The organism is Streptococcus sp. 29892 (genome assembly GCF_032594935.1).
Lineage (GTDB): Bacteria > Bacillota > Bacilli > Lactobacillales > Streptococcaceae > Streptococcus > Streptococcus hyiners.
Genome location: NZ_CP118734.1, coordinates 1,585,688 through 1,701,030 on the forward strand (window position 1 = coordinate 1,585,688; position 115,343 = coordinate 1,701,030).

Here is a 115,343-nt window from a genome sequence, read left to right on the forward strand (position 1 = left end):
CACTTCTCCGTTTGAGCTTTTGAAGTGGTTGGTTGCATTCCAACATCGATCGAATAGTCATTTGGATTTTGATTGGCAATATAATCTTTGCCACCGATGTAAATATTGAGTCCTCCAACCATGGTCACCAAGAACATGCTAGAGAGGATGGTAATGGTCGCAAGACCCAGAGCATTTTTCCGCATACGGAAAATCAAGTTGGATACAGAAATGAAATTATCTGGCTTATAATAATAGGTCTGACGCTGTTTTAGCCAGTTTAAGAGACTGATGACACCTGCGTGGAAGAGCAGGTAGGTCCCAAAGATAACCAGAAGAGTCGCTCCAAAGAAACTCGGAACCGCCTGAAAGGGATTGGTCACTAGCTGGGCAATGGTATAGCCTGCCCCCAGTAAAATAATAGCTAAGAGGGTCTGTAGCCAGAGGAAGCCTGATTTCTTATCCCCACGCTTCTTGCCCTGAACCAGTTTGAGTGAGTCGGTCAAGCCCAATTTCCCAATATTAAAAAGGCTGACCAAGGCGAAAATACCAAAGAGATAAGCAACTACAATACCCAAGGTTTTTAGCTGAAAAGTTGATGCCAAAACCACAGGCATCTGCATGGCCTTGAGCAGGAGTGCATAGAAGAGTTTATCTAGAGCCAAGCCCAGCAACAAGCCTGTCAAAATACTACTGGCTGCAAAAACTAGATTTTCTAGAAAAGTCATCAAGAGAAGGTGTTTTTTCTCCAAGCCTAGGATACTATAGACACCGAACTCTTTTGACCGCTGCTTCATGACAAAACTATTGGCATAGAAGACCATGATGGCAACTGCCAACATGACTACAATCATACCGAAGCCCAAAACCATGGTTACCCCATTGGCTCCCTTGACCTGACCTAAATCAGGATGAAAGGCAAGCGCAGTGAAAATATAGGCAATGGCAGTGGACAAGCTGGTCATCAGGGCATAGGGAAAATAGAGCCTGCGGTTCTTTTTTAGATTGGTCAGAGCCAATCGAACAGTTAGTCCAAACATACTACTCACCTCGATTCGCCATAAGTGTCAAGGTATCTGAAATCAGCTGATACATTTCCTGACTGGTTCTCTCACCTCGGTATATTTGATTGTAGAGGATGCCATCCTTGATGAAGAGGACCCGTTTGGCACGACTGGCTGCCGCTGTCGAGTGGGTTACCATCAGAATCGTTTGTCCTTCTTGATTGATTTTTTCAAAGATATCGAGAAGGGTTGCCGTTGATTTGGAGTCGAGGGCTCCAGTCGGCTCATCCGCTAAGAGGATTTCTGGCTGAGTAATAATGGCACGCGCCACCGCAACCCGTTGCTGCTGACCACCCGAAATCTCGTAGGGCATTTTGTCTTGCAAGGTCGCAATTCCCAGGCTATTAAGCGTATGAATGAGTCGCTTGTTCATCTCATCAATCGGAAAACGGGATAAAACCAGAGGCAAAAGCACATTGTCCTTAACAGAGAGGGTGTCCAAGAGATTGAAATCTTGGAAGACAAAGCCCAATTTCTCCCGACGAAAGGCTGCCGCTTCCTTGCTCTTGATAGACTGGGTATCCAATCCGTTAAGCAAGACCTGACCCTGCGTTGGCTTATCAAGGGTTGCCAAAATATTGAGCAAGGTGGATTTTCCAGAACCAGACTCACCCATAATAGCGACATATTCACCCTTTTCCACTGTAAAATGAATATCCTTCAAAGCCTCAGCCTGACCCGCCTTAAAGCGAGAACTGTATATCTTTTGAACGTGTTGTACATCTAAGAGTGTCATTACTACAACCTCCTTTTCTTTTTTCTACCCCCATTCTAGCTCATCCTCCGACAGTCTGCCATAGCCCTAGCTTTCATTTGCGTGACAGTTTTGTAAGATTAGTCAAAAATCAACTCCACTTCTTTGATACCGATTCGCACCTCTGTCCCCTGACCCACTTTTGATTTTAGCTTTAGGGAATAGCCCAGCTCCGCAGCAATTTTCCGTGAGAGGTAGAGACCCAGCCCCGAAGATTGCTGGGTTCTGCGGCCATTGAAACCTGAGAAACCACGCTCAAAGACCCGTTCCAAGTCGCTCTCAGCAATCCCTATTCCTGTATCACGAATGACCAAATCATCCCCGTCCAGAAAAATCGAGATGCTTCCCCCCTGACAATACTTGAGGGCATTGGATAAAATTTGTTCTATCAAGAGACCCAGCCAACGCTTGTCTGTCTTAACGAGCCTATCCAGCTGACCCAAGTCCAAGCTAGTATTGGCCTGAATGAAAAAGAGGGAATATTTCTTGACCAGACTTCTGACCAACTCTTCCAAATTGACGGCTTCGATAACCAAATCATCATGAAAGGACTGTAAACGGAGATAGTTCAAGACCAGACCTGTGTATTGCTCAATCTTGAAGAGTTCTGATTCCAGTTGGTGACGGACTGAACTACTATCTACTTCCTTGGCCAAAAGCTGACTGGCTGCAATTGGTGTTTTCATCTGGTGGGCCCAGAGGGTGTAGTAGTCATCTAATTCTGTCTGTTCCTGACGCTGTTTTTCAATCAAGAGCTTGTTCTGGACTTCTAGTCGCTCCACCTTCTCCAGTAACAAACGCTCACTGGCTGTCCCAGTAGCCACTTTTTGACCACGCCAGATTTTTCCAAAGCGGGAAAATTCCCTGATAAAATCCCAGAGGAGGACGAGGAGCCAGCAGATAGTGAGCAAGGTGAGGGCGTAGAAAACCAGGTTTCTTTGGATGTCAAAGAGCCCACTATAAGCCAGAATGGTCGTGGCAAAAAGACAGTAGCTGACCAGAAATAGCCAACGATGACGGAGCCAAGAAGTTAGAAAATCAGGTAACATTTCCTTATTCATGTGTCCACACCAGGCCGTAGCCTACTCCTTTCTTGGTCATGATTAAGTCAGGCAGGCCCAGCTCTGCCAATTTTTTACGCAGGCGAGCGATGTTAACCGACAAAGTATTGTCATCCACAAAAATATCACTATTCCAGAGTTCTCTCATCAACTCCTCGCGGCTGACTACTTCCTTACCATGTTCAAATAAAACGCGTAAAATCTGAAATTCATTTCGGGTCAATTCCTCTACAGCCTGTCCATAGGACACCTGCATGGTCTTTAGGTCTAGGGAAATCTCCTCAAACCAGAGTACACTTTGTTCTCCGACAAAGTCATAGGTTCTTCTGAGAAGCCCCTGTATTTTAGCCAAAAGCACCGTCATTTCAAAGGGCTTGGTCACATAGTCATCCGCCCCCATATTGATTGCCATGACAATGTCCATGGGCTGGTCATGGGAAGACAGAAACATAATGGGCACACGGGATGTCTTGCGAATTTCCTGACACCAGTAATAGCCATTGAAAAACGGCAGACCAATATCCAGCAAAATCAAATGGGGCTGAAAATCGCTTATTTGGTCCAACACCGTCTGAAAATCTTGGACCTCTTGAACCTGATAACCCCAGTTTGTAAGATTCTTAGCAACTAATTGACTAATAATTCGGTCATCCTCAACCAGAAGAATTCTCTGCATAACATTTTCCCTCTCTTACTATATACTATTTATTATAGCCTAAATTTCAGTAAAAAAGGGGGATTTTCTACATTTCCAACCCAGATTTGTCTTTCCACACATATTTCGTTATACTAGAAAAAAGAAAGGATTGCCATGCCGAATTTACTCAACTACATTGAAGATACCCAATATGACAGCTTTTACGACCAGCCCCTCAACAAACTGGACATTTTGGCCCTGACCGAGCTTTCCTACCTCCCTTTTGACAGACTGGTTCCCGCTTCCTTTACAGAAACTGGCATCCGGCTGGACCATCTGGCAGAGCAGTTTGAGGCCACCTATCAGAATGATTTCCCACCCTTTTCTATGGTGACCAAAAACCGCCTAGCCTTATTTGCCCTTCTAGCCAAATCCATACGCTTCAAGTCTATCAAGGCATTTGGCTTCGTTGACGACTATCAGTTGGACCAAGAACAACAATTCTCCGCTATCAGCTATCGCCTAGATAGACAGACCATCTTGACAGCTTTTCGTGGGACTGATGACACTATCATCGGTTGGAAGGAAGACTTCCACATGACCTATATGGATGAAATTCCTGCCCAGCGTTCTGCAGGTGTTTATCTGGAGAACATAATGTCTAGTCAAATAGGGAATTTCTATGTATCAGGACATTCCAAAGGTGGAAATTTAGCCCTTTATGCTGCTAGCCAGCAAGCTCCTGAGTTGCAAGAACGCATCCTTGCTATTTACTCCTTTGACGCACCCGGGCTCCATAAAAAACATTTAGATGCCCCTGGCTACAGAAACATCCAAGACCGTATCCACCCTATCATTCCTCAAAATTCTATTGTAGGAATGATGTTGGAAACACCTAAAAACGCCCAAATCGTACAAAGTAATACCCTCGGTATCTTACAACACATCAGCTTTTCCTGGGAAATCGAGGGACAGGATTTCAAGTCAGCCCCCACCCTGACCAATGACAGCCTCCAAACCGACCAAACCCTAAAAGCCTGGACTGCCAGCCTGACGGATGAAGAATTAAAAGAATTCTTTGACCTCTTTTTTGGTATTTTCATTCAGGCAGGTATTGAGCGTTTCAGCGACATAACTGTCAATCCCCTACAAAAATTACAGGAAATGGACCGATTAAGGAAAGAATTTTCTCCTCAAGAAGCTGAAATGATGGACAAACTCATTCGGCTACTCTTCGATACACGCTACCAAATATGGAAAGAGCATGTTAACACCTCCATTCCAAGTCCAGACATTTCTCTGCCAGACTGGCGCAAACTCTTCCAATTGGATCATTCAGATAACTCAAAAACTAGCTCAGGTGACTGAACTAGTTTTTGTTATCGAATCTTCTTAAAAATTGAGATAGCTTTTCCAAGCCCTTAATTAAGGTTACTTTTTCACAGGCATAGCCCAGACGGACATAGCCATCACGATCAAACCGATTGCCAGGTACTAGAAGAACACCATGTTCTTGCAAGAGTTGCAAGCAAAATTCTTCCATAGGCATATCCACTGCAATCTTGACAAAGCTTGTAGATACGACCGCTGGTCGAATATAGGAAACCAAGGGTTCCTTCTCAATCCATTGGTCCAAAATTGCTAAATTCTCTTCTAAAATGCGCCGATTTCTCTTCAAAATCTCTTGGCGAGATGCCAGCGCGAGTTGGGCCACCATGTCATCAAAGACACCTGCACAAATCATAGTGTAGTCCCGATAATCTCTCAATATATCTGTCACTTCAAGATTGGCTGCCACCCAGCCGACACGAATACCTGGCAGAGAATAGGTCTTAGACAGACTATTAACCGCAATACCCCTGTCATAGACATCAATAATAGACGGCACATCCAGTCCAGAAAAAGAACGATAGACTTCATCCGAGAGTATGTAAGCTCCAACTTCACCAGCAATTTCCGCCAATTCTTCCAAATAAGCCCTATCCATGACTGCACCAGTTGGATTATTGGCATTATTGATGCAAATCATCTTAGTGTTAGGACGGATGAGCTGACGCAGTTTTTCCAAGTCTGGTAACCAGCCATGCTCTTCCTCAATCTGCCACAAATCTACTTCTGCTCCTAAGGACTTTGGAATATCGTAGAGTTGTTGGTAGGTCGGGTAGAGAGAAATGACGTGGTCACCTGGCTCAATCAAACTGTAAAGAACTAACAAGTTGGCCCCTGTTGCCCCATTGGTTTGGAGAATTTGTTCGGGACTGACCTGTTCGTAGAGCTGGCTGACAGCCTCTTTAAATGCTGGCGAGCCTTCTATCCAGCCATAGTTGAGCTTGGTGCCCTGCAATTTTTTATAAAAATCCTCAGGATTGGTACCCGACAAGGCGAATAATTCATCTAAGGTTAAGGCAGAAATGGACACTCCTGCAATGTCATAAGTGGCGCTGGTTTCGTGGACATTTAGCCACTCCTCAACACCGAAACGTGGTAATTTCATTTTTATTCCAACTTCATTTTTTTACTGTCTATATTGTACCACATTCTCACATAAAACGTATAAATATTCAAAAAAACCAATTTCTTCTAAGTAAAAGAATAGATGATAAACTAGTGATAAAATAGGATTTTCGCGGGAACCGAATCTGTACAACTTGTAGGCAAAATACAAACATGAGATAAATGACGCAAATCAAAACATCTCAAATCTTCTATCCGACATTAGAGAGCCCTCCAAGAAAACAAATTCCCAAGGCAACTGGTCCCTCCTATTTTACATTGAAATAGGCAATAAAGGATTATTTCCATCCTGCCTGACATCCATATGTAGTCGCTAACTAAAACCAAGCCCAATATTCACCGTAAATAGGATGGAAAGAGAGACGATAAAAAAAAAGGATAAGCATAGAACAAGCTAGAGAAGATAGGCAAACACCAAGAAGGCATATACAAATTTTTTCATGACCAACCTTCCTATTCATTTGTTACCTTAAGTATTTTGGCATATATTTCATTTCAATCACAGAACAAAACATTCTACTCTGACAGTTGACTTTCCGACTCAATTGCCGCCAAGAGTTTGCTATAATAACCCTGCTCATCAGCCAAGAGCGGGCTGTTGGGTAGCATTTTTTTAGCCTGAGCCAGTGATTTCTTCAAAGCCTTGTTATCTTTCGTAATTCGCTGATGGTAGAGAGCCGCAATGACTTGGTAATTCCCCATAGGGTACTTGAGCAGGGACTTGACTTGCTTGTCCTGCCCCAACTCCCTAGCTTCATCTTCCAACCCCTGCAAGATATAAACTTCCAACAAAATAAGCTTGCTTGCTTTGATAATGTAATCATTATCTGATGTGGCGATCAATTGTTCCAAGCGCTCTTGAGCTTGTCGATACTCTCCCTTAAAAATCAAGAATTCTGTCCAGTTGAGGTAATGTGTTTGTGGCAAATGACCAGGCAAGATTGGGAGCTCCAAAATAAAATCACTCAAGTTAGCCGCAGTCGGATCCACCAATGCTTGAGCTGTATGACGAAGGGCATGATAGGTCAGCCGACTGTAGGCAGGGTGAGCACGCAATTCTTGTATCTTAGCACCATCCAAGAAACCAGAGGGGTTGGCATTGAGAATGAATAAAGATAGATTGAGAAGAATTTGCGATAATGGTAGCCCCCACTTCCCCGTCAAAACTCCCATCAAAGCAGAAAGCAAGACTAGAACAAGATGAACAATCAGGCCACCTGCAAACATCAAAATTGCCCGAGGGTCATTCTCATCTTTTTTGACCCCGATATACTGAGCAGCTGCCCCTTGCACAATCACGGTTTTCTTCCATTTCCAGCCCTGGTCAGTCTTGACCAACAAGCGATTACCCAAGCCAAGTGCCACCAAATCAAAACCTGTCAACCAACCAAAGAAGGCATGCCCCAATTCATGGAGAATGAGAGTCAGGTAAAAACTACCTAGAAACCAGACATAACCTAGACCAAACACCCACAATCCATGGAAGGAATCATTTTCTGGTAACAGCTGAGCCATCCCATAAGTCGAATACATGGCACTCGCGAAACCACAAAGAACAGAAACACCTATAACAAACCAATTCCACACTTTTTTCATAGCAAACCTCCGTTTTATATAGTATAACAAGCAAAGACTAGGAAACCTAGTCTTTGCTTGTTTTTTTTAGCAACCTTATTCTTAGGAATTAGGGTCGTCCAAGCTACGTCCGTGCAAGCCTTTTTCACGTTGGACTTGACGGAGTTTTTCAGGCGTCACATCATTGCCATCCTCATCGACGACCTTGATACCTTCGACATGGGCACGCACACTACGGCGGTAGCCCTCGATGTACTCCTCACGAAGAGCCGCTTGTTCCTGCAACTCCGCTTCTGTCAAACCCTCCGCCTTTTTCTTGCGGGCCAGTTCGTTAATGCGATCGATTTTTGCTTGTTCCATAATAACTCCTTTTATCTCTTAAAACACGGTCCACTTCCCTTGATTGTCCGGTAAATACGCTTCCTGTGGCATCAGAGGATTATAGGCAATTCTCACCACATCAACATTCTCTAATTGTCTTTTGCCTGTATAACTAACCGGAATTGGACCTAACTTAATAACTTCACCTATCTTATAAATTATAACATCATAAATTTCATAGGTTTTTCCATCCACATCATAAGCATAAACATAGACATAATTCTTCTTAAAACGTAGTTGCCTCATAAAACGCCCTTGCGTTTCAGCAGTACAAAGTTTCTGTTTGGACTTTTTGCGAATAGCAGGTTTAGCATTACCCTTTTCTATCTTAGATGTTCGCCACATCCAACGAATAAGGAATACTATAAAAACAATCATCGCCAAAGCTTGCAAAGGAATGATAACATACAACTCTATAATTCTGAAAAGAGACATACTACCTACTTGCTGTTCAAGAGATTGAAGACCGCCACGGCACTTGCCTTATCCGCCAAGGATTTCAGTAGAGCCAAACGGTTGGCTTTGACTGCTGCGTCATCTGCCATGACCATGGTGTTGTCGAAGAAGGCCGCGATGATTGGGCTGAGAGCAAAGAGCTTGTCCAGGTTGCCCGCCATGTCTTCCGTCAACTCCAAGCCTGCCACTGCAGCAGCAAGGGCTTTCTCCTGGTCGTTTTCGAAGAGTGCCTCGTCAATGACAGTCGCCTCTGCCTTTTCAGCCAAGTTGAAGACCCGTGACAAGTTTTCCACGGCTTCCTTGTAGTCAGCCTCTTTTGATTTTTGGAAAATAGCAGAGCTGGCTGCCAGTTGTAGTCTGACCACAAAGGTTGAGCTGGCAAGTACAGCCTCACGGATGTCTTTCGGAATGGCCTTATCCATCATCTTCTCTACACGGGCACGGATAAAGTCCATCACAGCTGGCTGGTTGTCGTAAGTCAAGCTAGCAAAGTTTAGGCTGTAGAGCTCCGCAATCAACTCATCCAATGGAATTTCCCAACCAAATGCTTCCAAGATTCGAACGATCCCCTGTGTCGCACGACGAAGAGCGTAAGGATCGTTTGAACCAGACGGAATCAAGCCAACTGAGAAGAAGGATAGGAGGGTATCAAATTTATCAGCCAGTGCCAATACCGCACCGACCTTGCTTTCAGGCAATTCGCCTTCTGCTGAGTTTGGCAAGTAGTGCTCACGGATTGCTGCTGCCACCGCAGGTTTTTCCCCTGCAAGAAGGGCATACTTCTCACCCATAATCCCTTGCAATTCATCAAACTCGCCAACCATGCCTGTCAAGAGGTCAAACTTGTAGATGTCCGCCGCACGCGCCACATCTGCTTTTTCATCCGCAGTCAAGCCTGCCAAGTCAGCCAGTTTTTCTGCGATAACTTTGGTGCGTTCCATGTGCTCGTAAAGGGAGCCGATTTTCTCATGGAAGGTCACGACTTTGAGGCGTTCTACCAAGTCAGCAATCTTGAGTTTTTGGTCTTCACGCCAGAAGAACTCGCCATCTTCCAGACGGGCCACCAAGACTTTTTCATTTCCTTTGATGACATTGTCAAGGTGTTGGTCGTTACCGTTTCGGACGGAGATGAAGTTTGGCAAGAGTTTACCAGACTTATCCCGCACCACAAAGTAACGTTGGTGATTTTTCATAGAAGTAACCAAAACTTCCTCTGGTACTTCCAAATATTTAGTGTCAAAAGAACCCATGAAGGCAGTTGGGTACTCGACCAGGTTGAGAACTTCATTGAGCAAATCTTCATCAATCTCAACTGTCACATTGTGTTTGTCCTCGATAGCCTTGATTTGCTCAACAATCATATTTTGACGCTCTGCGGGGTCTGTAATGACAAACTGTGCACGCAAGTCAGCCTCGTAAGAATCTGCACTTGCAATCTCTGTTTCATTTCCAAGGAAACGATGACCACGGCTGATGCGAGCTGACGAAATGTCCAAGAAGTCCATAGCCAATGCTTCATCGTCCAAGAGAACGGTCAAGGTGTGGACAGGGCGGATGTAGGCGAATTTGTTGGACGCCCAGTTCATGCTGACAGGGAAGGTCATAGCCTTCAAGACCTCTGGAATGCCCGCCAAAACTGCCTTAGCTGGCTGACCAGCTTCATGTTTGGTCACATAGACATACTCTTCGCCCTTGATCTCGCGGAACTCAATGTCAGCTGTCGTCAAGCCTTTGCCACGGACAAAGCCTTCTGCAGCTTTAGTGAAGTTTCCATCTGCATCCAAGGCAATCTTCTTAGCAGGACCCTTGAAATCTTCTGTAAGATCAGTCTGCTGGTCTGCCAAACCACGCACACGAACAGCCAAACGGCGTGGCGTTGAAAAGACATCAATGCTGTCAAAAGCCAAGCGATTGTCTGTCAAAAAAGTCGCCATGCGGTCACGCAACTGGTGCATGGCTGGGGTTACGATGTAGGCAGGAATTTCTTCCAAACCAAGTTCAACAAGTAAATTCTTTGTCATTATTCTGCATCCTCCTTCAACAATTCTGCTCGTGTTGCTTCGTCTAAAAGTGGGAAGCCAAGTTTTTTCCGCTCTGCCACAAAGGTCTTGGCAACGACACGGGCAAGGTTACGGATACGGGCAATGTAGCCTGCACGCTCAGTTACAGACACGGCACCACGGGCATCCAACAGGTTAAAGGTATGAGAGCATTTGAGTACATAGTCAAAGGCTGGGTGAACCAAGCCCTCTTCCAAAGCCCGCTCTGCTTCTTTCTCAAACTTAGTGAAGTTTTCAAGGAGCATATCCTGATCTGATACTTCAAAGGAGTATTTTGAATGCTCATACTCTGGCTGGATAAAGATTTCACCGTATTTAACACCGTCTGCCCACTCGATATCGTAAACAGAGTCAACCTCTTGGATATAGGAAGCCAAACGCTCCAAACCATAAGTTACTTCAGCTGTGACAGGACCTGTCGCCAAACCACCAACCTGTTGGAAATAGGTAAACTGCGTGATTTCCATACCGTCCAACCAGACTTCCCAGCCCAAACCAGCTGAACCTGTTGACGGGTTTTCCCAGTTATCCTCAACGAAACGAATGTCGTGTTCCAAAGGATTGATGCCCAAACGCTCCAAAGATTCCAAGTAAAGTTCTTGGATATTAGAAGGAGATGGTTTCATAACCACTTGGAATTGGTGGTGCTGATACAAACGGTTTGGATTTTCCCCGTAACGACCGTCCGCAGGACGACGACTTGGCTCCACATAAGCCGCATTCCAAGGCTCAGGACCAATAGCTCGCAAGAAAGTGTAGGGGCTCATGGTACCCGCACCCTTCTCCGTATCATAGGCCTGCATGAGCAAGCAGCCTTGCTCATTCCAAAATTGTTGTAAGGTCAGGATGATTTCCTGAAATGTAAGTTTTTTTGCCATAAGTTACTCCTGTTTCTTTTTAAATTTCTTTTTCTAATAATTCTTCCTGCACAAACCAGTTGAGTAGCGAAACGCTTTGGTCTGACTGCGCCCATTTATGATAGGTTTCAAAAAGTGCTTGGACCGAACCTACTTTCTCTACTAACTGGTCAATGGTGAGAAAACTTCGCCAGTACTCGTAAAAAATACTCGCGTAATCTCCTTCGTAAGTGGATTTTCCAAAAGCATCCAAGGAATGCCAGCCGTGTTTTTCTTGAAAGAGGTCAACCAAGAGCTGATTACAGAACCGCTCTTGAGCAAACTCTTCTTCTGTCAAAAAATACTGTCTGCTGATGTACTCGACCATGCCCTCTTCAAACCAGATGTTTGCATCATAGTCCGCAAAGTCATCCAGAAAAAGGTCTGACCAATGCGCCAGCTCATGACCGATAATTTGCAACAGATGATTTTCCGACAAACCTTTGTAGTGAGCACTCAGTGTCTGCAAGTCTGGGCTGTTCTCGTAGCTATCTAGTTGATGCTGGTAAATCTTTTTCCAAACTGCTAAGTCTGGTGTCATGACCATGCGGATATCATTAGTGTAGGCTGGTACGGGACTTTGGACAAGTAATTTTCTTGCGGCTTCTTCATTTGCCCAGATAAGGGCTTGGGGCAAATCACGAACTTGATATTCCTTCCTTAGAAAATGGATATAGTCATGCCATTTTGCCTCGTATTTCAAGACAAATTGCTGATAGTTAAACAGCTGTTCTTGGCTATCCACTAGATAAAAATTCTTCATATCCTCTCTTTCATCTCTGGCAAAACAGAAAAAGAACCACATTCTCTTCCCCTGTCAGCAGACATAGGGGCGTTGAGAACGCGGTTCCACCCTAATTTATTACTTCATTTATATGATTGATAAGTAGTCGGATGAGGTCACGACTGGGAAAGCGCCAATTATTTCAAGACTGGCTTGGCTTCCACTCTCCCAAGCTCGCTAGACAGGCTTTTGAAACAACCTTCTTTCATGCTTAGTATTGTAGCAGAAAAAGAATATTTTGTCCAGAAAGAGCACTATTTTATCCGATTATAAACCCATAGTAGGACTGTTGTAATCCAATAGATATTTTTCTGGTACTACTCCCAAGAATTTTTCTACCTGTTGACTGATAAAATCTAGGGCATTTTCCAAATCTTCTACTCTATCAGAATTGACCAGTTCCATAACCAAGAAAGCATTCTTCGTGCTATCTGTAATCATGGTCCGCTCACCATCGCGCCAGTTGAAACAGCGACAAACCGCTCCTTTATCATCCTTATAGCAAACTTCCCCTGGTAGAGTTGGATTATTGGTTTCATCACCAATCAGATAAAACTCATCTCCACCCTCAGTGACCGTTAGTTGAAGATCGCCTACAAATGTATCTAAATCTTCAGCACCACATGGAAGACCGAAACGCAAGCTTGCCGCATTATAAATGTCCACTAATGGAGAAATTGTTGTGACTGGACGGTCACTAGTTGAACGCTTCAAAAGTGCTTCAATACTAGAACGTGCGCCTTTTTTTGTTTTAAATTTTTGATAGGCTTGACGATATGTACGAATGACCTCATTCTCACTAAAGGTATCTTCCGTAAGAAATTTCTGGGCAATTCCGTTGCTTTCTTCCAGTAATTTCACTAATTCATCAGGCGATTGCGCCGGCGTTTTATACCCTTTCAATAATAGCACTCCGATTTTTGCATCTGGAAATAAATTCCAAAACGATGAATCAACAATAAATTGTGACATATTCTCACTCCTTTTATACAAAAATCAGCACCCTACGAACATCTTCTAGGACCTAACGATGTTCATAAAATGCTGTTGCATGACTACCCGGTGGCAGTGTTTATTTAATTAACGTTATTGTATAAAATCCCAGAGAGAATGTCAAACATTATCTCAGAATATGGGGAAACATAACTTGATTAGCCACTTAGAAATTCAAAATAAGAACCCTTGTAGTCCAGACCAGTCACATTCTCAGCCGTCATGGGAAATTCAATGATTTCATAGTCTTGCCCTTGGGCATTTTTAGCGGACTGTAAGACCTGATAATCCTCTGCCTTAATCCCTTCAAAAAGATCGTAAAAATTCTCGTCACTCACGGGCAACAAGGTCCTATCATTGTAAAAACGGGCAAAACCATCAATATGAGCATCGGTGATATCCTCATTGTTCACCCCGTCCAGCCAAATAAAGGTTTGTCGCCCCCAGATAACGCCTCATATAGCTTTCTCTTCTTCTTGACTCATATCGGGATTGCGGTTGGTACTGATAACGGAACTTCTGGTCAACATAGCTGTTCCGCTACCGTCCAGCTCCACTGACCCGCCTTCCAAAACAAAGTCAGGCACATCTAGGATATCAAAGTCTCTTGCAGCAGCCACTTCTTTAGGTAAAGCATCATCCAGCTGATAGGCCATTTTCTCACCCCAACCGTCAAAGGAAAAATCCACAATGTGTAGCTGATTTTTCTCATCAAAGACAAACATTGGCCCGTATCCTTAGCCCAGACATCATCTGACGGAGCAAGGACAAAATCAACCTGAGATAAATCCACTCCCTCATTCTCCAATAACTGACCAACCTGTTCTTGTTCAGCCTGGGCGTAGGCTTTCCATAGGTATGCTGATGGGGCCAAGTCAGCCAAGTCCCCACATGTTGTTCTTCCTCTGCTGGAAAGGTATAGCTAGTCTGTGTCCCCCTCTTCTGTTGGTCCAGTCAAGCTATAGGCCGTCAAACTCATTATCGCTTTCAAGGCAAGACCCCCTTTTGTTAATCGCTTCATCTCCGATCCTTTTCTGAAACCAGTATAGCACAGAAAAATGGATTTGCCGAATGTGTAATACAAAAGAGCCTTTCGGCTCAATTTACAAAATCAAACTCTCCCAGTCCCCACTCATAGCGATTTCAACTCGCTCGCGGATAATGGTGGCAGACCAGTCTAGCAAGGTCAATTCTTCCTGAGTCAAGTCTAGGTCCACCGTGGTTTCAATGCCGCTCCGCCCCACTGTCGCTGGGTAGCCTAGGTAGGTCCCATAGGCTGCTAGGTAGTGGGAAACTGGCAGGACTGCTCTGCTATTGGACAAAACCGCCTCAATCAAGGTCTTTGCCGCAGCTGCAATGGCAAAGTTGGTGTAACCCTTACCGAAGAAGACCGTGTGGCCGCCCACTCGTGCCTCCTCGGCTAGCTGGTCCAGTTCCTCTTTTGGCACCAAGGCCTGAATGGGTGTTTGACCAAGCCGCACCTGGCTCCAAGCGGTGAATTGGGAGTTGCCATGCTCACCCAGATTATAGCCTGAGATGCTGGTCGGGGCAAGCCCAAACCGCTGCCCCACCGCACGCTTCATCCGAGCCGTATCCAGCAAGGTCCCCGTGCCAATCACCCGCTCTTTTGGGAAACCTGTATAGGTCTGATAGAGCTGGGTGATGACATCAACTGGGTTAGTGATGACGAGGAGAATGCCTGAAAAGCCAGACGCAACCAGCTTTTCTGACACTTCCTTGACCTCTTGACTGGTGAAGGGCAGCTCTGCAAAACGGCTCTTGGCTGCATTTCCCTGCAGGTTGATCTTGCCAAGACTAGATACCACAATATCTGCATCCGCCAGAGCCGCGTAATCGTTGAGGATGAAGTTAGCAAACTGACCTGTGTTGGCAACGCGGTCCTGCATATCCAGCACATCCGCTGCCAACTTTTTCTCGTCCTTGTCAATCACCACATAATCATCAAAAACCTGACCTGCGATTAAGTCATGCAAGAGAGTATCTCCAACATGACCCAAGCCAATAATCCCAATTTTTCTAGCCATAGACTTCCTCCACAACTTCTTCTAGACGTAGCATAGCTACAACTACCTCATTTGCAGTGATATCCGCTCGAATATTGACATAGCTCTCTCTTGGAACGGTGGCCTTTTCGGCCACTTTTTGCATGGCAGTCAGGCGGTCTTCTGTCACTCCCAACTGGTCCCATCGGTAAATATAGCCGTTTTTCTGATAGAAAGGCAGGAGTTTACGGACTTCATCCTCATCCCCTGTCAGACAGAGCTGAACCAAGATTCCATAGGCAACCTTTAAGCCATGGGCAATCTGGTGGGTTTCATGCAAGACTGTCAGCCCATTATGAAGGGCATGGGCTCCTGACACATAGTCACTGGTTTGACAGCCGACATTGGCAGCTACCGCATAGACTGTATCCACCATGCGTTCAAAGGCTGGCGTGACCTGCTTTCTATCTGCTGCTTCAAGGACTGCCTCCGTATCATGCAAGAGAATGTCCTGACTGACCTGAGCTGTTGCCAAGGCCAATTGTACCATGGCTGGTAATTCTTGCCGCTTCTTCCCACGATGAATGGCTTCCAGCTCATACCATTTGGCCAAAGTATCTGAAATTCCGCTGATCAAATATTCTTTCGGAGCATCAATCAGCAGATCATAATCCACCACCGTCATAAAACCAGACCGCTGGCAGTAATCAATAGACTTGAAACTATGGTCGGGATGATAGGCTACTAGGAGCGGTGTCGAGCAAGCACAGGTGGCAACCAGGGTTGGCACCAGTACGACCTCGATATTAAGCCTATCTGCCACTCCTTTGGTCGTATCCATGACCTTGCCACCACCGATACCAACGATAACATCTGCCCCAAGCTGACCAGCCTGAGCTGCCAAGCGGTCCATGTCCTCATGACTAGCCGTACGGTCATAGAAAAGCACTGGCCAGTCTGTCTCCTTGCCAAAATGCTTGACAAAGGCAGCATAGGCTTTTTGCCCCGTCACAATCACAGGCCGTTGGAAAAGGGCTAGCCGAGCAGACAATTCCTTTAAGGCGCCTTGGGAAGCTACATATTGACCAGGCTCGCCACGTACTAATTTTTCAAATTCCATAATCGATCACTCCTTTTTAGTTTAGTATAGTAAAAAACAAAGACACGGTCAAACTTCCACTTGTCTTTGTTTCTAACGGTATGTTCTAGCGATGATTGATTTTTTTCGTAAGGAAATCACCAACAAACTGGATGACAAAAATCATCACCAAGATAAGAATGGTCGCCACCAAGGTAACGTCATCTGCGAAGCGGTTGTATCCATAGGAGATCGCTACGTTTCCGAGACCACCTGAACCGATCGCTCCTGCCATGGCTGTATAACCAACGAGAGAAATCAAAGTCAAGGTTGTCACACGGATGATATCTGGAAGACCTTCGCGCAAATAAACCCCAATAATATCTGGAATAGTTGCCCCAGAAGCCTGAGCCGCTTCAATCACGCCACGGTCCAATTCAGATAAGACAACCTGGATTTGGCGGGCATAAAATGGAAAGACTGACAAAGCCAAAGGAACCAAGGCTGCCTTGGCACCAATACCTGTACCCACGATGGCACGGGTGACAGGGTTCAAGAAGGCCAAAAGGATAATGAAGGGAATGGCACGAAAGAGAGATGCAACCTTATCTAAAATCCAAAAGACATACTTGTTTTCCAAAACACCTCTTGGGGCTGTAAGAACCAACAAAAGTCCTGTAATTAAACCCAGTAGTCCACCAAATAAGAATGACCAACTTGTCATGTAGATAGTCGCGTTAATGGCTGTCAACCAACCTGTTTGCGTATCCCAACCCATTCTGTATACGTTGGGCATATAGGTTTCAATCCATTCTAACATGATTGTTCTCCTTTCAAAATCGTTACTTCAACATGGGCTTCTGTTACAGCTTCAAGTGCTCGGTGGATATTTCCTGGCTCACCTGACAAAATCAAGACCATTTCACCAACTGGTGTGTGATCCAAAATCTCAATATTTCCATAAAGAATATTGGAAGATACCTGATAAAATTTATAGAGGTCGTTGACGATAGCTGTATCGGTGCTGGCTCCAGAATACTTGAGCTGTACCAATAGACTGTTCCCTGGCAAGTTTTGCACAATTCCTTGTTGGTAAATCTTCACCAAAGCTTCATCAATTCCTGTTGCTGTTTTGATGAAATCTTGAGTCAATTCTTCTTTTGGATGCGAGAAGATTTCAAGGACAGAGCCCTCTTCAATCAAGCGACCATCCTGCATAACAGCCACACGATTGGCAATATCTTTGACAATCTGCATCTCATGAGTAATCAAGACAATGGTCAATCCAAGTTTTTCATTCAACTCCTGTAAGAGAGCTAAAATTTGCTTGGTTGTACGAGGATCCAAGGCAGAGGTTGATTCATCTGAAATTAAGATTTTCGGATCATTTGCCAAGGCACGCGCAATGGCCACCCGTTGTTTCTGACCACCTGACAATTGGGCAGGGTAGTTTTCAGCTCTGTCCGCCAATCCCACCAATTCCAGCAAACGATTGACTTTTTCAGCCTTCTCTTCCTTGCTCAAACCTGAATGTTTAAGGGCAAAGGCAACGTTTTCTGCTGCCGTCATTTGTGCCATCAGATTAAAGTGCTGGAAAATCATACCGATATCACGGCGTTTTTCCCGTAATTGGGCTGGGCTTAAGGTTACTTTTCCTTGGTCAAAAATTACATCATCATCAATCGTAATCTTGCCACCTGTGGGCACCTGCAAGAGATTGATGACACGAACCAAGGTTGACTTACCAGCCCCTGAATAGCCCACAATGCCATAAATATCTCCCTGATTGATATGGATGCTGACATCCTTGACCGCTGTAATCTCCCGTTTTTTCTGACGGAAAGTAACATCAATATTGTCTAATTTAATGATTTCCTTACTCATACGCTTTAATCAACTCCTCAATTAATTCAACATGTGCAATGTAGTCTGCAATCTTCACATTTTCATCACCCGCATGGTCTCGACTACCTTCGTGTCCCAAACCAAATCCAGCAATGGGAACACCTAAGGCATGAAAGACAGTATGCATGGGACCTGTACCAGGTGAGGTCGGTAGTACCGAAACCCCTTGGGGATAAAAAGACTTAGCCAAATCGATGACCTTGATAATAGCTGGTGCAGACATATCTGAACGGTAGGATTCTTCCCCCAGGGTAAAGGTTACCTCAACTTGGTCAAAACCTTGGTCTACCAGATAGGTACGAATAGCCCTTAAAACACCCTCAGGCGTCAAACCTGGAACCAGACGAACCTCCATCTTGGCACTAGCATTGGCAGGAATGATGGTCTTGACTCCCTGCCCCTGATAGCCTGTGGACAAACCTTCAATGGTAATAGATGGTTCAAAATACAAACGTTTCAAGAGTTCTCTGCGTTCCTGACGCAAGAGCGGCAGACTTAAACCATAGATTTCTTTCAAACTATCTGCATTGACCAAGGCATATTCCTCTACCAAGGCCATTTCACGCTCATTCGGTTCTTGGACCTTATCATAAATCCCTGGAACCTTGATACGACCATCTGGTTCACGCAGGCTAGAAATAGCTTGCAACAAGTACCAGGCTGCTGAATCAATTACACCACCAAATGAAGAATGAATATCCAAATCAGCACTCTTGACAGAGACATCAAAGGTCACGATCCCCTTGTTCCCACCAGCGATTTCCAGCTGGTCCTTCTTATTACGGATACCTTGTTCCCAAACCAAGAGTTCTGCCTGATTAAGCTGGTCCTTGTATTTGATCAGATATTTGTCCAAATCCACCGAAGCAGACTCCTCAGCCCCTTCCATGATAAAAATGATATGGACTGGAAGATTGCCATGCTTGGTCAAATATTTTTTGACAGCAGATAGACGGGCCACGATGTGTCCCTTGTCATCATCCACCCCACGACCATACATGCTGTCTTCTGTCAGGGTCAATTCAAAAGGTTGACCTTTGAGCCATATTTGGTCGCTGTCAGCTGGAACCGTATCGTAGTGGTTGTAGAAAATAATGGTTTTAGCTTCAGGATTATCTGCTGCAAATCTTGCCAAGACAAAGGGAGCTGCGAATGACTTATCAACCAAGACATGGGCTCCTGCCTCTTCAAAGATCTCTTGAAGATAGTCAGCCACCTCTTCCAGACCAATCTGTTGAGCAAAGATCGATTTTTTGCCAATCAAGGCCTTCAGATGCTTCAAATCCTCCTGGACAACGGCATCCTGCCAAAATTTTCCAATTTGTTCTTTCTCTGACAAAAATGCCATTTTGACTTTCCTCTCTAAAAACAGGAATAGAAGCTGAAACAAGGGTTTGCAGCTTCTTTACTTCCTATCTAAAAACTATTATTCTGCTGAAACTTCATCCCAGATAGCAAAGTCTGTTTGGTTTGAAGCACGTTCGATGATTTCTTTTACTTCATCAGTGTTATATGATGCAATCAAGACTTTGATAGCATCAGCCTTGTCTGATTTTTCCCAATCCTTTTGCGCTGCAATAACGTTGTACCATACTTCTGTATCGGCACCTTTTTGCTCGATGTAAAGAGCTTTAGAAGTATCAAGTCCTGCTTCTTGAGCGTAGTTATTGTTGATAACTGCACCGTCAACTGACTCAAGCGAACGTACTGTTTGGCTTGCATCCAATTCTGTGATGGTGATATTCTTTGGATTTGATTTAATGTGAGAAAGTGTTGCCAATTCACCATCAGCCACCTCCAAATCAATCAAACCTGCTGATTCAAGTAAGAAGAGGGCGCGGCTTTCGTTTGTTGCATCGTTTGGAACTGCAATTTCTGCACCTTCTGGAATACTTTCAATCGAAGTATACTTGTCTTTGCCACCTTCTACACCTGAATAGAAGCGAATTGGGCTGTACAATGTGTAACCAGCTACTTGCAAGTCACCACCATTTTCACTATTCCAGTTATTTAAGAAGTAGATGTGTTGGAAAGCATTGACATCAACATCGCCTTCTGCTAAAGCCTTGTTTGGTTGTGAGTAATCTGTAAACTCAGTCAACTTAACTGTTACACCTTCAGCTGCTGCCAACTCCGTTACCTTATCCCATACTTCTGTCGTATAGGCGTTACGTGTCATGATACCAACATTAAGAGTTGTTGTATCTGCAGATGATTCAGTAGTTGTTGATGAATTTGAACCACACGCAGCAAGAACACCTACTGACAAGGCAGCTGCTGCTAAACTAAACAATTTTTTTAATTTCATAAAAAATATCTCCTTAATTTTTTGAACTGAATATATCTTAACACAGAAAAGACAATCTGACTAATTGGCTTTTTTTATAGAATATTATAAGTTTCAGCTATAACAAATACCCTTGCAATTATAAGAATTTATAATAAAAAAGAGGGAACCCCTCTTTTTATTATCACCTTTTTTTGACCTCTCACTTACCAGCTCTTCTCCTTCTTGCTACTGTTAGGCTAAGCAGGGTAAGCCCTGTTAATAACGGAAGACTGGACTGCTGATCATTTGTGCTTGGTAAGGTAGATATAGCTGTTTTTTTATCCTCTACTCTTTGTTCCGAAACAGTAGTTGCTGAAGAAATAGCCTCTTGACGAGTATTATTCTTTATCAATAGGGGCGACACCTCGGTCACCAACTGTTCTAACTTAGTTTGTTTAGTTGAAATCTCGGCAACGAGTGGTGCTACCTCAGTTGGAGAAGTTAGCGTCTCACTGACTGGTGAGTCTACTTCAGTTGAAGAAGTTGGTATCTTAGTAATTGGTGGTTCTACCTCGATTGGGGAGGTTGGAGAGACAGTGACCGGTGAAGTTATTGATTCCGAATCGCCTACATTCGAGCTTGATTTCAAATTGACAATAATTTCATAAAAGGGACCATTATAATTCAAGTCGCTACTAAAAATTGTAGTGAAACCTTGACTTACCTCAACAGATTCAAAATAATATGCCTTCTCATCAATACCATTGCTTTCATCACGAATGATACTATCAATTGTGGAGTTTGCAACTCGGCGACTCTCTTTAACAGTTGATTCCCCATCTTTAAATTGAATAGTATATAAGGCTTGCCTTATAGTTGAATTCTCATAAATCACACCTTCTGGTAGAAGTCTTTTCTCAATTTCAGGCAGAGGAGTATCCGATGTGTTTACAACTAGTTGCTGGTATGATCGAATTACCTCAGTTTGAGTTCGATTTCCAACAGTAACTGACCTTGAAGAGATTTGGGTCCCCCCAGCACCAACTAAGTCAAATGTTACACCATGTTTTTTTTCAAATGCTGAAATTGCCTCACGAATCACTTGTTTCATTGCCTCATGGTCTTCACCATGGAAATTCGTGCGAATGAGTACTTGCCCACTTGATTTTTCAACAACCTCAATATTGGTTACCACTGTCGTTTCTACAACTGGATATAAATTCTCTATATCAGTAGACTGATTGACAACTATGGATTTCGCAGGCAAACTATCAACAGTAGATAAATAACTCGTATTGCCATAAATATCTGTCAGATATAAATACTTCAGCTCATATTGACCTGGCGAATAAGAATAGTGAATTGTTTCCGATAAAGTTATCCTTTTTTTATTACCCACCAATTGCTCAATATTGGTAATATTTTCGCCAAATCGGAGTGTTCCTGACTCACTTTCAAATCCGAGATTAACAGATGCGATATTTGAATCATCTTCCACTAAAAGTACCACTTCAACTGTTTCACCTTGTTTAGCTTCATTTCGACTAGTTTCTAACTCAATAAACTTAGGTACGGTAAAATCAGTAACGATATTAGGTGAGTTGACGATAGCTTGGGTAGTAATATTTTGAATAATTTCAGGTTCTGAAAGGCTATTTGATGAACTTGCGTTTTTAGCATTCAAATAAACAAAATCTAAAGATAAGTCTGACCTAGGATAATCACTAGCTATTGGTACAGTTACATCAAAGCGATATAGTCCATCCACTAGCTTGATTGGGTTATTACTCTCTCCTCTAAGCACATACTGACTAGTTAATTTTTTATCAGATAGACCAAAGAAAATACGCTCCATTTCCTCCTCAGACGAAACCACAAAACTAGCAGTCAGTTTGTTCCCAGGCTGGTAAGACTCCTTATCAAATGTCAGGGATTCCAATGTAGGAATCGGAATATACTGTAGGGTCAATACCGTATCGCCTTCTACTAGTTCACCATAGAGAGAAGGTTGGTTTTCATAAGATAATCTATAAAGATTGCCATTTTGCTCAATTGTCTGCACTTGATAATCATAGACATAGAAAGTTGGATAGCTTTGAATCAGTTCTGATAAGATCTCTGATCCATCTGCATAAATTGTCTTTTCACGATAACTAATCAATGTCTCTGGAACAGCTTCAACTGATTCTTTAAGCGTTTGCCCCGTCCTAGTCTGATATTGGACAATCACCTTACCTGTTTTCTTTTCAACCTGCTTTGTAGATACCAAATATGGTGTGTAAGTATAGGTTATTTCCGTCAAACCAGCTTTCAAAAGCCCCTGCTCTACACCATCTACTGTAACCTTATAATATTGCCTACCATCCATGCCGTTCAGAAGTAATGGAGCTTCGCCACTAGTATCGTATGTAATCCCTGTCGCAACTGGTTCTTCCGAACCCAATGCTAACGTTGACACTACGCCTGAAATTCTCTTGTCTTCAGCTATGGCAGTCCCATCTTCAAGTTGATAATGAATCAAGACTGAACCAGAAGTAACACTATTAACCGTCATCGAAAGTGGTTCAAATGTATGTTCTGCCAATGAATATTTGGAAGAATCATAGTAATAAACAATATTACCAATCTCGTCTCTTAGAGATAGATGTGTTAAATTATAAATATCACTCGGGCGATTTTCTGGAATGGAGCTAGTTAAAACTGAACGATATAAGCCATTAGCTAATTTTTCGACTTCGATGGAAGAAAAATAAAGACTCTGTCTTCCATCCGAGGAGTAAAATTCTGCCGATACATAGGAAAGATTGCTAGCATCCTCAGATTCAACTGTTAGAGTTACGGTCTCTCCCGACTGATACTCTGTTTTATCTAATGTATAAGAGACAAGTTTTGGTGCAGTGCGGTCGGTCACTGTACCAGTAACCGTCATCGAGAGTGGTTCAAATGTATGTTCTGCCAATGAATATTTGGAAAAATCATAGTAATAAACAATATTACCAATCTCGTCTCTTAGAGATAGATGTGTTAAATTATAAATATCACTCGGGCGATTTTCTGGAATGGAGCTAGTTAAAACTGAACGATATAAGCCATTAGCTAATTTTTCGACTTCGATGGAAGAAAAATAAAGACTCTGTCTTCCATCCGAGGAGTAAAATTCTGCCGATACATAGGAAAGATTGCTAGCATCCTCAGATTCAACTGTTAGAGTTACGGTCTCTCCCGACTGATACTCTGTTTTATCTAATGTATAAGAGACAAGTTTTGGTGCAGTGCGGTCGGTCACTGTACCAGTAACCGTCATCGAGAGTGGTTCAAATGTATGTTCTGCCAATGAATATTTGGAAGAATCATAGTAATAAACAATATTACCAATCTCGTCTCTTAGAGATAGATGTGTTAAATTATAAATATCACTCGGGCGATTTTCTGGAATGGAGCTAGTTAAAACTGAACGATATAAGCCATTAGCTAATTTTTCGACTTCGATGGAAGAAAAATAAAGACTCTGTCTTCCATCCGAGGAGTAAAATTCTGCCGATACATAGGAAAGATTGCTAGCATCCTCAGATTCAACTGTAAGGGTTACGGTCTCACCGGCCTGATACTCTGTTTTATCTAATGTATAAGAGACAAGTTTTGGTGCAGTACGGTCTTCCAATACCTCTGCAGCTCTATCTGTTTCTGTAGAGATCATCGATGGAATATTGGTCGTTAAATTCGAATTTGCAACTGGTGTAGTTGAAATTGACTCCCCATTTGCATTACTTCCTTCTACATCAGTCGAAGAAACAGCTTCTACTGTCGGATAATTTGTAGCTGTCGTGGTTTCAACCTCCAGAATTCCCTCGTTTCCTACAATTCCAGTTGAAGTTGATGTTGCGACATCATTATCTGCAGTTAATTCAACAGTTTCTGAAGCATTTATAACTTGTTCAGAATTTGCTGTTGTGGGAGTATTCTCACTCACTTCATCAGCATAGACAACAGCCGTAGTAGAAAACAGCAAACCTAGGGCCAGCACTCCGACTGCCCCATGAATACCTTTTCTAATACTTCCATACCCTTTGGATTCTTGACATTTCTTAAGCATATAATCCTCCTTATATACAATTTATTATATACATTTTTATTAAAATATAAAAGTATATATCGGCATTTTTTATAAAAAAACACTCAATTTCTTGAGTGTCAATGTTATCTTTAAAAAACATCCACCAAATACTGAAATAATTTTCTATGCTGTTTGCAGTCGTTGTATAGAAATTCCGGGTGCCACTGTAAGCCAAACAGGGCCTGCTTGCCCTTGCTTTCATAGGCCTCAATCGTACCATCTCTCGGATCTAGACCAGTTGCCACCAAACCTGGTGCCAAATCTTTGATCCGCTGATGATGGAAGGAATTGATGGAGCTTCCTTGAGCAAAAAGCTGGCTGACACGACTTTTGGGCTTGACCTGCAAACGATGTGAAGTTCCTTCAATACCATCTTGCCAATGATCTACCACTTCCTGCTCTAAGCTACCACCAAGTGCGACATTGAGCAACTGCATGCCACGGCAGACCGCAAAAATCGGTTTCCCTTGGCGAAGCGCTTCTTTAATCAAAGCCAATTCAAATTCGTCACGCTCCAATAGGTAATCATCACTATCAATTAAACGTTCTTGCCCATACAGACTTGGATCAACATGTTGACCACCTGATAAAATCAACTTATCAATCATGTCGATATAGTCTTTGGCTAAATCAGGAGTTCCCATCGGGATGACCATTGGGATACCACCTGCCTGACGAACACTGTCTGCCAATTCACGCGCAACTGTCACGTAAACTCGACCAGATTTTGTTGGAAATTCTTGTTCATTTCCTGAAATTCCAATAATGACTTTTCCCATAAGAAACTCCTTTCTGTGATTTTTTACATTGTAACACTGCTAGCCAAGCCTGTCTAATATAGAAGTTTTATGGACCGATAAAAATTATTTATCAGTGGCCTTTAATACAAAATGCTCCTTGTCCACTTGAGTCCATTCCCCCACTGTCACGAAATCCTTTAGAAGACCTGTTTGTGACAACTCTTGTAATTGTGCTCTCGCCTGATGAGGATTTAAACTCAAGTTGGATTTCAAAAGATAGCTGGTGTAGGGATGCTGGGGATCTTGAAAAATATCCTGCGCAGGTCCAATTTCTACCAAACTCCCCTTGTACATGACCGCAATCCTATCAGCAAAATGCCGCACCAAATTTAGGTCATGAGAAATGAAAAGATAGGTTAAACCTAAATCCTCTTGAAGCTGGTTAAGCAAATCCAATATGGTTGCCTGAATCGAAACATCCAGAGCAGAAGTCGGTTCATCACACACAATAAATTGCGGATTGGATACAACTGCTCGAGCGATTCCAATACGCTGACGTTGGCCTCCACTAAAGGATTTTGGACGTTTATGTACAGCATCCCCCTGTACACCTACCCTTTCCAACATTGCTAAAGCCCTCTCTTCTGCCTCCTTCTTTGGTAACAAATAAAGCGGTTCTTTGACAAGTTCTAAAGCTGATAGATAGGGATTGAGGGAGGAGTAAGGATCCTGATAGATCACCTGAAGCGCTTGATTTTTTAGTTCCTCAGCTGTCAAACCAGGAAAGTCTACCTGTCCCTGACTTGCTTTTTCCAGTCCCAAAACAATTTTAGACAGTGTCGATTTACCACTGCCAGATTCACCAACCAGACCGAGTGTCTCACCTTTATAAATGGACAAAGCAACACCATTTAAAGCATCGACGCGTTGTTCTTGACCTAACCAATTCTTCTTGGAATATGAAGACATTATATAGTAGTGATTTCATAAAATAAAACTTCCAAAAACAGGTATAGCTAAAAGCTATAGCATCCTCTAATTTTTTACAATTATACAAGTGTTTGTATTTCTGTTAGGATTAGAGCATAGAAATATTTTTGGAGGAAATCCTATGACAACAACTATTATCGGCTTCCCACGAATCGGAGAACACCGTGAATTAAAATTTATCACTGAAAAATACTTTAGAAACGAAATTCCACAAGAAGAACTCTTGTCAGCAGCTAAAGACTTGCGTGCTAAGCACTGGACTATTGTTAAAGAAGCTGGCATTACTGAAATCCCAAGCAATGACTTCTCACACTATGACAATGTTTTGGATGCAGCTGTTCTCTTCAACGTCGTGCCAAAAGCTGTTCAGGACTTAGACTTGACTGACCTTGAAAAATACTTCGCTTTGGCGCGTGGCTATCAAGGAGACAAGGGTGATGTTCGTGCTAGACCAATGAAAAAATGGTTCAACACCAACTACCACTATATCGTTCCAGCTATTGAAAAAGACACAGAAATCAAACTAGCTGGTCACAAGATTTTCGACGAATTCCAAGAAGCAAAGGACTTGGGTATCACAACTCGTCCAGTTTTGATTGGTCCATTCACTCTCTTACAATTAACTGATTTTGAAGAAGGGGTGAAAGCTGAAGATGTAGCAGATAGCTTGGTTGCTGCCTACGGACAAGTATTTGCAAAATTGGCAGAACTTGGCGCTGAAAAAATCCAGTTGGACGAACCTAGCTTGGTCAAGGATTTGACTGATGAAGAAAAAGCCCTTTTCCTCAACATCTACCAAACTCTCTTGGCAGACAAGAAAGGCTTGCAAGTCCTTATCCAAACCTACTTCGGCGATGTGCGTGACATTTACACTGAATTGACAAACCTACCAGTCGATGCCATCGGTCTTGACTTTGTAGAAGGTAAGGAAACGGCTGCACTTGTAGCGACAGGCTTCCCAGCTGATAAAACTCTCTATGCAGGTATCGTCAACGGTAAAAACATCTGGCGCAACAACTACGAAAAGAGCTTGGCTGTTTTAGAGGCTATCCCAGCTGAAAATGTCGTTTTAACAACTTCATGCTCCCTTCTTCATGTACCATTTACAACAGCTAATGAAGTATTTGAACCAGCTATCCTCAACCACTTCGCCTTTGCGGTTGAAAAATTGAGCGAGCTGCGTGACTTGGATGCCATCCGTAATGGTCAAGGGGAAGCGGCTCTCACAGCCAACAAGGAACTCTTTGCACTTGAGCGTGTTGGTCGTGATGCAGCTCTTGCAAACCGCTTGGCAGGTTTGACTGACGCAGACTACACTCGTCTCCCAGTCTTTGCTGAACGTGAAGCTATTCAACGCGAGAAATTGAACTTGCCACTACTTCCAACCACTACGATCGGTTCTTTCCCTCAAACCAAGGACGTCCGTAGCACCCGCTTAGCCTTCCGCCGTGGCGAAATTACCGAAGCCGAGTACGATGCCTTTGTTGAAGCTCGTACGGATGAGTGGATTAAGTGGCAGGAAGAAGTTGACTTCGATGTATTGGTTCACGGTGAATTTGAACGCAACGACATGGTTGAATACTTCGGTGAAAACCTGTCTGGTTACCTCTTCAGTAAGAACGGTTGGGTTCAATCTTATGGACTTCGTGGCGTAAAACCACCAATCATCTGGGGGGATGTGACTCGCTTGAACCCAATTACTGTTAAATGGTCTAGCTATGCTCAAAGCCGTACAAATAAACCAGTCAAAGGGATGTTGACAGGACCTGTAACCATCCTCAACTGGTCCTTCCCGCGTGAAGACATTTCTATCAAGGAATCAACCCTTCAAATCGCACTTGCTATCAAGGAAGAAGTTCTCGACCTTGAAGCAGCAGGTATCAAGATTATCCAAATCGACGAAGCAGCACTTCGTGAAAAATTACCACTCCGCCGTAGCGACTGGTACAGCGAGTATCTTGATTGGGCAATCCCTGCCTTCCGTTTGGTACACTCAACTGTTGCACCAGATACTCAAATCCACACTCACATGTGCTATAGCGAATTTACAGACATCATTCCTGCCATCGACAATATGGATGCAGACGTGATCTCCTTTGAAGCTAGCCGTTCAAATCTCGTAATCCTAGACGAACTCAAGGCTAAGAACTTCCAAACCCAGGTAGGTCCTGGTGTCTATGACATCCACTCTCCACGTGTCCCTGCAGTTGATGAAATTGCACACACTATTCAAGCCATCCTTGCAAAAGTACCGAAAGAAAAAGTTTGGATCAACCCAGACTGCGGACTAAAAACGCGTGGCGAATCAGAAACAAAAGCTAGCCTTATCCACTTGACCCAAGCAGCTAAGGCAGCCAGAAAGGAACTCTAATTTATGATCGGTCAAACCCCAAGTCTCTCATTTGAAATTTTTCCTCCAAAACCAGAAGTAGGCAATGAAAAGATTATCCAAGCCCTTGATGAGATGCAGGGTTTGGCCCCTCATTTTATCAGTGTTACCTGTAGCAATAACAACCTCAATATTGAAGAAACGACTGTTCGCCTGGTCAACCATATTCGTAATGAGCTGGGAATTCCAACCATTGCCCATCTACCAGCAGCCTACCTGACCAAAGACAAGGTCAAGTCTGTACTTCAATCTCTTGATGAAGTCGGTGTTCATCACATTCTAGCCCTTCGTGGTGATATTATTGATGGTCTACCTCCAAAAGAAGATTTCCGCTATGCAACGGACCTCATCTCCTTCATCAAGCAAGAGGCCCCTCACTTTGACATCATCGGAGCTTGCTATCCTGAAGTTCACCCTGAGTCACCAAACTCTGTATCTGACATCAAGAATCTGAAAAAGAAAGTGGATGCTGGTTGCTCAAGCTTGGTAACTCAACTCTTCTTTGATAACGAAGCTTTCTATGAGTTTCAAGAGAAATGCCATCTAGCAGACATCGAAGTGCCGATTATTGCAGGCATCATGCCTATCATCAACAGGAATCAGGCACTTCGTCTCTTGAAAACCTGCGAAAATATTCGTCTTCCACGTAAGTTCAAGGCTATCTTAGAAAAATACGAACATAGTCCTGACTCTCTCCGCGCAGCAGGCCTAGCCTACGCCGTAGACCAGATTGTGGACCTAGTCACCAACGATGTCGCAGGTGTCCACCTCTACACCATGAACAATGCTGAAACAGCTCGCTATATCCACCAGGCTACTCACTCCCTTTTCAATCACTACCAAGGTAGTCTATCAAGTATGATTGGTAGGTAAATAGCAAAAGACTTGAAAGTATCTTTGGATACTTTTCAAGTCTTTTTTTGATGGATAAATATCAAAATATAGTCGAATGACTATATGATTGTGACGACTGCGGAACGAATAATTCTACGAACAGACCTGAATCAAGGAGTTGGCAGGTGATTGTAGGCAGAGGTTGGGCTCAAGCCCAGGCCCACTTCTCAGAGTTCGTGTCAACATCTCAGCAATTCGTGTTTTGCACTCCAAATCTGACCTCTACGGCTGATGCGAACGAGTTCGCTTCATTTCCAACCTCCAACAGTTCCTACTCTGACTGTTGGAGGTGTGCGGAGGTGCGAGTGAAACAGTCTGTGAATAGACTGTTTCAGCAGGTCTCTTTGGGATAAGAAACTAGCCGTACACCCCCAAGCTTGAAAGAAGAAAGTGGGGAAATAGTGAAAAATGACCCCTACGATAACATCTAAAGAGGAAAGTGAGTGTTCTAATGATGACCGGAAACAAGGAAATGAAGTTGCCAATTACTACTCTCTGATAAATAGTATATATCGACACTAGTCTACGTCATACGAGATACATAGAATAATATTACTAGACCGGAAGTTCTACCAAACAACTAACCTAGCCAATGTTTTTTCAGAAACCCCAAAAAGCTGACCGCTTTTGTGCAGTCAGCTAGGGTACATAAATGTGATTTTCTTTATTCTTACAAGAAAGCAAGAATGATAAAGTTTAGAATGAAGAGGACAGTTGCTCCCCAAAGGATTGGGTGGATTTCTTTTGTTTTACCAGTTGAAATTTTTACCAAGCAATAGAAGATGAAAGCTGCTGCAATACCGTATGAGATAGAGAAGCAAAGGGCCATGAAGAAGGCTGCAAAGAAGGCAGGAAGAGCATCTTCGAAGTGGCTCCAATCAACATCAAGGAAGGATGAAACCATCATAACACCGACAATAATCAAGGCTGGAGCTGTTGCAGCTGCTGGGACAATACCGATAAATGGCAAGATAAGAATTGAAAGAAGGAAGAGAAGGGCTGTCGTTACAGCTGTCAACCCAGTACGACCACCCGCAGAGATACCTGCTGCAGATTCAACGTAAGTTGTCGTATTTGATGTACCGAAGATAGCACCGATTGATGTACCGATAGCATCTGCAAAGAGGGCTCTATCCATCTTAGAGTTAAATCCAGTACCATTTTCAAGAGCTTTCTCATCTTCTTCTGAGAAAATACCAGTCTTGCGACCTGTACCGATAAAGGTACCGAGTGTATCAAAGGTATCTGACAAGCTGAAAGCGAAGATAGTCATCAAAACAAGTGGCAGACGGCTTGAGTCAGCAAAGAGAGAAGACAAACCACCGAAAGCTGCTAGGAAAGTTGTACCCAACTCAGCAAAAGCTGTACCGATATTGTTGTTGGCCAAGTCAATCGTAGAAAGATCTACAACACCTGCTGGAATTCCTGCCAAGGTTGTTGCGACAATACCAATCAAAATCGCACCACGAACATTTTTAATCACCAAGACAGCTGTCAAAAGAAGACCAAGTACTGTCAAAAGAACACTTGGGTCAGTGAAAGTTGAAATGCCAGGTACGACACCACCACCAGCAAATACAGAGAAGACACCATTTGCGAATGTTTCAGCTGTCGCATCTGCAGGAGCAACTCCGTTAACAGTAATAATATCTGAACCAGAAGTCAAGAAGGTAATCAAGTTAGAGTTCTTGAAACCAAGGTAGGCAACGAATACACCGATACCACCACCGATAGCGTGTTGCAAGCTAATAGGAATAGCCTTAATGATACTCTTACGGACCTTAGTAACTGTAATAAAGATATTGAATAAACCACAGAGGAAAACCATAGCCAAAGCTTCTTGCCAAGTAAAACCAAGACCGATAACAACTGTATAGGTAAAGAAAGCGTTCAAGCCCATCCCTGGTGCCAAGGCATAAGGAACATTGGCGAAGAGACCCATAACAAGCGTTGAAACCGCGCTGGCAATGATGGTTGCCAAGAATACTGCCTGAGTTGGCATACCAGCAACACTGAGGATGCTTGGGTTAACAAACAAAATATAGCTCATGGCGAAGAAAGTCGTAAGACCAGCCATAATTTCAGTAGAAACGGTCGTTCCATGTTCTTTTAGTTTAAAAAACTGTTCCATTTTTCAATTATTCTCCTTTTATTTACGAACGATATAGCTATTATATACAAATCGCTTTTATACTTCAAGCAATTCATGTATGAAAACGTTATTTTCTAAAACAATGTTCGTTTTTCACGAATATTTCCTCTTGTTTTTGCTTCATATCCTAAAAACGATTAGCTTTTTGCTTTTCTACAGGCATTTTGCTATACTGGAACTTATTAGTTTCAAAAAGGATAAGACAAGTATGAAGAAAAAAATTATTTCCATTGACCTAGATGGTACCTTACTAAATCAAGATAGTCAACTAAGTGACTACACAGTTTCTACTATTAAAAAGGTAAAAGAGGCTGGACATACCGTTTTGATTGCTACAGGTCGTCCCTATCGTATGGCAGAGCAATTTTACAACCAATTAGAGCTAGATACGCCCATGATTAACTTCAATGGTTCTCTCATTCATCTCCCAGGAAAAAAATGGGCCTGGGAAAAGAATATTCTTATTGATAAAAAATACCTACTCGATTTTTTGAAAGAAGAGGAGCGGTTTGAAGCAGACTTTATAGCAGGAGAATACAAAAATAAATTCTTCATTACGCAAAAACATTTAGATAAAATCGACCCTTCCCTCATGGGAGTTGAGCAAATTACACCAGACACACTCATTAAACCTGAGCTGATTACCAGCGACCCCCACTCTATCCTCATGCAAACACGTGCTACAGATAAGTATCAGCTTGCCAAGGAAATGAAGGCCTACTTCAATGATGAACTGGAAATCAATACTTGGGGAGGTCCCTTAAATATTCTAGAAACTTGTGCTAAAGGAGTTAATAAAGCTACCGCCCTTAGCTATGTCTTAAACCTCTTCCAAGCCAGTCCGAGCGATCTAGTCGCTTTCGGAGATGAGCACAATGATGTCGAAATGCTGGAACTGGCTGGCATTAGCTATGCCATGAAAAACTGCAGTGATACCCTTCGTCCTCACGCAGACCGCTTGACTGAATTTACAAATAGCGAAGATGGGGTTGCCAAAGAACTAGAAAAATTATTTCTATAAGAAAGAACTGCGTCTGCAGTTTTTTTCTTTTGTTTTGCATAGCCAGCAACAGATTTCTGAAAAGAGTATGTAAAAATTTCGGAATTTTTTTCTGTTTTTAACACAAATTTGCTTGACAAATTACATGAAAACGTTTTATAATATACAAGTTCAAGGAAATGTAAGCCCATTCATTAGTTTTACATTTCAAAGGAACTAGAAAAAATTTAGGGGGAACAATAATGAGTATTGGAATCATTATTGCAAGTCATGGTGAATTTGCAGCTGGCATTCATCAGTCTGGTCAAATGATTTTTGGCGAACAAGAAAAAGTTCAAGTTGTAACTTTTATGCCAAGTGAAGGACCAGATGATTTATATGCTAAGCTCAATGCAGCTGTTGACTCATTCGATGCTGATGATGAAGTGTTGGTATTGGCGGACCTTTGGAGTGGTTCTCCATTTAACCAAGCAAGTCGCGTTGCTGGCGAACGTCCAGACCGTAAATTTGCCATCATCACTGGACTTAACTTGCCAATGCTAATTCAAGCCTACACAGAGCGTCTAATGGATGCATCTGCGGGGGTTGAAAAGGTTGCCGCAAACATTATCAAGGAAGCCAAAGATGGTATCAAGGTTCTTCCAGAAGAACTTCAACCAGCTGAGGCTGCTCCAGCTGCAAGTGCTGCTCAAGCACCTAAAGGAGCAATCCCACCAGGAACTGTTATCGGTGATGGTAAGTTGAAAATCAACTTAGCGCGTATCGATACTCGTCTCTTGCATGGTCAGGTCGCTACTGCTTGGACTCCAGCTTCTAAGGCTGACCGTATCATCGTCGCTTCAGATACAGTTGCACAAGACGACCTTCGTAAGCAATTGATCAAGCAAGCGGCTCCAGGAAACGTTAAAGCAAACGTTGTTCCTATCAAGAAACTGATTGAGGTTTCTAAAGATCCTCGCTTCGGTAACACACACGCTTTGATTCTCTTTGAAACACCTCAAGAAGCTCTTGAAGCAATCGAAGGTGGCGTAGAAATCAAGGAATTGAACGTTGGTTCTATGGCTCACTCAACAGGTAAAACAATGGTGAACACTGTTCTTTCTATGGATAAGGACGATGTTGCAACCTTTGAACGCTTGCGTGAACTTGGTGTCAAATTCGATGTCCGTAAAGTTCCAAACGATTCACCAAAAGATTTGTTTGACTTGATTAACAAGGCAGATGTTAAATAATAACTGATTAACACTGTGTGATTATCAGAAATATGAAAGGATTATAAATATGTCAGATATTTCAATTATTTCTGCAATTTTGGTCGTTTTTGTGGCCTTTCTTGCAGGTATGGAAGGTGTCCTTGACCAATTCCAATTCCATCAACCAATCGTTGCATGTACCCTCATCGGTCTTGTTACCGGTAACCTAACAGCTGGTGTTATGCTTGGAGGAACTCTCCAACTTGTTGCCCTTGGCTGGTCAAACATCGGTGCTGCGATTGCACCAGACGCTGCCCTTGCTTCTGTTGCTGCCGCTATCATCTTGATTAAGGGTGGTGACTTCTCAGCAACTGCTATCTCAGTTGCTCAAGGTCTTGCTATCCCTCTTGCTGTTGCAGGTCTTTTCCTTACAATGCTTGTGCGTACTGCATCTGTTGCCCTTGTACACGGTGCTGACGCTGCTGCAGAACGCGGTGATTTCGGTGCACTTGAGCGCTACCATTTGATCGCTCTTTCACTTCAAGGTCTTCGTATTGCTGTTCCTGCTGCCCTTCTTCTTGCTATCCCAACTGAGGCTGTTCAAGCTGCTCTTGAATCTATGCCAGCTTGGTTGTCAGGTGGTATGAACGTCGGTGGTGGTATGGTTGTTGCCGTAGGTTTCGCTATGGTTATCAACATGATGGCTACTCGTGAAGTATGGCCATTCTTCGCTATCGGTTTCGCTCTTGCTGCTGTTAGCCAATTGACACTTATCGCTCTTGGTGCTATCGGTGTATCTCTTGCCTTCATCTACCTTAACCTTTCTAAAAAAGGTGGAAACGGTGGCGGAGCTGGTTCTAACGATCCAATCGGCGACATCCTAGAAGACTACTAAGAAGAAAGGAAGAACACAATCATGACAGAAAAAATTCAACTTTCAGTAAAAGATCGTAAAGCGATTTGCTGGCGTTCAACCTTCCTTCAAGCATCATGGAACTTTGAGCGTATGCAAAACTTGGGTTGGGCTTACACAATGGTTCCAGCTATCAAAAAACTTTACACTAAGAAAGAAGATCAAATTGCGGCTCTTAAACGCCACATGGAATTCTTTAACACACACCCATACGTTGCTGCACCTATCGTCGGTGTAACACTTGCCCTTGAAGAAGAGCGTGCAAACGGTGCTGACATCGATGATGCTGCTATCCAAGGTGTGAAAATCGGTATGATGGGACCTCTCGCTGGTATCGGTGACCCAGTATTCTGGTTTACAGTACGTCCTATCCTCGGTGCCCTAGGTGCTTCACTTGCTGTGTCAGGTAACATCCTTGGCCCAATCCTCTTCTTCGGTCTTTGGAACGCTATCCGTATGAGCTTCCTATGGTACACTCAAGAGTTTGGTTACAAATCAGGTAAAGAAATCACTAAAGATATGTCAGGTGGTATCCTCCAAGACATCACTAAAGGGGCTTCTATCCTCGGTATGTTCATCCTTGCCGTACTTGCTCAACGTTGGGTATCTATCGGCTTCAACTTCACGGTTTCTGAAGTTCCACTCTCAGAAGGTGCCTACATCGAGTGGGATAAATTGCCAGAAGGCTACGAAGGTATCCAAAAAGCCTTTGAATTGGTTGGTCAAGGTTTGTCACAAACTCCAACTAAAGTTACTACCTTCCAACAAAACTTGGACGGTCTTATCCCAGGCTTCATGCACTTGCTTCTTACCTTCCTATGTATGTGGTTGTTGAAGAAAAAAGTTTCTCCAATCACTATCATCGTTGGTTTGTTCGCATTCGGTATCGCAGCTCGCCTACTTGGAATTATGTAATCCATTAAGAAACCCCGCTCATGCGGGGTTTTATGGTATAATTAAACAAGAAATGAGGTAACTATGGCACAATCATTAAACAAACACGTCGAACTATCCACAACAGGCGTTTCCTATCTCAGTCTTGCAGGTGGAACGGTTGGCAAGTTCCTGCTAGGTGATCAAGCTCTGGAATTTTATGCTGATAACAACGTTGAAAATTACGTTCAAATTCCTTGGACATCTATCGATCAAATCGGTGCCAATGTTTCCAACAAGAAAATCAGTCGCCACTTCGAAGTCTATACTGATAGCGGCAAATTCCTTTTTGCTTCTAAAGATTCTGGTAAAATCCTAAAAATTGCTCGTGAACATATTGGCAATGATAAGGTGGTCAAACTACCAACTCTCCTGCAAATTCTAGGACAGAAAATCTCAAATCTATTTGCAAAAAAATAAAAAATCAAGTATAATAAGACAAACGGATAAGTAGTATCAGGCATTTTTCAGAAAGTCTGCGGTCGCTGCGAGCAGATAGATAAATGATATGAAATTCTACCGTTGGCTAAAAATGACATACTTAAAGTGCACAGAATGTGAAGCTGGATGGAACCGCGGTAAATATCGCTCCAGCATCTCTCATTCTGTGTTTTTTATTCTAAAGGAGACATCTATGCTAGATATCAAACGTATTCGTACAGATTTTGACGGAGTGGCTGCTAAACTTGCTACTCGTGGTGTGGCTGCTGAAACCTTGGCAAACATCAAGGAATTGGATGCAAAACGCCGCGAAATCTTGGTCACTGTAGAAGAATTAAAAGCAGAGCGCAACACTGTTTCTGCCGAGATTGCTCAAGCAAAACGCAACAAGGAAAATGCTGATGACAAGATTGCGGCTATGCAAAAATTGTCTGCGGACGTGAAAAACTTGGATGCTGAGCTCTTGGAAATTGACGAAAAACTAAATGCCATCCTTGCAGTTCTTCCGAATACACCTCACGATTCTGTCCCTGTTGGTGCAGACGAAGAAGAAAACGTGGAAGTTCGCCGTTGGGGTACTCCACGTGAATTCACTTTCGAGCCAAAAGCTCACTGGGATTTGGGCGAAGACCTGGATATTTTGGACTGGGAACGTGGGGCAAAAGTAACCGGAGCCCGCTTCCTCTTCTACAAGAACTTAGGTGCCCGCTTGGAGCGTGCCCTCTACAACTTCATGTTGGACGAGCATATCGCAGAAGGCTACCAGGAAATCATCACGCCTTATATGGTCAACCACGACTCTATGTTCGGTACTGGTCAATATCCTAAGTTCAAGGAAGATACTTTTGAGTTGGCAGATACCAACTTCGTCCTCATCCCAACTGCGGAAGTGCCGTTGACCAACTACTACCGTAACGAGATTTTGGAAGAAAAAGACCTGCCAATCTACTTCACAGCCATGAGCCCGTCTTTCCGTTCTGAAGCTGGTTCTGCTGGTCGTGACACCCGTGGTCTTATCCGCCTTCACCAATTCCACAAGGTTGAAATGGTCAAATTTGCCACACCAGAACAGTCTTATGATGAATTGGAAAAAATGACCGCAAACGCAGAAAATATCCTTCAAAAATTAGGCTTGCCATACCGCGTTTTAGCTCTCTGTACAGGAGATATGGGCTTCTCAGCAGCTAAGACTTATGACTTGGAAGTCTGGATTCCTGCCCAAAATGCCTACCGTGAAATCTCAAGCTGTTCAAATACCGAGGATTTCCAAGCTCGTCGTGCCCAAATCCGCTACCGCGATGCTGCTGACGGCAAGGTCAAATTGCTCCACACCCTCAACGGTTCTGGTCTAGCGGTTGGTCGTACAGTGGCTGCCATCCTTGAAAACTATCAAAATGAAGACGGTTCTGTCACCATTCCAGAAGTTCTCCGTCCATACATGGGTGGGGTAGAAGTGATTAAACCTTAGGAGTAAGGAAGATGAACAAGAAATGGTATAAGGACAAAAGTCGTGGTGAACTGGCTGGCGTCATCGCTGGCCTGTATGACTACTTCAATCTATACGAAAACTACGGTTGGAAATTAGAGAACGTTCGATTGGTGGTCATTATATTAGCTATTGTCACCAATCTCCCCTTTCTAACCGCCTATATCATTCTGGCCATACTTTTACCAGACAAGTCCGAACTCAACTAAAGCACGCAAAAGACGACTCCAAACGGAATCGTCTTTTCTTTATACTTATTGAAAATAGTAGAAAGCCACTACCGACCAGGCATTATTGATAAAATGCACTGCCATGGGATAGATGAGGTAATCTGTCTTGTAGTAGAGGTAAGCCATTAAAAATCCTGGGCTGGCATAAATGATCCAAGAACCCAAATCTGTCGGTCCATGTAAGAAGGCAAAAATCAAACCAGATACTACAATTCCTAATATCTTGTGCTTTTCAAATAACTTTTTGAATAGATAGCCTCTGACAATGGTCTCCTCGGTAATGGCTGCCTGACAGGCTATTCTGACAAAGGCTAACCAAAAAGGAATCGTTTGTAACAGCTTTTCAATGCCAATCTGATTAGCGGTATCTTCAATCCCTTGAAGGTCCATGATAAACTGCCCGAGATACTTGAACAACTGGGCCACACTATAGGTTAAGAGAACAATACCCAGACCCTTCCAAGTTAAGATTTTTCTATCCCAAATGGCTAGCCCTTTCCTTTCTGCCAACCAACACATAAAGACCACTATTCCAATAGAAGATAGGCCTGCAGTCCATTGAGCGACTGGCGAGGTGGATTGTTCCAATATGGAAATTGGAATATGATCGATAAGCAACAATAGAAAGGCCAGCAGTAAAATCCAGATTTTCCGACAAAACCACTCTAATTTTTGACTGAATGTTTCTAGCATTTCCAAACTCCTAACCACTTCTTCATATAGTCCATGTCTATACCTTCCTGCTCAAAAACTATAGATAATAGTAAGCCAAAAAGGCCCAAGCATTATTGATAAAATGAACTGCCATGGGATAGACAAGATAATCTGTCTTATAATACAGGTAGCCATATAGGAAACCCGGAAGAGAATACAAAACCCAAGAGCCCAAGTCCGTTGGTCCGTGTAAGAGGGCAAAAATCAAACCAGAGACTACAATTCCCAAAACCTTGTACTTTTCAAATAACTTCTTGAACAGATAACCTCTAACAATTATTTCTTCTGAAATAGCAGGTAGACATACAAAATTTATGAAGGCTAACCAAGCTGGTATTTTCTCCAAAATCATTTCAATATACAGCTGATTAGCGGTATCCTCAATTCCTTGAAGATCCATGATAACATAACCTAGTTTTTTACTTAAATAAATCCCTGAAAATGTTAGTGCTACCAGTCCAAAGCCATTCCAGGTCAAGATGTTCCTATTCCAAATAGCGAGGCCATTCCTCTCAGCTCGCCAGTACATAAAAACAATCAAAACCAGTGATACCAAACCAGCAGCCCATTGCGCGACTTGCGCGACAGAGCTATTCAATATTACAATCGGAATAACAGCAAGGACTAACAAGCCAAGCACTCTCACCAAAAGCCAAAGTTTTCGACCAAGCCATTTCAATCGTTGACTAAATGTTTTCATATCATCCTCCTACTCTAATAAAACAGCACACAAGTATAGCTCGTCGCTACAGAATTTATTATATTATTTAACAAGATTTTACAACGATAGTTTTCTTTTGTCAATATCAGCAAGAAAAAAATACTAGGTCTTCCTAGTATTTTCTAAAGCGTTGATAGCGATTTTCGAGTAGCTCATCAAGCGGCAAGGCTTGTAGTTGAGCCAAGTGGCTGACCAAGTTTTCCTTGATGTCAGCCAAGACTTCCTTGGTCGCTCTGCCATTTTCCAAAACAACCCGATCGACCACTTGGAGTTTCTCCAACTCGTAAGAAGTGATCTTCATGAGTTCTGCCGCTTCCATGGCCCGACTGCCATCTTTCCAGAGGATTGAGGCGAAACCTTCGGGGCTGAGGACGGCGTACATGGAGTTTTCCAACATCCAGACCTGGTCTGCGACCGCTAGAGCCAGAGCTCCACCAGAGCCCCCCTCGCCGATGATGATGGCGATAATGGGTACCTTGAGGTCGCTCATCTCCATGAGGTTACGGGCAATAGCCTCGCCCTGCCCACGCTCCTCGGCACCGACACCTGGATAGGCTCCAGCGGTATTGATAAAGGTGACAACGGGACGACCGAACTTCTCCGCCTGCTTCATGAGGCGAAGGGCCTTGCGGTAGCCTTCTGGGTGAGGCTGACCAAAGTTGCGTTTAAGGTTGTCCTGAAGGTTCTTCCCTTTTTGGATACCGATAACTGTCACTGGCTGACCTGCTAGAAAGCCGATGCCACCCACTACAGCACCGTCATCGCGGAAATTCCGATCGCCGTGCAGTTCGATAAAGTCATCAAAGAGTTGTGTGGCATAGTCCAAGGTCGTCAGGCGAGCCTGGTCACGTGCCAAACGGATCATACGTGCTACATCACTGGTCATCTGACACCTCCATGCATTCTCAACAAGCGACTAATGGTCGCTGGCAAGTCCTGGCGTTTGACAATGGCATCGACAAAACCATGTTCCTGTAAAAATTCCGCCTTCTGGAAATCGTCAGGTAGATTTTCCCGAACGGTTGACTCAATAACCCGCCGTCCTGCAAAACCAACCAAGGTCTGCGGTTCTGCTAGGATAATATCGCCTTCCATAGCAAAACTAGCCGTCACACCTCCTGTTGTGGGGTCTGTCAAGACCGTCAGGTAAAAGAGGCCAGCGTTGGAATGGCGTTTTACAGCTGCCGAGATCTTGGCCATTTGCATCAGGCTCATAATGCCTTCCTGCATGCGAGCACCACCAGATGCGGTAAAGAGGACGACTGGCAGTTTCTCTTCAGTAGCCAACTCAAAGAGGCGGGTAATTTTCTCACCAACTACCGTTCCCATAGAAGCCATGATAAAGTGCGAATCCATGATGCCAAGGGCAACTGGCTGACCGCCGATGGTCGCCTTGCCTGTCAGAACAGCCTCGTCCAAACCTGTCTTTTGACGGGTGGCTGCCAATTTCTCTAAATAATTGGGGAAGTCCAGCGGATTTGTGGTTTCAATCCCTGTAAACAATTCCTCGAACGAGCCTTTATCGACTGTCAAAGCCAGGCGTTCCTGGGCTGTAATCCGAAAATTATAGGAACAGTGTTGACAGGTTTTCTCTAATCCCAAATCATTCTTGTAAAGGATGACCTTACAAGCTGGACATTTAGAAAATAGTTCATCTGGCACCTCTGGCTTTGCTTGAGGTGCTGACTCTATCCGCGAACGATTGGGATTGATGCGGATATATTTGTCCTTTTTGCGAAACAAAGCCATAGCATTCTCCTAGTTTACTTTTTTAATTCTTCCTGATAGCGAGGTAAAAATTCTTCCATGAGGTAGGCAGTATCGTAGTCACCTGCCACCACTCGCTTATCGGAAATCAAATCCAGCTGGAAGTCGGTATTGGTCACCACTCCGTCAATTTCCAATTCGTAGAGAGCTCGCTGCATCTTCATCAGGGCTTCAAACCGATTTTCCCCATGCACGATGACCTTGGCAATCATAGAATCATAGTAAGGCGGAATAGTGTAGCCCGGGTAAACTGCCGAGTCCACACGCAGACCAACGCCACCGCTTGGCAGGTAGAGATTGGAAATCTTACCTGGACTTGGGGCGAAGTTGAAGGCTGGATTTTCAGCATTGATACGGCATTCAATGGCATGGCCTGTAATCCGCACATCTTCTTGACGGACGCTGAGTTCCTGACCAGCCGCGATCTTGATTTGCTCCTTGACAATATCCACACCGGTGACAAATTCGGTAACTGGATGTTCCACCTGCACCCGTGTGTTCATTTCCATGAAGTAAAATTCGCCCTTGGCTTCATCCAAAAGAAACTCAATGGTCCCCGCATTTTCATAACCAACTGACTGGGCAGCCCGCACCGCTGCTTGACCGATACGTTCCCGCATGGTCTGACCAATGGCGATAGACGGAGCTTCCTCCAGAACCTTCTGGTTGTTGCGTTGAAGGGAACAGTCCCGTTCTCCCAGATGAATGACATGACCGTGCTGGTCTGCCAAAATCTGTACTTCGATGTGACGAGCTGGATAGACAACACGCTCCATATACATGGCTCCATTACCAAAGGCTGCCTTGGCTTCGCTGGAAGCTGATTCGAAGGCTGGCACTAGGTCTTCGGCTTTTTCCACCTTACGAATTCCCTTACCGCCACCACCTGCCGATGCCTTGAGCATGACAGGGTAGCCAATTTTCTCAGCAATTTCAAGGGCTTCTTGGCTGGTTAAGACTTCACCGTCTGATCCTGGAATAACAGGCACTTGAGCCTTAATCATCTCTGCCCGAGCATTGATTTTATCCCCCATGGTATCCATGACCGTCCCAGAAGGTCCGATAAATTTGATACCGACCTCTTCACAGAGGGTGGCAAATTTAGAGTTTTCACTCAAAAATCCAAAGCCAGGATGAATGGCCTGGGCACCTGTCACAACAGCCGCCGAGATGACTGCCTGCATATTGAGATAGGAGTCTGTCGAACGGGCTGGGCCGATACAGACAGCCTCATCTGCCAACATGGTGTGGAGAGCTTCCTTGTCAGCCTCTGAATAGACAGCCACCGTCGCAATCCCCAACTCTCTGGCCGCACGAATAATCCGCACCGCAATCTCACCACGATTGGCAATCAAAATCTTCTCAAACATGATGAATCCTATCTCCTTTAGATACTAATTTCCAATAGCAAAAGTCAACGTCCCCGACGCAGCCAGTTTTCCGTCCACCTCTGCCTTTGCCTCAACAACCGCAATGGTTCCACGGCGTTTGACAAATTTAGCTGTCATAATCAACTGGTCACCAGGTACAACTTGCTTCTTAAATTTGACCTTGTCCATGCCGGCATAAAAGACCAGCTTGCCCTTGTTTTCTTCCTTGGATAACTCCAAGACACCTGCGGTTTGTGCTAAAGCCTCCATGATAAGAACACCTGGCATGACAGGATAGTCTGGGAAATGCCCGTTGAAGAAGGGCTCGTTAATGGTCACATTTTTAAGGGCGACGATCTCATCTTCCGATACTTCAAGGACACGATCGACCAAGAGCATAGGATAGCGATGAGGAAGAGCCTCTTTAATTTTCAAAATATCAATCATTTGATGCGTACCAATCCTTGTCCAAATTCTACAACATCTTGGTTGGCCACCAAAATCTCTGTGACCACACCGTCACGGTCAGCAGGCACTTCGTTCATGACCTTCATGGCTTCGATAATCATGAGGGTCTGTCCTTTTTTGACCGTATCACCGACTGCCACAAAGGCTGGCTTGTCAGGAGCTGGTGACAAATAGGCCACACCAACCAGTGGACTTTCCACTACCGCACCCTCCGCTACAGGGCTTGAGCTGGCTTCTGCTGGAGCTGGCTCATTGGTTTCAACTGCTGGTACAGGGGCTTGGCTTGCAGGAACTACTGGAACAAGCGGAGCTTCTACCGCTGGACTCGGAACCGCTGTCGCCTGCTGGTTTTTACTGAAATGCAAGGTTTCCCCAGCATTGCTATATGAAAATTCTCGCAAACTTGACTGGTCAAACTGACTCATCAAGTCCTTTATTTCTGTAATGTTCACTTAAGCCTCCCAACGCTTGAAAGCAATCACTGAGTTGTGACCTCCAAAGCCAAATGTATTTGAAATGGCATGGCGGATTTCCATGTCACGACCTTGACCATAGATGACATCCGCCTCAATGTAATCAGACAATTCCGTCGTACCAGCCGTCTTTGGTGCGTAAGAATGACGCATAGCCTCAATAACAGCCGCTGCTTCAACTGCACCCGCTGCCCCCAACAAGTGACCTGTGAAGGATTTGGTTGAAGAAACTGGCGTGTTCTTGCCGAAGACCGATACGATAGCTTGACTTTCTCCTTTTTCATTAGCCGGTGTCGAAGTGCCATGGGCATTGATGTAGTCAATGTCTGCTGGCTCTAAACCTGCTTCTGAAATAGCCAACTTCATAGCCTTAATGGCACCCAAACCTTCTGGGTGTGGAGAAGTCATGTGGTGGGCATCGCAGGTATTTCCATAACCAACGATTTCAGCCAAGATAGTTGCCCCACGTGCTTCTGCGTGTTCCAAGCTTTCCAAGACCAAGACAGCAGCCCCTTCTCCCATGACAAAACCATTGCGGTCCTTGTCAAATGGAATAGACGCACGTTCTGGATCCTCAGTAGTCGACATAGCTGTCAAGGCTTGGAAGCCACCGATTGCAAATGGCGTAATGGCTGCTTCTGAGCCACCTGCCAGCATGACATCTTGGAAACCAAACTTGATTTCACGGAAGGCTTCTCCCAAGGCATCGTTGGATGAAGCACAGGCTGTGATGACACACTTACAGACACCATTTGCACCGACCTGCATGGCAATATTTCCAGCAGCCATGTTTGGCAAGGCTTTTGGAAGTGCCATAGGACGAATGCGTTTTGGTCCTTTTTCGTTCATACGAGCAACCTGCTCTTCGATTTCCAAAATACCACCGATACCAGTCGACAAGATAACACCAAAACGGTCACTGTCAACGGATTCTGTATCAAGATTAGCATTGGCTACTGCCTCTTGAGCTGCATAGAGAGCATAGAGGGAATAGTTGTCATAGCGGTTGGTATCTTTTTTAACAAAGTATTTGTCAAAAGGAAAATCCTTGATTTCCGCAGCATTATGGACAGAGTATTCACTGGTATCAAACTTGGTAATCTTTCCGATCCCAATCTTACCATTGACCAGGCTATCCCAGAATTCCTCTGGCGTATTTCCAATTGGCGATGTCAGACCGTAGCCTGTCACCACTACACGATTTAGTTTTGTCATTTTCAAACCTCTCTTAAAACAGCACACAAAACAATATTGAATTCAAAGTGCGTCATTGCAGTCTTTCAGTTTGCTTTTAGTACTACGAACAAAGTTCATTTCAACAAGCCGCAGACAGCTTCAATAGTCCAGTGGACTATTGAAGATTGGAAATCGTACTTACGATAGTAAGTAACGCTCCGTTAGTACGGCAAAGCGAGTTCAAACAATCCAATAGATTGTTTGAAGCTGGAAATCTGGAAACGTAGTTTCCTCGCTCGTCGAAGTAATAAAAGATAAACCTGGAAGACTGGATTACTGCATGGTCAAGCCGCCGTCAATAGCAATCACTTGTCCAGTTAGATATTCTTGCTTGGCCAAGAACACAGCTACATCCGCTACTTCTTCCGTCAGTCCAAAGCGTTTCATAGGAATTTGTCCCAACATGGCATCCTTAATTTTGTCAGACAGAACATCTGTCATATCGGACTGGATAAAGCCTGGTGCGATGGCATTGACACGGACATTTCGACTAGCGACTTCACGAGCAATGGATTTTGTAAAGCCGATCACACCTGCCTTAGAAGCGGCATAGTTGGCCTGACCAGCATTCCCTGTCAAACCGACCACACTGGAAAGGTTGATAATAGCCCCTTCACGTGCCTTGGTCATGGGCTTCAAAACAGCCTGGGTCATGTTGAAAGTACCAGTTAAGTTGACACTCAAGACACTCTCAAAGTCCTCTTCCGTCATTCGTAAGGTCATACCATCCTTGGTAATCCCTGCATTGTTGACCAAGATATCGACGCTACCAAGAGCCTCAACTGCCTCAGCCACCATCCGTTTGGCATCTGCCGAGCTAGAAATATCGCCTGAAATAGCCACCACTTTGACACCGTAGCTTGAAAAGCTGTCCAGCAAGTCCTGACCCAGCTGACCACGACCATTTAGCACCACATTGGCACCAAGGCTAGCAAACTTATGAGCAATGGCCAAGCCAATTCCACGACTTGAACCCGTAACAAACACATTTTTATTGGTAAGCTCCATGATTTCTCCTTATTGGCTAGTCAACAAGCCTTCTAGACTTGCCACATCTTCTACTGTCACCACCTCGGCTGTCTTATCGATTTTCTTGATAAATCCTGCCAAGACCTTGCCTGGACCGATTTCGATAAACTTGGTCACACCAGCCGCCTGCATGGTTGCAATGGACTCGTAAAAACGGACAGGCTCCATAACCTGACGGGTCAAGAGGGACTTGATGTCCTCTTTTCTCATGACCTTGGCTTCCGTATTGCCAACTAATTCTACTTGGAAGTCTGCAAACTCCACCTCTTCCAGAGCTTGAGCCAATTGCTCCGAAGCTGGACGCAAGAGAGCTGTGTGGAAAGGCCCCGACACGTTGAGGGGAATCATGCGTTTGACACCCGCCGTCTTCAAGGCTTCCACCGCCTCATCCACAGCAGCGACCTCACCACCAATAACGATTTGGGCTGGTGTATTGTAGTTGGCTGGGGAAACAATCCCAGAGGTAACTGATGAACAGACCTCTTCGATCAAGCTGACATCTGCATTGAGGACAGCGACCATTTTACCAGTCCCTGCTGGTGCAGCCATTTCCATAAACTCACCCCGTTTGGCAATCAAAGAAATGGCATCTTCAAAGGCTAGAGCACCTGAAGCAACCAAGGCTGCGTATTCTCCCAAGGACAAACCAGCCACCATGTCGGGTTTAATCCCTTTTTCTGCCAATAAACGATAAATGGCAAGGGAAGTTGTCAAAATCGCAGGCTGGGTATAGCGGGTCTGGTTGAGCTTGTCTTCTTGGCAATCAATCAAGTCCCGCACATCATAGCCCAGAATCTGACTAGCCTGGTCATAGGTTTCCTTGACAATAGGATAGGTGTCATAGAGGTCACGGGCCATACCAAGTGTCTGAGCCCCTTGACCTGCAAATAGAAAGGCTGTTTTTGTCATCTTATTCTCCAACAGAAGCCCAGCGACTCGCTTGTTCCTGAATCACCTTAGCAGCTCCAAAATATAAATCTTTCAAAATTTCTTCACAGGTTTCTTCCTTAGTCACCAAGCCAGCAATCTGACCTGCCATAACCGAACCATTGACCACGTCACCATCAACAACGGCATTGCGAAGGGCTCCTGCACCTAATTCTTCAATGGATTCTGCAGATATTTTCCCAGCAAGGAAGTCTTTTTCCGCAGCCGCATAAGCTGTCGAAAGCTTGTTCTTAAGCGCACGCACCGAGTGACCTACAACGGATGCCGATACAGTCGTGTCAATATCCTTAGCCTTGAGGACTTTTTCCTTATAGGCAGGGTGGGCGTTGGATTCTTTTGCTACAACAAAACGTGTTCCCACCTGAATTGCTTCTGCTCCCAACATGAAGGCAGCTGCAGCACCTGCACCGTCTGCGATACCACCTGCAGCAATCACAGGAATAGATACGGCATCAACAACCTGACGAACCAGGGTCATAGTTGTCAATTTACCGATGTGGCCACCTGCTTCCATCCCTTCAGCGATGACGGCATCAACCCCTAATTTTTCCATGCGTTTAGCAAGAGCCACACTCGGTACTACTGGAATAACAATAATACCGGCTGCGTGCAAGCGCTCCATATATTTACCAGGATTACCCGCACCCGTAGTCACCACCTTGACACCTTCTTCAATGACCAAGTCAACAATGTCATCCGCAAAAGGCGACAAAAGCATGATATTAACACCGAAAGGTTTGTCTGTGATGGACTTGACTTTATCAATGTTTGCCTTAACAACTTCTTTGGGAGCATTACCTCCACCGATGATACCCAAACCACCAGCATTTGAAACCGCACCAGCCAAGTCACCATCAGCCACCCAAGCCATACCACCTTGGAAAATCGGATAATCAATGTTCAATAATTCTGTAATCTTTGTTTTCATACTTCCCTCAATCTATATTTGCTTAGCTAATCATTTGAATATCAAACAATTAGCTAAACAAGCGAGGGCAAAGCCCTCACTTGAAAATTATTTTGACGCTTCAATGTTTTGAATATCAAACTACTTATCCAAAGAAAAATGCTCACTAGCACTTTTCTGTAGAAATCTTATTTAGTTTTTTCTTCAACGTAAGCAACCAATTCGCCTACAGTTGTCAATCCTTCTTCTGTGTCGATTTGGATGTCAAACGCATCTTCGATTTCAGAGATAACTTGGAAAAGATCCAATGAATCTGCATCCAAATCTTCAAAAGTTGTTGTAAGGGTTACTTCTTCAGCTTCCTTACCCAATTCTTCAACGATGATTTCTTGTACTTTTTCAAATACTGCCATGATAGTGCTCCTTTTTATATAAAAATATTTTTAATCTTGCCAGAGGCAAGGAATTAACTAAAGTTTAAGTAGTAGCGTTCCCCAAGTCAGACCGCCACCAAATCCTGCCAATACAACCGTTTGGCTACCATCCAAGTGCAGACTACCTGCCTCCACACATTCTGATAAGAGAATAGGGATACTAGCTGCACTGGTATTGCCATAGTGCATCATATTGGCTGGAAATTTCTCAATGCCAAGGCCCAGCTTGCGTGCCATCTTGTCCAAAATCCGACTATTGGCCTGATGAAGCAGGAAGTAATCTACCTCATCACCAGTCAAACTCTGACTGTCTAGTAGCTCTGCAATGGTCTTGGTCACATCGCGAACAGCAAACTCGAAAATCGCTCTGCCATCCATCTGCAAATAGGGCTGGTTGCTTTCCTCTTTTGAAAAAGGAGAATGCAGACCCGTCTGACCAGAAGTTAAACTAAGACCACGACTGCCATCTGTCCGATTGATTTCCGCTAGAAAATGCTGCTCAGAACTAGCTTCAAGCAAAACCCCACCAGCACCATCTCCAAACAAGACTGCCGTTCCACGGTCTGTCCAGTCAACTGTCTTGGACAAGACCTCCGCTCCAATCACGATTCCCTTTTGGTAGATACCAGAGGAAATCAGTTTGTCTGCGGTGGATAGTGCAAACACGAAGCCCGAACAAGCTGCGACTAGGTCATAGGCAAATGCCTTCTTAGCACCGACTGCCGCCTGAACCCGAGCTGCCGTTGACGGCATAGCTGAATCTGGTGTAATGGTAGCAACGATGATGAAGTCAATGGCTTCAGCAGCTACACCTGACTTGTCTAGCAGGTCTTGGGCAACACGACTGGCTAAATCGCTGGTATTCTCATCGACTGTAATTCGTCGTTGTCGAATACCTGTCCTAGAAACAATCCACTCATCACTGGTATCCATGATTTGGGCTAAATCATCATTGCTCACAATTCGTTCAGGAACATAGTGGGCAACCTGACTGATTTTAGCGAAGGTTCTCATTTCAAATCCTCCAAGAAATTATAGAGTTTGTAGAGCCCTTTTTTCATCACTTGGTATTCTGCCTCATCCATCCCGTCTGTAATCTGCTTGACCATTTCATTATGAAATTTTCGATGCAAGCGATAAACCAGACGACCTTTCTTGGTCAGATAGAGATGAACCACCCGTCTATCTTTAGTGGAACGAATTCGCTCAACATAGCCTTTTCGTTCTAAATTATTTAGACTGGTCGTTACCGTACCAAGTGTGACCATCAAAGTACGAGCTACATCGCTCGGCGTCGCTCCAGCGATTTCACCGATGACGTCAATGGTATGCATTTCCTTAATAGAAATATCATTGAAACGACTACCTCGAAGACTTGTTTCTTCAATCACCAACACATTATTAAATATAGCGGTCAGGTATTCATTGATTTTTGGATCTTCCAAAACAGGCCTCCTTTACTTTGATATTCAAAGTATAAGCCAAAATAATTTGAATGTCAAATATTTTTTCTAAAAAATTAAATTATTTTCCTGTGAATACTGGTCTTCTCCGCTCAGCGTGGGCCCGAACACCTTCTTTAAAATCTTCTTTAAAAGCCAAGCTTTCTTGCAAGTTCAACTCTAAGCGGCGATAGGATTGCCAGTCCTTGAATTGACTTTCCCAGACCAGTTGCTTTATGGCAACATAAGAGTTGATAGATCCACGCGTGAGTTTCTTAAGGACCTGCTGAACCGTTTTTTCCAACTTTTCTGGCTCTACCAGCTTATAAACAATGCCGTATTCCAAGGCTTTCTCAGCAGATAAGCCTTCACCTGTCATAGCCAACTGGCTGGCACGATTGGCACCAATAGCACGACTAAGCAGAAAAATTCCACCCGCATCTGGTGCAAGACCAACACCAACAAAGGCTTGGATAAATTTAGTCTTAGTAGAGGAGATTACAAAATCAGCCGCCACTGCCATATTGGCTGCCGCACCCGCCACCGCACCATCGGTGACCATAATGACAACTTTAGGAAGTTGTTTAAGGGCGAAGGAAATGTCATTCACCAGCTCTGCAATACGTACCAAGGAAGGAATATCATCCTCATCCACTGCTCGCTTCATCTCTACCAGATCACCACCAACAGAGAATATAGGTCCAGCAGCAGCTATTTGTAAGAATTGGACTTGGTCATTCTGAGCTGTTTCTTCGATAGCCGCAAGAATTTCTTCACACATAGGGATGTTAAAACCATTAGCCACATGGGGACGATTAAAGGTTAGAACGGCAAGATTTCCTGTTACCTGATAGGAAATTGTTTGGTAGGTCATCTCTTCTCCTTTGAAAATGATTTGATGGTTAAAATATTTGAATATCAAATTTCAAACTCTTGTATCTCATTCTAGCACAGATTTGCAATTTGTCACTGTTTTTCCAAAAATATAGTGTGACATCCGAAAAAAAGCTGGCAAAACCAACTTTTTCTATTAAACATCTAAGTCATTCATTGCCTGTCCTAAGCTATCTACTAGCCTATCAGCTTGGGACTGGTCGATACCGTAATGCCGATCTCGAATAGCCCAGACAGTCAGATTTGCCGCTTTTGCTGCCGCAATTCCCTTAGAACTGTCTTCAAAGACCAAAATATCCTTTTTATCCACTCCTAAAGCTTGGACCGCCTGTTCATACACTGCTGGATGTGGCTTTGGTGCTTGACAATCCATACCCGAAAAAGTTTGATCAAAGTATGTTGCAATTCCCGCCTCAGACAAGGCACGTTCAATCTCTGCTCCATCTGTATTGGACGCCAATACCAAAGGGAGGCCCTTGTTTTTTAACCGCTCCAAACTATCTCTTACATCTGGAAACAGGCGCTCAGCATAAGGTGTTGGACGTTCTTCCTTATAGAGCCGGTATTCTGCTTCTAAGGCTGGCACATCCCAATTTTCATAATCATCTGCTAAAATTCGCTTCCACATTTGGCTGGCTCTTCCACCAACAAAAATAGATGGTTCCAAGTGCTCTACTGATAAGCCCTTAGTAGCTAGAAAATCAATTCGGCGTTGAAAATAAAACGTTTCCGTATCAAACAGGACACCGTCCATATCAAAAATAATTGCTTTTACCATGTCTTTCTCCTCTTCCATTCTATTGTAACATAGCAGAAGTTTTTTGTTTTCAGAAAATTTTTGAAAGTGCAATTGTTCGTTTTAAAGACCAGTAGCCATAAGATTTGTTTATATGTACTGACAATCCCTCACTATTCTGCTATAATAGAAAAAAATATCCTAGGAGTTACAAATGAAAGTGATTAAGTTTGGCGGAAGCTCTCTCGCTTCTGCTAGTCAATTAGAAAAAGTATTCAATATTGTCCAATCCGATCCTGAGCGTCGCTTTGTCGTTGTTTCAGCACCCGGAAAACGAAATGCTGAAGATACCAAGGTTACCGATGCCTTGATTAAGTACTACAAGGACTATATCCATGGAAAAGATGTTACTGCTAGTCAAGATTGGATTATCAATCGCTATCAGGCAATGGTCGACGAACTTGGTTTCACTGCCAAGAGCATGAAGAAAATTGCCGAAAGCATCAAGGATTTAGCAAGTTTGCCAATTGAGAACAACGATTTTCTTTACGATGCATTCTTGGCAGCTGGTGAAGATAACAATGCAAAATTGATTGCCGAATACTTCACCTTTAAAGGCTTACCAGCTCGCTATGTCCATCCCAAGACGGCTGGTATTATCGTTAGCTCTGAACCAGGTAACGCTCGAATTCTTCCATCGAGCTATGATAAAATTGAAGAGCTGCGTAACTCAGATGAAATCCTCATTATTCCTGGATTCTTTGGAGTAACGATTGACAATCAAATTTGTACCTTCTCACGTGGAGGGTCAGACATCACTGGTTCTATCGTAGCAGCAGGGGTAAAGGCTGATCTTTACGAAAACTTTACCGATGTAGATGGCATCTTTGCTGCCCATCCTGGTATTATCAAAAATCCACATTCTATCAAGGAATTGACTTATCGTGAGATGCGCGAATTGGCTTATGCCGGCTTCTCCGTGCTCCATGATGAAGCCCTTCTTCCAGCCTATCGCGGTCGCATTCCGCTAGTTATTAAAAATACCAATAATCCTGGTCATCCTGGCACTCGCATTGTTCACAAACACACTGAAAAAACAGTTCCTGTTGTCGGTATCGCTGCGGATGATGACTTCGTAAGTATCAATATGTCTAAGTATCTGATGAACCGTGAAGTTGGTTTTGGACGCAAGGTCTTGCAAATCCTTGAAGACCTTAATATCCGCTTTGAACATATGCCAACTGGTATTGATGATTTATCTATTGTACTACGTGAGCGTGAATTGACACCAATCAAGGAAGAAGAAATTCTTCACCAGCTCAAGACGAAACTGGAAGTTGATAAGGCTGAAATCGAACACGGTCTCTCTACCATCATGATTGTTGGTGAGAATATGAAAAGCCATGTCGGTGTGACCGCTACCGCTACGGCTGCACTTTCTCAACAAAATGTCAACCTAGCCATGATTTCGCAGGGCGCTAGCGAGGTTTCTGTTATGTTCGTTGTCAAAACAGAAGAAAAAGAGAAGGCTCTCAAGGCCCTCTACGATGCATTTTTTGAGGAGAAATAAGTAAAAACCATGCTAGATTACTTCCTAGCATGGTTTTTTTATTCGAAAAAGCGTGGCAAACGGTCAGTTAATAGGCAGACAACTTCATAATTGATAGTACCAATATAGTCTGCCCAATCTTGAACGCTAATGCTATTTTTATTATCTTGCCCGATTAAGGTAACTCTTTCACCGATTGGATAGTAGTCTGGTAAGCGAATGGTAATTTGGTCCATAGAAATCCGCCCTACTATTTCACAAGTTTTGCCATCGACTAAAACATGAAAACCTTGCAAACTTCTCACCATTCCATCCGCATAGCCAATCGGAACGGTGGCAATCCACTCTGTTTCTGGGCTAGTATAAGTAGATCCATAACCAATTACAGTTCCAGCCTGAACCTGCTTGACATGGACAATTTCCGAAACCAGGGACAAGGCTGGTTCCACCGAAAATGGTAATTCTAGGGTCCTCCCACTTGGGTTCATTCCGTAGAGAATATTGCCCAGACGAACCAGATTAAAGACAGTGTCTGTATGCCAAATGCTGGTCGCAGAATTGCTGGCATGAACCCAGCGTGGCAAACGTGGCAAGAGAGCCAAATAAGCTTTAAAGCTAGACAACTGTTCTTGGAATTGCCTTTCGTCTACCTCGTCTGCTGTTGCAAAATGGGTAAAAATACCTTCTAGCTCAAACTCTAAATCATCTAACAAATCCAGAGCCTGTTGCAATTCCTCTTCACTTCGAAAACCAATTCGCCCCATACCCGTATCGATTTTTAAATGAACTGCTAAGCCTGATAAGTCCTCAGTTACATTTCGCGCTTGCTCCAGCCATTCTAAACTAGCAACCGTCACACTGATATTTAACTGATGGGCTAACTGTAAGAAGTGCGGAGGCACGATACCCAAAATCAAAATCGGGTCTTCGATGCCTGCCCTGCGCAACTCTAAAGCCTCATCCAAGTTAGATACACAAAAGCCTGCTACTTTATTGGATAATCTTTTAGCTACTGCAACTGCACCATGACCATAGGCATTGGCCTTAACAACCGCAAAAGCTTCTGCCTTAACCGGTAAGTGTGCCATCACCTGCTCAAGATTTCCAACTATAGCGTCTAAATTGACTAGAACTTGCGTGGGGCGATGTTCACTTTCAATCATCTTTCTCCTCCAAAATAACACTGGCCTGGGCAAAATTCCCTGAATGACTAATACTCAACCAAACTTTCCCTGAAAAATGGCTACAAACAATGTAAGGTGCACCACTGCTAGCATTTAAAATTTCAATGTCCCGAAAGGTCACCTTACCTATACCAGTCCCTATCGCCTTTACAAAAGCCTCTTTTGCCGCCCAACGACCTGCTAGATATTCTAGCTGACGACGTCCGTGTAGTTTTTGATAGCGTTCAAATTCCCTATCCGTGAGAATTCGTTTGGGAAAACCATCATGTTTCTGCCTGGCACGCTCAATCGCTGCTATTTCCTGAAGGTCAATTCCATATCCAACTATCATTGAAGAGTTTCTCCCTATCAAAAATTTTCTCTAAAATAGCGAAAAGGATTGGACAGCCGTCCAGTCCTTTCGTTCTTTCTATTTACGGCCGTGACAATTTTTGAATTTCTTGCCAGATTGGCATGGACATGGGTCATTTCGATCCACGCCTTCAAAAGATACTTGTTCTTCTTCAGCTTGTGATTGAACCGGCATAATATTTTTGGCTGCTGTTGTATGAGCCTCTTGAGTAGCACGTTCACGCTCAATATTGTCGTGGATTTGCGCTTTCATCATCAGGCGAGTAACCTCAAATTCAATAGCACCGATCATATCATTAAACATCGTAAAGGCTTCTGATTGGTATTCTACAATAGGATTATTCTGAGCATAGCCACGCAAGCTAACTGCATTACGCAATTGATCCAGAGCATCAATATGGTCTGTCCACTTGCTATCTACTACACGGAGAATTAGAACTTTTTGGAACTCCCGCACCCTCTCCTCATCACGTAGTTTTTCAAGCTGTGAAGCATACACTTTCAAGGCTCGGTCATAAAGCTCATCAATGATTTCTTTTTTATTTAATCCTTCAAAGTAATAAACACTCAAAGATCCTTCATCAATCAAATTAGCATGAGCAAATTTTAGAATTCCTTCAACAGCCTCTTCTTTAGAACCAAGGAAATGCCCCTCGACTTGGCGCTCAATTGTACGCTTGATCATAGCTTTGATTTCAGGAGATAAATCGCGATTAGATGTGATGACATCCTGACGTTGGCGGTAAATAATCTCGCGTTGCTCACGCATCACATCATCATATTGAAGAACTTGTTTACGAGAATCATAGTTATTCCCCTCAACACGCTTTTGAGCCGCTTCGACTTGACGAGTTAGCATTTTAGACTTGATGACAGATTCTTCCTCAGTCAAGTTCATACGTTCCATAAAGACCTTGATACGTTCTGAACCAAAACGCTTCATCAAATCATCTTCTAATGAAAGATAGAATTGCGATTCACCCGGGTCACCTTGACGACCAGAACGACCACGCAACTGATTATCAATACGGCGACTTTCATGTCGCTCAGTACCAATCACACATAGACCGCCTAGCTCCAAAACACCTGGACCTAACTTAATGTCTGTTCCACGACCTGCCATGTTGGTCGCAATGGTAACTGCTCCGCGCTGACCAGCATTCATAATAATTTGGGCCTCACGATAGTGGTTCTTAGCATTCAATACTTCGTGAGGAATTCCAGCAGCCACCAAACGTTGAGAAAGGTAATCAGACGTTTCCACAGCCACTGTACCTACAAGTACTGGCTGACCTTTTTCATAGCGACGTTTGACATCTGCAACCACCGCATTGAACTTATACTCCAAACTTGGGTAAAGCAAATCTTCATGGTCAATACGTTGAATTGGACGGTTGGTTGGGATTGGAATAATACGAATATTATAAATTTCGCGGAATTCTTCTTCTTCTGTCTTACCAGTACCTGTCATTCCCGAAAGTTTTTTATACATACGGAATAAGTTTTGGTAGGTAATGGACGCACTAGTTTTGGATTCGTTCTGAACTGGCACACCTTCTTTAGCCTCAATAGCTTGGTGCAGACCATCAGAATAGCGACGACCTTCCATGGTACGACCTGTAAATGGATCAATGATCATGACTTCTTGTTCGTCATTCACAAGGTAGTCCACATCGTAGATCATAATATAGTTGGCACGAAGAGCATTGTCCAAGAAATGTGTAATGGCCACATTTTCAATATCATACAAGTTATCCAACTTAAAGAATTTTTCAGCCTTATCAATCCCCGAATCTGATAGACCAATCGTTTTTGATGGAACATCAATGATGTAATCTTCGCTGTTCAGGGATTTAACTAGTTTATCCGCTAAGAAATAAAGTTGATTGGTTTCTGAACTCTGTGGACCAGAAACAATCAGAGGCGTACGTGCTTCGTCAATCAAGATTGAGTCTACCTCATCAACCAAGGCATAGTTGAGCGGACGTTGTACCATATCTTCCGCACGAACAACCATGTTGTCACGAAGATAGTCAAAACCGATTTCAGAGTTTGTAGAATAGGTAATATCACAGCTATAAGCTTCACGCTTTTCAAAAGATGATTTTGCCGCCAAGTTGATTCCAACAGATAGACCTAGCCAAGAATAGAGTTGCCCCATTTCCTCTCCGTCACGAGTTGATAGGTATTCATTGACTGTAACAACGTGTACACCTTCTCCAGAAAGTGCATTTAAGTAAACTGGCATGGTCGCAGTAAGGGTTTTTCCTTCACCTGTACGCATCTCTGGCACATCACCATTATGGAGAACAATTCCACCCATAACCTGGACTTTATATGGATACAGACCTAGGACACGTTTTGCCGCTTCACGTACAACGGCAAAAGCTTCATACAATAAATCATCCAAGGATTCTCCGTTTTTATACCGCTCTTTAAACTCATTAGTCTTGGCTTGTAATTGTTCGTCGGTCAGGGCTTCCATCTCATCTGCATAAGAGAAGACCTTATCTGCCATTCTTTCAAGTTTTCTTTGTTCTCCTTTGTCATTTTCGATAAGAGAACGAAGTTTATTTGCTAACATATATTTCATCCTATTTCAAGTTTTAATCAATAATCTATTGTAGCAAAAAAATAGTTAATTTTCAAGGTTTGTATGATTAGTCCAAAGCATACATTGTATAAAATTAAAAATAGTGTACTGCCCTTTATCGTTTTATTCATTTTGAATATAATGTCAACTTTAATTCAGCAACACCTATATTATTCCATCCAACACCTAAGCTCTAAAGAAATCCATTAGTAAATAGAAGTGTAAGACAAGTTAAGTAGTACGAACGAAACACAATTTCTACTATAGTCGAACATAACTACATTTATAATTGTCAATAAACTCTTATGTGAAAAATAAAAAATGCAAGGCCTATCCAGACCTTACATCATATTCTGCGGTTCATTATCAATAATCAAACGCAAATCTTGGTTTTCTCGCTCTTGCGTCCAATCCAAAATCTGATTGAGCACCTCTTCCAAACTGTCTTCGTAACGGTATTTTAAGATAATTTGGTAGTGGTAGAGATTATGGGTTCTAGCAATGGGCTTGGGAGTTGGTCCCAAAATTTGAATAGCCTCCGTTAAGTGTTGACGGAGAAAGGCTACTGTTTCATAGGATTTTTTTACGACAAATTCTTCCGACTTGTGCGAAAATGTTAATCCAACTGTGAAATAGTAAGGCGGATAGCCAAGATTTTTCCGAATGCCCATCTCATAACGATAGAAACCTTCATAGTCCTGCTCTTTGGCAAAGGCAATGGCATAGTGGTTTGGGTTGTAGGTCTGAATTAAGACCTCCCCCTCCTTATCTGCCCGACCAGCCCGACCAGCTACCTGAGTTAACAACTGGAAGGTTCGCTCAGAAGAACGAAAATCAGGCAAATTGAGGGCCGTATCAGCATTGAGAACCCCAACCAGAGTCACATTTGGAAAATCCAAGCCCTTGGCAATCATCTGGGTTCCCAGAAGAATTTCCGCTTCTCCTCGACCAAACCGTTCGAGCAAGTCTTCGTGAGCCCCTTTTTTCTTGGTGGTATCTACATCCATCCGCAAAATTCTGGCCTCTGGCAAGAGCTCCTGTAACTCATCGTAGGCCTTTTGCGTACCAGTTCCATAATAGCGAATGGAACGACTTTGACAGTTTGGACAAGTCTGGGGAATTCCTTTTTGAAAACCACAGTAGTGGCAATTCATGGTTTTTGTATCCATGTGAAGCGTTAGGGAAATATCACAGTTTGGACAATGGTCCACAGTCCCACAATCCCGACACATGACAAAAGAAGAATAACCACGCCGATTTAACATGAGAACAACCTGTTCCTTACGAGCCAACTTTTCTCTAATCTTCTCAATCAAAACAGGTGTGAAATTGCTAGCCTCCTGCTGACCAATGTAATCTCGGAAATCCACAACTTCCACTTCTGGAATACGAGCCAAGGGATTAGCCCTCTGGTTTAGAGTAAGTCTTCCATAAACTCCCCTACTAGCCCGAGCCCGTGTTTCAAGACTGGGCGTAGCAGAACCCAAGACCAGAGTCGCTCGATTATAGTCTGCCCGCAACTTTGCTACATCACGCGCATGGTAGCGTGGATTGCTGTCCTGCTTGTAGGTTGCTTCATGCTCCTCGTCAATAATGATAACACCCAAATTGGTCAGAGGGGCAAAAATGGCCGAGCGAGCTCCGACAACCACCTGGGCATTCCCCGCCTCAATCTTCCGCCACTCGTCATACTTCTCTCCATCAGACAGTCCAGAGTGGAGAATGGCGACTTTCTGACCAAAACGAGAGATGAAGCGATTGGTCATCTGAGGGGTCAAGGAAATTTCAGGCACTAGCATAATAGCCGTTTTCCCCATTTTCAAGACTCTATCAATAACCTGGAGATAGACTTCCGTCTTCCCAGAACCTGTCACTCCTTGCAGTAAAAATGTCTGACTTTCCTGACCGATAGAGGCCACAATCTCACGAACCGCAATCGCCTGCTCTGGATTCAAATCCAAGGCCTGCGTTTTTTCCACCTTATCAAAAACTCCCTGAGTCCGCGAAACTTCCTCTTCCCAAACTTCTATATAGCCCTTTTCTTGGAAATAGCGGAGCGTATCAGTTGAATAGTCCGATTTTAGATTTGAAAGGAGCTGGTCTTCCGAGTGTTCCAGCAAAAATTCCCTTAACTGCTGCCGTTTTTTAGCCCGATTACTGATTTCTGCTTCTCGTAATTTCTCCAGACAAACCCGATACCATTTTTCTGTCTTGATTTGCTTTTTATCCTTAGCCACATAGTCAACCAAGATTTTTCCAGACTGGGCCAGACGCATGATTTTTCCTTGCTCTTTCACGTCTAAGTCAGAAAAACGAATCTGGTCCTTATCACCGAACAGACTGACCTGCTCTGCTATTTCCAAGCCATGCCCCGGTCTGAGCAATTTATCATATGTGGAATTGAGAAGACTTGGCAACATAGCCTTCAAGAGAGTAATTTTGTAGGAGAAAACCGACTTCCTCATCTGGTCAGCCAACCAAAATTGCTCTTGATTGAGAACAGGACTATAGTCCAAAACTTCCGCAATCTCTTTCAAATCATGCAAATCATGCGTATCATCTTCATCAATCAAGTTAACTACAATTCCTTGAATGAGGCGATTACCCTTGCCAAAGGGAACATGGATACGTACGCCAACCATGAGGCCCTCTTCCAAGTCAGCTGGAACTCGATAAGAATACGCTTGATCCGTCTGCATCAAAGGAACGTCTACAATGACCTCTGCTAACATAGAACCTCCTCTCTTTCAATAATTATAAGTGAAAAGAAACCCGGATGGCAAAACCAACCGAGTTTTCTATTAGATCTTTTCGCCTTCTTCTTTTTCTTTTGCGATTTGTTCTTTGATTTTCTTCTCTTCCTCTTCTGCCAAACGCTTCGCTTCTTCCGCACGGCGACGAACTGCCTCACGTTTTGCTTCTGGATCTGGGTGGATAACCACGTTGCCTGATTCAATTTCTTCCAAAGCACGAAGGGTTGACTTTACGGAAGTAAATTCTTGAGTTGGTTTTGCGCCAGCTTCTAATTCATGGGCACGTTTTGCCTCAAGAATGACCAAGGAATACTTAGATGGTACCTTGTCCAACAAGGTATCGATAGATGGTTTCAACATCATAGTTCTATTCTCTACTTTCTGTTAAGGTTCTGTTACTTGTTCACATCACGAATCATTTCATCATAACGACCGATTACGCGATCGACACGGAAATGCTCTGCTTCGATAATTCGTTTGACACGTTCTGCTGCCAAAGGAACTTCATCATTGACAACCGCATAGTCATACTCCCGCATGAGGGCAATCTCTTCCTTGGCACGTTCGATACGTTGCGCAATGACTTCCTCACTGTCTGTACCACGACCAACCAAGCGATCTTGTAATTCTTCTAAATCTGGTGGCGTCAAGAAGATGAAAACTCCATCTGGAACTTTTTTCTTGACTTGAAGAGCTCCCTGTACTTCAATTTCCAAGAAAACATCAATCCCTTTATCAAGTGTTTGATTGACATAGGTCAAAGGAGTTCCATAGTAGTTGCCAACATACTCAGCATATTCCAACATCTGACCCTGACGAATCAAATCTTCAAACTCCTCACGGCTACGGAAGAAATAATCTACCCCATCAACCTCTCCAGGTCTTTGTGGACGTGTCGTCATGGACACAGAATATTCAAATTTATTATCTGAACTCTCAAAAATTTCCTTTCGAACCGTTCCCTTCCCAACTCCCGACGGGCCGGAAAATACGATGAGTAAGCCTCGCTCTTTCATGATATCTCCTTTAAAATCTTTCATTCTAGTGTAACAAAAATCCCTAGGAATTTCAACTGATTTTAAATGAGCAGGGTATTTTTTCAAACAGAAAGGGAGCTGACTGGGCTCCCTCTACATTATTTAGCAATATCTGTTGCTCTTGTTTCTCGAATGACAGTGATCTTGATATTTCCTGGGTAATCCAAGTTATTCTCAATTTTTTCACGAACATCGTGGGCCAAGATAGTAATTTGATCATCTGAAATTTTATTTGGATGAACAATAATCCGCACTTCACGGCCTGCTTGAATAGCATAAGATTGTTTAATTCCATCGAAGCTATTAGCAATCTCTTCCAAGTCTTGTAGGCGCTTGATATAGGCCTCCATAGACTCACGGCGAGAACCTGGGCGAGCTGCACTCAAGGCATCCGCTGCTGCTACAATAACTGCGATAGTACTTGTAGCCTCGACATCACCATGGTGACTGGCGATAGTGTTGACCACAATCGGGTGTTCCTTGTACTTCTTAGCCAATTCAGTACCAATTTCAACGTGGCTACCATCTACCTCACGGTCAATGGCCTTACCAACATCATGGAGGAAACCTGCACGGCGAGCCAGGTTGACATTTTCACCCAACTCAGCAGCGAGAACACCTGCCAATTTAGCCACCTCAATCGAGTGACGGAGGACATTTTGACCATAGGATGTACGGAAGTGCAAACGTCCCATAATCTTAATCAAATCTGGATGAAGGTTAGGTGCGCCAACTTCATAGGCAGCAGCCTCACCATATTCACGAATACGATTATCCATCTCTACACGGTGTTTTTCAACCAATTCCTCAATACGAGCCGGATGAATCCGACCATCTTGAAGTAAGGTTTCCATGGTCATACGAGCAATCTCACGACGAATGGGGTCAAAACCTGATAGGACAACCACTTCCGGCGTATCATCAATGATAACATCGATACCGGTCAAACTTTCAAAGGTACGAATATTACGTCCTTCACGTCCGATAATCCGACCTTTCATAGCATCATCTGGTAGGTGAACAGACGTAATCGTCTGCTCAGCTACATATTCACCTGAAATCCGTTGCATAGCCTGGGCCAACAAGTCCTTGGCCATCTTATCCGAACGTTCTTTGACCTCACGCTCTGCTTCTCGAATTTGAGTTGCGATTTCATGAGTTAACTTATCGCGTGTATCTGTCAAGATAATGTCTTTCGCTTCTTCTTGACTGAGTGCCGCTACACGTTCTAATTCTAGAGCTTTTTGCTCTTCCAACTTAGCAACTTCTTGCTCACGCTCATCAATGTGTTTAGATTTATCCGTTAGACTTTGTTCTTTTTGCTCCAAAGTCTTTTCTTTAGTCGTCAAATTGTCATCTTTTCGATCCAAATTGCTGGCACGTTCGGTCAAACGCACTTCAATTTGTTTCAATTCTTGACGCTCTGACTTAAATTCTTCTGCGATTTCTTCTCGGTACTTACGAGCCTCCTCCTTAGCTTCCAAGAGTAATTCTTTTTTCAAGGTCTGGCGGTCACGTTCAGCTGTTCTTAAAATAGCTTCTGCTGCTTCTTCCGCACGACCACGAACATTACTAGCTTCTTGTTCTGCATTTAAAAGGGTTAATTCTGCAGTTTCTTTTGCAGATTTCATCTTCAAAGAAATGGCAAAGTAGCCAATTACTAAACCAATGAGAGCAGAAACAAAAGTCACTACAAGTGTAATGATTTCCATATTTCTACCTCTTTTTTAAATTCGATTTTCACAAAATCTGTATCTATTTTACCATAATTGAACCGATTTCACAATTCCAAATTAACAAATATGTTATAATAAATTCATCACATAGTTTGGAGGAACAAATGAAAAAAGAAGTTACCGTTGAAAGTTTTGAATTGGACCACACTATTGTAAAGGCTCCTTATGTCCGCATGATTTCAGAAGAAGTTGGTCCAAAAGGGGATATTATCACAAACTTTGATATCCGTCTAATTCAGCCCAATGAAAATGCCATGGATACAGCTGGTCTGCACACCATTGAACACCTCTTGGCTAAACTCATCCGTCAGCGGATTGACGGTCTGATTGACTGCTCACCCTTTGGATGCAGAACTGGTTTTCACATGATTATGTGGGGCAAGCAAGATCCAGCAGAAATTGCTCAAGTCATCAAAGCGAGTTTGGAAGAGATCGCAGATGGCATTACTTGGGAGGATGTCCCTGGAACAACCATTGAATCCTGTGGAAACTACAAGGACCACAGCCTACATTCAGCTAAAGAGTGGGCAAAATTGATTGTTTCACAAGGTATTTCAAGCGATGCCTTTGAAAGAAAACCGATTTAAGAAGATAGGGTATAAAAAAAGCGGTTCAACCGCTTTTTTTGTTTTGCTTAATAATCCAAGGCATCCGAATGACCTGAGCCATTACCAACAAAGTAACCTGTCTTACAGTTAATCGAGAAGAGATAGCTACCATCCGGTGTAAACATATTGTAATAACCATTTCCGTTAATGATGTTCACTTTTTCCAAGATATATTGGTTGCCTGTAATATAACCACGCTGTTGAGAAATAGCTACAATATTTTCTAAAATACCAGGGTTGAAAGTCCAAGCTTCATTGTTGACATCGTCAATCATGGCTTGATTGTAAGGAACACGGCTGCGATCACGCTGTAGAGCAACTCCTTCTGGTACAGGAATTCCGTAAATAGTTGCTGCTCCACTAATAGCACCAACAACGCTATCATTGACTACCGCACTCTCGGTTGAGGCTGGAGCAGTGGTTTCTGCAGATGCCGAAGCAGCCTGAGAGTTTTCAGCTGGAGCAGCAACAGCTGTGGCAGAGCTAGCAGCAACTTCCTGTTGAGAACGTCCAAAATTGACAACAGAAGCCAATAAGCTATCCACTGAGCTAATACCCGTGTTAGTAGCAGAAAGACTGGCTTCCGCTTTAACAGTGGCAGTGGTATCAATTTCACCATTTACGATAACTTCTTTATCAAATTGCCCATTGATTGCCTGAATAGCAGCAATGGCTTTTTCAAGATTATCATACTGTTCCTTGGCTTTTTTATAACTATCTGAATTTTTCTCCATCTTGTCCAAGAGGGCCTTCAACTCCGCCAATTTACCAAACTCAGAATTCTTCAACTTTGTCAAACTACTATCTGTAAAGAAGCTAGCATAGAGTTGTTCAAAGGCTAGACTATTAGCATCTGCCGAGCTACTTGCAGTGGTCGATGTCTGACTGCTGCTTGAACTACTAGCTGTTTCCGTGGTCGATTTATTCACTGAGTTCAACCACATGAAAGCCGTTGCTAAGATAGTGACAAAAAGAGCTGCTAAAGCTGACCAGAAATAGATTTTTTTCTTTCTATCCTTCTCAGCTTCCTCCGCCTGACCCCAATCATCCACTTCTTGTTCTCGGGAAACAGTCGCTATACTGTCAACCACTGCCGCACCTGCAACAATTGTTTCTTCCAAAGGAGCAGTCGGTACTTCTACCTCCTCAGTCACAGCCTTGCCAACTGCAAGAATCTCATCAGTCACAGCCGTCGAAAGACTAGCTGTCTGAACATTCGTTTCTTCCCCATCGCCAGTAGGTTCTACCAGTGGCAAATGATTGACCTTGGTTTCAAATTTCTGCGACTCAATCTCTGTCCGATGTTGCTTGATATAACGATCTAAAAGACTATCATCCTCAGTCACACCTGCTTCGATTTCCTTATGTTTCTTTACGGCTTCTGCAATGGTTAAATCCTTAGCTACTTCAAAATCCAAAACTTTCTCATTTTCCAAGGGTAGCTTATTCTTATTTTCTTCCACGATATCCTCCTATTATTTCTCTTCTACCATTTGACGCTTGACACGTTGACCAAAAAATTGATACAAATCTACTTTTAAGGTACCATTATATAATTTTCTCTTTTTATCAGCCTGCCTACCAAAACGCTTCTCGAATTGCTCATCACTGGTCAAAATAAACTTAGACCAGGTTTCTAAAGGCTCAAAGGTTTGCCCCATCTCACGATACAGTGTGATGATTGCGTCGTCATCCAACAAACGTTCTCCATAAGGTGGATTTGAAATGATAACACCATTGATTTTATCCGTCCGCAGATCCTGAACTCGCATCTGTTTGAAAACAATGTCCTGATCTACTCCAGCCGCAAAAGCGTTTTTCTTGGCAATTTCAACCATACGAGCATCGATGTCTGACCCCGCAATATCCAAGACCAAATCTGATTTAATAGCAGCCTGAGCTTCTTTTCGTAGATCTGCCACTAACTGGTCATCAACCCACGGCCATTCTTCAAAAGCAAAGCTACGTTTCAAGCCAGGAGCCATATTTTTGGCCAGCATGGCCGCTTCAATACAAAAGGTCCCTGAACCACAAGTTGGATCAATCAAGGGTTTATCAGGATACCAGTTAGATAACTGTAAAATGGCCGCTGCCATATTTTCCTTGATTGGTGCTCCACCTTTTTCCACCCGATAGCCACGCTTGAACAAACTAGAACCAGTCGTATCGATCATGATTGTTGCCACATCTTTTAAAATTGATACCTCGATTTTGAACTCTGCACCAACTTCCTGGAGCGGCACTCCCTCTGGACGAGAGAAGTGTTTTTGTAATTTCTTAACAACTGCTTTTTTCGAAATAGCCTGTACACTCGGCTCATTGTGTAACTTGGATTTAACACACTTGGCCTTGGAAATTGGAAACTTGCATCCCAAAGGCAGATAATTCTCCCAATCCAAACCAAAAACTCCTTGGAAAAGCTCTTCAATGGTTCTTGCTGGAAATTGACCAACAATAATTTTTATCCTGTCCGCCGAACGTAGCCAGAGGTTGGTTTCGATAATCGCCTTCACATCACCCTCGAATCGTACACGACCATTTTCCACCTGGCACTCATAGCCGAGATTGCGAATTTCACGACCAACAACTGCCTCTAAGCCAGCTGCAGCGGTCGCAATCAATTCAAACTGTTTTTTCATTTTTTTCCTTCTAAAATAAAAGCTAGCAAAGCTAGCTACCTATTTATGCAATTTTCTGTAAGCCATGTTTTGTTCCAGTGGCACTAGGTTCTACCACCTTCGATAATCATCTGTCTACTGTTTTCACAGTCAGGATTTCAGTTCAATTCCATCCATCCCATGCCCCGACCAAAGTTTGGGTTGCTAGCTTGAGGGGTTTACCGCGTTCCATTTTTTACGTTTCCATAAAAACTTCGTCACTGTGGCACTTTCAGGTCTACTTTGGCATATCTGATGACGTAGCCATTTTAACCGCCGTAACGTTACCAACGTCCCTAGGCTTATTGATTCGCCTAGCACAAACACTACCGGCATCGCAGCCAGTGCTAGCATGGACTTTCCTCATGGTTGAAACCTACCACGCGATTATCCAAAAATTGCACGCAATTTCTATCTATCAGTCTTGAACGATTTGTTTGCCGAAGACTTCTTTCTCCAAACGATTTAAACGACGAAGAATATCAAAGTTTGTAGCCGAGGATGGACGTTCCGTAGGAAGCACATCTTTTACTTCCTCAACAGCAGCAACTTTAGGAGTGTTTGCTACCTGAGCTTTCAAGCGAGCAATCTCGCCTTTCAACTCCTTGATAATAGCTTCGTAAGCATCATAATCCTTCATGATTTCATCTAAAAAGTCATTGACTTCATCTTGATCGTAGCCACGGAAACCGACTTTAAAATCTTGTTCAAAAATATCTTTAGTTGTAAATTTAATACTTGCCATTTCTCTCTCCCATATCTAAAACATCACTAGTCCTATTATATTAAAAAAAATAGGGAAAAATCAAGTCAAATCACTCAGAATTTGAAAAATTTTCTGCCACCTCATTCAGTTGTTCAAAGGTAAGCGTTTTTCTATCATACTCCTCTTTTTTTAAGACTTGATGATATAAATATTTCAAGTTGGTTTCATTTTCAGCATCGTAAAACAGATAGATTCCGTCAGTATTATCCACTAAAAATTTATTGTAATCTTTAAACTGACCAGGATTCTCATAACGAGGGTAGGCATACTTAATGAAATCCGTCTGCTTAAAGCGCTGCAATTTCAGCTGGTTGGCTTCATTCCATTGTTCTCCATGATTTTCAAACATGAAGATGGTCGCTATTTGAAAACCATAACCTTCCGACCGCAAATCCTCTAAAACTTCTAAAGTCCAATATTCAAAGCCCAACTGACCTGTCAGAACAAACCAGGTCACTCCATCCTCCAAAATTCGAACAAGATCCTGCTTGATAGCCAATTTTATGATGGCTAGCCGCGGGTCCTTGTCTGAAAAAATCCCTAGCTCGGTATGTGTATATCCCCTTATCAAAAGGCTCTTAGTATGCATTCCTTGTACTCTTTTCTCTAATTGTGGTATAATATGCTGATATTTATTTTATCAAGAAGGAGTTCTATGGTCAATTATCCTCATAAGATAGCTAAAAAAATCAATAGAACCAATTCTGTTTCATCTCAAAAAATTAGCTTCGCTAATCGGGGAATGTCCTTTGAAGCTGCTATCAATGATAGCAACCTTTACTATCTTGCTCACGAGATTGCGGTTATACATAAGAAACCTACTCCTGTGCAGATTGTAAAGGTTGATTATCCAAAGAGAAGCCGTGCGAAAATTGTAGAGGCCTATTTTCGACAGGCATCTACAACGGATTACTCAGGAGTTTTCAGGAAACATTATATTGATTTCGAAGCCAAGGAAACGCGACAAAAAGCATCTATGCCTATGAAGAATTTTCATGAGCATCAGATTGAACACATGAAACAGGTTGTAAAGCAGGGTGGCGTATGCTTTGTTCTTCTTCACTTTTCAACACTTAAAGAAACCTATCTCTTACCTGCCGTTCACTTGATTGAATTCTACCAAGTAGATAAGGGAAGCAAATCCATGCCTCTCTCTTTCATTCGACAATTTGGCTTTGAGATTCAAATGGGACGCTTTCCAAGCGTACCCTATCTGGAAGTGGTTGAAAAAAATTTATTAGGTGGTGACTCTTTTGAAAACTACAAGTATTAAAAAAACTCTCCTAGTAGTTGCAAACGTCTTACTAGCTGGCTTTATTCTTACCTTTCTAGTCGGTTCCCTCTTGGTAGGTTACTGGATAGTAACAGCTCCCAAGCTAACCGAAGAAAGTTTGACAGCCACAGTATCCAGTAAGATTTACGACAAAAACGGAAGTCTGATTGCTGACCTGGGAGCAGAAAAGCGTTCTAGCGCCAAAACCGAAGAAATTCCGACTGATTTGGTCAATGCCATCGTTGCGATTGAAGATCAGCGCTTCTTCAACCATAGGGGTGTGGACGTTATCCGTATCGCTGGTTCTTTGGTTAACAACCTGACGGGCGGACGCTTACAAGGTGGTTCGACACTTGATCAGCAGTTCATCAAACTGACCTACTTCTCAACTTCTTCCGAAGACCAAAACATCAAACGGAAAATTCAAGAAGCCTGGTTAGCAACCCAACTGGAAAAAGACAAGACTAAGCAAGAAATCATGACCTACTATGTCAATAAAGTCTTTATGGCCAATGGAAACTACGGGATGAAAACAGCTGCACATTCCTACTATGGTAAAGAATTGAAAGATCTTACTTTAGCCCAGCTCGCCTTACTGGCAGGTATGCCTCAAGCTCCTAACCAATACGATCCTTATACCAACCCTGAAGATGCTAAAACACGCAGAGATTTAGTCCTAGCTGAAATGTTGGAAGAAAAGTACATCGACAATGCCCAGTACGAGCAAGCTGTGCTGACTCCAGTCACTGATGGTTTACAGGCTCTATCCAATGAAGCAGCTTATCCTGCTTATATGGATAACTATCTCAAGCAGGTTATCGAAGAAGTTGAGGCTAAAACAGGCTACAACTTGTTAACTACGGGTATGGATGTCTATACAAACGTAGATCCTGCTGCTCAACAGCAGTTGTGGGACATTTACAATACCGATATGTATGTCAGCTACCCGGATGATTTGATGCAGGTAGCCTCTACGGTCGTGGATGTATCAAACGGTAAGGTCGTTGCACAGTTGGGCGGACGGCACCAATCAAGTAATGTTTCCTTCGGTACCAACCAGGCTGTTGAAACCAACCGTGACTTTGGTTCGACCATGAAACCCATCACCGACTATGCTCCTGCTTATGAACATGGCATCTACACTTCAACGGCTGACATTATGGTCGATGGACCTTACAATTTCCCTGGCACAACTATCCCGATCAATAACTGGGACAAGCAATTCTACGGATCCATTTCAATCAAGACAGCTGTTCAGTATTCACGTAATGTGACAGCAGTCAAGGCTCTTGAAGCAACTGGACTAGAAAACTCTCTGGCATTCTTGAACAGTATCGGCATTAATTATCCAGAAATGCACTACTCAAATGCGATTTCTAGTAACACTTCCGATACAGGTCGTCAATATGGTGCAAGTTCTGAAAAAATGGCTGCAGCCTATGCTGCCTTCGCCAATGGCGGAACTTATTACGCTCCACAATATGTCAATAAGATTGTCTTTAGCGATGGAACAGTTTCGGAGTATGCTCCTCAAGGGAACCGTGTTATGACGGAAGAAACAGCCTATATGATGACAGATTTGATGAAATCTGTATTGAGTTATGGTTACGGACTAAACGCTACTGTCAGCGGTATTCCGATGGCTGGTAAAACCGGTACCTCAAACTATACCGACAGCGAAACAGAATCCATTCTTGCTTCTGTTCCTGAAGCTAACTATAGCTACAGTGTCGTTCCAGATGAGAACTTCGTCGGCTACTCTAGCCAGTATGCCATGGCCGTTTGGACCGGTTACACCAACCGTATGACCCCGATCTTAGATAATGGGATGCGAGTTGCTACAGACGTTTATCACCATATGATGGCCTATATGCATTCTGACTATACTGCTACTGAATGGGAAGTGCCGAGTGGTTTGGTTCGCTATGGTTCAAATTACTATTTGAAAGGCAGCCGTTCTCTATCCAATGCTTATAATAGTTATAATACTTACAATAACTATAGTAGCACAGTGTCTAGTTCCAGTGAATCCACTGAGCAATCAACACAAAGTTCCTCTTCAGAATCTCAAACTGAAAATACTACAGCTGACTCAGAAGCAACCAATACTTCATCCTCAGAGCAATCATCGGATGGCCAATAAGAACAGGGTTGGACCTAGGCCCAGCCTTTTCTTATTGTATGGGTTACAAAACTATTGTCGAATGAAGAGCCTTCAGACAAGGAACTGAGGTAGAAGATGTATCAAAGCTCTTCAAATGACTATAAACTAACTAAATGGGCACTCTTGCCTGTTCTTCCTTACCCACCTCTCCACAATTTCAAGAATTTATGGTAAGATAAAACTATGAAACCTGAAGTATTTTACAAGACCTTGGCTGATCAAGGCATTCAACTAACTGACCTACAAAAACAACAATTTTACCGCTACTTTCAACTCTTAGTAGAATGGAATGAAAAAATCAATTTGACGGCCATTACAGAAGAAGAGGACGTTTATCTCAAGCATTTTTATGATTCCATCGCGCCAATTCTGCAAGGGCATATCCAAAATGAGCCCCTTCGATTATTAGACATCGGAGCGGGAGCAGGATTTCCAAGTCTGCCCATGAAAATCATCTACCCTCAATTAGATGTGACCATCATTGACTCTCTCAACAAGCGGATCAATTTCTTGCATTTGTTGGCAGAGGAATTGGGATTGGAGAATGTGCATTTCTATCATGGGCGAGCTGAAGATTTTGCCCAAGACAAGCAATTTCGTGCTCAATTTGACCTTGTTACTGCTCGGGCAGTTGCACGTATGCAGATCTTATCAGAGCTAACCATTCCGTATTTAAAACTCAATGGCAAACTCATTGCCCTCAAAGCCTCTAGCGCTGAGGACGAATTGGCTCAAGCTAAGAACGCCCTGACTCTCCTTTTTGGTAAGGTCATTGAAAACGTTGACTATCAATTGCCAAACGGCGATCCACGCACACTAACCATTGTCGAAAAGAAAAAGGAAACTCCCAATAAGTTTCCACGGAAGGCTGGTATGCCAAATAAACGACCACTGTAAAAGAGGCTGAGCAAAAAGCCCAACCTCGCTTCTCAGGGTTTGTGTCAACATCTCAGCGCAGTGGTTGATTGGCAGATTTGTTCGTATTTTACACTCCAAATCTGACCTAATCAACTGTGCGGGGGCGGGAAGACGAACTCTTTTTTTACCAGTCGAGTTCTTTCCCGCTCCCTTTCTCTATCTCCACGGGTTGTAAAAACGTCCACCATTCACAAATAAAAGTCCAATTGTAATGAGAATAAGCACTAAAATAAGGGCTAGAACCAGATAATCAATATTTTGCAAGGCTTGGTAGCTATACCAAGTCCTTTTTTTATTTTTCCCGAAACGACGCAATTCCATGGCTGTCGAAATGGTATCAATTCGCTCCAAGGAACCAAAAATCAAGGGGATAACCAGAGCTAGATTGCCCTTAATACGGTCCATTAACTTGCCTTTCTTAGATAGCTCCAAACCACGCGCTTCCTGGGACATCCGAATAGTATAAAACTCCTCCTGAATATCTGGGATATAACGCATGGTCAAACTAACCGCATAGGCTACCTTATAGGATACCCCAATCTGATTTAAGCTTGAAGCAAACTGGCTCGGATGGGTTGTCATCAAAAAGACAAGAGCCAGAGGAACTGTACAAAAATATTTCAAGAGTAAGTTAAACAGATAAAAAAACTGCTGACTAGTCAAGGAATAGGAACCAAAACCAGAAAGGATAACCGTTTCAGCCCCATAGAGCTCTACTCCGTACCTTGGTGCAAACAGATGAACCATCAAGGCATTTAAGAGGGCAAAAACAATTGTAAAGAGCAGAACAAGGGACACATCCTTATAGCGAATACCGGATAGTTTAAATAAGGCCAGCGAGAATAGTGCGATAAAGGCAATCAAACGGGTATCGTAAGTCACCATGGCAATAATTGTCACAATCAGGAAAAACAAGAGCTTGGTAACAGCAGACAAATCATAAATGATGCCTCTTCCTTTATGGTAACCAATTAAATGTTGTTGGCTCATTGCCCCCTCCTTTCTTCCTGCATATAGAACATGGTCAATTCCAACGGGTTTACTGCCAAGCGTTCTGCCAAGTGGAATATAGATGTTTCCTTCAAATTGGCTTCCTCAATGACCTGGCTATTTGACAAGATTTCTGCTGGACTAGCATCTTCGATAATCTGACCATCCACCACAACAATAGCCCTATCTGAATAATCCAACATCAACTGCATATCGTGGGTAATCATCACAATGGTATGTCCTTGGGCATTTAGTTGGTCCAAGAAATCCATCATTTCCTGATAGTGACGTTGATCCTGGCCAGCCGTTGGTTCATCCAACAGAATAATCTCAGGATTAAGCACCAAGATAGAGGCAATGGTCACCCTCTTCTTCTGACCGTAGGACAAGGCTGAAATCGGCCACTTGCGGTACTGGTACAAGCCACAAACCTCCAAAATCTTGAAGACCCTAGCCTCAATTTCTTCTTCCACCACTCCCCTCATTCGTAAACCAAGGGCTACCTCATCAAAAATCATGGTCTGGCTGATCATCTGATTAGGGTTCTGAAGGACGTAACCAATCCGCTCCGCCCTCTCCTTAACAGAATCATCCTTAATGGATTTACCTTGCCACAATATCTCCCCATCAGGTTGAATAAAGGCACACAAGGCCTTGGCCAAGGTTGATTTGCCAGCCCCATTTTTTCCGACGATGGCCAAGCGTTCACCCTTATAAATATTTAAATCAATACCTGAGAGAATGGTTTTATCAGAGTAAGCGAATTGCAAATTGCGGGCTTCCAGCAAGACTTCCTTTTCCACTTCTGTCAAGTTGACACTTGGGAGTTGCCCCATTTCTAAAGAAGCTAGTTCAAGTTCCCAGACAGAAGAGAGGTGGGCAGCTCTTTCAATTGGATAGCCTAAACCTCGTAAGGTAGAAATATAGAGGGGCTCTCGAATACCATTTTCTCTTAATAGACTAGTCTGCAAGAGCTGATCTGGATGACCATTGAAGAGAATACGTCCATCGTTTATCAACACAATTCTGTCTACCTGTCGATAAAGGACATCTTCCAAGCGGTGCTCAATAATAATGGTCGTTGTTCCCTCTTGAGCATGCAAACGATCAATCAAGTCAATGGTATCTTGACCAGATTTGGGATCCAGGTTGGCCAGAGGTTCATCGAATAACAAAATAGGACTTTCATCAATCAAGACCCCTGCTAGGCTGACCCGTTGCTTCTGACCTCCCGAAAGATCCTGGGGACGATGGCTGAGCAATTCTTTTAGTTCCAAGCGTTCTGCCCAGTCATGAACTCGTTCTTTCATGGTCGCCAAGGTTTCCATGTCATTTTCCAGTGCAAAAGCCATATCTTCAGCAACAGAAAGCCCGATAAACTGACCGTCCGTATCCTGCAAGACAGTGCTGACCAAGAGAGATTTTTGGTAAATGGACTGGTCGAAAGCAGACTGCCCCATCAACTTGAAATCTCCAGAATGGGTTCCCTTATGGATATTTGGAATAATCCCATTTAAAACTTGACCGAGAGTGGACTTGCCCGATCCAGATGGACCAATAATCAGCACCTTCTCTCCCTCATAGATAGTCAAATCAATACCATGTAAGGTCGCTTCCGTCTGCGCATTGTATGTAAAAGAAAAATTCTTGAATTCGATGACTTTTTTCATATTCCTATTATATCAGAATCCAGCATGAAAAAAAGGAAGAATTCTCCCTTTCTCCCAATCCATGAGCTATGACGAACGATATAACTCGCTAAAGAATATTCCTTAACCGATGTAAACAAATATTTCCCGACAAATAAATGTTTCTTACATCACAATCACATTAAAATGATGACCATCAAGGTCTGTAAAACTTGCTCCATAGAAGCCATGGGCATCTGTCGGGCGACCTGTAATTTACCCGCCATTTGCTTCAACACGCTCGATAAGGCTATCCACTTCTTCCCTACTCGCCACATTAAGCGAAATCAAGACTTCATTGCCACTAGTTGCTAGCTGAAATGGTACGCGTTGGGTAAAGGTCCCTTCCTGCATCAAAATTAAGTTACCACCTTCTGGCAGGGTTGCTGACTTGATATCTCCAAAAGTCGCCACAGAAAAACCAACTGCTTCATAAAACTGACCAGCTTTTTCAAGGTCTGCTACTGCTAAGTTCATCCAAAATGATTTCATCTTCTTCTCTTTTCTGGTTGATTGGCTTAGTATAGACTGGACCGAAGAAAAAATCAAGCATTCTGATTACATAAAAAAATTACACTGATTTCTCAATGCAATTTTAGTATTATTAGGCATTTGCTGGAGCAAGGCTTTCACCAAGCGCTTCTAAACGCTCTGCCCATTCTTGGCGGGTCAAACCGTTTTCAGTGATATAACGGTTGCGCTCGTGGGCACGGCATTCAGCTGAACAGCCACGAACATACTTGTGCTCGTTTTCTTCTGACATGAGGGTACGGCGGTTACAGAATGGGTTGCCACAGTTGACATAACGTTCACATGGTGTGCCATCAAACCAGTCCTTACCAACAACAACTGGGTCTACATGGTTGACATCAACTGCAATCCGCTCGTCAAAGACATACATCTTACCATCCCACAATTCGCCACGAACTTCTGGGTCTTTACCATAGGTTGCGATACCACCGTGAAGCTGACCAACATCCTTGTAGCCTTCACGAACCATCCAGCCTGAGAATTTCTCACAGCGGACACCACCTGTACAGTAAACCACCACGCGCTTGTCCATGAATTTCTCTTTGTTATCACGCACCCATTGTGGCAATTCACGGAAGTTGCGGATGTCTGGGCGGATAGCTCCACGGAAGTGGCCAAGGTCGTACTCGTAGTCGTTACGGGTATCCAAAACGACTGTATCTTCGTCCAAGAGAGCTTCTTTGAACTCTTTTGGTGACAAGTAAGCACCTGTTGTCACAAGTGGGTCAATATCACTGTCGAAGTCGTTGTCTTCCAAACCGAGGTGAACAATTTCTTTTTTATAACGAACATGCATTTTCTTGAAAGCTTGCTCATTTTCTTCATCAATCTTAAACCACAAATCACTGAACAATGGGTTAGCATGAACATAGTCCATGTATTTTTGTGTTGTTTCGTAGTCACCAGAAACAGTACCGTTGATGCCTTCATCAGCAATCAAGATACGTCCTTTTAATCCGATAGACTTACAGAAAGCCAAGTGCTCTGCAGCATACTCTTTGGCATTTTCAATCGGAACATACTTATAGTATAACAATACGCGAATGTCTTTTGACATGATTTCTCCTTCTCAATCTTTGCAATAGATGATAGAATTTTGACTTTTCTAGTCAAAGCCACCTTCCATTATATCGCTTACACAGTCAAAAAACAAAAATCTGAACTGAAAATTACTCTTCCAATTCAGATTTGAGTTGTTTCAATTTTTCCAAGTCATCATCACCGAGGAGTTGTCCCACCTGGCGCTTGTGGCGCTTGGCAATATTCTTCTTCCACTTGTCCTTTATGGGATCGGTCTGCTTAGCCCTATTTTTCGGTAGCTCCACCTTCTCCTTCTCTTGCCACTCCACATCTTTAATCATCTCTTTCCAGTAGGTGACAATAGCAGAGCAGAGATAGGTTTGTAGTAAGCTCAGCCACTTTTCAACAAAAGTCGACGGCGGCCTATCCTCAACCAAGCGATAGGTCCTTTGGAGTTCAATGAGCTGGGACTGATATTTTTCCCACTGAAGCATGGATTTACTCGGTTTTTTACGATAGAGTTGGCTGTGGCCAATGACCTCTATATAGGGAGCTACAAACCGGCTAATCCGTATTTTGAGAGAGGAACGGGAAAGGTAGGTTGCAGTCAATAAACCTGATGCTAGGAGGCGTTCCACCTCCCTAGCCTGATTGTCAGGGAAACGATAGTGGACCAGACAGCTAGCCTCTTCTTCCTCTATGAGCAAACGGACCTGTAACCTGCCTTTATGCCAACTAGCGAAAATATCCTGCTTAGCATCCCAAGCTTTCTGAAAAAATTGTAGCAAGTAGTAGCCTTGTTTGGTCAAGACATACCAACTTCCCTCTTGATAGAGGTAGTTTCGAATAGCCCCCTTCATGTAAAATTCCCCATGAAAATCATAGAAGGTGGGTTGTTTGTAGCTTGAGGTAGATGGATGATTACTGATGCGAAAGACCTTGTAATAAATCGTATTCCATAAAACACATATATAGAGAGAATCTGTCGTTCCAGACTGATAAATGGTTAAAATCTCCTCGCCTGGATTGAGAATAGAATGAATAAGGGGAGCTATATTTTCTTCTGTCCAAGCCATACATCACTCCTCCCTTCATCTGACAATTTCTATTCTTTTATATTATTATATCATACTGTCAATATCTTTCTCAAAAAAATCAACCTAGAAAATTTCTAGGTTGATAGTAACATTCGGTTTTTATTCTATTTTTGATAGTCCTGTTCGTGAAAGTTCTTAATCTTTTGACAAACTACCTGTTTTCGTTTGCGAACGAGCATAAACTCCAAGAAGAATAGTACCAGCAATGGCTATTGTAATACTATTGACAATCCCAGCTACCAAACCCTGAGTGAATACCTTATTTGCTGCTTCACTATAGATTACAATGTCCAATACTGGAGCGATAATTCCCCAGGCAATTACATTGGCAACTACTTGGAAGATATTGAAAACTACAATATCTTTTCCTTCAAAAATCCCTTCCTCAACACGAAGACGATTTTTTGCAAAACCAATAACCAACCCTACTACTCCTGAGGCTAAAATCCATGACCACCAAGGTCCGTATGTCAACGAATCTTTAAGCGTATGGCCAATAAAACCTACTAAAAAGCCAACTACTGGCCCAAATACAACTGACAAAAGTGCCTGAACAGCGTATTGGAGCTGAATTGAAGTATTTGGAACAAAAGTAGGAATGTTGATTAGCAAGCCAATGACAACAAAGAGGGCAGCACCGATACCGGTAGCAACGACTGTTTTGATAGAATTATTTTTCATAAAATTCTCCTTCATTTTCTTTAATTACTAATGCGTTTGATTTCGATATGCCAGTTTTGACCGACACCGACATTATAGGCCTTGGCAAAGGATCCTTGGTTAATGGCCAAGCCCACTCGATAGAGTGAATTGATATAGAGCAGGGGTTGACCGATGCGGACATCCGCAAAAGACTTGCCATAGGTCACTTGGTTTTGATAGACCAACATGTCGTTGTTGTAAATGGTCACTTCAAAACGGTCCTCAAATTGCGGCTTCAAGGTATAAAATTCCTCACGCGTGATTGAGGTCCATAGTGAACCAAAGCGAACATCCAAGATGTCGATAGCTCCTTTGACAAAGTCTGGTCCAACTTCTGTCGGAACGGTTGGAATTTCAACAATATCTGCTACCTGCAACTCTGGTCCAACTTCTTCAAAACTGATATGACCTGAGGCTAATTTTGCACCCGTATAAGCATAAACATCACGACCATGGAATGTATAGGAATGCTCCGTGTTGGCTCTTCGATTGGCCACTTCTGAAATTTCACGAACAGCCTTAATGCCCACATGTTTCTTGATGAAAGAAAGCGTTCCGTTATCCGGGGTAACGATATAGTGGTTTTGTTCCGTCAAAGCCACCACACTTTTACGCTTAGAGCCTACTCCTGGGTCAACAACCGAGACAAAAGTTGTACCTTCCGGCCAATATTCAACTGTCTGAAAAAGACGGTAAGAGCCTTCAAAAATGTTGTAGGGTGTAATATCGTGGGTGAGGTTGTGAACTACTAGGTCACGCGACTCCTGAAGAGCCACACCAATCATAGCTGACACGGCACCATCTACTAGACCAAAGTCCGATTGTAAAACAAGTAAATTATTTGACATAGCTCCTCCTAAAAATGATACTGTTCTATCATATCAGAAAAGCTACAAGCTTTCAAATAGCTATTTTCTAGGGATGGTTATAGTTATCTATTATAACTAGATAATACTACAAACTTTCTCAGTCACACAAAAAATAAATTTTTTTAAAAAACGCTTGCATTTCAAAAATTATTGTTTTATAATAATTTTGAAGATAATATTATCATAAAACAATAATAATTGGAGGTTTACTATGAAAACCAATCTACTCAAAACAACTGGACTATTAGCTGGTTGTGTTCGTTTCTTCTTCTATTTATTAATTGCAGGCAATATTTTCTTTAGCCTGGCTGGTTTCAGAGGCGACTCATTTGTGATAGGCACTTGGGAATACACCTTTAACAAACCCATTGACCAGATTGGTATCTGGCTCATTCTTTTAACGACTGGATTGATTCTAGTCGTCTTAGTAGCACTCAGTCACATTGCCCACTTGATTCAAAAGTTATGTAAATTGCTTCTGGAAGAAGATTATTTCGCTTCAGCTAGTCTGGAACTTTATCAGAAACTCTTCATCAGTTTGCTCGTCTTGACTGCTGGGCAATTTTGCCTAACCAGCTTGATTGCCTTGACAAATGCTACTGGACCAACCAACTTCCTCAATCTACGTTGGTCAGATTTCATCCTCAATGCCCTCTTCCTCTTCGCAACTTATTTTGTCTGGACCTTAGTACAAAAGGGGCAACAACTTGAAACCGAGAACAGCGAGTTTATCTGATATGGAAATGATTCGCGTAAACTTAGACAAGGTCCTCAAAGACCGACAAATGACTTCCAAGGACCTAGCAGAGCAAGTCGGCATTACAGAGGCCAACCTGTCCATTCTCAAGACAGGCAAGGCAAAAGGTATTCGTTTTAATACCCTGATGAGCATCTGCCGCATCCTAGACTGCCAACCAGGTGATATTTTGGAATATGTGGATGATGAAGAGTGATAGAGTTCTCCTAGATTTAAGGCTGCAAAGAAAACCAGCTTCCGCTGGTTCGCTTTTCCAACCTTTTAATAAAAATGACTGTCCCCCGGACTTTTGAATACAAAGAAAACTGCCTGCCGGCAGTTCCAATCTCCAATCTTTTAATATAAAAAAGTGCTAGTAGATTTCTCGATAAAAAGAAAACCAGCTTCCGCTGGTTCTCATTTCCAACCTTTTAATAAAAATGACTGTCCCCCGGACTTTTGAGTATAAAGAAAACTGCCTGCCGGCAGTTCCAATCTCCAATCTTTTAATATAAAAAAGTGCTAGTAGATTTCTCGATAAAAAGAAAACCAGCTTCCGCTGGTTCTCATTTCCAACCTTTTAATAAAAATGACTGTCCCCCGGACAGTCATTTTTATTAAAAGCCATCTACATTCGTGTAGATTTTTTGGACGTCTTCGTCGTCTTCGAGGGCGTCGTAGAGTTTTTCAAATGTTGCCAGGTCATCGCCGTCAAGTGATACTTCTGATTGTGGGATCATTTCAAGTTCAGTAACGTTAAACTCTTCAATACCTGATTCCTTAAGTGCCACAATTGCCTTGTGCAAATCAGTTGGTGCTGTATAAACAGTGATTGTTCCGTCTTCTGCTTCTACGTCATCGACTTCGACATCTGCTTCAAGGAGCAATTCGAAGATGGCATCTGCATCATCACCAGCAAAAACGACAACACCTTTTTTATCAAACATGAATGATACGGAACCAGATGCACCCATGTTACCACCGTTTTTACCAAAGGCAGAGCGAACATTGGCTGCGGTACGGTTTACGTTTGATGTCAAGGTATCAACGATAATCATAGAACCGTTTGGTCCAAAGCCTTCGTAACGACCTTCTACGAAAGTTTCGTCTGTATTTCCTTTTGCCTTGTCAATGGCCTTGTCAATAATATGTCTTGGAACCTGCGCTTGCTTGGCACGATCAATAACGAATTTCAGCGCTGAGTTTGTTTCTGGATCTGGGTCACCCTTTTTCGCTGCTACATAGATTTCAACACCAAATTTGGCGTAAACTTTTGAGTTAGCACCGTCTTTTGCGGTTTTCTTGGCTACAATATTGGCCCATTTACGTCCCATGGGGAACCTCCTACATTTTATAAAATCGCTTTATTATACCATAAATGGCAAGGATTGAGAAGATTTTTAAAAGCAAAAGACAAGCTCACATGAACTTGTCTTTTACTTTTTACAACTCAACTGTCGCAACTTGGCTATCTTGACTAACCTGTCCAAGATTTTCAAGGCTGACTGATTTGATTTCTGCTGTGTTTGTGAAGGCAACGACGATGGTTGTTTCACGTCCTGCTGAGCGAATGGCTTCAAGGTCTGCAACAAGGAGTATGTCCCCTGCTTCAACGCGTTGACCATCTGTTACCTTAGCTGAGAATGGAGCACCGTTTAGTGCAACCGTATCTAGACCCACGTGCACCAAGACTTCTACACCCTTGTCAGACAAAATACCGACAGCGTGTTTGGTTGGGAATACACTGGTTACAATACCTGAAACTGGTGCGTAGACATTGCCATTTACAGGCTCAACTGCATAACCGTCACCCATCATTTTTTGTGAGAAGACCGGATCTTTCACTTCTATGATGGCAATGGCTTGACCTTCAGCAACAGCATAAACTGCCTCGGTCACACCCTTGAATTGTGCTTCCTCAACTACTGTTTCAGTCGCAACAATTTCCGTACGAGGAATAGCTACGCCAGATTCTAGTAAGTCTTGAATGTCTGATTTGAGAACATCTGCTTTTGGTCCATAGACTGCTTGAACACCTGAGTCCTTGATAATCAAGCCCATAGCACCAGCCTGTTTCCAAGCATTTTCATCTCCAACCTGTGCCACATCTTTAACACTAACGCGAAGACGAGTCATACAAGCATCCACATCTGCGATATTATCACGACCACCAAGCAAGTTGATGATTTGTACCACTTGTGAATTAGCATCCGCTGTATCTACGTTTGAATTTGAAACCACATCTGTTGTTTCTGTATCATAGTTCCCATTGCGACCAGCTGTTGCCAGGTTGAATTTTTGAATCATGAAGTTGGCAATGAAGTACATACCAACCGCAAAGAGGGCTGTTACCCAGATAAAGTTGACAACGTCCATGCCGATACCGGCTTTAATCGCCATCGGTGTACGTGTAAGGAATTCGATATTACCAAATGAGTGCATACGCAAATTGACAATATCCGCCATAGCAAAGGCTGCACCTTGTACAAAAGCATATACGACATAGAGCGGCATTGCTGCAAACATGAACATAAACTCAATTGGTTCTGTTACACCTGTCAAGAAGACGGCTGCAGCAGATGAAAGGAACATACCACGGTATTTTTTCTTCTTATCCGGGTCAACATTGCGGTACATAGCAAGAGTTAAGCCCATGAGAATACCAGAGGAACCAATCATTTGACCTACTTTAAAGCGAGCAGGCGTTACATTAGCAAGCAAGTCATTGTACTGAGCCATATCGCCAGCGTCTTTGAGGTTGATCAAGTCTGTAATCCAAGCCAACCAGAGCGGATCTTGACCAAATACTTGTGTACCAGCTTGAGCACCTGTCAAGATGTCATAGGTACCACCAAGCGATGTGTAGTTCATTGGAATGGTCAACATGTGGTGAAGACCGAATGGAAGAAGCAAACGTTCCAAGGTACCATAAACAAATGGGGCTACAATTGGAGCGGTGTCTTGTGAGGTTGCAATCCATTTACCAAAACTGTTAATCCCAGTTTGTACAAGAGGCCAGAAGATTGCCAAAGCAAGCGCTACAAGGACAGAACGATAGATGACTACAAATGGTACAAAACGCTTTCCGTTAAAGAAGGTCAATACATCTGGCAACTTGCGATAGTTGTAGTATTTGTTGTAAGCAGTCGCACCAACAAAGCCAGCAATAATCCCTACAAAGACACCCATGTTCAAAGCAGGTTGTCCAAGGATATTAACAAAGTAGCCAGATACTGGAATTTGAGTTCCAAATACAGTGCTGACTGTCGCAGTCGCATCAGCCAACATATCAGTCGTTACACCAAAGAAGTGACCTGTTATCAAGTTAATCAAGATGAAGGCAAGACCAGCCGAGAAGGCACCACCAGCCTTTTCCTTAGCCCAGCTACCACCGATTGCCAAGGCAAAGAGCAAGTGAAGGTTTCCGATAATCCCCCAACCAATTTGGGCAATGATATTCCCAATACGAATGAGCAATTCTGATTCAGGACTGATTAGTGGAATCGAGTTTCCGATAGAAACCATAAGACCTGCCGCCGGCATAACGGCGATCACGACCATCAAACATTTACCGAATTTTTGCCAAAATTCGAAACTAAGAAATTTTTTCATGTGTTTCTCCTAAATTTTTTCTTGGTCAGTTGACCTTTAAATACTAATGTTAACTTCCACACCAAAGTGGTCCGAGATAACCGGAAGATTGTCCCCATTGAAAATCACACGACTGGATTGAACCTGTCTTTTCTGATTTATGAACACATAGTCCAGACGTTTTTCCTGACTATGACCTGCCCACCCATCAATGGCTTTTTCAACGGTGATTCCCCTATCCTTTTTCTCAGCCAAATCATAACTATCATATAAACCTAAGTCCTTGATTGCTTGATAGGCTTGTGGATCCGACAGGGCATCCGTATTGAAATCTCCCATTAGAATTTTCAAGCGCCCCGAACTTGTTCGCTCCACAATCGAGCGAATATTCTCCAACTGATTTTCTTCTTTACTGTCAGGAAGATTGATATGACAAGAATAAATGTCGATCCATTCCTTCTCATACAAGACCGTCAAACCGATGATTTTTCTAGACAAGATTGATGTCAAATCTTTGTTCTGACTGCAATAGAAGGCATCCACTTCATAGACAGGTAGTTTGGTCAAGAAGGCAATTCCTTCATCGTACCGATCGTAACCAATATGGGAATTGGACCAAAAATAGGAATAGTCTGTCACTCCAAGCTCTCTTAGTTTCTCAAGCAGGACCAGACCATAATTGTCTTGCCGTAAGTCCTTGGTCACCAAGGTACTTGTCATCAGCTGATTGACTTCCTGAAGAGCGATTACATCATATTGCTTTTGGGAAATGGTCTGAGCTAAAATATCCAATTTCTCATGCTGGTTCTCTTCTAGCCAGGCATGAACATTGACTGTTAGTAATTTCATATCTCTCCTTTCTATTTACTTCGTAAAACATTTTCAACTTGTAGCCTTATTATAACGTAAACGTTTTCAAGTGTCAATGGTTTTACGGAATAATCTTTATAGTTTTCCGTAAAAGTTTATCTGAACTTAGAATACTGACCTTTGGCATTTTTTATGATATACTAGCGGTAAATAGCAAGCTAGGAAGTTACCCCCAATGAGTAAATACAAGAAAGTCTATGCCGACATCAAGGAAAAAATTGAACAAAATATCTGGCAGGCCAATCAAGAGATGCCTACAGAAAATGAACTGATGGAGATTTACTCCTATTCCAAGGACACCATCCGCAAGGCCCTATCGCTGTTGGAGATGGATGGCTATATCCAAAAACGTCAAGGGAGAAATTCCATTATTTTGGACCATAATCTTGTTCGAAAACCATTTGTGTCCGAATTGAAGACCGTCAGCGAACTCAACCGCTCTGCCCATCATCAAGTCCAGACCGAATTGACCAACCTCTATATTGTCCAAGGTCAGCCAGAGGTCATGAAAGAATTGGAAGTGGATGAAAAAACGGATCTCTACCGTGTCAGCCGCGTTCGGACTATTGACGGAGAACGATTAGAGTATGAGATTTCCTACTTTGACCGCAGAATTGTCCCCTATCTCAGTAAGGAAGTCGCTGAAAGTTCCATTTATCAATATTTGGAAAACGACCTTGGCTTAGAAATTTCCCATTCCCGCCGAGAAATCTCCTTCCGCTTTGCGACAGAAGAAGAAAGAAGCCTGCTAGACCTGACAGGCTACGACATGGTGGTTTCCGTCACTAGCACCACCTATCTGGCAGACGGTCGTCCCTTCCAGTACGGCACCATTACCTACCGACCAGACAAGGTCACCTTTGTATCTATGGCCAAACGGTAAAAACTAAATATACCAAAAAGAATGTTCCCACTCGGAAACATTCTTTTGTTTTAGATTATTTACTGTGCCAGATGTCTTCGTTGTACTGCTCGATTGTACGGTCAGATGAGAAGAATCCTGCTTTGGCGATGTTGTGAACAACTTTCTTGTTCCATGAATCTTGATCTTCGTAATCTGCAAAGACTTGCTCTTTAACTTCGATGTACTCTGCTAAGTCAATCAAGGTCATGAACCAGTCTTTAGAAATCAATTCATGGTGCAAGCGACCAAGACGTTCTTCATTACCAAGTGCTTTCACTTCATCACTAATGATAAAGTCAACCGCACGTTTGATATTAGCATCACCATTGTAGTAGTCCGCAGATACGTAGCCAGCCTTGTCGTACAAGTCGATAATGGTATCTGAATCCTTACCAAATGTATAGATATTGTCCATACCAGCCAACTCAGCAATCTCAACGTTGGCACCGTCCATGGTACCAAGTGTCAAGGCACCGTTGAGCATGAATTTCATGTTACCAGTACCTGATGCTTCTTTAGAAGCCAATGAGATTTGCTCAGAAATATCTGTTGCAGGGATGAGTTTTTCAGCAACGGTTACATTGTAGTTTTCTACCAAGTGAACGTTGAGATACTTGCTGACTTCTGGGTCATTGTTGATCAACTCAGACAAGCAGAGAATCAAGTGAATGATGTCTTGGGCAATCACGTAAGCTGGAGCTGCCTTACCACCGAAGATAACGGTGATTTTACGTTTTGGCAGGTTGCCGTTCTTGATTTCAAGATACTTGTGGATGACATACAAGGCATTCATTTGTTGGCGTTTGTACTCGTGGAAACGTTTGATCTGTGTATCGATGATAGAGTTTTCATCCAATTCGATACCCTTGTTATCTTTGAGGTAACGTTTAAGGGCCAATTTGTTGTTGTGCTTGATTTCTGCCAACTTAGCATGCACTTCCTTGTCATCTGCAAAGGCAAGCAATTTCTCAAGCTTAGTCGCATCTGTCAAGTACTCATCGCCAATCAATTCCTTGATGTAGTCTGCAAGATCTTGGTTAGCAAATTCCAACCAACGACGGAAGGTGATACCGTTTGTCTTGTTGTTGAATTTCTCTGGGTAAAGCTCGTAGAAGCCTTTCAACTCAGAGTTTTTCAAGATTTCAGTGTGGAGAGCCGCAACCCCGTTGACAGAGTTTGAGAAGTGGATATCCATGTGAGCCATATGCACACGACCAGACTCGTCTATGATGTGAAGGGCAACATCAGCTACTTCCTTAGCTACCAAGGCATCCAATTCCTTGATGATGTCTACCAAGTGAGGCACCACTTCTTCCAAGAATGACAATGGCCATTTTTCAAGGGCTTCTGCCAAGATAGTGTGGTTGGTGTAGCCGGTCATGTTCTTAACGATTGCCACTGCTTCTGCAAATTCCAAGCCGTGTTTTTCAGTCAAAAGACGGATCAATTCTGGAATAACAAGTGAAGGGTGAGTATCATTGATTTGAACGTAAGCATAGTCTGCCAAGTCACGCACATTTGAACCACGCTCAATCGCTTCGTCAATCAAGAGTTGCGCAGCATTTGACACCATGAAATATTGTTGGTAAATACGGAGCAATTCACCGTTCTTGTCTGAATCATCTGGGTACAAGAAGAGGGTCAAGTTTTCTTGGATAGCAGTCTTGTCAAATGAAATGCCATTTTCAATCAAGCCATAGTTAACAGACTGGATATCAAACAAGTTGAGGTAGTTCTTAGTATCTTTCTTGTAACCAAGGATGTCCAAACGGTCCAATTTAGATGTTAATGTGAAGTTTTTGAATGGAACATCGTAGCTGATTGTCGTTGGAATCAACCAAGAATCATTTTCAATCCAGAAGTTTGGCTCTGCATCTTGTTGGTTGTCCTTGAAGACTTGTTTAAACAGACCACAGTGGTAGTTAAGACCAACACCTTCACCGTTAATGCCAAGAGTTGACATCGAATCTACAAAACATGATGCCAAGCGGCCAAGACCACCGTTACCAAGTGATGGTTCTGGCTCAACGTCTTCAACCTGTGCCAAGGACTTGCCAGCCACAGCTAATTCTGCCTGAATGTCCTTGTAAACACCTAAGTTGATCAAGTTGTTTGACAAGAGTTTACCGATAAGGAACTCTGCTGAGATATAGTAAACCTTGCGTTTACCTGTGTTTTTTGGCATATCTGCCGCTGATAGTTTAACATAGTTGAGCAACTGAAGATAGATTTCTTCGTTGGTCATATCTGCTAATTTCTTGTTGGCCTTGCTTTCTGCAAAAGTTGTAAAGTTAATCATGTTTTTCATTTCCTCGTTGATATAGTTTGGTCATTTTGATTAGGAAGTCTTTGCGTTCCTGGGTTAAATCTTCTGCTTTCATCCGCCATTCCCAGTTGCCTCCAACGGTTGATGGTGTATTCATGCGGCTGTCTTCGCCTAGGTCCAACACATCCTGCATGGTTGCAATGGCTGTATCGCTGACTGTGGCAAACAAGGTACGCAACATAGCTTGGGTTACAGGTTCAATTGGTTTGCGGTTGGTGTAGTCGTCCACGAATTCCTGTTGTTCAGGCTCCAGATTGTTATACCATCCATTGACCACTTCATTGTCATGGGTACCGGTATAGGCAATCGAGTTTGGCACACAACGGTGTGGGATGTCAATGCTCTGCCCTGTCACATCGAAGAAGCCAAATTCTAGGATTTTCATACCTGGATAACCACAGTCTGCCAACAACTTGCGTGCCTTAGCATCGATATTCCCAAGATCTTCCGCAATAATTGGCAGGTCACCAAGGGTTTCTTTGACCGCCTTGAAGAGATTGTAGCCTGGACCCGGCTCCCAAGTGCCGACTTTGGCTACCTCGGCATCTCCTGCTACCTGCCAGTAGTCTGAGAAGCCTTTGAAGTGGTCAATCCGCAAGACATCATAGAGCTTGAAGCTCTCGTGAATACGGTAAATCCACCAGTTGTAACCTGTCTTCTCATGCTGCTCCCAGTCATAGAGCGGGTTACCCCACAATTGACCATCAGCCGAAAAGTTATCCGCTGGCACGCCTGCCACATAAAGTGGCTTGCGTTCGCTATCAAGCTTGAAGAGCTGTGGCTTGGTCCAAACTTCCACACTATCTGCCGATACGTAAATGGGCATATCTCCAATAATCTTGATGTGGTTCTTGTTGGCGTAGTCCTTCAACTGCTTCCACTGGCTAAAGAAGAAATATTGCGTCACTTTAAAGTAATCAATTTGGTCTGCCAATTCCAAGCGGTATTTTTCAAGGGCTTCTTCATTTCGAGCAACCACTTTCTTGTCATCCCATTCTTGTAGGGCCTTGTTACCAAAATGTTCTTTAATGGCCATGAACTCTGCATAATCGTTTAGCCATGATGAATTAGCTTTTTCAAACTCTTGAAAGGCGGCCTTACGCTTGTCATCAGTCAAGAAGTTTTGAACTGCTCTTTCCAAGATTGGTCGACGCGCTTCATAAATCAAGGCATAATCCACTTTTTCTGGATTGTCCCCAAAGTTCACATCTTGGTAATCAAAGTTGGCCAATAAATCTTCGTCTGCCAATAAATCAAAATCAATTAGGTGGGTATTTCCAGCAATAGCTGAAAATGATTGGTAGGGAGAATCCCCATAACTGGTCGTTGTGAGAGGAAGAAGCTGCCAGTAGGTCTGCTTGGTTTCAACCAAGAAATCCACAAAATCATAGGCAGGCTTTCCAAAAGTACCGATACCAAACTTACCTGGAAGTGAGGTAATATGCATCAAAATTCCACTGGTACGATTCGCCATAAAAACGTTTTCCTTTCTTCAAGTACAATGATAGTTTAACGCAAACGTTTGCATTTGTCAAGGAATTATACAAGATTTTTAAAAACTTTTCCGTAAAACTGCTCGAAAGCTGTCAATATGGGATTTATAGGGTGCTTGTAAGCGAGAATAAAAAAGAAAATCCGAGAATTTCTTCCCAGACTTTCTACATTATCTTATAATTTTATGAAAAGGTTTGCTCTTCAATTTTGATTTCATTGTCAGCCACATCCGCGAGTAAGTTGGTCACATTTGTATGGTCCAAATAGAAGTCTGTCACCTTATCACGAATTTGGCTTTCGATGACCCGACGGAGTGGGCGAGCCCCCATTGCCTTGTCATAGCCGGCTTCCATCAAGAATTCTTTGGCAGCTTCCGTCACTTCAAGGGTAATCCCTTTTTTAGCTAGGGTTTGATTAACCTGTGCTAACATCAAGTCAACAATTGCTTTTAGATTTTCCTTGTCCAGATGTTTAAATTCTATAACTGCGTTGAAACGGTTGAGGAATTCCGGACGGAAGAATGGAGCAATGCGGTCCATGATATCTAGCTCTTCCTCACCTTCTGCCATTCCATAACCAAAACCTGCATTTGATGTAGCGATGATAATGGTATTTTTAAAGTTAACTTGGTTGCCCTGTCCATCAGTCAAATGCCCGTCATCCAGCACTTGCAAGAGAAGTGTAATCACTTGTCGATCTGCTTTTTCAATCTCATCCAAGAGGACAATGGAGTACGGATTGCGGCGGACACGCTCTGTAAGAGTATGGGAATTGTCATCGTAGCCCACATAACCCGCTGTGGTCCCGATTAATTTGGAAACGGCTGTCCGATCACTGTATTCAGACATATCCAGGCGGATAATGGCATCCTTGTTACCAAACAAGTCTAGCGCTAACTGTTTTGCCAACTCTGTCTTACCGACACCTGTCGGACCGACAAATAGGAAGGAACCAATCGGACGGTTGCCGTCATCAAAACCTGCACGATTCCGACGAATGGCACGAGATACAGCTTCCACCGCATCGTCTTGACCGATAACCTTGGCTGACAGGCGATTTTTCAATTCCTTGAGCCGTTCAATGTCAGAGGCTCCCATTTGAGAGACTGGAATTCCTGTCATACGCTCAACTGACTGAGCCACATCATTGACGGTCGCTACTACTTTCTGTTGCTCTGTATGAGTATCAATCTGTTTTTGTAGCTTATCAATACGGACTTTTTCATTCAAGGCTTTTTCATAATCCTCTTTTTCAGCTGCTTCCAACTGCAACTGTTTTGCCTCAGCCATTTCTGCTTCCAAGGTCTGAATATCTGTCACAGGATGTTGTGCAGCCAAGTGAGCAGCGGTCACATCAATCAGGTCAATAGCCTTATCAGGCAAGCTACGTTGCGGAATATATTGGACGGAATAATCAACTGCAGCTCTCAAAACCTCATCTGGCAATTCAATATTGTGGTGGGCTTCATAAAGCGGCTTAATCCCTTTCAAAATCTGGTAGGTGTCTTCTGCGGACGGAGCATTAACCTTGACTTCATTGAAACGACGAGCCAGAGCGGCGTTCTTGTGAATGGTATTGCGGTATTCGTCCTGCGTAGTGGCACCGATAACCGTCAATTCCCCACGGGATAAAGCTGGTTTGAGAATATCCGCTAAACCCTTGGAACCGGAGTCTCCACCAGTACTACCAGCTCCCAAAATCTGATGAATTTCATCAAAGAAGAGAATGATATTGCCAGCTTTTTTAACTTCATCCACAAGATTCTGCACATTTTCCTCAAAAGCCCCACGATACTGAGTCCCAGCTTCCAAGCCTGAAATGTCGATGGAGATGATTTCCTTGTTCTTAATGGCTGCTGGCACATCACCATTGACAATGGCTTGAGCCAAGCCTTCTACTACCGCAGTTTTCCCAACACCTGCATCACCGACCAAAACTGGATTGTTCTTGGTACGGCGCGCCAAAATTTCTGCTGTTTCTTGGATTTCCTTGTTGCGTCCAATGACTGGATCCAACTTCCCTTCACGCGCATCTTGGGTCAAATTGCAACCTAGTTTTGCAAGAATTCCGTCTGACTTTATCTGACCTTTAGTCTGTGCTTGAGCCACTTCTTCTGTCTGTGGCAGACGACCAGTCTGACGGTACATAGCGAATTCTTCTGGTGTCACTTCACGCCCATTGATAGAATAACGGCGACGCTCTGTGCTGTAACCTCCCATATTGCCCATGAGTTGATTGAAAATATCGTCCATATTGTTAAAATTATTGAAATTGTTGTTCATCGTTTTTACCTCATTTATAATTTTATTTTTTTGACTTTTACTGACCTTTGTTTTAAAAAAATTGATTTAGTCTTTTAGTTTGCTTTTAGTACTAGGCAACGAGCTGAAGGCAGTACTGAAGTACGGCAAAGCGAGTTAACGCAGTAATAAAAGATAAACTAAATGACGCTAATAGGGTATAATCCTGTCTTTCATCCTAACCTCCTCAGAAGTTTGTCTTTTACTGACCAATAGGTTCAAGAGTAAGTCAAACCGTTCTCGTTTGACCTAAACTGACCTTTTGTTCAAAGAATTCGTAAGGTCCTTTACCTTACGAATCTTATTCTACACCATTGGTCAGTAAAAGTCAATAATTTTGTTTGACCTTTTTTGACTTTTTATAGTCGAATGAATTAGCTTTCAGACAAGGAACTGAGGCGCAGGCTATACTAAAGTATGGCAAGGCGAAAGTGACGATGTATCAAAGTTAATTCAAATGACTAAAAAAAATCTACCTGACGGTAGATTTGGTAGCTACTAGATGATAATCCCTTCCAAATGATCCAGTTCATGCTGAACAATCTGGGCTTGGAAGTCTGTCAGCTTTAGGCTGTTCTTTTTCCATGAAGCATCAAAAAACTCCACTTCAATCTCCTGATAGCGTGTCGTCGGGCGAGTACCTTCGAGCGACAGGCAGCCCTCTTCTGTCTGATAGGGCTTGGCCTTGCTGATGAGGACGGGATTGTACATGACCAGGTTGGTGAAGCCCATGTTGACGATGATAATCCGCTTTTTGACGCCAATCATGTTGGCCGCCATACCCACACAGGCGTGTGCGTTGGCTGTCAGGGTGTCCTGCAAATCTTGACCGACCTGCACATCTAGCTGAGTCGCAGGCTCAGACTTCTGCTGCAGGAAGAAAATATCTTTCATAATAGGTTGAATCATGGGGTGTCTCCTTATTTTCTAGCTTCATCTAGTATACCAAAAAAGCCTAGTTCTCACTAGACTTCTTTCGTTTATTCTTTGCAATAAACTGCTATTGCCTGACTAACAAAACTGGCTGTTCCTAGTCCACCTGCTCGGTCGATATTGACTGTAAATCGTTCATCGTCAACATACATAAGACCTAGATTTTGTAAGATTTCCTTGGTGCAGGTGTAGAAATTTTCCGTGATATAGGCCTGCAAGTTGGCTACCTGAGCCTGCACATCTGGATGATCGGATTCCAAGCTCTGCATTTTTCCAAAAAACTCAAAAATAGCCTGCATCTCTTGGGCAAACACCCGGTCCTTACTGGCATCGTATTTCTCTTCAAATTCCGCAAAGGCTGAGGTATTCCCCCAACGTTTCTTTGCCTCCGCCTTGTAGGCTTCTAGTTGACTGCTGTCAAATGCGTGAAAATCCATGACTTCTCCTCCTTTTTCTATGAGCAATCTGGCGTGATTGATGATGCGATCCAGCCGTTCCCTTTTGAGCTCTAAAAGGGTGATATGATCCCGCAAGACCTGCTGACGATTGACTTCTGTCACATCCAGAAGCTGCTGAATGTCTTTGAGAGGAAAATCCAACTCACGAAACAATAGAATTTCTTGCAGACGAGCCAAATTTTCTTGATTATAGTAGCGATAACCATTTTCAGCCACAAATGCTGGTTTGAGCAAACCAATCTGGTCATAGTGGTGCAAGGTCCTCACCGTCAATCCTGTCAACTGACTGATCTGCTTAACTGTCCAATTTTCGTTCATAGAAATCTCCTCTCTACCACCAGTATAAGCGATAACGTAGGGTGAGGGTCAAGGGAAAAATGAATTTTTTATCCCTTCTTTGTAATTTCATTCATATAGCCAGCCGTAATAATCCCCGCAGGTAGAGCAACAATCGCAATTCCAATTATTGAAGACAACATTGTAATGATTTTTCCTAGCATTGTTGTTGCAAATATATCACCATAACCAACAGTAGTTAATGATATTGTCGCCCAATAAATTGCATCAAAAAATGTTTCAAAAGTATCAGGCTCAACCGAAAAAATCAATAAAGCAGTAAAGAAAATATAACCAACAGCCAGGCTTGCTACTAGCAATAATGACTCTTTTTGATTTTGCAAAACATTCGTCAAAATCTGAATGTTTTTTGAATAGCGGATAACTTTGAAAACTCGAAGTACTCGCCCCATCCGTACAATTTTCAATAATCGAAGACTGTTATTAAAGTATAAAAAAGTCGGTAAAATGGACAATAAGTCCACTATGGCTAATAAGCTAAATGGGTAGAACAGAAATGATAGTTTTCCTTTTTGCAATTTGAAATCAGCTGTTAGTATTCTAAAAAGATAATCCAAGCAAAAAATAGCAGTCGAAATATAATCCACTAACAAATGAAAAGAATTCGTATGCTTAGACATCAAAGGAATGAAACTAACCACTATTGCAAATAACATTATTAAATTATAGCAACGTGACAATAAACTATCGTTATCATTTTCTAGAATACAAAATAATTTTTCCCTCATCTCACTCCACCCTTACCGGCACGCGCCCGTAGGTCTGCTCTGCCATTTCGTCAGCGCCCAATTGATAGACCACATCCGCCTGCTGGGTCAGACTGTCCCAGGGCTCTTTGCCGATCCGCGTCATCAGGTCCACCCGCTCCTTGACAATCTTTAGATAGGCCTGGCCTCGAGTTGAAAAGCCCAATACATGAACTGCTTCTGGCAAGGGAGTTTCCACCGCATTAACCAAGATGTAGGTCAGCACCCGCCGCACCCGCGCCTTGGTGTAGCGCTTGGTCGCAACGGCATCCACTAACTCCTCCACGGTCGCTACGCTCCCAATGGCAGAGCGGATACGACTGGCTAGTTCTTCGTTGACCTGAAAGACCTGACTGAGATCTGGGTGGGTCGCAATCTGGTAGCGGAGCAGAGGAAAATAGTTTCTCCAGCTTACCTTGGTCGCCTCTTCAAAGAGACTGGCAGACGGTAAAAAGTCACGCACCAAGTCCAGCTGGTCAGCACTCTTGCGGATAGCTGTCGCCGAGGCGTAGGACGTTTCCACCTCTTCCGAATGAAAACCAGCCCCCTGCCGTTGAACAGGGCTGAGCTGAATGCCAGTTCCAGCCACCGCCTTAGCATAAGCCAGAGCCAGAATATGATTTGGCGTGTCACCTGTGAAGGTTAGACCCGCAAACTCCTGCCACATAGCCTGGGTCTTCTGTGGATAAGAGAGATTGTCTGGCAAGTTTTTCACAAATTTTTCCATCTCTTCCGACTTATCCACATAAATGTCTGCAATTTTCTGGTAATCCAGCATTTCTTCCGTACCGAAAACCAGTTTTTCCACACCTAGTTTGTGTAAAATGCTGATGGCTCCCTTTGCGAAATGGTCAGCCGACTGGACAGACACCAAAAAGGGCATCTCGACAACAAGATCTGCCCCGTGTTCCAAAGCCATCTGAGCCCGTGTCCACTTATCCACAATAGCTGGCTCACCCCGTTGCATGAAATTACCAGACATGACCACGATTTTCAACCCCTCAACCTGCTCCAGCAGGTATTTATGACCTGTATGGAAGGGATTGTATTCTGCTACGATGCCTGAAATCATGCCTTGACCGCCTTGAAAAACCACCGCTGGCTGGTTTCTGTCGGAGCTTGATTTTCAAAGTCCGCAAAGACTTCCACAGATACAAAACCAGCTTCTTTCAAACATTCCACATAGGTTTCAATCGGATAGGTCCGCTCTTCATGAACTTCATCCCGACGGATAAACCGCTCCTCTTGACTGTCCTCATCTTTGACAAAGAAGGTCAATTCGTGAACGATAGAATGCTCATGCTCCCCCTCGTAAGTATCCCAGACAAAGGCAAAATCCTCGTAGTTTTCATGGTAGCTATAGCCTGCAAATACTTCCTCCATTTGATAAATGGAGTGGACGTCAAAAAGGAAAGTACCACCTTGATTGAGAACAGAGTGAACTCCTTCAAAGACCCGCAAAACAGCTTCTTGGTCCGACATATAGCACAGACTATCCGAGTAACAGGTCACCGCATCGAACTCTCCAACACCTTCCAGAGCCATCATATCTGCTTGGGCCAACTCCATCATGACACCCGCAGCTTCTGCTTTTTTCTGGGCCAATTCCAACATTTCATAGGACAGGTCAAGCCCTGTCACCTCATAACCCTTTTGAGCAAACCGTACAGCCTGAATCCCTGTCCCACAGGCCAATTCTAAAATCGTCTTGGTGTCTTGTGGCAAGTTCCGCAAGCTAAAATCTGTCCATTTATCATACAAGCTGTCATCCATGATTTCATCATAGACCGCCGCAAAGGTTTCATAAGTTGCCATATTTTTCCTTTCATAAAAAGCAGCCAATCGACTGCTTCATTAACTCACACTGTGTTCAAGAAGTCTATCACTTCTAATTACATAATAATGAACTCTCTTTGGTCACTTTCGAGTTGTTTGGTGACCAGTCGAGTTCTCTCCACTCTCACTATTCCACTTCTAAAAAGTCTGCGACTTCCAGGAAGCTACCTTCGTGCCATAATTTTTCAAGGTTATAGAGGTCACGCATTTCTTCTGAGAAGATATGAACGACTACGCCTCCAAGGTCCAAAAGGACCCAGCCACCGTTACTATCGCCTTCTACACGGCTACCCTTGATCCCAACTTCCGCTACCTTTTCACGGATGTTTTCCGCAATAGCCTCCAACTGGCGACTGTTCATGGAGCTGGCAATCACAAAGTAGTCTGTCAGGCTGGTCACGCCTTGAACATCAATTACAACAAGGTCCTCAGCTCGCTTGTCATCAGCAGCCTGGACCACAACTTTTACTAAATCTAGTTCTTTCATCTTATCCTCTAATTATATTTTCTAATTTATCCACCTGGGCAAAACTCCAGGACCAGATGTTTTGGTAGTGGTCAATCAAGTCCTTGGCATCCAATTTGCCTGAATAACCTGTCGTCGTTCCGTCCTGAAGCACAGCTACCTTGTAGCCTAGTTCATAAGCTACTTTAATCGTCGTATCAATGCAAAAATTGGTCGCCATCCCCATGATGATGAGCTGCTCAATTCCCTTTTCCTGCAGATAAGCATGAAGCCCCGTTTCCTTGAAGGCACTGTTAAAGGTCTTATCGAAAATCTTCTCACTAGCTAAGGGTGCAACAGTAGAGTGAATCTCCCAGTCAACAGTCCCCTTGACCAATTCCTGGTCATGATGGCGGACATGGATGACTTCTAGCCCCGCTTGACGAGCGTTTGTGAGGCTATCTTGCCAGAGGGCTAATCGCTCTTCAATGGCATAAGGTTTTTCCTCCACTAGAAGGTTTTGAATGTCAATGACTAACAATGCAGATTTCATAGCTTAACACCAGGCGTTTCCAAACGAAAGACCAATTCCCTTTCTTCTTCACTATCCAAGACAAAACCATTTTTCTCCAAGAGATGAGCCATCTTCTGATTGCCCTTGACATAGGCGACAATCAAATGGTCGCAGACAGGGTGAGCTCTTGCTTGATCGATCACGACCTCCAAAGCCGCCTGACCATAGCCTTTCCCCTGAAATTCTTGACCAATCATAAACCGCCAGAGCATGTACTGCTGGATGTCCTCATCAATGTCAATCAGGGCAAAACCAACCACCTGTTCATCTGCCCAGATGGCATAGGGGAAGACATCGCCATTCATTCTATATAACCAGGCATCCGCCAAGGAACGCACGTTGGGAGCCACGAAGCCCTTGTCCTCCTCGGCTACTGTCAAGTCTAAGACAGCTTGATAGGAAATCTCATCCACAGGTTTTAATGCAATCATCCCTACTCCTTCAAATAAGAAACATAGCCATTATAGGTTTCCAAGGTTTGTGGATAAATGGGAATTCCCTTCTTGGCTAAGTAAGAAATGGTTTGGGCAGTTTCATAGGCTACTGCCTTGTCCAAGGACTCTTTTGCGATACGACGCGCCTCGTCCACCCCAGGAAAATCCCGATTGGGTTCGATGTAGTCCGCCACATAGAGAACCTTGTCCAGCAAGGTCATCTGCCCCGCCCCAACGGTGTGTCGTTGAATGGCTTGGAAAATTTCCTCATCTTCCAAACCAAAATCTTCTGCGATTTTATAGGCGCCAACCACACCGTGCCAGATGTTATTATCCCAGTTGAGCAGGTCCTTGTCCAAATCATACTTGGCAATCAAGTCCAAAAAAACTTGGTCTTCCACTTCCTTAGCATAGTCATGCAAGAGTGCTGCTAGACTGGCTTTTTTCGGATCACAGCCGTATCGATCTGCCAAGGCAAGCGCCGCCTGCTCCACACCCAAGACATGTTGGAAGCGTGCTGGCTTCATGGCTACACGGATTTTTTCCAAAAGAGCCTGACGGTCAAATGTCAAATCTGCTGCAATCATTGGTAAAGTCCTTTTTCTTCGATATAGTCCAGAACTTCATGAGGCACCATAAAATTCGGCACTCGTCCTTGCTTGATAAAACTACGCACCATGCTGGAGGAAATGTCCATCAAGGGTACATCTACCCAGATAACAGGATAGGAAGTCCCTGCCTTGTAACGAGGACGCTGGACACCGACAAACTGCACCAACTGGACCAATTCATCAATCCTATGCCACTTTGGCAGGTAATCGACCATATCCGCACCGATGATGAAATAATAATCTGTATCAGGATTTTTTTCCTTCAGCAATTTCATGGTGTCGTAGGTATAGCTGACACCACGGCGCTCCAGTTCAATGGTTTCAATCCCCAAGCCCTCAATTCCTGCAATAGCCATCTTGAGCATGGAATAGCGATGGTATTCGTCAATGGTTTCCTTTGTATCCACATGCGGCGGAAGGAATTCTGGCATGAGCAGGACTTGATCCAGCTTCAACTGTTGACGGACCTGGTCTGCCACAATCAAGTGAGCATTGTGGACAGGGTTGAAATTTCCTCCCAGAATCCCTACTTGTTTCCGATTGGTTTCTTTCTTTTCAACCTCTAATTCAACCTTGGTAAAGGGTGTTAAGAGTTCAATAGCCATAGGCTCTCCTTCTTAGATTTCTTTGACCTGTTTGGAAATTTTACGGTTCTCTTTCTTGCTAGATTGTTTGAATAAAATCAAGATGCGACCGATTTTTTGGACCGTATCCACACCGATTTCTTCTTCCAAGATTTCTGCTACTTCGTGAATGTTTTCATCCGTATTTTGTAGCAAGGTCACCTTGATCAATTCACGCGCGTCCAGCGCCTGACGAACACTGGTTTTAATCTGGTCATTTAGACCATTTTTCCCAATCTGAATAATGGGTTTAAGACTGTGTGCCTGACTGTTCAAAAAGGCACGTTGTTTTGAAGTTAGCATAATTTATTATACAAAGGGCGTTGTAACAGACTGGGAGACTGTTACAATCGGGAAATAAAGAAAACAAAGTTTTTCCTTATTGCGCCGATATACTTAGCCCGTGTTCAAATCAGAAGACTTGAACTTCCTTTCTCTTTAATTGTAAAAACTGAAATCAAATACCTCTTATACTCAATGAAAATTAAAATCAGACTAGGCGACGCAGATGCAGATAGAACTGGAGTTCATCAAATCAAGTCAACAACGTCTGCTTTTAATTTTCGAAGAGTATTAGATAATGGCCTTGCGAATGACCACATCCACACCCTTTGGTGCCCAGGCAGCAATCTTGGCCTTTTCATTGACCCGAATCCAACCAAGACCTGAGAAGACCACATCCATCTTTTCGTTGATGGTAAATTCATGACGGACTAATTCAGGAAATTCTTTCAATTCCTTGCTGGTTGGTGGCACTAAAAGCGAGCCCGCATGTTTCTGGTAAAATTCACTAGCTCCCTGCAGTTTGGTGCGGTGGAGTTGCAATTCATTGTCAAAGAAGGCCGTAAAGCCTTGACGTTCACCAGCCACAAAGTCAAATCGTCCCAGACCAGCCAAGAACAAGGTTTGTTCTGGATTGAGCTGGTAGGTCTTTGGCTTGATTTCTTTGCGAGGGCTGATGTACTTGAGGTTTTTAGCCGTCAAATAATGGGCCATCTGGTGACGGTGGATAATTCCTGGCGTGTCATAGATGTAGGAACCATCATCCAAAGGAATTTCAATCTTATCCAACGTCGTTCCAGGGAAACGTGAAGTCGTAATGACATCCTTGTCCCCTGTGATTTCTTGAATAATAGCGTTAATCAAGGTTGACTTGCCGACGTTGGTCACGCCGACCACATAGACATCCCGTCCCTTGCGGTGTTGTTCAATCTTTTCAATCAAGTCCTTGATAGCCTGCTTGTTTTGGGCTGAAGTCAAGACCACATCAACTGGTCGCATACCGATTTCGTGCGCCCGCTCGGTCAACCACTGAGTGACCTTGCCTGTCTTGACAGACTTGGGTAAAATGTCCTGCTTGTTGCCGACCAACAACACATCATTGCCTGAAATAAAGCGTGGCAATCCTGGAATGACAGACCCATTGAAATCAAAAATATCAATGACATTGACCACCAAGGCATCACTTTCTCCTACGCTATGGAGGAGTTTCAAGAAATCGTCATCCGAGATATTGACATCTGAAATCTCATTGTAATGGCGCAAACGGAAACAACGCTGGCAGTAGAGTTGCCCTGTTTCCAGGCCTTTTTCTAAAGCTGATTGAGGTGTAAATCCAGCACCAGTCTTATCTGTCGTCTGAATCTGGGCACCACAGCCGATACAAAATAATTCTTCCACTTACATCTCCCTCTTGTAATCTATCGCCCCATACTTAGCGATGATTTTTTTCATGGTCCGCCGCTCACGCCAACGGTTAATCTGCGTATTGATAGAGTCCGTCTGAATCAAGGGTTTGACCAGCACAGACTTGAGCCCAGCTCGCTTAGCAGCCCGAATGTCTGTCATCAACTGATCCCCAATCATAACCACCTCATGTGGCTGAACATCAAAGCGTTTTAAGGCGCGGTTAATCCCAAAGGTGAAGGGCTTGAGCGCAAAGGCTTCAAACTCAATCCCAAAAGGAGCCACTGCACGCTTAACTCGCTCGTATTTATTGTTGGAAACCACCACAACGGGAATGCCTGCGGCCTGTAAATCCTGTAACCACTGGCGCATCTCTGGCGTACCATCGGGATTATTCCAAGCAATCAAGGTATTGTCCAAATCGACAAAGACTACCTTGATACCCTGTTTTTTCAAACTGTCAACTGTCACATCATAGGCCTTTTCCAAGGCAAAATCTGGCATATAATTTTCTAACGTCACGGACTTCTCCAAAGAATTTTATCAGACAATTATACCATTTTTCTAGGAAAAAGGCGAATAGATAGCCAAAAGGAAAACACCCGGTGGAACCGAGTGCCTATCCTACGAACCTATTTGCTTTCTAAAATCCAATCCTTAGGAATGAAAATCATATGGGTCAACAACCAATCAATATCCAGCGAGTATTTTGAAAAGGCAAATCCAATTTCCTCAACACCAGAATCATCCTCATCCATGCCTAAAATCGTCGTCGCATGACCATAGTCTGCATGACTATCATCAAAGAGGCGCCAAATCAGTGCCTTGTAAACCAATTTTTTGGCATCATAGAGCGTATAAGCCTCTCGATATTCTGAAAAGGCTAGACAGTCCTTGCCTTTTGGCTCGACACCCTTAATTTGAGCAATAGCAATCAGACTATCATAGTTGTGATAACGGAGGGAGCTACTCAAGGATTGAGCCAAACTAACCGCATAATCCAAGGCCAAATCACTGACCTCCACAGCCACAGTTCCCAATTGTTCCCGCAATGGATTGAGCAAGTTCGCAGCAAAGCGAGCTAACTCTTCACGGATTGCCTGTGGCAAATTCTCAATATCTTCAAGAAAAATATCCCTATCCTGCTCAGAACCCTTATAGACATTGATGTCTAGCCCCTGCTCACCCAGTTTTTCCAGTTCCGAATCAAAACCTGTTTTCCCAGCTTGAACATATTGAGCGAGAGTTTCATAGTAACCTTCTGGCAAGATGATACGCTCTAGGTTGTCAGCTCTTTCAATGATTGTCATGGTTTTCTTCCCCCGTATGTTTGATATTCTTATTGTAACAAGATAAGGGAAAATTGTAAACCTTTTCAACTTTTGTTACATATTTACACCAAGTATATGAATACAAGTAATTCATCGCTACCAAAACAAACGAGTTCCATGAACCTGATCCACAGGTATTTTTTCTAGTAATTCAGGCACATTGTCCACTGTCAAGCCACCACCAATTAAGATTTCAAGCTTACCTTGGGCATAGGAAACAAGCTCCTGCAACCAATCGACATTGTTCAAGGCAGACCCCGTCAAACTGCCTCTTGTCAAAATCCGTGTCACTCCATGGGCTGCCAGCCAATCAATAGCCTCAAATTGACGGTGGCGAGGGATTTGATCAAAAGCCATGTGAAATACAATTTGGCAACCCTGCGACACAGCAAACAAGCGTTCCAAAGCGACTTGATCCAGCCAATTATCCTTTGTCAAAACACCAAATACTAAACCATCTGAACCCAGCTCTTTAGCTACTTTGCAATCTTCCACCATCATCTCAATCTCTGCCTCATCGTAGCAAAAATCACCACCACGAGGGCGAATCATGGTCATGACTGTGACTTCATTCTCATGAGCCAGTTGACAAACGTATTTAATCACTGCATAACTTGGCGTTGTTCCCCCAACTGCTAAATTATCACAAAGTTCTATCCGCTGGGCACCCATTGAGATAGCTTTTGCAAGATCTACATGGTTTTCCGAACAAAATTCTTTTATCATTCCAATTTCCTCTTATATTTTTTACTTTAGTATATCAAAAAAAAGAGTATATTAACCAATACTCTTTTCGGTAATCAAAAAATCCTTTAGCGAAATCAGCAGAACTGCTAGTAGAATACAAATCATACCGACTAAATCCATGCTTGTAAAGACCTCATTAACCAGCCACACTGCAAAAATAATGGAAGCAACAGGTTCAATAGAGGCTAACAGACTGGCATTGACAGGTCCTACCATGGTAACCCCTTTGAGAAAGACTGTATAGGCAAAGATGGTCCCGACACCAACAATCCCCACTAAGCCAAACATACTACCACTATCTAATTGAAGGGGTTCTTGCCAGGTCTGTAAACCCAAAGTAACCATCAACCCTCCCATCAACATCCCCAGACCAATGACCGACAAACTACCATACTGGTCAATAACTTGGGCAGGTAGGATAATATAGAGAGCATAGGTCAGGGCTGAGAAAAGTCCCCATGCTAAACCAAGCGGGGTAATCGCTAGTTCCGTCAACTGTCCATGGGTTGCAATAAAAAAGGTTCCTACAATTGCCAAGACAATCGAAATCACTTCAACCCCTGTCGGTCTTTGCCTATCCTTCAAGCAGGTATAGGCTAGCACTAAGATAGGGCAGAGGTATTGGAGAACTGTTGCCGTTGCCGCATTTGTATAAGCAATGGCTTGTAAATAGGCCAGCTGATTGAGGGCTAGGCCAAACAAGGCAAAGAAACATACAGTTAGCAAAGCGCGTCCATTTTTCAAGAGTGCAAGCAAATTTCTCCTAGCTGTCACAGCACACAGACCGAGCAAAACAAGACCTGAAACCATCAGGCGCATGGAGGTAATCAACTGTACAGACATGCCTCGTCCGATTAAATACTGTCCACTCACCCCTGACAAGCCCCAGGCAATCCCTGCTATTAAGGTTATCAAGGTTCCCCATCTTTTTTCTGTCATCCTAACTCCTTCCTCACATGTCAATAGTCCCATTATACCAAAAGAGTAGGACCACGTCCCACTCTTTTCTTACAATTAGGTTGCTAAACCGACAAACTCCACAAAGCGCATAAAGGCTGCCTGTCCTTCTGGTGTGCGTTTATAGACACCCGCATCTTCTAAGACACGGGCGAAAATTTGTCCGACAGATGCTCGAATGATTTCTTCAGCCCTTTCTTCTGTCAAATCTGGATGTTCAGCCTTCAACCTATCCGCCCAAGGTTGATGATAGGCTGCCACCTGACTAGCTTGACCCAGTAAGTATTTCTTGACTTCAGCCAATTCCGCCTTCAAACGTGGAGGCAAAATCGCCAAGCCCATGACCTCAATCAAGCCGATATTTTCTTTCTTGATGTGCTGTACATCTGGATGTGGATGGTAGATGCCGTCTGGAAATTCTTCCGAAGTCTGATTGTCGCGGAGAACCAAATCCAACTCATACACATCCCCTCGCTTCCGGGCAATTGGGGTGATGGTATGATGGGGAGTGCCATCCGTCTCAGACATAATCTGAACGGCATCATCTGAGTAGCTCCGCCATTTTTCCAAAATCTTAGCCGCCAGGCTCAATAGCGCTGGCTTATCTGCCGAGCTCAAACGAATAACCGACATAGGCCACTTGACAAGGCCAGCAGATACGGACTCAAAGCCGTCGAAGACCAGCTGATGCTCAATCGGCGCCTTTTCCATGGCAAAACTGTGCCGCCCACCCTGATAGTGATTATGGGTCAAGATGGAGCCACCCGAGATGGGGAGGTCAGAGTTGGAACCGACAAAATAATCCGGAAATATGTCAAGCAAGTCCAAAAGTTGTTCAAAGGTTTGAGGGCTGATAACCATAGGCACATGCTCTTGGTTCAAGAAAATAGCATGCTCATTGTAGTAAGCATAAGGCGAATACTGGAAGCCCCACTTTTCCTGTCCAAGCTCCAAGCGAATAATGCGGTGGTTGGCACGCGCAGGATGATTAATCCGGCCTTGGTAGCCCTCATTTTCCATACAAAGCAGGCACTGAGGGTAGTTTGAAGCTTCTGCTAAACGGGCTGCCGCAATAGCCTTTGGATCCTTCTCTGGTTTGGACAGATTGATGGTAATTTCTAGGTTGCCATAGTCTGTCGGTGCCTGATAGTAGATATTTTTGGCAACAGCCGCCACCTTGATATAGTCATTTCGCTTGCTCAAGGCATAAAAGTCTGCCACAGCCTGCTCTGGACTGTCCTGGTAGGTCTGCCAGAAATCACGATTGACCTGACTAGGACTTGGGGTGATCAAGTCCATCAAACAAGCCCCAACCATGTCCTGCTCTTCCAGCAATTCACCCACAAAACCAGTGCGAACCCCATGAACCAATAATTCTTCCTTGAGTTCAATCAAGTCTGTTAGCTCTGTTTGGACAGTCAAAACTTGGTCCCCAACCAAGGCTAAAACCCGATTTCGCAGATAAAGAGCATCCATTTCTTCAAAATCACTGTTGGCAATAACCTGCTCAACAAAACGATCCACCAATCCTGTCATCATTTCTCCAATCTATTTTCGAGATAAGACGCGAGAGCCTCCAGCAATCTCCGCTACATAAAAGCTTGGTTCATATCCAACCACTTCAGTATAGGTCTTGCCGACATTTTCTTTGAAGGCTTCAACCTTATCCTTGTGGACAATGGCAATGCCACAGCCACCGAAACCAGCTCCTGTCATGCGAGCCCCGAGAACCCCTTCTTGTTCCCAAGCAGTATGGGCCAAGGTGTCCAACTCTAAACCTGTCACTTCATAATCATGCTCCAAAGAAACATGGGAAGCATTGACCAAGCGACCAAAGGTTGCCAAATCCCCTTCTTCCAAGGCCTTACGAGCTTGCAAGGTCCGTTGGTTTTCTAAGACAGCGTGACGGGCACGCTTGATGCGGTTTTCATCTTTGATTAAGTAACTATATTGGTCAAAGGTCCACTCATCCAACTCTCCCAAAGTTTGAATAGTCAAAACTGCATTCAATTCTTCCACAGCTTTTTCACATTCTGCCCGGCGCTCATTGTACTTAGAATCTGCTAATTCTCGACGTTTATTGGTGTTCATGATAACGATCACATGGTCACCCAAATCCAGCGGTACCAATTCATATTCAAGTGTATTGGTATCCAGATAGATGGCACGTTGGTCTGCTCCCATACCGATAGCAAACTGGTCCATGATCCCAGAATTGACACCGATAAAGTGATTTTCCGTTTGTTTCCCAATTTTCACCAAATCAAGACGCGTCAATTCAAGTCCATACAACTCTTCTGCGATAATCCCAATCAAGAGTTCCAAGGAAGCTGATGATGACAAGCCTGAGCCATTTGGAATGTTACCGTAAACAAAGACTTCCATCCCTGTATCGATGCTATGTCCTGCTTCCTGCAAGAATTTGAGAACTCCCTTGGCATAGTTGGTCCAGTTGTCCGCCTTGTCGAAGACTAAGTTGTTCAAATCTACCTCAATCACACCAACTTCTTCAAAGTTAGCAGAATAGAAACGCAAAACTTGGTCATCACGTTTGCGAGCAGCTCCGTATGTTCCCAAGGTAATAGCCGCTGGAAAGACATGACCACCGTTGTAGTCTGTATGCTCACCAATCAGGTTAATCCGCCCAGGTGAGAAGAAAGTCGCATCCGCCTCTTGACCAAACACATCGTGAAAGGCTTGCTTGAGTTGTTCTGTGTTCATAGGAACCTCCTTGATTTTGTAATCGTTTTCTTTTATTGTACAACTTAACAATATAAAAGTCAATATATTTACTAAAAATTTACTAATTTTACATTTTGTGCTATACTAGATACAAATATATAGGAGAATCCCATGGTTACCATTAAAGACATCGCTGAAAAGGCTCAATTATCATCTGCCACCATTTCCCGCGTACTCAAGAACGACCTGACCCTATCCGTCAGCCAAGAAACCCGCGATCGCATTTTCAACTTGGCACAGGACCTGGGCTACACCAAACACCTCAAAAAACAAGCACCCCAACAAAAAGGCACCATCGGCATTGTCCAATGGTACACTGAAAGCGAAGAGCTAGCCGACCTCTACTATTATTCCATCCGTGCCAGCATCGAGCAGACCGCCAGCTTACTCGGCTACCAAATCGTCCGCTCCTTCAACGACCTGACCAATCCCCTCATCCAAGAAGTGGACGGCATCATCGCGGTTGGCAAATTTTCTTCTGGGCAAATAGCAGAGCTAGCCAGCCTATCTTCCAAGCTGATTTTTGTGGATTCTGATACACTGACTGAGGGATTTTCCTGCATCACGACTGACTTTGAACACTCTGTTCAGACAGTTATTGACCACTTCCGTTCTCAAGGTCTGACAGGCATTGGCCTATTAGTTGGACAGGAAGAAACCACAGATGGTCACCAACTGCCAACAGATCCCCGCCTGACTGCCTTTCGTGACTACCTGAACACCTTGGGCATTCTCCAAGAAAATTATATCTACCAAGGAAAATTCTCCACCCAGTCAGGCTATGAGCTCATGAGCCAGGCTATCGAAGAATTGGGCAATCAACTGCCTTCTGCCTTCTTTATGGCAAATGATACCCTAGCTGTCGGTGCCCTGCGTGCTTTACAAGAGCGACAAATCGCAGTGCCAGAAAGAGTTCAACTCATCACCTTTAACGATACAGCCATCACCCGCCAGGTCTATCCTGCCCTGTCTTCCATCAGCGTCTTCACCGAGGAAATGGGCCAGGAAGCTATGCAACTGCTGGACCGTATCATTGCGAGTCCGACTCCCCACCATCCCCGTAAGATTAAACTAGGTACCCAGCTGGTTATACGGGAGAGTTCTTATTGAAAGCAAAAAACCGAGAGTTCTGATGAATTCTCGGTTTTCTTCTATTCATGTTAATCTAACAACTTAGCCAATTCCTGTGCCAAAAGTTGTTGTGCAACTTGCGGGTTGGCTTGTCCTTTAGTCGCTTTCATCAAGAAGCCTGTAAAGGCCTTATCAGCATTGCGTTTGCCAGACTTAAAGTCAGCTACAGCCACTTCATTATCCGCAAAGACTTGGTGGATAATCGGAATCAAGACCTCAGGGTCTGAAATCTGTACCAAACCAGCCTTCTCAACATAAGCCTTAGCAGAGCCACCTTCCTTAGCCAAGTGAACAAAGACTTTCTTGGCAATCTTAGATGAAATAGTGCCATCCGCAATCAAGGCTATCATTTCAACCAAGTTTTCTGGTGTCAAGGCGATTTGCTCAATAGTCTTACCTTCAGCATTGAGGAACTGAGCCACTTCGCCCTGCAACCAGTTGGACACTTGTTTAGCATCGCCACCTGCTGTCACTGCTGCTTCAAAGAAATCAGACAGAGCCTTGGTAGACGTCAATTGACCAGCATCGTAGGCGGTCAAGCCCAAGTTTTCCACATAGTGAGCACGGCGAGCCTTTGGAAAGACTGGCAATTCTGCACGCACTTCCTCAATCCAGCTATCATCAATCTCGTAGAGCGGTAGGTCTGGCTCAGGGAAGTAACGGTAGTCAGCTGAACCCTCCTTGACACGCATGAGAATGGTTTCCCCAGTAGATTCATCGTAACGGCGAGTTTCCTGCTGGATTTGACCACCTGAACGCAAGATTTTGGCCTGACGTTCTACTTCATGCTGCAAGCCCTTGCGCACATAGTTGAAGGAGTTGAGGTTTTTCAACTCAGTCTTGGTACCAAATTTTTCTTGACCATAGGGACGAAGAGAAATGTTGGCATCAACCCGCATAGAGCCTTCTTCCATCTTGACATCTGAAATGCCGGTGTACTGGATAATTTCCTTGAGCGCTGTCAGATAGGCATAGGCCTCCTCAGGCGATCGCATATCTGCTTCTGATACAATCTCAATCAATGGCACACCCTGACGGTTGAGGTCTACATAAGAATAGCCGTCTGTCCCGTGGGTATTCTTACCAGCATCCTCTTCCAAATGCGCACGCTCGATACGAATTTTCTTGGTTGAACCATCTTCTAGCTCAATCTCAATCCAGCCATTGTAGCCAATTGGCTCGTCAAACTGGGAAATCTGATAGGCCTTAGGGTTATCAGGATAGAAATAGTTCTTACGGTCAAAGTGCATGTCCTTGTGAATATCCATATTCAAGGCCAAGGCAGCCTTAATACCAGCATCCACAACACCCTTGTTAAGAACAGGCAGAACTCCAGGGAAAGACCAGTCAATTACGTTGGTATTGGCATTTGGGTCCTCACCAAAATGAGCAGATGAAGGTGAGAAAATTTTCGAGTTGGTATTCAACTCCACATGGACTTCTAGACCAATAATCGTTTCAAAGTTCATTAGTTAGCACCTCCAAAAATCACTGGTTGTTGCTTGTGGTAGTCTGTTGTCGCTTCAAAGGCAGCAGCCACTTGGTAGATAGTTTCTTCTGAATATTTTGGACCAATCAACTGCAAGCCAACTGGTAATCCTTCTACAAAACCAGCAGGAATCGAAATCCCTGGGAGACCTGCCAAGTTGACAGGAATGGTCAAAAGGTCCGCCAAGTACATAGCCACAGGGTCATGGTTGAGCGTGTCCAAACCAAAAGCAACTGTCGGAGCAGTTGGCCCCAAAATCAAATCATAGTTTGCAAAGACCTTTTCAAAATCTTGGATAATCAAGGTCCGCACCTGACCTGCCTTCTTGAAGTAGGCATCGTAGTAACCAGATGACAAGCTAAATGTACCTAACATAATACGACGTTTAACTTCCTCACCAAAACCTTGGCTACGGGTTTTCACGTAAATCTCATCCAAGTTTGTCGCATCTTCTGCACGGAAACCATAACGGATTCCGTCAAAACGTTGCAAGTTAGAAGAAGCCTCTGAGGATGCGATGATGTAGTAAACAGCAACACCGTACTTAGAATGTGGCAGGCTGACTTCCTCGATAATGGCCCCCAAGCCTTCCAAGTGCTTAGCCGCCTTGAGAATGGTTTCCTTGACCTGCGGATCAATCCCTTCGCCCATGTATTCTTTTGGAAGAGCAATCTTCATACCCTTGATGTCTTGACCAATCTTGCTAGTGAAGTCAGCGATTTCATTGATGGTTGATGTCGCATCTTTGACATCATGGCCAGAAATAACATTCAATAATTGAGCATTTTCCTTAACTGTCTGTGAAAATGGACCAATCTGGTCAAGAGATGAACCAAAGGCAATCAGACCAAAACGGGATACTGTTCCATAAGTTGGTTTCATCCCAACGATACCATTAAAGGCAGCTGGCTGACGAATCGAACCACCAGTGTCGGAACCCAATGACAAACGGACCTGCCCAGATGCAACTGCAGCTGCCGAACCACCTGAAGAACCACCAGGAACTTTTGTCTGGTCCCAAGCATTTTTAGTCGGTTTGAAGGCAGAGTTCTCATTAGAACCACCCATAGCAAACTCGTCCATGTTGGTTTTACCGACAACAATCATATCCTTAGCGTAGGCCTGAGCAACCGATGTCGCATCGAAAATCGGCTCGTAGTTATAGAGCATTTTTGAAGCAGCAGTGGTCAAAATCCCCTTCGTAGAGATATTGTCCTTGACTGCCAAGGGAATACCAGCCATGACATTGTCCGCATCGATTCCCTTTTCATCAAGGGCAGCAGCTTGCGCCAAGGCCGCATCTTCTGTGATAGTCAAGAAAGCATCCACTGCTCCCTCACGGCTTTTGATGTCTTCCAAAGTTGCCTTGGTCAACTCAACCGCAGAAATCTCCTTTTTGACAAGGAGGTCATGCAATTCATCAATGGTTTTATTGTTAAACGTCATTAGGCATCTCCTCCCCCGTCTAAAATAGCTGGTACCTTGATAAAGTTATCTTGGGCTTCAGGCACATTTTTAAAGAGCTCTTCACGGCTCTCACCTTTTTGGGCAATATCTGCTCGCAAGACATTCTTACGGTCAGCCATGGTTGTTGTCACCGCAACACCTGTCGTATCTACTTCATTGAGCAATTCAACCATATCGACAATCTTGCTCAAACTTGTCGCAAATTCCGCTGTTTCCTGGTCCGAAAATTCCAGCTTAGACAGCTTGGCAACATGACGGACTTCAGCTTCAGAAATCTTCATTCTTACTTTCCTCCTAATGGAAATCTATCTTCTCATTATACCATATTTCCAGCTCCACACAAAGGTAGATATTCCCTCCGATGGAAGCTTTTTTTCGGCAAAAAACCAGTCTAACGACTGGTTTCTAAACCCTAATCTATAATGGTCGCACCAAGCACATGGCGCAGATGGTTGAGAGCAAACTGATGACTCTCCTCCGTCAATGCGGCAATTGCAGAAGCCACGACCTCAATCCGATAGCCTTTATTGTAGGCATCAATAGCTGTATGCAGGACACAGATATCAGACAGGACACCTGTCAAGACTACCGTATCCACCCGACGTTCTCTCAAACGAACATCCAAATCCGTCCCAGAAAAGGCCGAATAATGTCGCTTGTCCATCCAACGAACACGCGCATGTTCCTTGTTTTCGCTATAAAAATCCGCCAAAGGACCGTACAAATCTCGCCCGTCTGTTCCCATGATATTGTGAGGTGGAAAGAGCTTGCTTTCAGGATGCAAGTCATCCCCCTCTTCATGACCATCAATGGCAAAAACGATATAGTCCCCATTTTCAAAGGCTTCCCTTGTCACCTGAGCAATCCGCTCAGCAATAGCCTGAGCAGGTTTCCCCGCGGTTAATTTGCCCTTGTCAGCCACAAAATCAACCGTATAATCAATCGAAATCAATGCTTTTGTCATCTTAGTAGTCACGTTTCTTAATTTCATCAAAGATAGCTGGAATGAGGACCTTCAAATAAGTTCCTTTCATCCCAAGCGAACGACTTTCAATAATCCCTGCACTCTCCAACTTGCGCAGGGCATTGACGATTACAGAGCGAGTAATGCCGATACGATCTGCAATAACAGAAGCCGTCAATTGACCTTCATTACCATTCAATTCGCCCAAAATAGCCGCAACTGCCTTCATTTCAGAATAGGAAAGAGTATTGACTGCCATATTCACCGCTGCACGACGACGAATATTTTTCTCATCCTCTTCCCGCTGGAAGTTAAGTAGTTGGATACCTACTACTGTTGCTGCAATCTCAACCAAAATCAAATCTTCTTCGTGGAATTGCTCCTCATTGCGCCAGATAATCAAGCTGCCAAAACGGATGCCCGTCACATGGATAGGAGCAATGGTGGTCAAACCATTCGGATAGATCGAACGAGATTCCACAGGAATAGCTGTCAGCTCACTCTCAACTGGCAAGTTAACCTGGGTATCATAGACCTGAGCAATCGATTTTACATATTCTTCTGGATACTGTTTGTTAATATAGAACTCTTCAACCCTGTCATTATTGGTCTTGTAGTTCATATGATAACCCAAAATCTCACCCTCACTATTGATAATGCAGGCGTTGCAATCAATTATATCAGATAAGTGCTCCGCGATGGCATTGTAAGGCAATTCTTCTGCCAATTGCTCTTCGGAACGTTTCAAAATAGAAGTAATATCCCGAGTTTTTTCTAATAATGTTGTCATATGTTCCTCTTTTTACTGTAATTACACTTATTATACCGAATTATTAGGCAAATTTCAACAATTATCAGAAAATTTACTATTTTTGAAATAGTACTTGCAATTTCAAGTAAGAAAAAGAGCTGATACTCTCAGCTCCACTCTTATCTACGGTATTGACGCAAGAAACGAGTCATTTTTTCCTGAATTTCTGCCAATTCGTCTACACGTGGCAGATAGACAATTCGGAAATGGTCTGGATCTTTCCAGTTGAAACCACGACCATGAACAAGCAAGACTTTTTCCTGTTTTAAGAAATCCAAGACAAACTGTTCATCATCGTCCACTCGGTACATATCGCGGTCAATCTTAGGAAAGACATATAATCCCGCCTTTGGCTTGACTGCTGATAAACCAGGAATATCATTGATAGCCTTGGTAATAAATTCTCGTTGTTCGTACAGACGACCACCTGGCATGAGTAGTTTGTCAACAGATTGAACACCACCCAAGGAAGTCTGAACAACTTGCTGAGCCAATACGTTTGAACACAAGCGCATATTGGACAACATATTCAAACCTTCGATGTAGCCTTTCACATGTTTCTTAGGTCCAGACAAGACCATCCAACCCACACGGAAACCACAGATACGATGGGATTTTGACAAACCATTCATGGTCACGACAAATAAGTCTGGTGCCAATGTCGCAATCGGAATATGAACCGCACCGTCAAAGACCATCCGATCATAAATCTCATCAGAGAAAATAATCAATTCATGTCTGCGGGCAATATCAATAATTCCCTCCAAAACCTCTTTGGGATAAAGAGCACCCGTTGGGTTGTTAGGGTTGATCAAGACAATGGCCTTGGTCCGTGACGTCACTTTGGCCTCCATATCGGCCAAGTCTGGATACCAATCCGCCGCCTCATCACAGACATAATGGACAGCCTTACCACCAGCCAAACTCACAGCTGCCGTCCAAAGTGGATAGTCAGGCATAGGTACCAAAACCTCATCCCCATTGTCTAGCAAGCCCTGCATAGACATAACAATCAGTTCACTGACACCATTACCGATATAAATATCTTCGATATCCACATTTGGAAACTTCTTCAATTGGCAATACTGCATAATCGCCTTACGGGCTGAAAAAATTCCCTTACTATCAGAATACCCTTCTGATTTGCGAGCATTGTGGATAAGGTCACGAATGACCTCGTCTGGAGCAGTAAAACCAAATTCAGCAGGATTTCCTGTATTCAGGCGTAAAATCTGCTCACCGTTGGCACGCATACGCATAGCTTCTTCCAAAACTGGTCCACGAATATCATAAGCTACATCATCTAATTTAGTTGATTTATTAAACTGTTTCATGTGTCGTTACCTCGACTTTCTTCTATTTTTCTATTTTACTTTAAAAGCAAAAAAAGCACAAGAATACCTTTACTTTTTCTTTAAAAAGACTTATAATATAAATGTAATAATAACCTATCATTCTAGAAATGAAGACTTGCTGAAAGGAGTGACTAGTATGACACAATCTTACAAGACCATCCTCGTAGCTGTCGATGGATCCACAGGTGCTGAATTAGCTCTGCACAAGGCAATCCACGTTGCCAAACGCAACCAGGCTCGATTGGTTATTGCCCATGTAATCGACACGCGGGCCCTTCACAATGTTGTTGCCTTTGATGCTTCTGTCTATGAAACATTAGAAAAAGAAGCGGAGCTATTGCTAGAAGAGTACAAACAAAGCGCTGTTGAGGCTGGATTGGCAGAAGTTCAGATCTATATCGAATTTGGTAATCCCAAGACCCTATTAGCAATAGATATTCCTAAAGAAACTGGTGCCGATCTCATGTTACTTGGGGCAACAGGTCTTAATGCCTTCGAACGCCTCCTTATCGGTTCTTCATCTGAATACATCATGCGCCACGCAAATATTGATTTACTCATCGTCCGCGATGGTGAAAAAAGCTTATAAAACAAGAAAAGACTTGAACTAGGCATCAAGTCTTTTCATCTGTCTTTCAAGCTCTTTAGCAATCTTTTTCTCCGGTGCAAACTTCTCTTCCCAGTCCTCTGGCTTTAGAATTTTGTGAGTAATCGGATCAAAATGCGCCCTACCATCTGGAAAAACTTTTCCCATATTGGCAGTATGCACCAAATCAAAAATAGGTGCTGGATCTACCCCCATTAAGACAAAAGAACCATAGGTAAAATACAAAATGTCCAAGAGAGCATCTGCCTGGTCCTGCAATGATCTACTAGCCGGACCCTTGCCTTTCACCTTTTCAACGGCCTTATCCAAGCCATCATGCAACTGATGAACATAGTCTTGGAAAGCCTCCTCACTTTCCGAAGAGGCATGCAAAAATTCTACTATCTCCTCAAGCTTAAAGCTAGAACGGTACAGCGCCATCTGCCCATCATATACCCTTGGGCTTTCCTGAGTATCCCCATCCATCAAGTCATGAAAAGCTTTCACACGATTAAAATTCTCATCTCTGCTCTGAAACATTGTTTTCCTCCAGTAAACCTAACTGAACGAATGCCTTATAAATACCATCGCGGTTGTTGCTATCTGTCACAAATGAGGCCACCTTACGCACTCTCTTAGTTCCATTTCCCATAGCCACCGAATGTTTAATGGCCTTTAACATTTCATAGTCATTATTCGAATCGCCAAAAGCCACAACTTCATCTAAACTAAAACGATATTTCTCAGCAACCTTTAAAATTCCAGATAGTTTTGAACTCCCCTTACTGATAATATCTGTTGCATAGGGGCTTGAACGAGTAAAAGACAAATCAGTAAATCTTGCTTCCAATTCCCTGGTTTCCCTCTCTGTTGTCAACATCATGAGCTGATAAATCGGTTGTGCCAAATAAGCCCTCAGGTTTGTCTGTCGCTGTGGTCGAACCAAGCGCACCAGACGATTAAAAATAAAATTCACCAAACCAGCAAACTTATCGGGAATAAGCCGACTAACACGGTAAGCAAAATTCCCTGTACCTGTTGACATAATCCCGCTACCAAAGACCCCTTTCGCAGTTCCAAGTGCCAAGTCCTTATGATGCCTCTGAGCATAATTCATCATAGCTTCTACCTGACTAGGGTCTAAAACACGACTATAGATCAGTTCCTCCCTAGAAAAAATGTACTGACCATTGTAGGTAATGGCTAAATCCAAACCCAGACTAGCCATATATTGCAATACAAATCGAGGGTCACGCCCAGTTGCTAAGCCAACTAAAATCCCCTTTGCTTTCAAAGAGTTAATAGCAAGAATAGTCGACTTACTAACCGTACGATTATCAGTCAATAATGTCCCATCGATATCAAAAAATACAGCCTTAATCGCCAACCATCTCACCAACTTTCTCAGAATTGTGTTACAATTAGTATATCACATTTTGAAAGAAACAGAAAATTTATGAAAAAAATTCTCGCCTTACACACAGGTGGAACTATTTCCATGCAAGCCGACCAAGACGGTCACGTAGCAAGCAGTCAAATCAATCCGATGACACAAATCGACACCCCCATTGAAGAAATTCAAGTCACATCCGTCGATTTTCTCAATGTCCCAAGCCCTCATATCCGTTTGGAACACATGATGGCTCTCTATCAAAAAATCAAGACTGAGCAAGACAACTTTGATGGTTTTGTCATTACACATGGCACCGATACACTGGAAGAAACAGCCTATTTCCTTGATACCATGGCTATTCCGAAAAAACCAATCGTATTAACTGGAGCCATGCGTTCATCCAATGAGTTAGGTAGCGACGGAGTTTACAACTATCGAACAGCCCTGCGGGTCGCAGCTGATGAAAAATCAGCAGACAAAGGTATCTTGGTTGTCATGAATGATGAAATTCATGCCGCAAAATATGTTACCAAGACCCATACAACCAACGTTTCTACCTTCCAAACACCAACCCATGGACCTCTTGGACTGGTTACCAAACGTGAAATTCTCTATTTTAAAACGGCAGAACCTCGTGTCCGATTTGACTTATCACATATCTCTGGAACAGTTCCAATTCTCAAAGCCTATGCAGATATGGACTCTGTTCTCCTTGATTCACTCTCACATTCAGCCATTTCAGGCTTAGTCATCGAAGCCCTTGGAGCAGGAAACCTCCCACCGACCATCCTTCCTGCTATCCAAAACCTTCTCACTCAAAACATCCCCATCGTCCTAGTTTCTCGTTGTTTCAATGGAATAGCAGAACCTGTTTATGCCTATCAGGGCGGTGGCATTCAGCTAGAACAAGACGGTATCCTTTTTGTCAAAGAATTGAATGCACAAAAAGCTCGACTGAAACTACTAATTGCCCTCAACGCAGGCTTGAAAGGACAGGCTTTAGCTGATTATATCCAAGGATAAACCTCACATATACTTCAAAAGACCGGCATACTTGCTCGGTCTTTTTCATCCCTAATCTAATTCTTCTCTATCCTTCAAATGATTTAACAATACGGACCAGTTGGGATCTTTCTGCCAATTTTCTTCACTGACAATCTGACTTGCAACCCGTCTAGCTTCCTCCAAAATCGGATAATCTTCCACAATATTAGCCACTTGAAATTCTGGCAAACCTGATTGCCGAGTTCCAAAAATTTCACCAGACCCACGCATTTTTAAATCCGCTTCAGCCAGTATAAATCCGTCTGTGGTTTCAGTCATAATCTTCATCCGTTCTTTACCTGACTCCGTTTTGGGATTGGCAACTAAAACAGCATAAGACTGCTTATGACCACGCCCAACACGACCTCGTAACTGATGTAGCTGACTTAAACCAAAACGGTCAGCATCCATAATAACCATTACAGTTGCATTGGGCACATTGACTCCAACTTCTATAACAGTTGTCGACACCAAAATATCTGACTTCCTGTCCTTAAAAGCCTGCATAATCGCATCTTTTTCGTCATTCTTCATCTTCCCATGCAACAAATCAACCGTAACTTGACTTCCAAAATGTGCTTGTAACTCAGCTTGCAAGTCAATGGCATTCTTCAAATCCAAGGCTTCAGACTCTTCGATTAGGGGAGAAATAAAATAGACCTGAGCCCCACTCCTAAGCTCCTTCTCAAGCCACTCTAAAACAGTCGGCAATTGCTGATGCTTAACCCAACGAGTAATAATCGGCTTGCGACCAGCAGGCAGTTGATTAATGATTGACACATCCATATCGCCAAAGGCAGTAATAGCCAAAGTCCTTGGAATAGGGGTCGCAGTCATCATCAGCACATCAGGATTATCCCCTTTTTCTCGGAACAAACGCCTTTGCTTGACAC

At 43.4% G+C, this 115,343-nt stretch carries 108 protein-coding genes, 1 other RNA gene and 2 pseudogenes (2 of these 111 running past the window's edge); 21 read left to right on the plus strand and 90 right to left on the minus strand.

Annotated features, from left to right (window positions below):
* The 4 genes from PW220_RS07960 to PW220_RS07975 all read right to left on the minus strand — a co-directional run.
* On the minus strand, window positions 1–1,019 hold the 5' portion of the coding sequence (locus PW220_RS07960) for an ABC transporter permease (RefSeq protein ID WP_248054022.1). It extends 994 nt beyond the left edge of the window; 1,019 of the gene's 2,013 nt are visible here — the first part of the coding sequence; its start codon is at window positions 1,017–1,019; its stop codon lies beyond the left edge, outside the window.
* Between the two features lies 1 nt (window position 1,020).
* Window positions 1,021–1,779, minus strand: a complete 759-nt coding sequence (locus PW220_RS07965) for an ABC transporter ATP-binding protein (protein ID WP_248054021.1) — start codon at window positions 1,777–1,779, stop codon at window positions 1,021–1,023.
* A 98-nt stretch (window positions 1,780–1,877) separates the two neighbouring features.
* Window positions 1,878–2,858, minus strand: coding sequence for a sensor histidine kinase (locus tag PW220_RS07970; protein ID WP_248054020.1), 981 nt, complete (start codon window positions 2,856–2,858; stop codon window positions 1,878–1,880).
* Entirely contained in the window at window positions 2,851–3,534 is a 684-nt protein-coding gene (locus PW220_RS07975) for a response regulator transcription factor (RefSeq protein ID WP_248054019.1), read from the minus strand. The genes PW220_RS07970 and PW220_RS07975 overlap by 8 nt, the downstream gene beginning before the upstream one ends.
* Before the next feature lie 135 nt (window positions 3,535–3,669).
* Between PW220_RS07975 and PW220_RS07980 the strand changes: the two genes are divergently transcribed.
* On the plus strand, window positions 3,670–4,863 hold the full coding sequence (locus PW220_RS07980) for a DUF2974 domain-containing protein (RefSeq protein WP_248054018.1): 1,194 nt from the start codon (window positions 3,670–3,672) through the stop codon (window positions 4,861–4,863).
* 1 nt (window position 4,864) lies between these two features.
* Here PW220_RS07980 and PW220_RS07985 read toward each other — a convergent pair whose 3' ends face one another.
* The 18 genes and pseudogenes from PW220_RS07985 to PW220_RS08070 form a co-directional block, all read right to left on the minus strand.
* Entirely contained in the window at window positions 4,865–5,989 is a 1,125-nt protein-coding gene (locus PW220_RS07985) for an aminotransferase (RefSeq protein ID WP_248054017.1), read from the minus strand.
* Between the two features lie 536 nt (window positions 5,990–6,525).
* Window positions 6,526–7,605, minus strand: a complete 1,080-nt coding sequence (locus PW220_RS07990) for a site-2 protease family protein (protein ID WP_248054016.1) — start codon at window positions 7,603–7,605, stop codon at window positions 6,526–6,528.
* Window positions 7,606–7,686: 81 nt separating this feature from the next.
* Entirely contained in the window at window positions 7,687–7,944 is a 258-nt protein-coding gene (locus PW220_RS07995) for a DUF896 family protein (RefSeq protein WP_099833091.1), read from the minus strand.
* Window positions 7,945–7,962: 18 nt separating this feature from the next.
* Window positions 7,963–8,400, minus strand: a complete 438-nt coding sequence (locus PW220_RS08000; protein ID WP_316716223.1) for a hypothetical protein — start codon at window positions 8,398–8,400, stop codon at window positions 7,963–7,965.
* Window positions 8,401–8,405: 5 nt separating this feature from the next.
* Window positions 8,406–10,442, minus strand: coding sequence for a glycine--tRNA ligase subunit beta (gene glyS, locus PW220_RS08005; protein ID WP_248054014.1), 2,037 nt, complete (start codon window positions 10,440–10,442; stop codon window positions 8,406–8,408).
* Window positions 10,442–11,359, minus strand: coding sequence for a glycine--tRNA ligase subunit alpha (glyQ, locus tag PW220_RS08010; protein WP_024403586.1), 918 nt, complete (start codon window positions 11,357–11,359; stop codon window positions 10,442–10,444). Before glyQ ends, glyS begins: the two co-directional genes overlap by 1 nt.
* 19 nt (window positions 11,360–11,378) lie before the next feature.
* A complete protein-coding gene (locus tag PW220_RS08015; protein ID WP_248054013.1) occupies window positions 11,379–12,140 on the minus strand; it encodes an elongation factor Tu in 762 nt (253 codons plus the stop codon).
* Window positions 12,141–12,428: 288 nt separating this feature from the next.
* The gene (locus tag PW220_RS08020; RefSeq protein WP_248054012.1) at window positions 12,429–13,133 is read right to left on the minus strand and encodes a B3/B4 domain-containing protein; all 705 of its coding nucleotides are present in this window, start codon (window positions 13,131–13,133) and stop codon (window positions 12,429–12,431) included.
* Window positions 13,134–13,312: 179 nt separating this feature from the next.
* A pseudogene (locus PW220_RS08025) lies at window positions 13,313–13,879 on the minus strand (agmatine deiminase family protein).
* A gap of 378 nt (window positions 13,880–14,257) precedes the next feature.
* Complete coding sequence (locus PW220_RS08030) at window positions 14,258–15,199, minus strand: L-lactate dehydrogenase (protein WP_248054011.1); 942 nt, start codon at window positions 15,197–15,199, stop codon at window positions 14,258–14,260.
* The gene (locus PW220_RS08035; RefSeq protein WP_248054010.1) at window positions 15,192–16,277 is read right to left on the minus strand and encodes an iron-containing alcohol dehydrogenase family protein; all 1,086 of its coding nucleotides are present in this window, start codon (window positions 16,275–16,277) and stop codon (window positions 15,192–15,194) included. The genes PW220_RS08030 and PW220_RS08035 overlap by 8 nt, the downstream gene beginning before the upstream one ends.
* A gap of 85 nt (window positions 16,278–16,362) precedes the next feature.
* On the minus strand, window positions 16,363–17,055 hold the full coding sequence (locus tag PW220_RS08040) for a methionine ABC transporter permease (protein ID WP_248054009.1): 693 nt from the start codon (window positions 17,053–17,055) through the stop codon (window positions 16,363–16,365).
* Entirely contained in the window at window positions 17,049–18,119 is a 1,071-nt protein-coding gene (locus PW220_RS08045; protein WP_172050024.1) for a methionine ABC transporter ATP-binding protein, read from the minus strand. Before PW220_RS08045 ends, PW220_RS08040 begins: the two co-directional genes overlap by 7 nt.
* A complete protein-coding gene (locus PW220_RS08050) occupies window positions 18,112–19,488 on the minus strand; it encodes a M20/M25/M40 family metallo-hydrolase (RefSeq protein ID WP_248054008.1) in 1,377 nt (458 codons plus the stop codon). The genes PW220_RS08045 and PW220_RS08050 overlap by 8 nt, the downstream gene beginning before the upstream one ends.
* Before the next feature lie 78 nt (window positions 19,489–19,566).
* Complete coding sequence (locus PW220_RS08055; protein ID WP_172050022.1) at window positions 19,567–20,448, minus strand: MetQ/NlpA family ABC transporter substrate-binding protein; 882 nt, start codon at window positions 20,446–20,448, stop codon at window positions 19,567–19,569.
* 181 nt (window positions 20,449–20,629) lie between these two features.
* A complete protein-coding gene (locus tag PW220_RS08060) occupies window positions 20,630–24,502 on the minus strand; it encodes an LPXTG cell wall anchor domain-containing protein (RefSeq protein WP_316716229.1) in 3,873 nt (1,290 codons plus the stop codon).
* Between the two features lie 110 nt (window positions 24,503–24,612).
* Window positions 24,613–25,302 (minus strand): gamma-glutamyl-gamma-aminobutyrate hydrolase family protein, encoded by a 690-nt coding sequence (locus tag PW220_RS08065; protein ID WP_248054006.1) that lies wholly within the window; start codon window positions 25,300–25,302, stop codon window positions 24,613–24,615.
* Window positions 25,303–25,386: 84 nt separating this feature from the next.
* On the minus strand, window positions 25,387–26,232 hold the full coding sequence (locus tag PW220_RS08070) for an ATP-binding cassette domain-containing protein (protein ID WP_248054005.1): 846 nt from the start codon (window positions 26,230–26,232) through the stop codon (window positions 25,387–25,389).
* Window positions 26,233–26,374: 142 nt separating this feature from the next.
* Between PW220_RS08070 and metE the strand changes: the two genes are divergently transcribed.
* Window positions 26,375–28,624: a 5-methyltetrahydropteroyltriglutamate--homocysteine S-methyltransferase gene (metE, locus tag PW220_RS08075; RefSeq protein ID WP_248054004.1), complete on the plus strand. Its 2,250-nt coding sequence runs from the start codon at window positions 26,375–26,377 to the stop codon at window positions 28,622–28,624.
* A 3-nt stretch (window positions 28,625–28,627) separates the two neighbouring features.
* Window positions 28,628–29,515, plus strand: coding sequence for a methylenetetrahydrofolate reductase [NAD(P)H] (metF, locus tag PW220_RS08080; protein WP_248054003.1), 888 nt, complete (start codon window positions 28,628–28,630; stop codon window positions 29,513–29,515).
* 691 nt (window positions 29,516–30,206) lie between these two features.
* On the opposite strand, the gene PW220_RS08085 is transcribed toward metF, so the two are convergent.
* Window positions 30,207–31,667 carry an NCS2 family permease gene (locus PW220_RS08085; protein ID WP_248054002.1) on the minus strand — a complete coding sequence of 487 codons (1,461 nt, stop codon included), beginning with the start codon at window positions 31,665–31,667 and terminating at the stop codon, window positions 30,207–30,209.
* A gap of 229 nt (window positions 31,668–31,896) precedes the next feature.
* Here PW220_RS08085 and PW220_RS08090 point away from each other — a divergent pair, with 229 nt between their 5' ends.
* The 7 genes from PW220_RS08090 to PW220_RS08120 all read left to right on the plus strand — a co-directional run bounded on the left by PW220_RS08090 (window position 31,897) and on the right by PW220_RS08120 (window position 37,863).
* A complete protein-coding gene (locus PW220_RS08090; RefSeq protein WP_172050526.1) occupies window positions 31,897–32,709 on the plus strand; it encodes a Cof-type HAD-IIB family hydrolase in 813 nt (270 codons plus the stop codon).
* Window positions 32,710–32,930: 221 nt separating this feature from the next.
* Window positions 32,931–33,920, plus strand: a complete 990-nt coding sequence (locus tag PW220_RS08095; RefSeq protein WP_105118522.1) for a PTS sugar transporter subunit IIB — start codon at window positions 32,931–32,933, stop codon at window positions 33,918–33,920.
* A 49-nt stretch (window positions 33,921–33,969) separates the two neighbouring features.
* A complete protein-coding gene (locus PW220_RS08100) occupies window positions 33,970–34,776 on the plus strand; it encodes a PTS mannose/fructose/sorbose transporter subunit IIC (RefSeq protein ID WP_105118523.1) in 807 nt (268 codons plus the stop codon).
* A 21-nt stretch (window positions 34,777–34,797) separates the two neighbouring features.
* The gene (locus PW220_RS08105; protein WP_105118524.1) at window positions 34,798–35,709 is read left to right on the plus strand and encodes a PTS system mannose/fructose/sorbose family transporter subunit IID; all 912 of its coding nucleotides are present in this window, start codon (window positions 34,798–34,800) and stop codon (window positions 35,707–35,709) included.
* 63 nt (window positions 35,710–35,772) lie between these two features.
* Complete coding sequence (locus PW220_RS08110; protein ID WP_105160027.1) at window positions 35,773–36,147, plus strand: DUF956 family protein; 375 nt, start codon at window positions 35,773–35,775, stop codon at window positions 36,145–36,147.
* 214 nt (window positions 36,148–36,361) lie between these two features.
* Window positions 36,362–37,636, plus strand: a complete 1,275-nt coding sequence (serS, locus tag PW220_RS08115) for a serine--tRNA ligase (protein ID WP_172136641.1) — start codon at window positions 36,362–36,364, stop codon at window positions 37,634–37,636.
* Between the two features lie 11 nt (window positions 37,637–37,647).
* The gene (locus PW220_RS08120) at window positions 37,648–37,863 is read left to right on the plus strand and encodes a PspC domain-containing protein (RefSeq protein WP_024386157.1); all 216 of its coding nucleotides are present in this window, start codon (window positions 37,648–37,650) and stop codon (window positions 37,861–37,863) included.
* A gap of 45 nt (window positions 37,864–37,908) precedes the next feature.
* Here PW220_RS08120 and PW220_RS08125 read toward each other — a convergent pair whose 3' ends face one another.
* The 16 genes from PW220_RS08125 to PW220_RS08200 form a co-directional block, all read right to left on the minus strand.
* On the minus strand, window positions 37,909–38,577 hold the full coding sequence (locus PW220_RS08125; RefSeq protein WP_248054001.1) for a CPBP family intramembrane glutamic endopeptidase: 669 nt from the start codon (window positions 38,575–38,577) through the stop codon (window positions 37,909–37,911).
* A 58-nt stretch (window positions 38,578–38,635) separates the two neighbouring features.
* Window positions 38,636–39,298: a CPBP family glutamic-type intramembrane protease gene (locus tag PW220_RS08130; RefSeq protein ID WP_248054000.1), complete on the minus strand. Its 663-nt coding sequence runs from the start codon at window positions 39,296–39,298 to the stop codon at window positions 38,636–38,638.
* 133 nt (window positions 39,299–39,431) lie between these two features.
* Complete coding sequence (locus PW220_RS08135) at window positions 39,432–40,205, minus strand: acetyl-CoA carboxylase carboxyl transferase subunit alpha (protein WP_105118530.1); 774 nt, start codon at window positions 40,203–40,205, stop codon at window positions 39,432–39,434.
* Window positions 40,202–41,068 (minus strand): acetyl-CoA carboxylase, carboxyltransferase subunit beta, encoded by an 867-nt coding sequence (accD, locus tag PW220_RS08140; RefSeq protein ID WP_105125151.1) that lies wholly within the window; start codon window positions 41,066–41,068, stop codon window positions 40,202–40,204. The genes PW220_RS08135 and accD overlap by 4 nt, the downstream gene beginning before the upstream one ends.
* Before the next feature lie 14 nt (window positions 41,069–41,082).
* The gene (locus PW220_RS08145) at window positions 41,083–42,456 is read right to left on the minus strand and encodes an acetyl-CoA carboxylase biotin carboxylase subunit (protein ID WP_248053999.1); all 1,374 of its coding nucleotides are present in this window, start codon (window positions 42,454–42,456) and stop codon (window positions 41,083–41,085) included.
* 24 nt (window positions 42,457–42,480) lie between these two features.
* Entirely contained in the window at window positions 42,481–42,903 is a 423-nt protein-coding gene (fabZ, locus tag PW220_RS08150; protein ID WP_029188424.1) for a 3-hydroxyacyl-ACP dehydratase FabZ, read from the minus strand.
* On the minus strand, window positions 42,900–43,376 hold the full coding sequence (gene accB / locus PW220_RS08155) for an acetyl-CoA carboxylase biotin carboxyl carrier protein (RefSeq protein WP_248053998.1): 477 nt from the start codon (window positions 43,374–43,376) through the stop codon (window positions 42,900–42,902). Before accB ends, fabZ begins: the two co-directional genes overlap by 4 nt.
* The gene (fabF, locus tag PW220_RS08160) at window positions 43,377–44,612 is read right to left on the minus strand and encodes a beta-ketoacyl-ACP synthase II (RefSeq protein ID WP_248053997.1); all 1,236 of its coding nucleotides are present in this window, start codon (window positions 44,610–44,612) and stop codon (window positions 43,377–43,379) included. It abuts the gene before it with no gap.
* A gap of 294 nt (window positions 44,613–44,906) precedes the next feature.
* Window positions 44,907–45,641 (minus strand): 3-oxoacyl-[acyl-carrier-protein] reductase, encoded by a 735-nt coding sequence (gene fabG / locus PW220_RS08165; protein WP_248053996.1) that lies wholly within the window; start codon window positions 45,639–45,641, stop codon window positions 44,907–44,909.
* Window positions 45,642–45,650: 9 nt separating this feature from the next.
* Complete coding sequence (gene fabD / locus PW220_RS08170) at window positions 45,651–46,571, minus strand: ACP S-malonyltransferase (protein WP_248053995.1); 921 nt, start codon at window positions 46,569–46,571, stop codon at window positions 45,651–45,653.
* A gap of 1 nt (window position 46,572) precedes the next feature.
* A complete protein-coding gene (gene fabK, locus PW220_RS08175) occupies window positions 46,573–47,538 on the minus strand; it encodes an enoyl-[acyl-carrier-protein] reductase FabK (protein ID WP_172050538.1) in 966 nt (321 codons plus the stop codon).
* A gap of 167 nt (window positions 47,539–47,705) precedes the next feature.
* The gene (locus tag PW220_RS08180; protein WP_105148826.1) at window positions 47,706–47,930 is read right to left on the minus strand and encodes an acyl carrier protein; all 225 of its coding nucleotides are present in this window, start codon (window positions 47,928–47,930) and stop codon (window positions 47,706–47,708) included.
* 57 nt (window positions 47,931–47,987) lie between these two features.
* Complete coding sequence (locus PW220_RS08185) at window positions 47,988–48,965, minus strand: beta-ketoacyl-ACP synthase III (protein ID WP_248053994.1); 978 nt, start codon at window positions 48,963–48,965, stop codon at window positions 47,988–47,990.
* Window positions 48,962–49,396 carry a fatty acid biosynthesis transcriptional regulator FabT gene (fabT, locus tag PW220_RS08190; protein ID WP_105118539.1) on the minus strand — a complete coding sequence of 145 codons (435 nt, stop codon included), beginning with the start codon at window positions 49,394–49,396 and terminating at the stop codon, window positions 48,962–48,964. Before fabT ends, PW220_RS08185 begins: the two co-directional genes overlap by 4 nt.
* A gap of 79 nt (window positions 49,397–49,475) precedes the next feature.
* On the minus strand, window positions 49,476–50,267 hold the full coding sequence (locus tag PW220_RS08195) for an enoyl-CoA hydratase (RefSeq protein ID WP_248053993.1): 792 nt from the start codon (window positions 50,265–50,267) through the stop codon (window positions 49,476–49,478).
* A 156-nt stretch (window positions 50,268–50,423) separates the two neighbouring features.
* The gene (locus PW220_RS08200; RefSeq protein WP_248049834.1) at window positions 50,424–51,065 is read right to left on the minus strand and encodes an HAD family hydrolase; all 642 of its coding nucleotides are present in this window, start codon (window positions 51,063–51,065) and stop codon (window positions 50,424–50,426) included.
* Window positions 51,066–51,237: 172 nt separating this feature from the next.
* Between PW220_RS08200 and PW220_RS08205 the strand changes: the two genes are divergently transcribed.
* The gene (locus tag PW220_RS08205; RefSeq protein ID WP_248053992.1) at window positions 51,238–52,593 is read left to right on the plus strand and encodes an aspartate kinase; all 1,356 of its coding nucleotides are present in this window, start codon (window positions 51,238–51,240) and stop codon (window positions 52,591–52,593) included.
* Window positions 52,594–52,631: 38 nt separating this feature from the next.
* On the opposite strand, the gene alr is transcribed toward PW220_RS08205, so the two are convergent.
* The 7 genes from alr to PW220_RS08240 form a co-directional block, all read right to left on the minus strand.
* Window positions 52,632–53,735 (minus strand): alanine racemase, encoded by a 1,104-nt coding sequence (gene alr, locus PW220_RS08210; protein ID WP_248053991.1) that lies wholly within the window; start codon window positions 53,733–53,735, stop codon window positions 52,632–52,634.
* Complete coding sequence (acpS, locus tag PW220_RS08215; protein WP_248053990.1) at window positions 53,728–54,087, minus strand: holo-ACP synthase; 360 nt, start codon at window positions 54,085–54,087, stop codon at window positions 53,728–53,730. Before acpS ends, alr begins: the two co-directional genes overlap by 8 nt.
* A 78-nt stretch (window positions 54,088–54,165) precedes the next feature.
* Window positions 54,166–56,691, minus strand: coding sequence for a preprotein translocase subunit SecA (secA, locus tag PW220_RS08220; RefSeq protein WP_105118545.1), 2,526 nt, complete (start codon window positions 56,689–56,691; stop codon window positions 54,166–54,168).
* A 350-nt stretch (window positions 56,692–57,041) separates the two neighbouring features.
* Window positions 57,042–59,432, minus strand: coding sequence for a primosomal protein N' (locus tag PW220_RS08225; RefSeq protein WP_248053989.1), 2,391 nt, complete (start codon window positions 59,430–59,432; stop codon window positions 57,042–57,044).
* A gap of 69 nt (window positions 59,433–59,501) precedes the next feature.
* Complete coding sequence (gene rpoZ / locus PW220_RS08230) at window positions 59,502–59,816, minus strand: DNA-directed RNA polymerase subunit omega (protein ID WP_004195201.1); 315 nt, start codon at window positions 59,814–59,816, stop codon at window positions 59,502–59,504.
* 32 nt (window positions 59,817–59,848) lie between these two features.
* Window positions 59,849–60,469: a guanylate kinase gene (gmk, locus tag PW220_RS08235; RefSeq protein ID WP_043025413.1), complete on the minus strand. Its 621-nt coding sequence runs from the start codon at window positions 60,467–60,469 to the stop codon at window positions 59,849–59,851.
* A 119-nt stretch (window positions 60,470–60,588) separates the two neighbouring features.
* Window positions 60,589–62,202 (minus strand): ribonuclease Y, encoded by a 1,614-nt coding sequence (locus PW220_RS08240; RefSeq protein WP_248053988.1) that lies wholly within the window; start codon window positions 62,200–62,202, stop codon window positions 60,589–60,591.
* Window positions 62,203–62,330: 128 nt separating this feature from the next.
* Between PW220_RS08240 and PW220_RS08245 the strand changes: the two genes are divergently transcribed.
* Window positions 62,331–62,813, plus strand: a complete 483-nt coding sequence (locus PW220_RS08245; protein ID WP_105118548.1) for an S-ribosylhomocysteine lyase — start codon at window positions 62,331–62,333, stop codon at window positions 62,811–62,813.
* A 47-nt stretch (window positions 62,814–62,860) separates the two neighbouring features.
* Here the strand turns inward: PW220_RS08245 and PW220_RS08250 are convergent, their stop codons facing one another.
* From PW220_RS08250 to PW220_RS08270, 5 genes are all read right to left on the minus strand, one after another.
* The gene (locus PW220_RS08250; protein ID WP_238139140.1) at window positions 62,861–64,297 is read right to left on the minus strand and encodes a cell division site-positioning protein MapZ family protein; all 1,437 of its coding nucleotides are present in this window, start codon (window positions 64,295–64,297) and stop codon (window positions 62,861–62,863) included.
* 12 nt (window positions 64,298–64,309) lie between these two features.
* Window positions 64,310–65,473, minus strand: a complete 1,164-nt coding sequence (locus PW220_RS08255) for a THUMP domain-containing class I SAM-dependent RNA methyltransferase (RefSeq protein WP_248053987.1) — start codon at window positions 65,471–65,473, stop codon at window positions 64,310–64,312.
* Between the two features lie 53 nt (window positions 65,474–65,526).
* An RNA gene (gene rnpB, locus PW220_RS08260) (RNase P RNA component class B) lies at window positions 65,527–65,890 on the minus strand.
* Between the two features lie 19 nt (window positions 65,891–65,909).
* Window positions 65,910–66,236: a cell division regulator GpsB gene (gpsB, locus tag PW220_RS08265; RefSeq protein ID WP_105118551.1), complete on the minus strand. Its 327-nt coding sequence runs from the start codon at window positions 66,234–66,236 to the stop codon at window positions 65,910–65,912.
* 70 nt (window positions 66,237–66,306) lie between these two features.
* The gene (locus tag PW220_RS08270) at window positions 66,307–66,846 is read right to left on the minus strand and encodes an SLOG family protein (protein WP_105118552.1); all 540 of its coding nucleotides are present in this window, start codon (window positions 66,844–66,846) and stop codon (window positions 66,307–66,309) included.
* Between the two features lie 66 nt (window positions 66,847–66,912).
* On the opposite strand from PW220_RS08270, the gene recU reads away from it, so the two are divergent.
* The 3 genes from recU (at window position 66,913) to rsmG (ending at window position 70,591) form a co-directional block, all read left to right on the plus strand.
* Window positions 66,913–67,530 (plus strand): Holliday junction resolvase RecU, encoded by a 618-nt coding sequence (gene recU / locus PW220_RS08275; protein WP_248053986.1) that lies wholly within the window; start codon window positions 66,913–66,915, stop codon window positions 67,528–67,530.
* Entirely contained in the window at window positions 67,511–69,673 is a 2,163-nt protein-coding gene (gene pbp1a / locus PW220_RS08280) for a penicillin-binding protein PBP1A (RefSeq protein ID WP_248053985.1), read from the plus strand. The genes recU and pbp1a overlap by 20 nt, the downstream gene beginning before the upstream one ends.
* Before the next feature lie 204 nt (window positions 69,674–69,877).
* Entirely contained in the window at window positions 69,878–70,591 is a 714-nt protein-coding gene (rsmG, locus tag PW220_RS08285; protein WP_172049624.1) for a 16S rRNA (guanine(527)-N(7))-methyltransferase RsmG, read from the plus strand.
* A 177-nt stretch (window positions 70,592–70,768) separates the two neighbouring features.
* On the opposite strand, the gene PW220_RS08290 is transcribed toward rsmG, so the two are convergent.
* The 7 genes from PW220_RS08290 to PW220_RS08320 form a co-directional block, all read right to left on the minus strand.
* On the minus strand, window positions 70,769–71,602 hold the full coding sequence (locus PW220_RS08290) for an energy-coupling factor transporter transmembrane component T family protein (RefSeq protein WP_248053984.1): 834 nt from the start codon (window positions 71,600–71,602) through the stop codon (window positions 70,769–70,771).
* A complete protein-coding gene (locus PW220_RS08295) occupies window positions 71,599–73,272 on the minus strand; it encodes an ABC transporter ATP-binding protein (RefSeq protein WP_248053983.1) in 1,674 nt (557 codons plus the stop codon). Before PW220_RS08295 ends, PW220_RS08290 begins: the two co-directional genes overlap by 4 nt.
* Before the next feature lie 234 nt (window positions 73,273–73,506).
* Complete coding sequence (locus tag PW220_RS08300; RefSeq protein WP_248053982.1) at window positions 73,507–73,782, minus strand: VOC family protein; 276 nt, start codon at window positions 73,780–73,782, stop codon at window positions 73,507–73,509.
* A gap of 112 nt (window positions 73,783–73,894) precedes the next feature.
* On the minus strand, window positions 73,895–74,878 hold the full coding sequence (gene trhO, locus PW220_RS08305; protein ID WP_172028441.1) for an oxygen-dependent tRNA uridine(34) hydroxylase TrhO: 984 nt from the start codon (window positions 74,876–74,878) through the stop codon (window positions 73,895–73,897).
* 112 nt (window positions 74,879–74,990) lie between these two features.
* Window positions 74,991–75,917 carry a hypothetical protein gene (locus PW220_RS08310; RefSeq protein WP_248053981.1) on the minus strand — a complete coding sequence of 309 codons (927 nt, stop codon included), beginning with the start codon at window positions 75,915–75,917 and terminating at the stop codon, window positions 74,991–74,993.
* A gap of 156 nt (window positions 75,918–76,073) precedes the next feature.
* Window positions 76,074–76,619 carry an ECF-type riboflavin transporter substrate-binding protein gene (locus PW220_RS08315; protein ID WP_105118560.1) on the minus strand — a complete coding sequence of 182 codons (546 nt, stop codon included), beginning with the start codon at window positions 76,617–76,619 and terminating at the stop codon, window positions 76,074–76,076.
* 20 nt (window positions 76,620–76,639) lie between these two features.
* Entirely contained in the window at window positions 76,640–77,488 is an 849-nt protein-coding gene (locus tag PW220_RS08320) for an SAM hydrolase/SAM-dependent halogenase family protein (RefSeq protein ID WP_105118561.1), read from the minus strand.
* A 232-nt stretch (window positions 77,489–77,720) separates the two neighbouring features.
* On the opposite strand from PW220_RS08320, the gene PW220_RS08325 reads away from it, so the two are divergent.
* Both PW220_RS08325 and PW220_RS08330 read left to right on the plus strand, forming a co-directional pair.
* Window positions 77,721–78,245 carry a hypothetical protein gene (locus tag PW220_RS08325; RefSeq protein ID WP_248053980.1) on the plus strand — a complete coding sequence of 175 codons (525 nt, stop codon included), beginning with the start codon at window positions 77,721–77,723 and terminating at the stop codon, window positions 78,243–78,245.
* Between the two features lies 1 nt (window position 78,246).
* A complete protein-coding gene (locus PW220_RS08330; RefSeq protein WP_105209925.1) occupies window positions 78,247–78,462 on the plus strand; it encodes a helix-turn-helix domain-containing protein in 216 nt (71 codons plus the stop codon).
* 400 nt (window positions 78,463–78,862) lie between these two features.
* Here PW220_RS08330 and PW220_RS08335 read toward each other — a convergent pair whose 3' ends face one another.
* The 3 genes from PW220_RS08335 to PW220_RS08345 all read right to left on the minus strand — a co-directional run bounded on the left by PW220_RS08335 (window position 78,863) and on the right by PW220_RS08345 (window position 82,685).
* Window positions 78,863–79,579 carry a YebC/PmpR family DNA-binding transcriptional regulator gene (locus PW220_RS08335; protein ID WP_248053979.1) on the minus strand — a complete coding sequence of 239 codons (717 nt, stop codon included), beginning with the start codon at window positions 79,577–79,579 and terminating at the stop codon, window positions 78,863–78,865.
* 109 nt (window positions 79,580–79,688) lie between these two features.
* Entirely contained in the window at window positions 79,689–81,857 is a 2,169-nt protein-coding gene (locus PW220_RS08340) for a PTS transporter subunit IIBC (protein WP_248053978.1), read from the minus strand.
* Window positions 81,858–81,893: 36 nt separating this feature from the next.
* Window positions 81,894–82,685 (minus strand): endonuclease/exonuclease/phosphatase family protein, encoded by a 792-nt coding sequence (locus tag PW220_RS08345; RefSeq protein WP_248053977.1) that lies wholly within the window; start codon window positions 82,683–82,685, stop codon window positions 81,894–81,896.
* 196 nt (window positions 82,686–82,881) lie between these two features.
* On the opposite strand from PW220_RS08345, the gene PW220_RS08350 reads away from it, so the two are divergent.
* On the plus strand, window positions 82,882–83,589 hold the full coding sequence (locus PW220_RS08350; RefSeq protein WP_172091893.1) for a UTRA domain-containing protein: 708 nt from the start codon (window positions 82,882–82,884) through the stop codon (window positions 83,587–83,589).
* A gap of 55 nt (window positions 83,590–83,644) precedes the next feature.
* Here the strand turns inward: PW220_RS08350 and glgP are convergent, their stop codons facing one another.
* From glgP to PW220_RS08455, 21 genes are all read right to left on the minus strand, one after another.
* Entirely contained in the window at window positions 83,645–85,909 is a 2,265-nt protein-coding gene (gene glgP, locus PW220_RS08355; protein ID WP_248053976.1) for a glycogen/starch/alpha-glucan family phosphorylase, read from the minus strand.
* Window positions 85,902–87,410, minus strand: a complete 1,509-nt coding sequence (gene malQ, locus PW220_RS08360; RefSeq protein WP_248053975.1) for a 4-alpha-glucanotransferase — start codon at window positions 87,408–87,410, stop codon at window positions 85,902–85,904. Before malQ ends, glgP begins: the two co-directional genes overlap by 8 nt.
* Window positions 87,411–87,612: 202 nt before the next feature.
* Window positions 87,613–89,712, minus strand: a complete 2,100-nt coding sequence (locus PW220_RS08365; RefSeq protein ID WP_248053974.1) for an ATP-dependent Clp protease ATP-binding subunit — start codon at window positions 89,710–89,712, stop codon at window positions 87,613–87,615.
* 516 nt (window positions 89,713–90,228) lie between these two features.
* Window positions 90,229–90,639, minus strand: a complete 411-nt coding sequence (locus PW220_RS08370; protein WP_248053973.1) for a peptide deformylase — start codon at window positions 90,637–90,639, stop codon at window positions 90,229–90,231.
* 71 nt (window positions 90,640–90,710) lie between these two features.
* Window positions 90,711–91,439: a MerR family transcriptional regulator gene (locus PW220_RS08375; RefSeq protein ID WP_248053972.1), complete on the minus strand. Its 729-nt coding sequence runs from the start codon at window positions 91,437–91,439 to the stop codon at window positions 90,711–90,713.
* Between the two features lie 68 nt (window positions 91,440–91,507).
* Window positions 91,508–92,206: an ion transporter gene (locus PW220_RS08380; RefSeq protein ID WP_248053971.1), complete on the minus strand. Its 699-nt coding sequence runs from the start codon at window positions 92,204–92,206 to the stop codon at window positions 91,508–91,510.
* 1 nt (window position 92,207) lies between these two features.
* On the minus strand, window positions 92,208–93,296 hold the full coding sequence (locus tag PW220_RS08385; protein ID WP_248053970.1) for a nucleotidyltransferase: 1,089 nt from the start codon (window positions 93,294–93,296) through the stop codon (window positions 92,208–92,210).
* Entirely contained in the window at window positions 93,293–94,039 is a 747-nt protein-coding gene (locus PW220_RS08390; RefSeq protein ID WP_105118575.1) for a class I SAM-dependent DNA methyltransferase, read from the minus strand. The genes PW220_RS08385 and PW220_RS08390 overlap by 4 nt, the downstream gene beginning before the upstream one ends.
* A gap of 148 nt (window positions 94,040–94,187) precedes the next feature.
* A complete protein-coding gene (gene rsfS / locus PW220_RS08395; protein WP_044781673.1) occupies window positions 94,188–94,547 on the minus strand; it encodes a ribosome silencing factor in 360 nt (119 codons plus the stop codon).
* A 1-nt stretch (window position 94,548) separates the two neighbouring features.
* Complete coding sequence (locus PW220_RS08400) at window positions 94,549–95,058, minus strand: cysteine hydrolase family protein (protein ID WP_248053969.1); 510 nt, start codon at window positions 95,056–95,058, stop codon at window positions 94,549–94,551.
* The gene (locus PW220_RS08405; protein WP_248053968.1) at window positions 95,055–95,510 is read right to left on the minus strand and encodes a GNAT family N-acetyltransferase; all 456 of its coding nucleotides are present in this window, start codon (window positions 95,508–95,510) and stop codon (window positions 95,055–95,057) included. Before PW220_RS08405 ends, PW220_RS08400 begins: the two co-directional genes overlap by 4 nt.
* A 2-nt stretch (window positions 95,511–95,512) precedes the next feature.
* Window positions 95,513–96,100, minus strand: a complete 588-nt coding sequence (gene yqeK, locus PW220_RS08410) for a bis(5'-nucleosyl)-tetraphosphatase (symmetrical) YqeK (RefSeq protein ID WP_248053967.1) — start codon at window positions 96,098–96,100, stop codon at window positions 95,513–95,515.
* Window positions 96,097–96,729: a nicotinate-nucleotide adenylyltransferase gene (locus PW220_RS08415; protein ID WP_043026973.1), complete on the minus strand. Its 633-nt coding sequence runs from the start codon at window positions 96,727–96,729 to the stop codon at window positions 96,097–96,099. Before PW220_RS08415 ends, yqeK begins: the two co-directional genes overlap by 4 nt.
* A gap of 12 nt (window positions 96,730–96,741) precedes the next feature.
* A complete protein-coding gene (gene yhbY / locus PW220_RS08420; RefSeq protein ID WP_024379048.1) occupies window positions 96,742–97,053 on the minus strand; it encodes a ribosome assembly RNA-binding protein YhbY in 312 nt (103 codons plus the stop codon).
* Window positions 97,054–97,320: 267 nt separating this feature from the next.
* Window positions 97,321–98,427, minus strand: coding sequence for a ribosome biogenesis GTPase YqeH (yqeH, locus tag PW220_RS08425; protein WP_248053966.1), 1,107 nt, complete (start codon window positions 98,425–98,427; stop codon window positions 97,321–97,323).
* On the minus strand, window positions 98,428–98,955 hold the full coding sequence (locus PW220_RS08430) for a YqeG family HAD IIIA-type phosphatase (RefSeq protein WP_105118579.1): 528 nt from the start codon (window positions 98,953–98,955) through the stop codon (window positions 98,428–98,430). It abuts the gene before it with no gap.
* A 110-nt stretch (window positions 98,956–99,065) separates the two neighbouring features.
* Window positions 99,066–99,743, minus strand: coding sequence for an SEC10/PgrA surface exclusion domain-containing protein (locus PW220_RS08435; protein WP_248053965.1), 678 nt, complete (start codon window positions 99,741–99,743; stop codon window positions 99,066–99,068).
* 117 nt (window positions 99,744–99,860) lie between these two features.
* Window positions 99,861–100,490 (minus strand): copper homeostasis protein CutC, encoded by a 630-nt coding sequence (locus PW220_RS08440; RefSeq protein WP_248053964.1) that lies wholly within the window; start codon window positions 100,488–100,490, stop codon window positions 99,861–99,863.
* Window positions 100,491–100,541: 51 nt separating this feature from the next.
* Window positions 100,542–101,450, minus strand: a complete 909-nt coding sequence (locus PW220_RS08445; RefSeq protein WP_248053963.1) for a DMT family transporter — start codon at window positions 101,448–101,450, stop codon at window positions 100,542–100,544.
* A gap of 75 nt (window positions 101,451–101,525) precedes the next feature.
* Window positions 101,526–103,007: a UDP-glucose--hexose-1-phosphate uridylyltransferase gene (gene galT / locus PW220_RS08450; protein WP_248053962.1), complete on the minus strand. Its 1,482-nt coding sequence runs from the start codon at window positions 103,005–103,007 to the stop codon at window positions 101,526–101,528.
* 9 nt (window positions 103,008–103,016) lie between these two features.
* Window positions 103,017–104,189, minus strand: coding sequence for a galactokinase (locus PW220_RS08455; protein WP_248053961.1), 1,173 nt, complete (start codon window positions 104,187–104,189; stop codon window positions 103,017–103,019).
* A gap of 132 nt (window positions 104,190–104,321) precedes the next feature.
* Here PW220_RS08455 and PW220_RS08460 point away from each other — a divergent pair, with 132 nt between their 5' ends.
* Window positions 104,322–105,320 (plus strand): LacI family DNA-binding transcriptional regulator, encoded by a 999-nt coding sequence (locus tag PW220_RS08460; RefSeq protein WP_248053960.1) that lies wholly within the window; start codon window positions 104,322–104,324, stop codon window positions 105,318–105,320.
* A gap of 50 nt (window positions 105,321–105,370) precedes the next feature.
* Here the strand turns inward: PW220_RS08460 and gatB are convergent, their stop codons facing one another.
* From gatB to PW220_RS08490, 6 genes are all read right to left on the minus strand, one after another.
* Window positions 105,371–106,810: an Asp-tRNA(Asn)/Glu-tRNA(Gln) amidotransferase subunit GatB gene (gatB, locus tag PW220_RS08465; protein ID WP_248053959.1), complete on the minus strand. Its 1,440-nt coding sequence runs from the start codon at window positions 106,808–106,810 to the stop codon at window positions 105,371–105,373.
* Complete coding sequence (gene gatA / locus PW220_RS08470) at window positions 106,810–108,276, minus strand: Asp-tRNA(Asn)/Glu-tRNA(Gln) amidotransferase subunit GatA (RefSeq protein ID WP_248053958.1); 1,467 nt, start codon at window positions 108,274–108,276, stop codon at window positions 106,810–106,812. The genes gatB and gatA overlap by 1 nt, the downstream gene beginning before the upstream one ends.
* Complete coding sequence (gene gatC, locus PW220_RS08475) at window positions 108,276–108,578, minus strand: Asp-tRNA(Asn)/Glu-tRNA(Gln) amidotransferase subunit GatC (protein ID WP_024380028.1); 303 nt, start codon at window positions 108,576–108,578, stop codon at window positions 108,276–108,278. The genes gatA and gatC overlap by 1 nt, the downstream gene beginning before the upstream one ends.
* A gap of 131 nt (window positions 108,579–108,709) precedes the next feature.
* The gene (locus tag PW220_RS08480; protein ID WP_248053957.1) at window positions 108,710–109,261 is read right to left on the minus strand and encodes a cysteine hydrolase family protein; all 552 of its coding nucleotides are present in this window, start codon (window positions 109,259–109,261) and stop codon (window positions 108,710–108,712) included.
* Between the two features lies 1 nt (window position 109,262).
* Window positions 109,263–110,051 (minus strand): GTP-sensing pleiotropic transcriptional regulator CodY, encoded by a 789-nt coding sequence (codY, locus tag PW220_RS08485; RefSeq protein WP_105118588.1) that lies wholly within the window; start codon window positions 110,049–110,051, stop codon window positions 109,263–109,265.
* A gap of 140 nt (window positions 110,052–110,191) precedes the next feature.
* Window positions 110,192–111,406 carry a pyridoxal phosphate-dependent aminotransferase gene (locus tag PW220_RS08490; RefSeq protein WP_105118589.1) on the minus strand — a complete coding sequence of 405 codons (1,215 nt, stop codon included), beginning with the start codon at window positions 111,404–111,406 and terminating at the stop codon, window positions 110,192–110,194.
* A 157-nt stretch (window positions 111,407–111,563) separates the two neighbouring features.
* Here PW220_RS08490 and PW220_RS08495 point away from each other — a divergent pair, with 157 nt between their 5' ends.
* Window positions 111,564–112,016 carry a universal stress protein gene (locus tag PW220_RS08495; RefSeq protein ID WP_105124447.1) on the plus strand — a complete coding sequence of 151 codons (453 nt, stop codon included), beginning with the start codon at window positions 111,564–111,566 and terminating at the stop codon, window positions 112,014–112,016.
* 18 nt (window positions 112,017–112,034) lie between these two features.
* Here the strand turns inward: PW220_RS08495 and PW220_RS08500 are convergent.
* Window positions 112,035–113,400 (minus strand): annotated as a pseudogene (locus tag PW220_RS08500) (Cof-type HAD-IIB family hydrolase).
* A gap of 69 nt (window positions 113,401–113,469) precedes the next feature.
* Here PW220_RS08500 and PW220_RS08505 point away from each other — a divergent pair.
* Window positions 113,470–114,429 (plus strand): asparaginase, encoded by a 960-nt coding sequence (locus PW220_RS08505; protein ID WP_248053956.1) that lies wholly within the window; start codon window positions 113,470–113,472, stop codon window positions 114,427–114,429.
* 51 nt (window positions 114,430–114,480) lie between these two features.
* On the opposite strand, the gene recG is transcribed toward PW220_RS08505, so the two are convergent.
* A protein-coding gene (gene recG / locus PW220_RS08510; protein WP_248053955.1) for an ATP-dependent DNA helicase RecG crosses the window boundary here: on the minus strand, window positions 114,481–115,343 show its 3' portion. Its footprint extends 1,156 nt past the window's final position; the window shows 863 of its 2,019 coding nt (coding positions 1,157–2,019); the start codon falls outside the window, past its right edge — the gene reads right to left on this strand; its stop codon occupies window positions 114,481–114,483.

Bases quoted from the DNA above. Each gene is read 5' to 3' on its own strand.
- PW220_RS07965 (WP_248054021.1), bottom strand. From the start codon at position 1,779: ATGACACTCTTAGATGTACAACACGTTCAAAAGATATACAGTTCTCGC.
- PW220_RS07970 (WP_248054020.1), bottom strand. From the start codon at position 2,858: ATGAATAAGGAAATGTTACCTGATTTTCTAACTTCTTGGCTCCGTCAT.
- PW220_RS07975 (WP_248054019.1), bottom strand. From the start codon at position 3,534: ATGCAGAGAATTCTTCTGGTTGAGGATGACCGAATTATTAGTCAATTA.
- PW220_RS07980 (WP_248054018.1), top strand. From the start codon at position 3,670: ATGCCGAATTTACTCAACTACATTGAAGATACCCAATATGACAGCTTT.
- PW220_RS07985 (WP_248054017.1), bottom strand. From the start codon at position 5,989: ATGAAATTACCACGTTTCGGTGTTGAGGAGTGGCTAAATGTCCACGAA.
- PW220_RS07990 (WP_248054016.1), bottom strand. From the start codon at position 7,605: ATGAAAAAAGTGTGGAATTGGTTTGTTATAGGTGTTTCTGTTCTTTGT.
- PW220_RS07995 (WP_099833091.1), bottom strand. From the start codon at position 7,944: ATGGAACAAGCAAAAATCGATCGCATTAACGAACTGGCCCGCAAGAAA.
- PW220_RS08000 (WP_316716223.1), bottom strand. From the start codon at position 8,400: ATGTCTCTTTTCAGAATTATAGAGTTGTATGTTATCATTCCTTTGCAA.
- glyS (WP_248054014.1), bottom strand. From the start codon at position 10,442: ATGACAAAGAATTTACTTGTTGAACTTGGTTTGGAAGAAATTCCTGCC.
- glyQ (WP_024403586.1), bottom strand. From the start codon at position 11,359: ATGGCAAAAAAACTTACATTTCAGGAAATCATCCTGACCTTACAACAA.
- PW220_RS08015 (WP_248054013.1), bottom strand. From the start codon at position 12,140: ATGAAGAATTTTTATCTAGTGGATAGCCAAGAACAGCTGTTTAACTAT.
- PW220_RS08020 (WP_248054012.1), bottom strand. From the start codon at position 13,133: ATGTCACAATTTATTGTTGATTCATCGTTTTGGAATTTATTTCCAGAT.
- PW220_RS08030 (WP_248054011.1), bottom strand. From the start codon at position 15,199: ATGGCTAGAAAAATTGGGATTATTGGCTTGGGTCATGTTGGAGATACT.
- PW220_RS08035 (WP_248054010.1), bottom strand. From the start codon at position 16,277: ATGGAATTTGAAAAATTAGTACGTGGCGAGCCTGGTCAATATGTAGCT.
- PW220_RS08040 (WP_248054009.1), bottom strand. From the start codon at position 17,055: ATGTTAGAATGGATTGAAACCTATATGCCCAACGTATACAGAATGGGT.
- PW220_RS08045 (WP_172050024.1), bottom strand. From the start codon at position 18,119: ATGAGTAAGGAAATCATTAAATTAGACAATATTGATGTTACTTTCCGT.
- PW220_RS08050 (WP_248054008.1), bottom strand. From the start codon at position 19,488: ATGGCATTTTTGTCAGAGAAAGAACAAATTGGAAAATTTTGGCAGGAT.
- PW220_RS08055 (WP_172050022.1), bottom strand. From the start codon at position 20,448: ATGAAATTAAAAAAATTGTTTAGTTTAGCAGCAGCTGCCTTGTCAGTA.
- PW220_RS08060 (WP_316716229.1), bottom strand. From the start codon at position 24,502: ATGCTTAAGAAATGTCAAGAATCCAAAGGGTATGGAAGTATTAGAAAA.
- PW220_RS08065 (WP_248054006.1), bottom strand. From the start codon at position 25,302: ATGGGAAAAGTCATTATTGGAATTTCAGGAAATGAACAAGAATTTCCA.
- PW220_RS08070 (WP_248054005.1), bottom strand. From the start codon at position 26,232: ATGTCTTCATATTCCAAGAAGAATTGGTTAGGTCAAGAACAACGCGTC.
- metE (WP_248054004.1), top strand. From the start codon at position 26,375: ATGACAACAACTATTATCGGCTTCCCACGAATCGGAGAACACCGTGAA.
- metF (WP_248054003.1), top strand. From the start codon at position 28,628: ATGATCGGTCAAACCCCAAGTCTCTCATTTGAAATTTTTCCTCCAAAA.
- PW220_RS08085 (WP_248054002.1), bottom strand. From the start codon at position 31,667: ATGGAACAGTTTTTTAAACTAAAAGAACATGGAACGACCGTTTCTACT.
- PW220_RS08090 (WP_172050526.1), top strand. From the start codon at position 31,897: ATGAAGAAAAAAATTATTTCCATTGACCTAGATGGTACCTTACTAAAT.
- PW220_RS08095 (WP_105118522.1), top strand. From the start codon at position 32,931: ATGAGTATTGGAATCATTATTGCAAGTCATGGTGAATTTGCAGCTGGC.
- PW220_RS08100 (WP_105118523.1), top strand. From the start codon at position 33,970: ATGTCAGATATTTCAATTATTTCTGCAATTTTGGTCGTTTTTGTGGCC.
- PW220_RS08105 (WP_105118524.1), top strand. From the start codon at position 34,798: ATGACAGAAAAAATTCAACTTTCAGTAAAAGATCGTAAAGCGATTTGC.
- PW220_RS08110 (WP_105160027.1), top strand. From the start codon at position 35,773: ATGGCACAATCATTAAACAAACACGTCGAACTATCCACAACAGGCGTT.
- serS (WP_172136641.1), top strand. From the start codon at position 36,362: ATGCTAGATATCAAACGTATTCGTACAGATTTTGACGGAGTGGCTGCT.
- PW220_RS08120 (WP_024386157.1), top strand. From the start codon at position 37,648: ATGAACAAGAAATGGTATAAGGACAAAAGTCGTGGTGAACTGGCTGGC.
- PW220_RS08125 (WP_248054001.1), bottom strand. From the start codon at position 38,577: ATGCTAGAAACATTCAGTCAAAAATTAGAGTGGTTTTGTCGGAAAATC.
- PW220_RS08130 (WP_248054000.1), bottom strand. From the start codon at position 39,298: ATGAAAACATTTAGTCAACGATTGAAATGGCTTGGTCGAAAACTTTGG.
- PW220_RS08135 (WP_105118530.1), bottom strand. From the start codon at position 40,205: ATGACCAGTGATGTAGCACGTATGATCCGTTTGGCACGTGACCAGGCT.
- accD (WP_105125151.1), bottom strand. From the start codon at position 41,068: ATGGCTTTGTTTCGCAAAAAGGACAAATATATCCGCATCAATCCCAAT.
- PW220_RS08145 (WP_248053999.1), bottom strand. From the start codon at position 42,456: ATGTTTGAGAAGATTTTGATTGCCAATCGTGGTGAGATTGCGGTGCGG.
- fabZ (WP_029188424.1), bottom strand. From the start codon at position 42,903: ATGATTGATATTTTGAAAATTAAAGAGGCTCTTCCTCATCGCTATCCT.
- fabF (WP_248053997.1), bottom strand. From the start codon at position 44,612: ATGACAAAACTAAATCGTGTAGTGGTGACAGGCTACGGTCTGACATCG.
- fabG (WP_248053996.1), bottom strand. From the start codon at position 45,641: ATGGAGCTTACCAATAAAAATGTGTTTGTTACGGGTTCAAGTCGTGGA.
- fabD (WP_248053995.1), bottom strand. From the start codon at position 46,571: ATGACAAAAACAGCCTTTCTATTTGCAGGTCAAGGGGCTCAGACACTT.
- fabK (WP_172050538.1), bottom strand. From the start codon at position 47,538: ATGAAAACAAAGATTACAGAATTATTGAACATTGATTATCCGATTTTC.
- PW220_RS08180 (WP_105148826.1), bottom strand. From the start codon at position 47,930: ATGGCAGTATTTGAAAAAGTACAAGAAATCATCGTTGAAGAATTGGGT.
- PW220_RS08185 (WP_248053994.1), bottom strand. From the start codon at position 48,965: ATGAGAACCTTCGCTAAAATCAGTCAGGTTGCCCACTATGTTCCTGAA.
- PW220_RS08195 (WP_248053993.1), bottom strand. From the start codon at position 50,267: ATGACCTACCAAACAATTTCCTATCAGGTAACAGGAAATCTTGCCGTT.
- PW220_RS08200 (WP_248049834.1), bottom strand. From the start codon at position 51,065: ATGGTAAAAGCAATTATTTTTGATATGGACGGTGTCCTGTTTGATACG.
- PW220_RS08205 (WP_248053992.1), top strand. From the start codon at position 51,238: ATGAAAGTGATTAAGTTTGGCGGAAGCTCTCTCGCTTCTGCTAGTCAA.
- alr (WP_248053991.1), bottom strand. From the start codon at position 53,735: ATGATTGAAAGTGAACATCGCCCCACGCAAGTTCTAGTCAATTTAGAC.
- acpS (WP_248053990.1), bottom strand. From the start codon at position 54,087: ATGATAGTTGGATATGGAATTGACCTTCAGGAAATAGCAGCGATTGAG.
- secA (WP_105118545.1), bottom strand. From the start codon at position 56,691: ATGTTAGCAAATAAACTTCGTTCTCTTATCGAAAATGACAAAGGAGAA.
- PW220_RS08225 (WP_248053989.1), bottom strand. From the start codon at position 59,432: ATGTTAGCAGAGGTCATTGTAGACGTTCCTTTGATGCAGACGGATCAA.
- rpoZ (WP_004195201.1), bottom strand. From the start codon at position 59,816: ATGATGTTGAAACCATCTATCGATACCTTGTTGGACAAGGTACCATCT.
- gmk (WP_043025413.1), bottom strand. From the start codon at position 60,469: ATGAAAGAGCGAGGCTTACTCATCGTATTTTCCGGCCCGTCGGGAGTT.
- PW220_RS08240 (WP_248053988.1), bottom strand. From the start codon at position 62,202: ATGGAAATCATTACACTTGTAGTGACTTTTGTTTCTGCTCTCATTGGT.
- PW220_RS08245 (WP_105118548.1), top strand. From the start codon at position 62,331: ATGAAAAAAGAAGTTACCGTTGAAAGTTTTGAATTGGACCACACTATT.
- PW220_RS08255 (WP_248053987.1), bottom strand. From the start codon at position 65,473: ATGAAAAAACAGTTTGAATTGATTGCGACCGCTGCAGCTGGCTTAGAG.
- gpsB (WP_105118551.1), bottom strand. From the start codon at position 66,236: ATGGCAAGTATTAAATTTACAACTAAAGATATTTTTGAACAAGATTTT.
- PW220_RS08270 (WP_105118552.1), bottom strand. From the start codon at position 66,846: ATGCATACTAAGAGCCTTTTGATAAGGGGATATACACATACCGAGCTA.
- recU (WP_248053986.1), top strand. From the start codon at position 66,913: ATGGTCAATTATCCTCATAAGATAGCTAAAAAAATCAATAGAACCAAT.
- rsmG (WP_172049624.1), top strand. From the start codon at position 69,878: ATGAAACCTGAAGTATTTTACAAGACCTTGGCTGATCAAGGCATTCAA.
- PW220_RS08290 (WP_248053984.1), bottom strand. From the start codon at position 71,602: ATGAGCCAACAACATTTAATTGGTTACCATAAAGGAAGAGGCATCATT.
- PW220_RS08295 (WP_248053983.1), bottom strand. From the start codon at position 73,272: ATGAAAAAAGTCATCGAATTCAAGAATTTTTCTTTTACATACAATGCG.
- PW220_RS08300 (WP_248053982.1), bottom strand. From the start codon at position 73,782: ATGAAATCATTTTGGATGAACTTAGCAGTAGCAGACCTTGAAAAAGCT.
- trhO (WP_172028441.1), bottom strand. From the start codon at position 74,878: ATGTCAAAAGACATTCGCGTATTGTTATACTATAAGTATGTTCCGATT.
- PW220_RS08310 (WP_248053981.1), bottom strand. From the start codon at position 75,917: ATGGCTTGGACAGAAGAAAATATAGCTCCCCTTATTCATTCTATTCTC.
- PW220_RS08315 (WP_105118560.1), bottom strand. From the start codon at position 76,619: ATGAAAAATAATTCTATCAAAACAGTCGTTGCTACCGGTATCGGTGCT.
- PW220_RS08320 (WP_105118561.1), bottom strand. From the start codon at position 77,488: ATGTCAAATAATTTACTTGTTTTACAATCGGACTTTGGTCTAGTAGAT.
- PW220_RS08325 (WP_248053980.1), top strand. From the start codon at position 77,721: ATGAAAACCAATCTACTCAAAACAACTGGACTATTAGCTGGTTGTGTT.
- PW220_RS08330 (WP_105209925.1), top strand. From the start codon at position 78,247: ATGGAAATGATTCGCGTAAACTTAGACAAGGTCCTCAAAGACCGACAA.
- PW220_RS08335 (WP_248053979.1), bottom strand. From the start codon at position 79,579: ATGGGACGTAAATGGGCCAATATTGTAGCCAAGAAAACCGCAAAAGAC.
- PW220_RS08340 (WP_248053978.1), bottom strand. From the start codon at position 81,857: ATGAAAAAATTTCTTAGTTTCGAATTTTGGCAAAAATTCGGTAAATGT.
- PW220_RS08345 (WP_248053977.1), bottom strand. From the start codon at position 82,685: ATGAAATTACTAACAGTCAATGTTCATGCCTGGCTAGAAGAGAACCAG.
- PW220_RS08350 (WP_172091893.1), top strand. From the start codon at position 82,882: ATGAGTAAATACAAGAAAGTCTATGCCGACATCAAGGAAAAAATTGAA.
- glgP (WP_248053976.1), bottom strand. From the start codon at position 85,909: ATGATTAACTTTACAACTTTTGCAGAAAGCAAGGCCAACAAGAAATTA.
- malQ (WP_248053975.1), bottom strand. From the start codon at position 87,410: ATGGCGAATCGTACCAGTGGAATTTTGATGCATATTACCTCACTTCCA.
- PW220_RS08365 (WP_248053974.1), bottom strand. From the start codon at position 89,712: ATGAACAACAATTTCAATAATTTTAACAATATGGACGATATTTTCAAT.
- PW220_RS08370 (WP_248053973.1), bottom strand. From the start codon at position 90,639: ATGATTCAACCTATTATGAAAGATATTTTCTTCCTGCAGCAGAAGTCT.
- PW220_RS08375 (WP_248053972.1), bottom strand. From the start codon at position 91,439: ATGAACGAAAATTGGACAGTTAAGCAGATCAGTCAGTTGACAGGATTG.
- PW220_RS08380 (WP_248053971.1), bottom strand. From the start codon at position 92,206: ATGAGGGAAAAATTATTTTGTATTCTAGAAAATGATAACGATAGTTTA.
- PW220_RS08385 (WP_248053970.1), bottom strand. From the start codon at position 93,296: ATGATTTCAGGCATCGTAGCAGAATACAATCCCTTCCATACAGGTCAT.
- PW220_RS08390 (WP_105118575.1), bottom strand. From the start codon at position 94,039: ATGGCAACTTATGAAACCTTTGCGGCGGTCTATGATGAAATCATGGAT.
- rsfS (WP_044781673.1), bottom strand. From the start codon at position 94,547: ATGAAAGAACTAGATTTAGTAAAAGTTGTGGTCCAGGCTGCTGATGAC.
- PW220_RS08400 (WP_248053969.1), bottom strand. From the start codon at position 95,058: ATGAAATCTGCATTGTTAGTCATTGACATTCAAAACCTTCTAGTGGAG.
- PW220_RS08405 (WP_248053968.1), bottom strand. From the start codon at position 95,510: ATGATTGCATTAAAACCTGTGGATGAGATTTCCTATCAAGCTGTCTTA.
- yqeK (WP_248053967.1), bottom strand. From the start codon at position 96,100: ATGATTGCAGCAGATTTGACATTTGACCGTCAGGCTCTTTTGGAAAAA.
- PW220_RS08415 (WP_043026973.1), bottom strand. From the start codon at position 96,729: ATGGCTATTGAACTCTTAACACCCTTTACCAAGGTTGAATTAGAGGTT.
- PW220_RS08435 (WP_248053965.1), bottom strand. From the start codon at position 99,743: ATGACAATCATTGAAAGAGCTGACAACCTAGAGCGTATCATCTTGCCA.
- PW220_RS08440 (WP_248053964.1), bottom strand. From the start codon at position 100,490: ATGATAAAAGAATTTTGTTCGGAAAACCATGTAGATCTTGCAAAAGCT.
- PW220_RS08445 (WP_248053963.1), bottom strand. From the start codon at position 101,450: ATGACAGAAAAAAGATGGGGAACCTTGATAACCTTAATAGCAGGGATT.
- galT (WP_248053962.1), bottom strand. From the start codon at position 103,007: ATGATGACAGGATTGGTGGATCGTTTTGTTGAGCAGGTTATTGCCAAC.
- PW220_RS08455 (WP_248053961.1), bottom strand. From the start codon at position 104,189: ATGAACACAGAACAACTCAAGCAAGCCTTTCACGATGTGTTTGGTCAA.
- PW220_RS08460 (WP_248053960.1), top strand. From the start codon at position 104,322: ATGGTTACCATTAAAGACATCGCTGAAAAGGCTCAATTATCATCTGCC.
- gatB (WP_248053959.1), bottom strand. From the start codon at position 106,810: ATGAACTTTGAAACGATTATTGGTCTAGAAGTCCATGTGGAGTTGAAT.
- gatA (WP_248053958.1), bottom strand. From the start codon at position 108,276: ATGACGTTTAACAATAAAACCATTGATGAATTGCATGACCTCCTTGTC.
- gatC (WP_024380028.1), bottom strand. From the start codon at position 108,578: ATGAAGATTTCTGAAGCTGAAGTCCGTCATGTTGCCAAGCTGTCTAAG.
- PW220_RS08480 (WP_248053957.1), bottom strand. From the start codon at position 109,261: ATGACAAAAGCATTGATTTCGATTGATTATACGGTTGATTTTGTGGCT.
- codY (WP_105118588.1), bottom strand. From the start codon at position 110,051: ATGACAACATTATTAGAAAAAACTCGGGATATTACTTCTATTTTGAAA.
- PW220_RS08490 (WP_105118589.1), bottom strand. From the start codon at position 111,406: ATGAAACAGTTTAATAAATCAACTAAATTAGATGATGTAGCTTATGAT.
- PW220_RS08495 (WP_105124447.1), top strand. From the start codon at position 111,564: ATGACACAATCTTACAAGACCATCCTCGTAGCTGTCGATGGATCCACA.
- PW220_RS08505 (WP_248053956.1), top strand. From the start codon at position 113,470: ATGAAAAAAATTCTCGCCTTACACACAGGTGGAACTATTTCCATGCAA.